The following is a 115,343-nucleotide window of genomic DNA, read 5'->3' on the forward strand; positions in this document are numbered from 1 at the left end:
CCTATTAAACGAAATCTTATGGATTACAGTGCACTGCTCACCGCCGTTTTATTAGCGCTGTCGCTGCCGCCACTGGCGCCCTGGTGGATAGCCACCATTGGCACATTATTCGCCATCGTATTTGCCAAACACCTGTATGGCGGGCTGGGTTACAATCCATTTAATCCGGCCATGGCCGGTTATGTTTTATTGCTTATCTCATTTCCCTTGGCCATGACTCGATGGCTGCCACCAGAAACCGTAATAACCAATGCTCCAAACCTTGTCGACAGCTTTTTGTTGTTCTTCACCGAAACCGACAGCCAGAATCGCACTCTGGATGTCTATTTATTAAACGCCGATGGCTTTACCATGGCAACGCCTCTCGATGAACTTAAAACCGGCCTGAGTATGGGCTACGTATTGCCAGAGTTGATGCATAAACCAATATTTAACGGCTGGATAAACGTCGGTTGGCAATGGGCCAACTTGGGATTTTTACTCGGCGGTCTTTTCCTGCTCTGGAAAAAAGCCATTAACTGGCATATTCCCGTTGCCTTTCTGGCGGCCATTTATCTCATCAGTGGCTTTTTTCATCTTTTCGATGATCAGCTATATATAGGGCCTATGACACATCTGTTCAGTGGCGCAACCATGCTTGGCGCATTTTTTATTGCCACTGATCCGGTATCGGCCTGCACCACCAATAAAGGCCGTTTATTTTTTGCAGCCTCCATTGGCGTTATTATTGTGCTGATCCGTAATTTTGGTGGCTATCCGGATGCCGTCGCATTTGCGGTATTATTAATGAATATGGCGGCACCATTAATTGATCACTACACACAACCTCGTGTTTACGGCAGTCAGGAAAACTAAACGATGTTAGCGCGATCAATTTACAAAAACAGTGCTATTTTAGCGGCCTTTGCATTGCTCTCCATTGGGCTAATTGCGGTTTTTCATTTTTTTACCAAAGATAAAATTGCCGCCGAAATGCAGGCCAAACTGGCGCGAACACTGAATGAACTGGTGCCCGCCAATCAATACAATAACGATGTTTACCACGATTGTCTTGAACTGGACTCCAATGGCTTGCTGGCACAAAAAGAGCTGACCCGTTTTTATCGAATGTACCAAGACGAGACACCGGTCGCTTCAATATTTACCGTAAATGCCCCTGATGGCTACAGCGGTAATATTGAGTTAATTGTTGGTATTTATGCGGATCAATCACTGGCCGGTGTTCGAGTGATCAATCACAATGAAACGCCAGGGCTGGGCGATAAAATTGAAAAACAAAAGTCCGACTGGATACTGCAGTTTGAAGGGTTATCATTAACCAAAGTAGAAGCTGAAAACTGGCGAGTGAAAAAAGATGGCGGCACATTTGATGCGTTCACAGGTGCTACCATTACACCCAGAGCTGTATTAAAAGCCATTGCCAACGCACTGCAATACTTTAAAAACAATCAGCAGATTATTTTTACGTCCAGCAAAAACTGTGGGGTTAACCATGAGTCAACCTGATTACGGCGATATTTCAAAAAATGGCCTGTGGCACAATAATCCGGCGCTGGTTCAATTACTGGGGCTTTGTCCTCTGCTTGCGGTTAGTAATACATTAATCAACGGACTTGGACTGGGCATCGCTACCACCATGGTTTTAGTCGGCTCAAACATTTCTGTCTCATTTGTTCGGCACTGGATCCCAAAAGAAATTCGAATTCCGGTGTTTGTTATGATGATTGCTTCCTTCGTCACCAACACACAGTTGTTAATGAATGCTTTTACCTATGAGCTTTATCTGGTGCTGGGCATTTTTATTCCACTTATAGTGACTAACTGCACCATCATTGGTCGTGCCGAAGCTTTCGCTTCTAAAAACGGTATCATACCTTCATTTATCGATGGTTTGATGCAGGGCATTGGGTTTTCAACAGTGCTGGTGCTATTAGGTGCGCTACGTGAGTTTATGGGTCAGGGCACATTATTTGCCGGTGCGGATCAGCTGTTTGGTGAATGGGCATCAGTATTGACCATTCACTTATATCAGGTGGATCAATCCTTCTTATTTGCACTACTGCCACCAGGTGCCTTCTTTGCATTAGGTCTATTAATTGCCGGTAAAAATATTATTGATAAGCGCCTGCAATCTCGCGCACATCAAACCACTCAAGTGACATCCGCAAAGCCAGAAGTCAGTTAATCGTTATTCTTTAAGGGCTGTATTCATCGGTCTTTGTATTCATCATGTTAAACGGATAAAAAGTCACGCGTTAACGTTCGCCCGCAGTGCACCATTAAAGATACTGGATATTCCCCTTATAAGCTGGCAGTATTGTAGACACAATAATTCAAATAAGATCCAATGTATGCCAGACGGTCGATTAACAGTCGTGGGTACCGGACTCATTACACCTCAGCACATTACTCAAGAAGCAAAACGTCATATTGAATTAGCTGATCGAGTCTATCACCTTGTTCCCGATCCATTAGGTATATCGTTTCTCAGGTCGTTAAATTCAAATTTGGTTTATCTTGGCGACTGTTATCAAAAAACCGATAATCGCGCAAAAACTTACTCAATGATGGCGCAACGTATTTTGCAAGGTGTACGTGAAGAATTAAATGTGGTCGCCGTTTTTTATGGTCATCCGGGTGTATTTGTATCACCGTCACACCAGGCCATAAAACAAGCACGGAAAGAAGGTTATGATGCCACTATGCTCCCCGGTGTATCTGCTGAAAGCTGCTTATATGCGGATCTGGATATTGATCCAGGAAAGCTAGGCGCTCAAAATTACGAAGCCACATACTTTTTATGTCATAAAATAAACATCAATCTGAGTGCGCCCCTGACTTTGTGGCAACTGGGTGTTGTAGGGGATTTAAGTTTTAGCACCAAAATAAAGCCCTCTGCAACAGGGCTCTACCTATTAAAACAAAAGTTAATGAAACACTATCCCGACACTTTTGAAGTAATTTTATACGAAACAGCCATTATTCCTGCATTTGCTCCACGTATTAAGCGAAAACCATTGGAAGATATTCAACTTGACGATATAAACGAAGTGACGACCTTATATCTACCTGAATATATTGCTGCTCAAAAAGATGATTACTTTTGCACAGAGTTAGAAACGAAAACTAATCAAGGAGAAAAATCATGTCAGATAAACTAAAAAGTTTGATTAATGACTTAGGCAAAAACCCAGGTTTACAGCAAGCATTTAAAACTGATCGAGATTCTATTTTTGATCAATACCAACTTTCAGAGGACGATCGGGAACTGTTAAGACAAGAAGATACCGAAGGTATTCGACGAAAACTTGGAGACGATGAGTCACCTATTTCAACTAATTCTATTGTTCATAAAGCAGAATAATACAATATGCAACTCTGTTCTTCTAAGTCTTTAGTTATTGCTTATGCACTGTTGCTACTTACCATAAACACAGTGCATAGCAATGAGAACAGTGCCATGCTTGATCAGGCTCACCAACTTTTGACTAAAGGAAAAATGGAGCAAGCTTATTCGATTGCTAACTCTATTCGACTCAAGTCAGTGTACGAAAATGATCATCGGTCACTGGCTCGAGCGCTTTACTTAATGGGATCAGCTTATCAGTCACTGTCCGATCATAAAAAATCCATCCATTACTTAAATCAATCTCTTTCTGTGTACCAACAAACCAATGACTTAGATGGCCAAGCCATGGTTTTAGATAATATTGCCAGTCTATTTTTAGATATGAATGATTTCCAGAGTATGCTTGAATATTCCAACCAAGCAATTGATCTGGCCGATAAAGTTTCGGAGAAAACACGCTCTAAAATTTACGCCAACCATGCCTATAAATTATTTAAAGTTAACGATGTTGAAACTTCTACAGAATTTTTTAATAAAGCTCATAAAATATTAGTTGCTACAAATAACGAATATTACCTAATTTACTTTCACCTTATGAAAGCTGATGTGCATCGTGAACTGCTTGAAATTGAAAAGTCAATTAATCACCTGGAGCAAGCTAAAACCATAGCCAATAATCTCAACAAGAATGAACTTGCATCTATTGCAGAGCTTGGAGTTGCAAAAACTCTAATGGCCAACGAAGAATATCAAGACGCGATTGAAATACTGCTTTCACTTGAAAACACCCTTAAACTTAGCCACACAAAGGGTAATCTAAATGAGTTATATCAATTTCTATATACTTGCTATAAACACCAGAAAAAATATGACAAAGCATTAACTTATTATGAAAAAGCTACCCAGCTTTCGAACTCAATTAAAGCCGAAAACAACAATCAATTTTCAAAATTGTTAATGACGGAATATCGATTTAATGAATCAAAAGAGTCGTTAAATCAATTGAAACATACAATGGAAAAAGAGCTAGCAGAAGTTCATCTAAAAAACAAACAACTATCGATATATTTATACATTGCTTTGGCAGCACTTACATTGACATTATTCGCACTGTGGAGAAGGAGGTAACACTAAACACAAACTTGCTCTACAGATCACCCTCTTGTTTTCCATCCTTTACAATCATTACCAAACACTAATGGCTTAAGCTCCTTAGCTTTAATATGAAATATTACTTCATCATCCATGGGATAACCAAACTTAAAATTTACAAAGCCTAATTTAGCTATTCCATTAGTATCAATAGATCTTACTCTAAAACCACAATCTAGAACCCCATTATCATATAAAAACAAATATTCGAAAAGACCATCATAGTTATCATCAACATATGATCTCATAAAATTTGTATCTTTATATATTATTGACGTCTCTAAAACACCATTTTTATCTTCATCAATTTTACTGCTTATTAAAATATGATTCTTGGTATATTTATGGCTTTCATCTATTCCACCATCAAAATTTCTATCAATAAATTCATAGTAAAAATCGCCTTCGAACTCATAACTTACATCCATAACTCCATCTTTATTTAAGTCAAGAGTCAGCTCATAACCCTCTTTAGTATAGCCATGACACATACAAAGCAAGCAGATTATAGTTATTAAATATAATTTAAATTTCATTTTAAATTCCCTATAATAACAATATATCATTCAGACTCCCATGGAGAACAGATATCAATTAAACAACCGTCAGGATCTTTAGTGAGAAACCGACGTTGTCCGTAGAATTCATTACGAGGCTTTTGAATAATAGGAATATTCAACTCTAAAGCTTTGTTATAAATAGCATCAACATCGTCAACAACAAAAGTTACATACATACCAGTTGGTGCTTTTTGATACTCATCAGGCACAAGTTCATGGTTACGTTGTATAATGCCATATTCAATTTCAGAGTCTTCCGGCGAACAAAGCTGCACATACCAATCGCTATCGTACTTTACATGGAACCCAAGTAGAGCCACATAAAAATTTTTGCTTTTTGGTAAATTATCCGAACATATATTAGTTAGTATTCTCATGAAATTATCCTTATATAGCTAACGAGAAAAACAGTGGGAATTACTCTACATCTTTAACTAACACTCACTTTAATTTAAAGTTTTATTAGCAGCAAAAACACTGACTTTTATTAAGCGATATATCGCTCCATATAGAAAAACCTATCATCTTCACTAGTCACTTTAAACCCATCTTTTTCATATAATCGGTGAGCGGGGCTGATTTTAAACACCTTCAATTGAACCTTTTTAGCCCCAGCCTCTAAAGCTAAACGCCGTATTTCTACTAATGCTTCACTACCAATGCCTTTGTTCTGAAACTTTTCACTAACCTGAAAATCTCGTAAAAAACAACCATCATCATTAAATGATAATCGAATAACGCCTACTACATTACCATCAACTAGAATATCCCTGTTTTTTAAATTTGTTATTTGCTCCAGTATTTTTCTCGGTTCCCAATCGACAGAGTAATGCTCGTAATATGAACGCATATTACGATATGTTAATTCGGCTGATTGAGATAAATCCGTTGTTGTTTTATAAGAAATCAATTCTCTACCCTGATTTAGATTTCATTACACCATAGCATGCTTTCATCAGTTAAATTATAAACTGGATCACTTGCTCTCTAATAAAAAAGCCGCTCACTTATGAAAGTGAGCGGCTTTTTTTGATAGGTCTTAATTATACGAAAATAACCGATAATTAATCGTTATACTTTTCAAATATTAAACTTGCATTAGTGCCACCAAAACCGAAGCTGTTACTCAGCACTCGATTAACCTCAACTCCTTGCTCACATTGCTGAACAATGGGCATGTCTGCAGCAGCTTCATCCAGATCATTGATGTTGGCAGAGCCGGCTATAAAGTTTTCTTTCATCATCAATAAGCTGTAGATGGCTTCGTGAACACCGGTGGCTCCCAAAGAATGCCCTGCTAAGGATTTAGTTGATGAAATTTTTGGCAACTTGTCACCAAACACTTCTTTAAGCGCTTTAAGCTCAGCAACATCACCCACAGGAGTACTGGTGCCATGAGTATTAACGTAATCAATATCACCCTTAACAGTCTGCATGGCTTGCTGCATGCATCGCACCGCGCCTTCGCCCGAAGGTGCAACCATGTCATAACCATCGGATGTAGCACCATAACCAACAAGCTCGGCGTATATTTTAGCGCCACGAGCTTTTGCATGCTCAAGCTCTTCGAGCACTAATATGCCACCACCCGATGAGATTACAAATCCATCACGAGTGCTGTCGTAGGGACGTGAAGCGGTTTCTGGCGTGTCGTTATACTTTGATGATAATGCACCCATGGCATCAAACAATAGGGTTAAACGCCAATCTTCTTCTTCGCCACCACCGGCAAACATAACGTCCTGTTTACCCATTGCAATTTGTTCGTAAGCATTACCAATACAGTGTGCACTGGTAGCACAGGCGGATGAAATAGTGTAGTTGATGCCTTTTATTTTAAAAGGCGTTGCCAAACAGGCTGATGTTGTACTGGCCATAGTTTTTGGTACGGCATAAGGGCCAACACGTTTTACACTTTTAGTTTGTGAAATTTCAACGGCTTCAACCTGAGTGCCTTGCGAGCCACCGCCTGAACCGGTAATTAATCCGGTGCGAACATTAGAGACCAACTCATCGGAAAGCCCGGCATCTTCTATCGCCTGTTGCATCGAGATATAAGCGTAGCCAGACGCATCAGCCATAAAGCGAACCACTTTTCGATCAATATGATCTTTGATATCCAGATCGGGCCAGCCAGCCACATGACTGCGTAAGCCTTTTTCTTTGTATATCTCTTTAAATCGAATACCGGACTTGCCGGATTTAAGTGATGCAGTGACTTCTTCGGTATTGTTACCAAGGCAAGAAACAATTCCCATGCCTGTAATCACGACTCGTTTCATATTGAATCCTAACTATTTTTGAAAAAGTTTTTTAACAACGTTTGACAACGCAGCGTAAGATTAAAAAGATTCTGTTGAATCAAATAAGCCAACTTTTAAGTCTTTCGCAGTGTAAATTTCTTTGCCATCGACCGAGACAGAACCATCGGCGATAACCATTTTCAATTTTCGCCGAATCAGTCGCTTAATGTCGATGCGATAGGTCACTTTTTTTGCAGTAGGAAGAATTTGACCAAAAAATTTAATTTCGCCCGAACCCAATGCGCGACCTTTGCCAGATTCGCCAAGCCAGGAGATAAAGAAGCCCGTAAGCTGCCACATGGCATCGACACCCAAACAGCCCGGCATTACCGGATCACTTTCAAAATGACAACCGAAAAACCAGAGATCAGGATTTATATCGAATTCTGCATCAATGTAACCTTTACCGAAAGCACCGCCTTCGTTACTGATGGTCGCAATACGATCCATCATAAGCATATTGGGCAATGGTAAGCGAGACACGGTATTTCCGGCTGGACCAACGAGCTCCCCTTTGCCACAGGCGATAAGTTCGTCGCGAGAATATTGACTGGTGATTTGCATGAATTACCTTATTTGACTCATTTTTAGTCAGTTATGTGCATTGATGTGCGGATCTAATTTGAGGCCGTATTATGCCTATGTGCGACCAGGAAACTGGTATGACCTTAAATGAGATACGCGGTTTATTCCACTGCCCACATTGTAACCATAAACACGCCCTAGTTTATAACGATCAAACCAATGTCTTAGAGCATTTTTAACTGGTCGGTCTTTCTTAGTGCACAGTTCTCTGCAAAACGGTTATTTTTGCACCAAGTTAACTCACCTAATTGTGATTACTTTTGTGCTGCATTTGCAGTAATTATCCAAGCTATTGATTTTCAACAAATAATATTTGTGGCATGAATTCTGAACTGCCTTACTGCATCATTCATCAGGAGGCAACACAATGCACCACACAATAAAATCAATACTGTTAATAGTAACACTAAGCGGTTTCAGTTTAACTACTACTGCATCAGAACCAGTACACCCACCTTCTCACAAGTTAGAGGTTTCGGGAAACCTCGGCTTTATGTCGGAGTATTATTATCGGGGAATTTTGCAAAAACCCTCTTCTGCTTCAGCTGGGCTCGATATCGCACATGGAAATATTGCTGCAGGTGTGTGGCTTGCCGATGTTGGAGATGGTCTGGAAACGGATATTTTTAGCAGTTACAGCCACGCATTTACTGACGACTTTTCTACCAGTATTGGTTTTACCGGTTACTACTACAGCGGTAACTTTGATGAAACCTATGAAGAAGTCAACCTGGGTGTCAGTTATCGATTTATAGCACTGGATTACGCTGAAGGAAGCTGGGCAGGCATAGAAACCGGCGATGATCGTTATAGCTTTTTATCCATAACCTTTGCCGGAGAAAATTTATACGCCACCTATGGCCAGTTTGGAAAGATTTTTGATGGCCATTACATCGAACTGGGTGCAAGCCATTCATTTAATGAGTTTGATGTGAACCTTGCGCTTATTGTTAGCTCAGATGAACTATCGGATCAACTGAACACTTCGGGAGAAGCAACCGACAGCGAAGCTTTGGTGTTCACCTTAAGCAAATCTTTTGACTTGTGATCGTCTTTGACAACGAAACGCTCATTTAAACAAGCGAGCACCAGTATTTATGTATTCAATAAATACTGGCGCTCAATCAAACGCATCCAACAATCTAACCTAATAAGTTGGTTAAAAAATTACTCTTTACGCCAAACGGTGCCTTCACGGGTGTCTTCAAGCACAATGCCATCGGCCAGTAATTGATCGCGAATTTCATCACTGCGGGCAAAGTTTTTATCTTTGCGCGCCTGTTTTCGCTCAGCAATTAGCGCTTCTACTTTTTCAGCATCCACGCTCGAACCGCTCGAAGACGACTGCAAAAATTCCGCCGGAGACTGCTGAAGCAGACCCAGCACTTTCGCCAATGACTTTAAAGTATAAGCCAGATCATTCACCCGATCTGGCTGCTCTTTTTTCGCCCGGTTTAGATCTCGCGCCAAATCAAACAATACCGACATAGCCACAGGTGTATTAAAGTCATCGTTCATCGCTTGCTCAAACGACTGCTGATAATCCAGTAACATTTCTCCCTTAACCTCATCCAAGTCTCTCAGAGAAAGATACAGTCGCTCTAAGCTGGCGTCAGCGGCGTTTAAATTGTCTTCAGAATAATTCATCTGACTGCGGTAATGACTGGACAACAGAAAGTAACGCACGGTTTCTGCTCGAAACTGTTCCAGAACCTCGCGAATGGTAAAGAAGTTGCCCAATGACTTGGACATTTTTTCTTTTTCAACCTGAACCATACCTGTGTGGATCCAGTAATTAACAAACTGGCAGCCATTGGCAGCTTCAGACTGGGCGATTTCATTCTCATGATGGGGAAACTGCAAGTCAGAACCGCCACCGTGAATATCAAAATGATCACCCAGGCATTGTTTACTCATGGCCGAACATTCAATGTGCCAGCCTGGGCGTCCTTTACCCCAGGGCGAATCCCAACTGGGTTCATTCGGTTTTGCCGACTTCCACAAAACAAAATCCAGCGGATCTCGTTTTTCAGCCACAACCTCTATCCGCTCGCCTGCACGCAAATCATCCAGGTTTTGCTTACTCAGTTTGCCATAACCATCAAATGTCGATACGGCGTAGTAAACATCGCCGTTGTCCGCCGCGTAAGCGTGATTCTTTTCGATGAGGGTTTCGATAACCTCGATTATTTCTTTAATCGAGTGAGTGGCGTGTGGCTCCATATCGGGTTTAATTAAACCTAAAGCGTCAAAATCTTCGTGCATAATGGTCGCAAAGCGATCAACCACAGCATTAAAATCTTCGTTATTATCGTTGGCTCGCTGAATAATTTTATCTTCAATATCGGTTACATTACGCACATAGGTCACGTCGTAGCCAAGATAATCCAGATACCGGGCCATAACATCAAACGCTGTATAGGTTCGGCCATGACCAATATGGCAATAATCGTAAATAGTGATTCCGCACACATACATGCCTACCTTGCCTTCCTGTATCGGTTTAAACACTTCTTTTTGGCGAGTAAGGTTGTTGTAAATGTGTAACATGAAAATGAATTCCAGACTGAGAGTTGATTGACGCGCAATTATACTGTCTCTGACGGCTATTTCGAAGGGTTAAGGCATAATTAAACCGTCTAATACGCATGCGACCACATTTTATGGCATAATCCGCGCAAATTGATCATCAGGAGCAGTATTATGGTAATTATCCACACCAATATGGGCGACATCACAATTGAGTTATTTACTGATAAGGCGCCAAAAACCGTTGCCAATTTTCTCGATTATGTAAATTCGGGTCACTATTCCAATACAATATTTCACCGTGTGATTGATGGCTTTATGATTCAAGGCGGTGGATTTGAGCCCGGCTTGATCCAGAAGCCAACTCAGGATCCCGTTGAAAATGAAGCCAATAATGGTCTCTCCAATAAGGAAGGCACCCTGGCAATGGCTCGAACCATGGATCCCCATTCGGCTTCCTGCCAGTTCTTTATCAACATTAACGACAATAACTTCCTGGACTTTAAAAGTGAAACAGCCCAAGGCTGGGGTTATTGTGTGTTTGCCAAAGTTACCGACGGTATGGATGTGGTCAATCGTATCAAAGGTGTTGCCACAGGAAATATGGGCGGACACGGCGACGTACCAAAAGAAGAGATATTGATTGAGTCGATGGAAGTGGTTGAGTAAAAGCTGGCGACTGTTTATCGTTGAACTCGATCAACTAAGCTTATACCTATGATAACTCACTTTATTTCCGATCTTCATTTAAGTGACGAGCAGCCGCAATTACTGCGGCTGTTTACTCATTATCTGGAGCAGTATGCGCCGCGTGCCGACCGGCTGTATATTTTAGGGGATTTATTTGAAGTCTGGATTGGCGATGATTATCAACCTCAATGGTTAATGCCTTTCACCCATCAACTGAACAATCTTGCCGAACAAGGTACATCACTTTATTTTTGTCATGGCAACAGAGACTTTTTGTTGGGTAACAACTATGCGAAACAGGCCAATCTAAAGCTGCTGCCCGAATACAGCACCATCGACCTATTCGGTCAATCTGTTTTGTTGTGTCATGGCGATACCTTATGCACTGACGATACGGCGTATCAAGATTTTCGACAACAAGTAAGAAGTGAACAATGGCAACAGGAGTTCTTATCCTTACCTGTGGAGCAACGATTGGCAATTGTTAATAACTATCGTCAACAAAGTAAACAGGCCACCGCTGAAAAATCCCAAGAAATAATGGACGTGAATGCAGATGAAGTATCGCATACGTTCCAACACAACGATGTTGAGGTTATGATCCACGGCCATACACATCGTCCTGCAATACACAGAACTGAAAAAGATAATACAAGTCTACAACGTATCGTATTAAGTGATTGGCGTGATTACGGTCAGTATCTTGAAGCCGATAGCGGCATAATATCTTCGTTTCATTTCGATACTAAAAGCCGTTGGGACGATCCCGATATTCCTTCTTTTTCAATCTCTGATTGATTATTGCTTTACCTAATATTTTCCTTAACTCAATATTTTTCCTTAACCCAATACTTTTCATTAACGAATATTCACCGCTAATTAATCACTAGAGCGTGTTTATCTTTCATTATTTGAGATGCAGGAGGTTATTTTATGTCACAACAAGGCAGAGGGAGTGATGAATAGTTATTCTATTTGAATGACCGATAACGCAGTTGTGACATAAAAGACCCCCTGCCTGAAGGGTTGAGGCCAAAATTAAGCCACTCTTTGTTGAGAATTCCTTATTTAGAATAACTAAACTTCAAAATTCACGCCGCGACTGGCTTAATTTTAGCACTCAACATCTCAAATAATGAAAGATAAGCACGCTCTAATAACAGAATTGTTTATCAGGGAATATTTATTTGAACGTTAAGCCGGTACACCACTGTGAAAACGAAACACCGTATCCGGAGATTGAATCAAGCTGGCTTCCAGTTCGCCAAAGAATTCAACACGCGGTTGTATGTCATGCTCCGAATACTCCTGTGCCAGCTCTAGATAATCCATAAAATGACGACTCTCTGACTTTAATAAAAATCGATAATATTTTGCCAATATAGAGTCCACTGGCTCAACTACAGGCGCTAAGGCCGCAAACCGTTCACAGGAACGCGCCTCAATGTAAGCGCCAATAATTAACACATCCGTTAGTGCAGAAGCCTCGCCTAACTTAACCGGCTCACGCATTTTTGCCGCATAACGCGACGCCGAAAGGTGTTTATACTCAATCTTTCTTTCTCGCATCAAATCAAACACCTGCTCAAAATGTCTGAGCTCTTCACGAGCGAGCCGTGACAGTTTATGCAATAAGTTTTCACGCTCCGGAAACTTGAACATCAGACTCAACGCAGTTGATGCCGCCTTCTTTTCGCAGCGAGCGTGATCAATCAACAAAATATCCATTTGTGTTAACGCATGCCCCAGCCAGGCATCAGGCGTCGGACATTTTAAAAATTGCTGCACAGGAGAAATATCGACAGATAAAGACATGAAAACTTCAACAACTAGAAAGTGATAACCGCATTATACCTAAACTCTGCTGTTTCATGCTACCGGGCAAACCCGTTTACCAAGCTATAACTGCAAATAACGAGCATTACGCTTGAGCCTTGCTAGGCACTGTTGGAATACCTCGTCCTTTTTGCTGAATGCAGATTTACGGTAACGCAGTGTTTGATAATCTCGTAGGATCGGTGATAGTTGATGTTGCCATTGAGGGTTTTGCTTAATCACCCGACTGAAGAACTGTTGAGCCCCTTCATCGACACGCTTCTTGACACCTTTTTTAGCCAGTCGCTTCAGCACACGCTGATAAGCTTTCGCCACATCATCCAGATGCGTGTGTTGTCGACTGATTCGACGCCAAAGAAAATAAATAACCGCAAACACTACCAGTAATACAATACCATTAACGTAATAAGCCGGTAACGATTGTAATTTTAACCATTTCAGCAAATCCCACTGATTATCCTGATTATAATCAAGCACCCATTCCTGCCAGAAGCTATTGGCATTATCGAACCACTGACTGGCGTAATCCAGCCAACCAGAACTTAATAGTTCAGCATCGGGAAGCTCATCAAATAAGAATCCTCGCTCCATCATTTCCGCCTGTAACGACACATCCACCCGTGAAGGTGCAACTGCCGATGTGGGATCCACCCTTACCCAGCCTTTATCCTGAACCCAATATTCTGCCCAGGCGTGAGCATCTTTTTGTTTAATCAGATAATAACCACCTACCTGATTATATTCGCCCCCCTGATAGCCAGTGACGACACGTGCTGGAATTCCTGCAGCCCGCAACATAAATACAAAACTGCTGGCATAATGTTCACAAAAACCGCTTTTATGATTGAACCAGAAATCATCCACCATTTCCCTTTCCATTATTGGAGGGGTTAAAGTATAAAAATAAGGCTGTTGATTAATGTGCTGTAATAGCTCGGCTACAAACGACTCGGCACTGCCAGCTTCGGTAAATTTTTCAATCGCCCATTGTTTTGACTGTTCATTAGAATCTTCCGGTAACTCAAGATTAATCTGACGTGCCACTGGTGTTAGCGTCTCGCTGATAATGGCCTCTGGCGCACTGCTAACCCTATAACGAATGCGTTTATTAATACGGTAAGGTGCGACCAGAGTTGCATCAGATTTTAATCGGCTTTGTTGTCGAAGTGATACCGGTACATCCAGACCAAATAGCCAACGCTGCCGAGTTGGCTCCAGAGTCACAAAATACTCAAATACTTCTCCCTGTGTTTGAATATTTTTTGTTATATCACTGCGTTGTTCGCTCTCACGCCAGGTGATGCCATCATAAGACTCAAGTACCAGACCGCGCCAATAAAGATCCGACGTTTTCGGTAACGCGTCTGTCGTAAACTTAACTCGAAATGCCGGCTCATCAATTAAGTTAAGCGTCGAGATATCACCAGGGCTCATAGTGTCACTGACGCCACTACCACTGGTTAGTTGACCCGGCATTTTCCAGAGTGGACCTGGCAAACGAGGAAAAAATAGAAACAGTAAAACCATTAGTGGTGCAGATAATAACAACAGTTTTAACGCTGGCTTCCAACTAAAACTGATTGAAGCATAGGCATTGCCGCGCATTAACACATAAATAATCACCGCGAAAGCCAGAAACATATACGGCAATACCCAGAAGGACTGGGTAAACAAAAACGTCATGGCAAAAATGAAAAAGCTCAGCGTTAAAATTAAGTTGAAGTCCCGATATTTCCACGACTCCAGTAACTTCAAGCTGTACATACAAACAATTAATGCAACACCGGCATCTTTACCACGAAACGTGCCGTAATACTGATAAACAAAAATTGCCACCAGGAGGCTGATGATCAAGAGCAACCAACGGTTTACTGCCATCGATTGATTAAGCCGCCCTCTAACAAGAACATAGATAGGCGCAAATAAAACAATCGCCGTTAAAATAATCGGCAACTGCAACATTAGAGGAAATAATATTAATAGCTGTACCAGCGCTAGGGATTGCTTTTTATTCGATGATAACTGCCGTTGATTTTCAGGAAGAACCAGCATGGTTATACTCCCTTAATAAATAAAAGTTAAATGCATAAGTAATAGCGATGCTTGTCAGCTGAAGACACTTTAACTTATTAATCAAATAAACCTTTAAATCCATCATTGAATCAGCCATCACTCTCAAATATCATCATCAACCTTCAAACTCTGCAAGAGCCAATAAACAGTTATGTAAATGAGACTCTCCTTTATCAGGTGCTAAATATTTATTCGGCAGCTTTATGCCAAATGCGTTTCCTTCTTCATGGGCGTTTAATAATAAATAACACAATTGCGACAGTCGGGTTTCAACATCGATGCCAACGAAAGCATCGTAATCAAACACATCCGGCTCTGTTAAGTAATCCACAAACTCTTTGGTTTGTAACCCTTTTCCCTGAGCAAAACTTTTCCAGTGAATACGTGACATTAAGTCGCCGCGCTTGTAACTGCGTAAACCATAAAACTCTTCTACTCCCGGCTTAAAACTGTCCGAGTATTGGCCATTTGAATCACCATTACCGAGCCACTCAGTATCAGGAGCGACAGGTTTAGGATAAACAACATATTGACTGTCAAAAAACAGCCACGACCATGCCTGCACAAACCCTAATGGAAATAATGTCTGGCAACGTACCGCTTTTAATGAATGCACACCGCGCTTTAACGCAGGAACCACCACATCCACCCGTTGCTCTGCCATTGGCGCCACATCAATGGTGTGCAATACCTCCTGCTCTGCGCCAATGCTTATGGATAAATGTTCTTTATCAGCCGTCACTGAAATAGGTACACGCACCGTTTGACCACAAAAAACCGGCTCGGCATTGTGCACAGAAAACTTCAATCCCACTAAGTTATTGAAGGTTAACAAAATGGCAACGATGCCAATGGCAATAACGGTAAAGGTAGCAATAAATACCAGATTATTTTGATAGTTGGTGGCGCCAATACCCATCAGAATGATGGTTAGTAGCAACATAAAGCCATAGCGGGTAGGAAACACATAGGTATTACGCTGCGAGAGTTGCAGTGACTTTGCCAGTGGCGCACGCGAGCGTTGCCACCGCTCAAGCTTTGCTCGAATACCGAGTCGTAGCGAACTTAACCACCTGGCAGGCATGTTTAGCGTAGCCTTCATCATTAAAAACGCTAAAGAGGAACAGCGGTATTTTGCAGTATGGCTTCTGCCACATCATCGCCATTTAACTGACTTTGGCCGCTGGCTTGCAGACGGTGCCCAACCACAGAAACAAACACATGCTGAACATCCTCTGGAATAACAAAGTCTCGCTGCTGTAACCAGGCGTAAGCTTTTGCCGCCTGAGTAATAGCAAGCCCTGCACGTGGTGATAAACCATGCACCAGATCCGGAGAGCGGCGAGTTTCAATCACCAGCTTGAGCAAGTAATCAACAATGCTTTCACTCACATTAATTTGCTCAACCTGGTATTGCATTTCAATAAGCTGCTCTGAAGTCAGTTGCGGTTTGGCCGAGTTAGCCATAGCCCGCTTTTCACCACTGAGTAACAATGACTTTTCAAACTCAGGATGTGGGTAACCCAACGATAGTCGGACTAAAAAACGATCCAGTTGAGATTCGGGAAGCGGGTAAGTGCCTATTTGATGGGCCGGATTTTGAGTGGCGATAACAAAAAAAGGACTGGGAAGTTTACGCGTTTCACCTTCTATGGTGACCTGATGTTCTTCCATGGCTTCGAGCAATGCACTTTGGGTTTTTGGTGTCGCGCGATTTATTTCATCCGCCAGAATAACCTGAGAAAAAATAGGGCCCGGATGAAAAGAAAACGCCTGTTGATTGCGATCAAAAATTGCTGTGCCCGTAATATCCGCTGGCAGTAAATCGGATGTAAATTGTATTCTCTGAAATTCAAGGCCAAATACCCGAGAAATGGCATGCGCTAAGGTAGTCTTCCCCATACCGGGTAAGTCTTCAATCAGTAGATGACCTTTCGCTAACAAGCATACAATAGCCATTTCTACCTGGGACTCTTTGCCCAAGACAATATTGTTTAATGTTTGTTTTATTGCATCTATTCTTTGCTGCATAAGCCCCGCTCAATCACGATTAATGACTGTCAGAAAATTAAAATCTGCGTAGATCATTTATGTTTGATAATAAGAGCTATTCAGTATAGACCTTAATGCAATGGATCTGTAGTGGGCTATCGAAAGACAATTGTGTTAATCAAAGGGTTAAATCTGCCGAGCAATGATTATAAACTGTTTGAAAAAGGTGCAGTATTAATCACAACCGATAACAAGCTGCCAAGTGCACCAAATAAAATCCAGTTAAACGAAGTGCCTGCTATTGTGATTAAATAATAGGACTTTCTGTGTTTGGCTAATTTTAAACCAAGCCACATTAAGCCAAAACTGCATCCAATATAAGCAGCTATACCGGTGCACCAGGCCAGTACACTTTGTGGCCACCCTATAGCGTAGGCCAGCACCAGAGAGATCTGCATGACAATAAGAGCCCAATAATTCCGTCTCATAATTATTTCTATTGCCTCTATTCCTGAAAATAAACTGCTTCCGTAAACCATTCAACGCATCAGCCTGCAACTGGATGACACTCAAAACCGATATTCGTCCATTAAATATTGGTTAAGTAAATGATTGCTTTCAAACTATACAACTTGGGATTGTAGCAAAAAGGGTTAGTATTAGTAACAACCTGTTAGAAAATCTCTAAACTAAATATAATAAGTAATATATCAGTAGCGAAGAATATTTAAAGCATTAAAAAAACGCCAGCTCATAACTGAACTGGCGCCTGCTTCATAACAACCGAAAAAACACTCTATGTTCAATATTTAAAGCCAATCCTTTTTACCTATATATCACTCATAAAAAGATTTTTCTTGCTCACTCATTCTGGTCAAGATTTCTGCGGGTTTAAACCGTTCACCTTCCTGCTTTTCGTAAAAAGACAAACGTTCAACAATGGTTTGAATGCCGCGTGCGTCCATATAACGAAATGGCCCTCCTTCAAAAGGTGGAAAACCGATACCGAATATGGCACCAATGTCACCATCCCGGGCACTACGAATAATGCCTTCATCCAGACAGCGTGCGGCTTCGTTCACCATCATCAATAAACACCGCTCAACAATTTCATCCGCCTTGACAGAATGATCCCGGGTAATCCCCAGCAGTTGATAAATTGACTCATCAACCTCTCGTTTGCCTTTACTGTCATCGTCGTAACGGTAAAAACCTTTACCGTTTTTACGGCCTTTGCGATCATCCTCTTTCAATTTATCGAACATCGCAGGTGGCTCCATGCGCTCTCCAAACGCATCCTGTAAAATAGGAGCTACTTTGGTCGCAACATCAATTCCTACTTCATCCAGCAGCGTCATGGCGCCTACAGGGAAACCAGCTTGAACCAGAGCCTTATCGATGGTATCGATGGGAACACCTTTGGCAACCATACGACCCGCTTCGTTCATATAAGGCGCTAAAATACGATTCACATAAAACCCTGCGCCATCGTTCACTACAATAACCGTTTTGCCCTGCTCCTTACCAAAAGCAACACATTGGGCGATTACTTCGTCTGAAGTTTTCTCCGTCTTAATAATTTCCAGCAATGGCATTTTTTCCACTGGTGAAAAATAGTGCAAACCGATCACTTGCTCCGGTCGTTTACTGGCTTTGGCTATATCAGCAATAGGAATGGACGATGTATTGGTGGCAAATACTGTGTCTGAATCGCAATGTTGCTCTACATCCTTAATCATCTGGTGTTTTAACGACAGATCTTCGAATACTGCTTCGATCACCAGATCAACCTGCTTAAATCCTTTGTAATCGGTTCCGCCTGTGAGTCGAGATTGCACTTTCATAGCTTCAATTTTTGAGTACTGCTTGCGCTTCATTTTTTTCTTGATAAGCGACCAGCTGTATTTCAGAGCATTATTCACACCATCGGTGGATACATCTTTCAGACGAACCTGTTTACCGGCTTTATCAATCGACACATAGGCAATTCCGGCGCCCATTAAGCCACCGCCTAAAACACCAACGCGTTTCACCGGTTTTGGCTCAACGTCTGACTCAACCCCTTTATCTTTTTTAAGCTCGGTAGTGGCAAAGAAGATGTTCATTAATTGACGGGCAACCGGTGTTACCACCAGTTCACCAAAATAACGCGCTTCTATCTCAAGGCCTTTTTCAAAACCATGCTCCATACCCATTTCAATACATTCAATGATTTTAAAAGGAGCCGGATAATTGCCTTTGGTTTTTCCTTTAACGGTTTTACGTGCCTTATCAAAAATAATTTTGCGTCCGAAGCTGTTGCTTTCCAGAGCCAGCTTTTGTGCTCCGGAGGCACTCATGGCTCCTTTCCAGCTTACGGAAGGCTCGTCACTCGATTTACGCCAATGGCCAGCTTTAGCCATATTCAATACGCGTTTTTCCGCCGCTAACTGTAAGTTCGCCACGGGAACCACTTCATCCACCAGTCCGGCTTTTTGAGCCCGTTTAGCATTCAACTGTTTACCGGTTAGCATTAAATCTAACGCGGTGGCAATTCCGGTTAACCGCGGCATACGCTGAGTACCGCCACTGCCGGGTAACACACCTAACTGAACTTCTGGTAATCCTAATTTAGTTTTAGAACTGTCGGTGCAAACCCGTTGATGACAAGCCATTGCCAGCTCAAGACCGCCACCGAGGCAACTTCCATTGATGGCCGCAACACTTGGGATATTCAACTTTTCTAGCCGGTTAAAAATGGCTTGCCCCTGCTTAGCCAAATCTTCTGCATCACTTGCTTCATTAATATCACTTAGCATGGAGATATCTGCGCCGGCAACGAAACTACTGGCTTTGCCACTGATTAACACCAGGCCTTTAACGTCAAGTTGTTCCAGGCTGTTTAGCAAATCATTGATTTCTGCAACAAACTCTTTTTTCAAAGTGTTTTGTGACTCACCCGGAACATCAATAGTAATAACACCGACACCATTGTCTTTCAGCTCAAATTGAAACGCACTTTTTGAGTGACTCATTACTCAACCTCCAAAATCATTGATGCGCCAAGTCCACCAGCAGCGCAGGCCGTTGTCAGGGCAGTACCTCCGCCCCGGCGTTTTAATTCATGTAACATTTGCGAAATTAACCGCGCTCCGGTTGCCGCAAATGGATGACCGTAAGCAAGACTGCCACCAAGCACATTAAACTTATCCATATCGATTTCGCCAATGGCTGAACTGCGGTTTAGTTTTTCTTTTGCAAATGATTTTGAAGCAAAAGCCTTCACATTACACAGGGTTTGCGCCGCAAACGCTTCGTGCATTTCCACCAGATCAAGATCCTTTAATGTCATTCCGGCCCGATCAAGTGCAATGGGTGTGGCATATGAGGGCCCCATCAACATATCGCGGGTAGCATCGGAAGCTGAAAACGCATAACTTTTTACAAAGCCAAGAATCTCATAGCCCAGCTCTTTTGCTCGCGATTCACTCATCATCAGTAGTGCAGCCGCCCCATCGGTTAATGGTGTGCTGTTTGCCGCGGTTAATGTGCCATGTTTGCGATCAAAACAAGGTCTTAGTTTGGCATAACTTTCCAGTTGTGAGTCAAAACGAACGTTATTATCCACTCTGAATGATTCTTTGTAAGGCGGAACAAACGCCGTCATAACCTCATTGTCTAACTTGCCCTCTTCCCAGGCTTTAGCGGCGAGTGAGTGTGAGCGATGTGCCAGCTCATCCTGTTCCTGTCGGCTAATACCATGATCACGCGCCATCTGTTCGGCGTTCTGCCCCATGGTCAGGCCTGTAGAGTATTCTTTAACGGCAGGCGGCACCGGAACCAGATCACCGGGACGAATTTTGGCGATCAACTTTAGTCGTTGGCTCAAACTTTTAGCTTTGCTCAAATCCATCAATATTTGTGACAGTTTTTGCGATACGCCAATTGGCACAACCGACGATGAATCGGCACCACCGGCAATGCCGACGGTTACGGTACCGGCAAGAATCGACTCCGCCACACTCGCCGCAGACTGAAAACTGGTTGCGCATGCGCGCGATACCGAATAGGCATCCGTAGAGACGTTCATTTCGGTGCCCAAGACAATTTCACGGGCGATATTTGGCGCATCTGGCATTGCCAGCACCTGGCCAAAAACCACCTGCTCCACAAGCTCGGAAGGAATTTCTGTTTGCGCCATCAACTCATTCACAACCAATTTGCCCAAATCAACCGCATTCATACCCCGGTAATTGGTCAACTGGCGCGCAAATGGCGTTCTTAAACCCGCAACAATAGCGACTCTGTCTTTACCCTGAGTCACTTTACGCGCTTTTTTGGTGGCTTTTGCTTTCGCGTTGGCTTTTGGACGAGCCTTGGTTTCAGACGTTTTGCCCTTGGAAGTACTGGCTTTTGGCTTATCTTTGTTAGCCTCAGGTTTATCACTGGCCGTGCTTTCTGGGGCTTGTTCGCCGGATTGGTCAGACTTTTCTTTAGAAGCCGATTCCTGAGCTGAGCTCACATTATTTTGTTCAGATGACATAACTAAAGTCCAAGTATTAATTTTTAGTAGATAGAGTTTAGACAATACTTTAAATCATCACCATTTTCAAACAAGTGTTTTAAATAGCTGTTTTGATTAGCCCGATTGCTGCACCAATGTTGTAAATTGTTGCAAATTAGACACTAACCTTTTGAAAAAAACTGGAATTTTATGGTTCAATCCGATACAAATGACAACCCTCCTAATACGGTACAAATAAACGGTCGAGCTATGGATGTTAAAGACGCGATTCAACAATTAAAGTCATTTTTGCAACAACGCATCATTGGACAAGAAGATCTCATTGAAAAAATTCTCGTTGCTCTATTGGCTGACGGTCACCTGTTAGTAGAAGGCGCACCGGGTCTAGCAAAAACACGGGCGATCAAAGAATTGGCCCGAGGCGTCGAAGGTGACTTTCACCGAATACAGTTTACGCCCGATCTTCTGCCCGCTGATTTAACTGGAACCGATATTTTTAGACCACAAAACGGTACCTTTGAGTTTCAAAAAGGGCCTATTTTTCATAATCTTATTCTGGCGGATGAAATTAACCGTGCACCGGCTAAAGTTCAGTCCGCTCTGCTAGAAGCCATGGCAGAAAGACAAATCACCGTTGGCGCGAAAAGTTATCCGTTACCAGCGCTGTTTATGGTTATGGCCACACAAAACCCGATTGAGCAAGAAGGCACCTACCCTTTGCCTGAAGCACAACTGGATCGATTCTTAATGCATGTGGTTGTGGGTTACCCCAAAGCAGACGCCGAGGCAAAAATACTGCGCCTTTCGCGTGCCGAATCACACCACAGTGCACACCTTGAAGAACCGTCGGCCGAATTGACCGAAGCGGCATTGTTTGAAGCTCGGGATCAGGTTCTTGATATCTACATGGCGGATGAAGTCGAGCAATATATTGTTCAACTGGTTATGGCGACACGCCGCCCGGCGGATTTTGATGAACAACTTGCCCGATGGATAGACTTTGGCGCCAGCCCAAGAGCCACCATTGCGCTGGATCGCTGTGCCAGAGCCATTACCTGGCTACAGAATAATGAATTTGTAACCCCGGACAGTGTTCAAAGCATTGCTCACGAAGTGCTTCGTCACCGGGTGCTGTTGAGTTATGAAGCCGAAGCCGAAGGCATAACGCCGGATAATGTGATCGATCGTTTATTAAAAGTTGTTCCTGTTGCTTAATCTATTGAGCCCACGCTTATGAGTAATTGGCGTCACAATAACCCTGGCCGAGCCCACTCAATACCGACCCACGAAGTTGGCATTGAGTTGTCGCTCAGTGAAATGCTGGAATGTAAAAAACAGGCTGATGCGATGGAGCTTCCCACGCAGCAGCACGTAAAAACGCATTTACTCGGCGGGTTTATTTCTCACTTCAAAGGCCGCGGTATGGACTTTGACGAAGCCCGGCCTTACCAGATGGGTGATGACATTCGCTCTATAGACTGGCGTGTTACGGCTCGCACTGGCGAAGCGCATACCAAAATTTATCGGGAAGAACGTGAACGCCCCATATTTGTCATTCTGGATCAATCCGCCGGCATGATGTTTGGTTCCCGACGACAATTTAAAAGTGTGCAAGCGGCAAAAATTGCAGCGACTATAATGTGGAAAACATTAAGTGACGGAAATCGCTTTGGTGCACTATTGTTTGATGAATTCAATCATTTTGAGCATAAACCAGCGACCACACGAAAAAACTGTTTACGAGTGCTGAACCAAATTGTTGATAACCACAACACCCAGATCAATCGTCTTTATCGCTCGAATACTTACACGATTCCTGAAAACTTTGCTCTGGAAAAAACCTTATCCCGCACACGCCATCTGGCACGCCCGGGCAGCCTGATATTTATCGTCAGTGATTTTCAGCAATACAATGATAACTGTGAAAACCACCTGATGCGTTTAAGTCAGCACAATGAAGTTAATTTAATTCAACTTTACGATCCTCTGGAACAAGAACTGCCTCCTTCGGGTCAATACACCATCACCAATGGTCTTGAGCGTGCCAGCATAAATACACAATCCAGGGCATTACGGCAAAGTTATCAACATCATTTTGATCAACGAAATCAACAATTAAAAGAGTTATGTTTAAAGCACCGCATGCGATGGAACTTGCTCAGCGCAGATGATGATTTGACTCAACGACTAACCGCAGCCACAGCAAACAAACGAGCGGCAATGGGAGGTGCAACATGAACGGTCAGGCTGCCCCCCAACAAGATCCATTATCACAACTTCGCGACATTCATACGCCCGATCCCATATCATGGTGGCCACTGGCACCGGGCTGGTGGATTTTAGCGGGATTGGTCATCATTGGGCTTGTGTTTTTGATCCGCTGGTTAATTAAACGAAAAAATCATCAAACCGCTGTTACACTGGCAAAATCAGAACTGCTGCCACTTAAAGAAAAACCGGCCAATAAACAAAATCTGGTGGATGCTCTGCATATTTATCGACGTGCCGCTTTAACACAGTTTGAGCAATCGCTGGTGGCTACTGTATCACTACGGGAACTGTCCGAGTCACTAGCCGCTCAACACAATAAAACTCTCGCGCCTTCAACGATTGATTTACTTCATCACGCCCAATACGCGCCAAATATCAGCATCAATGAAAAACATTGGCGCCTGTTGATAGATGATATTCATCAGCTAATTTCACTGTTACCCAACAGTCAGTTGTCGCAACGGGAGCTAACTAATGTTTGAGTTCGCATGGCCCTACTTGCTGCTACTACTGCCTCTACCAATTCTGTTTTACTGGCTACAACCCAAAGCGGATGATCGTCAATCCACCGCACTTAGAACCAGTCTGTTTAATCGTTGGCAATCAATTGCGAATAAAACCACCGCTTCGACCAGCAAACAGTTGTGGCATTTGCTGGTCAGCGCCTTGATTTGGACAGCTCTAATTATTTCCGTCGCTCGGCCACAGTGGGTTGGCGAACCTGTCGACTTGCCTGCATCAGGCCGAGACCTGATGGTCAGCATGGACATTTCTGGCAGTATGGAAGCCCGGGATCTTAAACTCGATGGTCAACAAGCCACTCGTCTGGTAGTAGTGAAAAATATATTATCGGATTTTATAGAACAACGAGAAGGCGATCGCCTCGGATTGATTTTGTTTGGCGAGAACGCCTATTTACAAACACCGCTCACCTTCGATCTAAAAACCATCAGTCATATGTTAATGGAAACCGAAATTGGACTGGCTGGCGCATCAAAAACAGCCATCGGGGATGGCATTGGCCTGGCGGTAAAACGATTAAAAGAAAGACCGGCGCAAAACCGGGTACTTATTTTATTAACCGATGGCCAAAATAATGCAGGAGCACTGGAGCCCATTGAAGCGGCCAAGCTGGCAAAGCATGCCGGAATTAAAATTTATACCATTGGTGTCGGTGCCGATGAAATGATTCTTAATGACGCTCTGTTCGGTCCGCGTAAAGTTAATCCATCAGAAGAGCTGGATGAAGAAACTCTCACCCACATTGCCAAACTAACAGGCGGTCGATATTTTAGAGCAAGAGATGAGCAAGAGTTAAAACAAATCTACACCGAACTCAATAAACTGGAACCAGTAGAAGAAGATGGCAATATTTATCGTCCAATTAAAGAGCTGTATTATATTCCTCTGGCAATGGCACTGTTGATTTACTTTCTGTTTTACATAACAGCTTTAATCATTCAGCGTCTGCCTTTGCGAGGTGGTGTGCAATGAGTGATTTAACCTTAAACGATTTACTCTCCAACTTTATGTTTATTCGGCCCGAAGCTTTATGGTTGCTGATACTTGTCATTCCCGTTGCTGTTTTAAGCTGGAAAACATTGAAAAACCAGGGACAGTGGCAAAAGTCGATTGATCCACATCTGCTTAAATTTTTATTATTGCAAGGAGAATCCAGTCGCAGTTGGTGGCCGTTAATTATATTATTGCTGACATTAATCACGGCAATATTAGCCTTTGCTGGCCCCAGCTTCGAAAAAAAATCCGTACCGGTTTATCGCACAGGTGATGCAAGAGTTATTATTCTCGACTTATCCTTATCCATGGATGCGGTAGACATTAAACCGAGCCGACTTACTCGTGCAAAACATAAGCTGACCGATATACTAACAGCAAGTAAAGAAGGTGAAACCGCATTAATTGTTTATGCAGGCGATGCGTTTATTATTAGCCCGCTCACCAGCGACGCCAACACCATAAAAACCATGGTTCCGGTTTTAAATACCGGGATCATGCCGGTATTGGGCAGCGAACCTTATAAGGCTTTTGAAAAAGCCAAGCAATTACTGATTAATTCTGGCAAACAAACCGGTCAAATAATCTGGCTCACCGACGGTATGAGTGATGTTGATGCGGAACTTATTTCCGACACGCTTAATGATACTCAGTACACTCTTTCTATATTAACAATAGCAACGGATCAGGGCGCACCTATCCCACTGGGTAACGATAAAGGATTTTTAAAAGATTCTGCAGGCGATATTGTTATGCCCACATTGCGCATGAAACCTTTTCAGGATCTAGCTCAATCTCAACCAACGGTCATTACTGGCATAACCGCAGATAATCGTGATGTTGAAAAGTTAATGACTGAAAGCCATCAACAACTGGATAAAAGTCAGGAGTCAAGCAGCGAGAAGGTCAGTGACCAACTTGATCAAGGATACTGGCTGTTATTTCCCCTGTTACCGCTATTGCTGCTAATGTTTAGAAAAAATGGTCGATTACCCGGAATCAGCTTAATGGTTTGCATTATAGTTATGCACCCAAACAGCCATGCTGGTATATGGGATGATCTCTGGTTAACCAAAAACCAACAGGCTGCAAAAGCTTACCAACAAAACAACAACGAGAAAGCGGCTGAACTGTTTGAAAATCAACAATGGAAAGCTGCTTCTCATTACAAATCTGGAAATTATGACAAGGCTGAAGAGTTGTATGCCAATAATCAATCGGCGACCGATCTCTATAATCGAGGTAATGCGCTGGCGCATCAAAAAAAATTCGATGAAGCTATCGGAGCTTATCAATCAGCTTTAGAACAACAACCCGACTTTGAAGATGCCAAGTTCAATAAAGAGCTGCTAGAAAAACTTAAACAGCAACAAGAACAGCAGCAAAACAATGACAATCAGAACGAGCAAGATAATCAGCAGCAACAAGAGCAGCAAAATAACGAACAACAACAGAAAAACGACCAGCAATCTGAGCAAGAACAGCAACAACAGCAATCACAAGAATCCGAACAAGAAGGCGAGCAACAAAAAAAGCAACAGGAAGTTGATCTGGAAGATAAACGTGATGAACAAGAAAAAGATCAGGCTCTGGAACAATGGCTTAGAAAAATTCCGGATGACCCTGGCGGCTTGTTAAGACGAAAAATGTATCGTGAATATAAAAAACGTGGACGAGAAAACCGATTTGTTAAAAAGGTCTGGTAATGAAATATTTTTCCAATAAGCATCTACTTTTAGTGTTAATTATGTCCGCTAGTAGTCAATTACTTGCGGGCATTAAAGCCTATACGGATCGTCAGCAAGTTCACAGTAATGAAACCTTTACACTTGTGGTTGAACTCGATGAGTACACCAGCGACTCGCCAGACTTATCAGTACTGCCAAAAGAACTGTCTATTTTAAGCAGCTCCAAATACCACCGCTCGTCAACGGTAAATGGTGTATCGGAAACACAGCTCGGCTGGAAAATACAATTAATGGCCACCGAACCTGGGGTTTATACCATTCCAGCCATAGAGGTCGAAAATCAAAAATCTCAACCTATCCAGGTTACCGTTAAACAGGCTAACGACAGTTTTGACTCGGAAGAAAAACTGGATGCCATTATGCTCAAAGCGGAATTGTCGAAAGATAGTGTTTATGTGCAGGAGCAAATGGTGCTGACGATAAAGTTATTTCGAGGCATACAAACGCAATACGCCAGCCTGACTGAACCCAGTATTGAAAATGCCATCATTGAAAAACTTGGTGAAGATACACAATATGAGTCGATGATTGATGGTCAACGCTATCTCATACTTGAACGAAAATACGCAATATTTCCACAACAAAGCGGTAGTTTGTCGATTCCCCCAGTAACCTTTAGTGCAGATGTTATTCAAAAAGGCAGCTCAGGCTTTGGCCGTATGTTAGGTCGTACCAAACCAGTGACTATTTCGACTCAACAACAAAGCATTGACGTTAAACCTTATCCGGAAAATCACAGTGGTCAATGGTTACCGTCAGAAAAACTCAGTATTAAAAGCCGTTGGTCGGATCCTCATGGCAAAGTAGAAGGCGAACCATCCACCTGGACCATCACTTTGACGGGAGTAGGACTGCATGAAAATCAGTTACCAGAAATCAAATTGCCAAAAACAGATGGCGTCAAGTGGTATCCTGATACTGCAGAAAAAACGCGAAGTATCTCTAATAAAGGGATCACTGGAAAACGTGTAGAACGCATCGCGGTTGTCCCTACCCGTTCTGGGAAAATAGAATTACCCGAGCTCTCTTTTAAATGGTTTAATACTCAAACAGGACAGTACGAAATAGCCACTCTTCCTGCTGAAACCATTGATGTACAACCCAATAGCGAACAATCAGGTACATCAACAACCATAACAACAACACCTGTTAAACAAACACAGTCTACTTCGTCTCAACAAAATAGTCCGCCAGCGCCAGCCGGTTTATGGCAATGGAGTACTTACGGCTTTGCGTTGCTCTGGCTTCTAACGTTAATTTATTTTTTACTCAGTCGCAAAATGACGCCTTCAGAATTAAAGTTGGAAACAGCACCTGTCACTACGGATGCCAAAGCGGCTTTGCTTGATGCCATCAATAGCAAAGATAATATGGCGATTTATAAATCGTTGTCATACTGGTTAAACGATATTAATACTCAACAGTCATTCAAGTCACACCTATCTGCATTAAACAATGACACGATAAGAAACAGCCTTATTGAACTTGAGCAAAGCTTATACAGTCCTGAGAAATCTGACTGGAAAGACGCAGGAAAATTAAAACAATGGCTTAAAATAATTGAAAATGATTTAGCACTGAATAAAGCAGCCAATAAAGAGACCAAACTGCCACCACTTTATCCAACAGAATAGTATGTACCCGAATTCATTGCATCAGAGCTTATTCTATCAATACTCTTTGCGTAAAAACTCTTTCCATAAAAATCATACCCGTCAGACTAAAATCTGACGGGCTCTGTTCTTAATCGCATAAAATACCGATCACTAAAAAGAACATGGTATAGCTTCGAACCGTCGTTATAAACATGTAAAATAGAGCACAAATTCACAATACCTCCCACAAAGGAGTCAACAATGAACTTTTCAACAGCCAAAGCAATCGTCAGTGGTGGCGCATCCGGACTTGGAGCAGGCATCGCCAAAGCGATTATCGATGCCGGAGGCCAGGTTGCCTTACTCGATATAAATGCTGAACAGGGCGAATCTTACGCTAAAGAGTTGGGTGATCGCGCATTATTCATCAAAACCGATATCAGTAATGAGTCGAATGTCGTTTCAGCGGTAGATACCGCAGCCAAGCAATTTGGTGGCATAAACCTGGCCGTTGGTTGTGCAGGTGTTCTGGGTAACGGAAAACTTATCAGTAAAAAAGGGCCTATGCCGGCTGAGTTTTTCCAAAAAGTTGTCGATATCAATTTGGTAGGTTCCTTTTTATTAACCCGTGAAGCAGCCAAACATATGCAAAACAATCAAGCCAACGATGGTGGTGAACGCGGTGTAATTATCCATACGGCATCTATTGCTGCTTATGAAGGTCAATTTGGACAAGTGGCTTATTCTGCAACTAAATCGGCTCTTGTGGGTATGATCTTACCAACGGCTCGGGAATTTGCCCGCGATGGTATTCGTGCAATGGCGATAGCGCCCGGTATCTTCGAAACACCTATGATGGATGGTGTCAGCGATGAAATCAGACAGTCACTCTATGACAGTGTGCCCTTCCCTTCTCGCTTTGGTAAACCAGAAGAGTTTGCTTCAACCGTACAACATATATTTGAAAACCCCATGCTCAATGGTAGTGTTATCCGCTTAGATGGCGCCTGCCGTTTGCAGTAATAGCATAACTCTACAATTAAAATATGCTTTCATGATTCAATTATGAAAGCATATTTTCTTTAATCATAAATATTTACCCTTTATCATTTCTACCTCCTGTAGTTTTTAGCAATGATCTTTAATTTTAGATAGTGACCTTTTTGCTTAGATTTAACTTATTATCCGAAACCATGGGATCATTGTTTGAATCTGCTATTAAATGAAACCAATGTTCAGTGTCAATCGCCACTGGAATAACTTGCTGGTCAATTAAATTTGTTTCCTGCGCGATAGCAGAGAAGTAATTATCAAATTGCTCCGGGTCTTCACTTAACTGCTCTGAAGTTACAATATATGATTGCATAATCGTCTCCTGTAATCTTGAAATATAAAACCAATTAATCATTGGCTTACTCTATTCAACACCACAAACAGGGCAATATAACCGTTACTTTTTGACCAATCATGGCAAAAGATGACAATATTATGGCATCGCAGCTTTTAACCATACATTCTAAAATAACTTGATATCGGTCGTTTTTAATCGATAATTACTTGCGGGATTATTGCTATGACTCAGAGCCATACTTACACACCAAAAAATATTGCACTGGTTGCCCACGATCATAAAAAACAAGATTTGATCAACTGGGTAAAAATACACAGGAAACTACTGGGTCGACACCAGATTATTTGCACTGGCACAACAGGTAGTTTAGTGGAGCAGGTATTGCACTCAAAACAACAAGAAAATTCTTCGAAAAATCTTGTAAAACTTAAATCAGGACCGCTGGGCGGCGATCAGCAACTGGGTGCTTATATCTGCGAAAATAAAGTCGATCTGTTGATCTTCTTCTGGGATCCCATGGAGCCGCACCCCCACGATGTAGATGTTAAAGCCCTGCTAAGAATTGCAGTACTTTACAATATTCCCTTCGCCTGTAATGAATCTTCCGCAGACTTCTTAATATCCTCGCCACTGGTTGAAAGTGACTACGCTATTAAGCAAATGGATTTTACAAATTACTTAAGTCGTCAATTAACCAGCGAGTGACTGAATATATTGCGTCGAATAGTCCTCGCCAGCCATAGCGTTGACTTCATTGTCTTGCAATAAATAACATGCATCGAAACCGTTTCGATTTGATGATTGATTGTTATTAGAGGGCTGATTTAAATTGGAAGGTGAGTTTTTATAGGACGATTGATTAATATTTGAAGTCAGCCAGCGATAAACCTGGCGCTTTGAAACCCCAAGCTGGTTTGCCACATCGGCGATCAAAAATCCATTTTTATTGATCAGGTTGATGGATTGACTCTTTTTAACAGAATTTGAGCTTAAATTTAACGACGGCATAAAACACCTCACACGATATTAATGTTAAGAATTTAAAGCACTTTAAATTTCACTAAAACTTCACTTAATTATTTATAAGAAAGTTTTATGCCAATAACTAACACAACCTACTGTTCTGCGTTTTCTTGACTGTTTGCACTTAATTAGAGAATTATTAACGCACTTTATTGGCTTGTTTGCACAATATATTTGCACTAAAAACGTACATGTTTTATCACTAAACTCGATTATACCTATCCTATATGACGCTAAAATGATGCTTTAACTGTAACAGTTAACATTTCATTACATTTACGCTCGATTCACTTCAAACTTTCTCAGTCTATTGATCGTCTGTATAATCATTAAAAATCAATAATAGGATGCCAAATGCAAAAACTTCTCCTTAGTCTGGTTATATCGATACTGACTTTATTTAACTTTACCTCACTGACTCACGCTAAAGATGTGACTTATGACATTCCTCGAGTTCAGCAGGGTATATTGGTTGATGGCGACATTACTGACCTCGAATGGGGTAAAGCCACCAAAGTCAGCTTAAATTATGAAATTAACCCGGGTGAAAATATTCAGGCGCCCGTCAAAACCACTGCCTATATGATGGAAGACGGCCAGTTTCTATACATCGCATTTAAAGCATCTGATCCCAATCCTGAAAATATTAAAGCCTATTACCGCGATCGCGACAGTATTTTTCAAGATGATTTCGTCGGTATTATTATCGATACTTTTAATGCTGAACGCCGTGGTTTTGAGTTTTTTGTCAATCCTCTGGGCGCTCAAGGCGATTTAACACGTGATGACACCCAAAATAACGAAGACTCTTCATGGAATACATTATGGAGCAGTGCCGGAAAATTAACCGATGAAGGCTATCAGGTTGAAATGGCTATTCCTTTTCGTAGCATTCGTTTTCCCTCTGGCATGGCCAAACAGGAGTGGAGCATTCAGTTTTTACGCATTTACCCAAGAGACGCTCGACGAGTGTTTGCTGATGCACCAGAAGATCGGAATATTAACTGCAGCATTTGCCAGTACAATAAAGTTCAAGGCTTTGAAAACCTTGAGGCCGGTAATCAATTTGAATTAACTCCTACACTTACTTTGTCGCAAGGGGAAACTCGAGATCCATTGAATGGCTCTGACTGGACAAAAAATAATAATGAAGATGTAGGGCTGGATTTACGTTGGGCCATCACCGAAGACTGGATAACTAATGCCACCATTAACCCTGATTTCTCTCAGGTTGAAGCCGATGCAGCACAACTGGATGTTAATACTACCGATGCGCTATTTTTGAATGAAGCACGGCCATTTTTTCTCGAAGGTCGTGATTACTTTTCATCCTATAACAATTTACTTTATACCCGAAACATTGCAAACCCCGACTACGGTTTAAAGCTCACAGGAAAAACTAACGGTACGACTCACGCATTTTTAGCAGCCAGAGATGAGCGTACCAGCTTTATCATTCCGGGAGCTTTAGGATCAAATAGAGCAACTTTTTCTGATTTGGAATCAGATGTTTTTGTTGCTCGCATGCAAAATGAATTTGGTGAACAAAACAATGTCGGTATTATGCTGACTCATCGAAAAGCCGAAGACTATAAAAACCAGGTTGCTGCTCTAGACGGACGTTACCACTTAACCAAAGCTGATTACTTTCGTGTGCAATATATGTCATCGGATACCAATAACAGCCAGTCAGTAGTGGATGACTTTAGCGTTGCAGCCAATCAGAGCGATGACGCTTACAGCATTAGCTATCGGCATAATAAGCGGGATTATCTGATACGCGCTGACTACAATAATTTTGGTCAGGACTTTCGTGCAGACATGGGTTTTATCAGTCGTGTTGATTACGAGAAAACCATCATAGGCGGTGAGTACCGCTGGTTTGGTGAAAAAGGAAATCGTTGGACACGCTGGAGTATTTTTGGCGACTGGGATAAAACCAACCGACTTAGCGATGGGCAGATGCTTGAAGAAGAAGTTGAAATACATATGGGTATTTCTGGTCCTCTGCAGTTCTTTACCAATTTTGGAGTCGGTTCTCGTGAGCGTTATCATGAAAGCGGTAGCACCAGTAATGGTGACTTTCGCAGCGGCATGTTTGATGAAAAATTCTTTATGATGTGGGCCGAATTTCGACCAACCCGAGATTTATGGTTTGGAAATTTTTTCCGCCAAGGTGATCAACTTGATTTCAGTAACTTTGAAGTAGGTACCATCACTTTATTTGAACCAAGCATTAACTGGCAAATTGGTCAGCACTTATCATTACGATACGATGGTGTTCTCTATGACTTGGATGTACCAGCCTCTCAATCAAGCGGATTTTCCGGGGAACATTACAAAGTAAATATCGCCAACTTTCGAACAGCTTACCAGTTCGACTTACGCTCTCGCTTACGACTGACCACACAATACAGTGATGTTACTTTGGAACAAGACGATTACACCCGCAAGGATCTAAGCTGGCAACTGCTTTATTCCTATAAGGTTAATCCTCAAAGTCTTATCTTTGTCGGATATTCCAGCCAGGGCTTTGAAGAAGATCCTCTGGATGAGATCACCGAAAGTGATAAAACTTTATTTGCTAAATTCAGTTATGTCTGGCAGAGCTAAATTTAAAAGAGGCTGTTTTTAACAGCCTCTTTTATTTGGGCTCAATATCCTGCAACAATCCTTACCGATAATCAGGGTTTGGGTGATCAAAGCGACATCCCGCTTCCCACTGATCGCGCTGATTACCCAATGCCGGAAAACCACCTTGCTGTTTTAATACTCGGGCAAGGTGCATCAAATTCCAGGTCATAAAAGTAGTGTTACGCTGAGTAAATTCATTTTCAGGCCCTCCGGAATCAGGATCATTATAGGATGGCCCAGGCCCGGCTTCGCCAATCCAGCCGGCATCCGCCTGAGGTGGAATAGCGTAACCTAAGTGTTGTAATGAATATAAGGTGCTCATGGCACAATGCTTAACACCATCTTCGTTTCCGGTCACAATACAACCACCAACACGGCCATAATAAATATACTGCCCTTTATCGTTTAATTTACCAGATTCACTGTAGAGCCGCTCAATCACTCGTCGACAAACTGAACTCACTTCACCAAGCCAGATTGGCGTTCCTATCACTAAAATATCGGCTGCCAGTACCTTCTTTGATAACTCGGGCCAGTCATCCTTATCAAATCCATGCTCGGTCATATCCGGATATACGCCCGGTGCCAATTCATAATCCACTGGACGAAGCTCTTCAACCGCCACACCCTGCTTCAGCATAATGGATTTAGAAACCTTAATCAGAGCTTCGGTATGCGATGCTGTGCCCTTGGGCTTTAATGTGCAATTTAAAAATATCGCAGTGAGATCAGAAAAGTCACTGGCGGGATTGCTATCGGATTTATCTTGTTGTTTGGATGATTTAGACATGATGTCTCCTCAGGGCAAGAATACAGAAAAAACTATTAAATAATTTTGCCAAGCATTTAATATCAAGTACTTCCTGCTAAACAACCTAAACTAAACGATTGTTTAATGCGCTAAGGATTACTGGCTGTCAGTTTAATCTGACAGCCAGTGGTGTTCTACTCTCTCACTTTTTAGAAGTCGATACTTTCTTTTTCTTCTTCGGCTTATTGATCGATTCTAATGAAGCAGAAGATGTAAGCGCCGACTCCTGTGCTACAGCTGCCGTTCGAATGCAACTTTGCACCAAAATCAACAGCTCTCTTAACGCCACAGAAAATTTAGCAAACTCATGACTGCTACTGCTTCTAAAGTCAGCCACCATATGCCGCCAACGATCAAGCAGCTCTTCATTCTCTTCGAGCCATGACTGAATTTTTTGCTCAGCTGTTTTACTTTCAGGTGTCATTTGAATTAATGCCACGGTCAAACTGCGTTGTTGCCAGTCGAGTTCTTCGCGGAACGAAGCTCGGGCAAATGCTTGCCAATGATTATCAACCGGCTGTAATACAATTTGATCAAGGAACCAATGCAACTCAAGCTCTGCACCCAGCTTATAGTAAACATCCGCAACCATTTTTATCGATAGCCCTGTCATTTTCGACATTTCTACTATATCCAGTGCTGAAAACATGGTACTTAAATAGGTTACGTTTGAGGCAAGGCTCGCTGGCACTCCTTGCTCAACCATATTATCAATTTTCTTTTCCAGTCCTTTAGACTCAGTTTTTTCCAGAGACTTTGTTACTTCTTTTTGCAATTCCTGAACACCGGATTTGAAGTATGAAATACCATCAGAAACCGCAAGATTTTTACGTCTGTGTCTAAGGAACCACCGGGTACAACGTCGCACCATTCGCTGTGTTTGATAAAGCATATCGACCTGAGTGGCTGCAGGTACTTTGTGATCCAGACTTTGAATATCTTTCCATAAGCTTCTCATGGAAAAAATCTCTTTTGCCAAAGTAAAGCAAATACCAACATCGGCAGGAGTAGCACCCGTTTCATCAATAATTCGGTAAACAAAGTTACTGCCAAGATAATCCACCATTTCATTCGCAAGAACCGTTGAAATAATTTCATCTCTTAATGGATGCTGCTTAATTTCTTCAACAAACTTTTTACGAAGTGGTTTAGGGAAGTAGCTGATCAACTCTTGTTCAAAATAAGGTTCATTGATAATTTCTGGACTTAAAAGCGTCTCTTTTAAACCCATTTTTCCATAGGCAAGTAGTACAGCCAGCTCACCTCGAGTTAACCCTTCACCTTGTGCCATTCGCTCCAACATTTCTTCATCCGATGGCATAAACTCAAGTGAGCGATTAAGCTTGTTGTCTTTTTCGAGCGCATGAATAAAGCGCATTTGCTCTTTAAGCATAAACGGCGCACGGGCTTCTGTTCCACTGATTGACTGCGCTTGCAAATAATTTTCTTGCAATACCATTTCTGCAACTTCATCGGTCATGTCCATAAACAACTTGTCACGTTGTTTACTGGTCATGTCACCAGCCTCTACCACTTTGTTCAGCAGTATTTTGATATTAACTTCATGATCAGAACAATTTACACCACCAGCATTATCAATAAAGTCTGTGTTGCATCGACCGCCTTGACGCATATATTCGATACGGCCTAGTTGAGTGAGTCCCAAATTACCGCCCTCGCCCACAACTTTACAGCGCAGTTGATTACCGTTAATTCTTAAGCCATCGTTTGCTCTGTCACCCACTTCATTATGATGCTCGCTTGATGCTTTTACATAGGTGCCAATTCCACCATTCCATAGCAAGTCATATTCAGCCTGTAATAGCGTATGAATGAGTTCATTAGGCGCCATGCTGGCACGCTTAACTCCCAACAACTTTTTCATTTCAGGAGAAAGTGGGATCGATTTGGCAGCTCGGGAAAATACACCACCACCTTTGGAAATTAGTTCTGCGTTGTAATCCTCCCAACTGGAGCCGGATTGTTCAAATAATCGCTTTCGTTCTTTCCAGCTGGATGCGGCATCGGGCGTGGGATCAATAAATATATGCAAATGATTAAACGCACCCACAAGTTGGATATGTTTTGATAACAGCATGCCATTACCAAACACATCCCCGGCCATGTCGCCAATACCAACAACGGTAAAGTCCTGAGTTTGTGTGTTGTGTCCTACTTCCATAAAGTGACGTTTAACACTCTCCCAGGCACCACGCGCAGTGATCCCCATTTTTTTATGGTCATAGCCAACGCTTCCGCCGGATGCAAACGCATCCCGTAACCAAAAGCCATAATCCAGAGAAATACTGTTGGCAATATCAGAAAAGGTTGCAGTTCCTTTATCAGCCGCAACAACTAAGTAAGGATCCGGTTCATCGTAACAAACTACATTTTCAGGGGTGATAACCTCTTCGTCATGATAATTGTCTGTTATATCCAATAGACCTTTTATAAATAGCTTATAGCAAGCAATGCCTTCTTTCATAAAGGCTTCGCGACCGCCTTCTGTCGGTAGCTTTTTACAGACAAAGCCACCTTTCGAACCGACAGGAACAATCACCGTATTTTTGACTTGCTGAGCTTTTACCAGCCCTAAAATTTCAGTTCTAAAATCTTCACGTCGATCAGACCATCGCAATCCGCCCCGGGCAACTTTACCGCCGCGTAAATGCACACCCTCAACCCGTGGTGAATAGACAAATATTTCGAACATTGGCACCGGTAATGGCACATCCGGTATTTTTACAGGGTTAAGTTTGAGTGAAATATAATCTTTTTGTTGTCCGTTTTCATCGAGCTGATAATAGTTAGTGCGCAATGTGGCATCGATTACTCGAACAAAGCGATCAAGAATTTTATCTTCATCCAGGTTACTCACCTGATCCAACATTTCGATAATATCTTTCTTGATAGCTTTAACTTGCTTTTCATCCTGTTTAACAGAAGGATCAAACTTACGAGCAAAATACTCAACCAGCTGCCGGGCAATTAATGGGTATTTAGACAAAGTTTCTTCAATATACGACTGACTAAAGGTAAAACCTATCTGCCAAAGATACTTCGCATAAGCTCTTAATATCGAAGTTTGTCGCCAGTCGAGACCAGCACTGAGCACAAGTCGATTGAATCCATCGTTTTCTGCACGCCCCTTCCAGGCTTGTAAAAATGCATCCTGAAACTTTGCCTTAACATCCTCAAGTACCAGCTTGGTACCAGAAGAATGGGTCATGCTAAAGTCCATTATCCAGCGGATGGCTCTGTCTTTTAACTCGATACGATGCGGTGTTTCACCCAGTACATCCAATCCCATATTTTCCAACATGGGTAAGACATCGGATAATGGTGTGGGTTGATCCCGGTGAAACAACTTAAATTTTAATACGCCTTCGGAATCTTCCTGCGGACGATACAACAACATACTTAGAGTTTTATTTTCAGATAAAGATTCTAAGTGCTTAACATCGAGTACTGCTGTTTGTGGCAGGGTTTCATCTTTATAACCAGAAGGAAAAGAGTCACCATACTGAGAAGCCAGGCGACCACCTTGTGCTTCACCGAATTCGATTTTAAGCGCGTCTTGTAGGTTATCCTCCCAGGAACGAGCAGCTTCTTCTAACTCATGCTCCATGGCCTGAATGTCGTAATCAATATGCTCAGCATTTTCCACCGGTACAGTAAATTGAATTCGCGCCAGAATAGACTCGGAGAAAGTAGTGGTGAATTTAATTTCACCGCTGGATTTGAATGTATCCGATAAGATATTGGTAATTTTCAAACGTAATTTTGTCGTATAAATTTCTCTTGGTACATAAACCATACAAGAGAAAAAACGACCGTATGGATCTCGACGCACAAATAATCGAATCAGTGCTCTCTCTTTTATGTGCATAACACCTACGGCAGTACTCAAGAGATCACTGATATTTATCTGAAATAATTCATCTCGAGGATAAGTCTCTAAGATATTACGTAATACTTTTGCGTCATGACTTCCACTCGGCAAGCCTGAATTATCCAGTACCGCCTGAATTTTTTCTCGCAATACCGGGATAGACATGGGATTGACGTTATAGGCTGCGGAAGTATACAAACCAAGGAATCGATCTTCACCGGTAACATTACCATCTTCATCAAAGCGTTTTACACCAATGTAATCGACATGTGCAGGACGATGTACGGTACTGATTGCACTTAACTTGGTAAGAACAAGCAATGTATTTGAGTCAAGTATGAGTCGTTGTGCACCTTTTGGAAGATCCGATAACGAATACTTCTTAGGTTCCCACAGTTTCATCGTCGCTAAACCAAGCGAAGATTTCTTATTCGGTGCCAGAAAAGTTTTACCCGATTGCTCTTTCAGGTCATAGGAGGTGTAAGCAAGTAAAGTAAAATGATTGCCTGAAATCCACTCTAAAAACGCTTGCGTTTCCTTGCGCTTTTCTTCTGATACATTCGATTGTGACTTTTCAACCCGTTTTAAAACTGAACGTAACTTTTCTTTCATAGGTGTCCAGTCATTAACGGCGGTTCGAACATCGGACAAGACACGTTCTAGATTCTCACGGATATCATCCAGCTCTTCTTGATCGAGCTGACGATCAATTTCAAGATACATTGGTGTGACATTGGAATGTTCTTTACTTTCTGAAGCCAGCTCTATCGATGAGATAACATTCTTGCTGTTGCGCTGTATCGAAATAGGAAGGTGTATGTGCAAATGAATGCCAAGCCCAAGCCGGTTTAACTCCATTCTGACTGAATCAACCAAAAATGGCATGTCCGGATGTACAAGCTCAATAACCGTATGACTTGAGCGCCAACCATGACTTTCAAACTCAGGGTTAAACACACGAACACAAACATCATCCTGATTGCCGGTATTTAAAAAATTCCACAAGCTTAGTACAGACGCATATAAATCGTTTGCGGCTCTATGATTTAAATCTTCAGGCGAAATGCTGCCATAAAAATATTGAGCAAAACGACTGACCACCTCGGCCTGATTTTTCTTAAACTTACTTTGGATCAGCTTGATAACGTTTTCTAGGAGCACGGGCTGATGCTCGGTAGTTATCTGCGTCATAAATTACTATCCTTCCTACTTTGTATTTGTGTATTTTGCGCAAAAGTGATTAATCGCTACAGGAGTATAATTCTAGGCTAATAAGCGGTGATTCGCATCAGCAAATTGACGAATTCAAAAGAAATTTTTGAATTCGGGCAGTGGACAAACCACTGCCCGAATATTAACGAGGACTTAGAAGAGATTGATTAATTATCTGCGATAGAAAAAGGAAGCCAACGCAGGTAATAAAATAACAGCGCCAAGCATGTTAAATAAAAACATAAAGGTCAGTAAGATCCCCATATCAGCCTGGAATTTAAGTGCCGATAACATCCAGGTGCTAACACCAATAGCTAGAGTGATACCGGTAAAGAACACCGCATTACCCGTCAAATTTAGTGTTTTATAGAATGCTTCACTGATAGGATCGCCCTCACGAATAAAATCAAGCATTCGCGAGAAGATGTATATGCCATAGTCAACACCAATACCAACCCCAAGCGCAATAACCGGTAAAGTGGCCACCGTTAGTCCAATTTCAAGCCAGGTCATTAATGCTTGAGCAAGAATGGAAACCAATGCTAATGGAATAATTATGCAAAGCGTTGAGCGAATCGATCGGAAACTGATTAAACACAATAAAATGACCGCTATATATACGCCAATTAACATTGGGTATTGAGCGGCTTCAACGGCTTCATTGGTTGCAGCCATGACACCCACAGGCCCCATTGCAAGTTTAAAATCAACCAGATCACTTGGATTATCTTGTTTGTATTGTTTTACAGCAGAAACCACTTGCTCGATAGTTGATGCTTTATGATCATTTGTGAACACCATTATCGGCATATATTGGCAATCTTTATCGAATAAACCTGCAGAGGTTTCAATGTAACGGATAGACTGAGCCAGCGTCGCTGTTTCTCGAGGTAACACTTTCCATTTTAAATTACCTTCAAAGAACCCTGCATTTAATACTTTTGAAATACTGGTTATGCTCAAAGTTGACTGAACGCCACTCAAGTTTTGCAAGTGCCATTGAAAATCATCAATGGTTTTCATTATTGTATAATCTGTGCAACCATCAACTTTGGTTTCAGCCATAACCGAGATAACATCGGTACCAATGGAAAATCTATCGGTAATAAAAGCTGTATCTTTATTGTAAACGGAGTCTGCTCTGAGTGCTGGAGCTCCTGCGTGTAAATCACCTATTTTCATTTCACTGGCAAAATAAACGCCTCCTATTGCCAAAACGGCCGCAACCAATACGGTTACTTTTGCTGCTTTTGGTTGCGCAAAACTTGCAAGTTTTCGCCATAAAAAGGTCTGCTTTTCTGCACCTTTAGTTACTCTTTTCGAGAATGACTTACCAAACTTGGCATAAGACAATAATACCGGCAGTAAAATTAAGTTAGTCAAAATAATTACGGCTACACCAATACTCGCGGTAACGGCCAGCTCTTTTATGATATCGATCTTAATTAATAGTAATGTCAGAAAGCCAACCGTGTCACTTAACAATGCAACCATACCCGGAATAAACAGTCGACAGCATGCAGCACAAGAAGCATCAAGAGGTGTTGAGCCTCCTGCAACATTTTTTCCAACTGCGTTTATCATTTGCACACCATGACTCACGCCGATAGCAAACACCAGAAATGGCACCAGAATTGACATGGGGTCAATACCAAAACCAAGTAAAGTCAGTAATCCAAGTTGCCATATAACCGCAACCACGGAAGTCAGCAACGGTAAAATTGATAATTGAATGCTATGTGAATAAAAGTAAACCAAAATGGCGGTAATGATGAATGCAATACCAAAAAACATCAGCACATCTTGAGCACCGTTACTGATATCGCCGATCATTTTAGAAAATCCAATAATATGAACTTTCAAATTAGGGTAATCGGACTCAAGCTCGGTTCGAATTTGCTCCAACTGACTGGAAACAGCAATAAAATCGGTTTGCTCCTTAGTATTTGGATCCACCGAGAAAAGCTGAGCAGAAACCATCGCTGCAGAAAAATCATTCGCGACTAACCGACCAACGAAACCACCTTTTAAAACATTTTTTCGCACAGTTTCTAACGATTCCTGACCACCATCAAAGGTTGCAGGAATGACAGGGCCGCCTTCCAGACCATCTTCAACAACTTCAATATAGCGCGTGTTAGGCGTGAATAAGGATTGAACCTGAGGCTGATTAACACTGGAAATTGCGGTTACTTTTTCTGTCGCTTTGTTTAACGCTTTAAAAAAGTCCTCATTAAAAATATCACCCGATGTATCTTCCAGTGCAATTAAAATCCGGTTTGCACCACCAAACTCTTCCTGATGCTTCAGATAAGTTTGCATATACGGATGTTCTAACGGAATATTTTTTTCAAAACTGGCGTCTACTTTTAGTTGCGACGCAAAATAAAGCATTCCCAAAGTGACAGCCGTAAACACGACCAACACCAGTACTCGGTATTTAAAAAAGGTATTTTTTATAAAATGATTAAGAGCCGACTGCTGCATATTCGCAACTCCCTAAATTATTGTTCTTTATTCTGGCCATCGAGACCAATTCTATTAACGCCTTTTTCACCTACCACAACCAGTGAATTGACTCCGGTTAATACGCCTGCCATCAAACCATTTCTATCTTGTCGCTGGATTTTACGGACAGTTTTTCCATCATCATTAGAAAATAACAAAACGCCATCCACACCAAGGTACATTAACTGAGAACCGCCCAGCTCGATCATGCTATTTATAGATGCCTGACTATTGGTTTTAATGGCATCCCAGGTTTCACCCTGATCTTCCGAACGAAATAAATGACCACGTAGCCCCATTAAATGCAAGCTACCTGAATTACTCACAGCCACATGAAAAAATGATCCTTCATAGGGAGATTCCAGTCTACTCCAGGTTTCACCAAAATCTTCAGAAACTGCAATAAAGCCAAGCTCACCAGCCATAAACAGACGGTTATTTTTGCCGTCATAACCCATACTATAAAAATGCGGTAATCCAAAATCTGGGTCTTCAAGTTCCGCTAAAGGCATTTGCTCCCAGCTCTGACCACCATCTTTGGTATGCAAATATAACCCATAGGCACCAACGGCAACGCCCCAGCCACCATCTCTAAACCAGACATCCATTAATGCTGGAAAAATAACATCTTCTTTATTTTGATATTGTAAAGCCCAGGTCTCTCCACCGTCGATAGTTTTTAAAATCACTTGTTGATGACCAACAGCAAACCCAGTGAGATCATCAATGAAAGTAACAGCAGTTAATGTTGATTCGGTTGGCGCAACGACCTGTTGCCAGCTCTCGCCATTATCATTCGATAACAATATGTGTCCTCGTTCCCCAACAGCCACAAGTTTATCACCAGATAACTGCGCAATATCGATAAGCAGAGACTGTTCTGCCTTAGCGGCGATCACGGACTGCTCAGCGGATACACCTGATGTACCTAACAAGCATAAAAACAAGGATAGTTTGATCAGTAATTTAGCCATTGTTACCTCTAATCTACTTTAGCCAGTGACGACTGGATAAACGACATAATTCGTAGAAAGTTAGTATTTTGATAATTTGTGGATTGAAGCCTAAAACATAAAATAAAGGCCGGAATAATCCGGCCTTATTAAACACATAGCTTGAATTAACGACGGCCTGCTCGACGTAACGCTGCCGGACGAAAATCTGATGCACTTCGTTCAATAGTGAAGTCATACATTTCGTCTTCATTATCCAGTCCTATGGCTATATAACGACCTGCTTTTAAATCATGGATTACATCTAATGTAGACCATAAAGCTGGAACATCATAGTAGTTAAGGGCGTAAGCAAACCCTACACGCCATAATTCATCGGAGTTATCGTATATGTCGGTAACCGCAATTTGATAGCTATCTTCATCCAAGTAGAACACACGCTTTTTATAAATATGACGGGTGTCTTCTTTTAACGTTGCTTCCACAACCCACACACGATGAAGCTCCCAACGGGTATAATCAGAATTGATATGGCCAGGTTGAATGATATTGTCATATTTCAGCTCATCAGAGTGTAATTGATAGCTGTTGTATGGAATATACATTTCCTTTTTACCCAAAAGTTTCCAGTTGTAACGATTGGGAGCGCCATTGAACAAATCAAAATCATCGGTTGTTCTTAAACCATCCGCTGCAGTACCGGGTGCATCATAGGCCACATTTGGTGCACGACGAACACGACGTTGTCCCGTATTATAAGTCCAGGCCTGACGTGGTTTTTTCACCTGATCCAACGTCTCATGAACCAATAATGCTGTACCGGCAAGTCGAGCAGGCGATAAAACCCACTGCTTGAAGTAAAACAGCATATTACCTTCTTCAAGCTGCTCTGGCGTCATACCTTCACGGGTATAAATTTGATCCAGTTCATCACGGAACTTAACCATAGTGTAATCGCCGTCACGGGTCGGTGTTGCCTGACCTGTGTCACGAGTAACGGTTACACCACGATAGCGAACAATATGATTCCAGATTGCTTCCAATCCATTTTGAGGAATCGGAAACGGAGCGCCTATCGCTGCATTTTTAAGCCCATTGCCACCTTCAACTAATTCCGCACGAGTAGCATTTTGCTTTGTTGCATCGTATACATACTGAGGGTAAGAAGCGGTTCTGCGAGAGGTATAAACCGGAATTTTGAAGGTTTCTGGATAAGCTTGAAACATCGCCATTATTCCTGGCGATAACTTGTCTTCAAACTGGGCAGCATTATCATCCGTTATAGTGAACAAGACTTTATCGTTAGGGAACGGGCTAGGATGATGATCACCAACCTTATACCCTGCTGGAGGTTGAGTTATCCCACCAGACCACGCTGGAATAGTTCCATCCGCATTACCTGCTTTTATGGAGCCCATTGGAGTTAGTTCTTTGCCTATTTTTGCAGCTTCTGCCGGACTGACCTTGGCAAAAGCACTGTGCGCCACTGCGAGTGCAATGGCACCTGAAAGAATACTTTTAATCGTTTTCTTCATTTGTCCAACCTTAATTAGAATGAGTAACTGGCAGTCAGTGAGACAAAGTCACGATCTGCTATGAGATTCTGGTTTCCGCCACCAAAGTATCGATTATAGGCAAAACCTATTTTATATCGTTTTAAGTAATCAAAATCAGCAGCAAGTGAAATGGCTTTACGACCTTCTACAAAGTTACTGATGGGCGCAGGTGTAATACCGGATACATCATGTTGGTAGACGATTCTAGGCGCCATATTCCAAGCTCCTATAAACCCTTTATAATCCGCCTTTGCAACTACACGATATCCCCAAGAGAAGTCATCTGCAAATGCGTTAGGCTCAACACCTTCAAAACCATTTGTCATTGTGCGATTAGGATTACCACTACGGTAAGTACCCGGCGCTTCAAAACGGAGTTCATCTGGCGTTGGCATACTTTCAATTTGATTAAACCCAACTTCAAGTAAACCAGTCCATTGCTCAGCACCCAAGCCGGGGCCAAATAAATTAGTCAGTGTCATTTGCCCTTGAATCGTATCAAACAAACGATAACCGGAAATATATTCACCTGGAGCCACAGAACCATTAAGTTGTGATGTGCCTCGAGGTACAGTGGGACTGACACCTTCCAGAGTAGCAAACAACAACTCAACATCATCAACCTGTAAAGGCTCATCAATTCGATAAGAAACTTCACCTGCGATGGATAGTCCACCATCAGTCGCGGTATTAAAACTAATGCCGTATAACTCAATGTCTTCTACGTATTCAAAGAAACCCGTTGTACCACCATTGGAAATAGCAAATTTATTAGCTGATATAACTGGACGTTTATTATGGTAATTAAGGTAATAAAAACCAAACTCAGTTGCACCAAGATCTTCTGCAAACCAACCAAGACGAAGACCATATTGACCATCATCACGCGCCTGACTGCGAGGGTCGTGTACACGACGAGCTGCGTTTAATGGACTAACAGGTTCCTGTGTCATTGGATTTAAAGTAAAACCTAACCAAATAAACTCTCCAGCATCACCAACAAAATCTTGAGTTGAAAAGTAACTGCCGGGCTCATCAATACGAATTTCTTCCCATTCAAATTGAACATAACCTTCTAAAGTAATGGTTGGGGTTAAATCAAGAGACGCCCAAAGCGTTTGCACAGGAATAAATGCTTCCTTAAGTTCTGAACCAGGAACACGCAGTTTTGTGACGTCTATAGGATTGGCTTCTGAAATGGAGTGTTGGATAAAAGTACTTTCACCCCAGTTGACAACCTGCTCACCAAGTCGAACTTGTAAAATTGCCTCATCAAAAAACCAGGTATTGTAAACGTAAGCATCGAGCAACCGAGTATCACTACCATGAATCTCCATGGCTTCATCAGAAAAACCAAAAGCACGTGGATCATTAGTTCTTATGCCACGCTGCGGATCTTGTTGCCAATAGGCATCGCTTGCATCTGCGGTTCCATAATAACGGAAATCACCATTTTTATATTTGTTATCGTAAAACCAGGCACCACGAACAAAGAACCCCACTCCGCTGGAATGCTGTAGTCCAAAGTCATGCACACCTTTTACAATTTCAGAGAAAGTATCGCCTTTATGAAAGTTCAGGTTGCCGTCGTCGCCGTTAAATGAAAAACGATTCCCAACACCGCCGTTATCAAAACTTTGTCCTCTAGCAATAAGATCGGCGCTTTGATTTTCAACTCGCCAACTGGCTCCTACTGAAAGCGTTGAATCAAAACTTCCTTCCCACTCGCCCCAAGAGATACCGACCGCCTGAGTAGCAGGAACTGCTAACGCCAGAGCAACGGCAGAGGCCATTTTGGCCCACTTTGGTGACGAGGATTGAGCACATTGGTCTAGCCCTTTTTTTATCATCTTTTTACCTTCCCCGTTTTTAACTTTTTGTTTGGATGCGGAATTTAAAGAATAGCTGAAATTCAGCTATCAAGAGTCAATAATCTTACTCTCAACCACCGAATTCTTACTATCACTATACTGCATACTTGGACTTTATTATTAAAAATCCTCCGACCAGTTTAAAGTGTTTTTTTAATATAATTATTTTCCTTTATTATCAACATGTTACAAGGCACCGACATATACTGCATCGCAGCATATGGTTAATTAATGAGCGATATAGAAACAAACTTGAACTCAGATGTCACAATTAATTGGAATCGGCCGGAAACTCCGTTTCGTGTCACAAAAGATTTAAAGTGTTTAGCAGGCAAAAGAATACGGGTGCCGTCGGTTGCCCGGCACCTTACATTTGAAGAGTATCCACGATAAATTTTTAACCACTCATCAGCCGTGATATGTATATCAAGTATGTATGAGTGCATTGATCACCACGAATAGGCAAACTAGAACATCATGCAAATAGAGTCATGACGCAAAAAAATGTTCATTCATGGCAGGCTCTGTTTTCTCATGACAGATAATGCCTTCCTGTTCCAGGCCTTCCAGTATTGGTTCATAAAAATGCCGATCTACCGGAATGTGTACCCCTTTATCCTCAATATCGCCATCTAAAATAAGTTGTGTAGCAATAGCTACCGGATATCCGACTGTCTTTGACATAGCTGAATAGCTTTGTGGATCGCCCTTAACAACCAATGTTGAACTCAAATATTCACGTTTATCATCAAACGCTAATTCAAACTTATGCTGTAAAGCGATCATGTCAAATTCATCCGCTTTATATTGCAGCTTTTGCTTTAATAAATTGCAAAAAGCATCCAGCATAGAGGGTTCTTTAGGTAATTGTTCATCCGAATCCACTCCTAACCAGTTAAATGAGTGCTTTACATGCTCGTTTAATGATAGTTTATTTTTCGTCAATGATTCCTCTAACCAGTCGCGCCAGGTCAATTCTGAGTTGACCTGCTCATTTGTGTTGAGCAATCCAAGTCGGTGCGCCATATCAAACACTTCGGAAAAACCTTTGTACCGCAAGGTGCCCCGAATAAGGTTATGAATTTCAGGTATTTTATAGGCGTCCTTATAGCCTGTAGAGTCACGATTTGGATAACCTTCAAGCTCAAAGTCGGTACCAATATCAACCGGCTTGGCACTGGCCAGTAAATCGGAAGACTCGATTGTTGCGACTTGATTATCTTTTAAATAACTGGCTTGGTTCAGTAATGCTAATAGCATCCCTCTTGGCGCCCATGCAAACTTATAACCTACTGGGTTATCATTACACTCTGGAGCCGGTAACCCTCCGCACCATGACGCAAAACTTAATACTTTACCGCCTTTATCGTGTGCTTCGTCGATAACTTTCATTGCAGAAAGATGATCAATCCCGGGATCAAGCCCAATTTCATTTAAAATCAGCACATCTGCATCACGAGCAGCTTGTTCTAAAGCGCGCATTTCATCACTGACATAAGACGCAGTGACCAAATTCTTTTTATGCTCAATACAAAGCTTGGCAACGGGCACATGAAAGATATAGGGCACCAGAGAAATAACGAGATCACTATTTTGTACCAACTCTGACATTTCATCTTTATTAGTGACATCGGCTGTCTGAGCAGAGTTATTTGAGTTATCGCCAGCCAAAGCTTCAGCTTCTGACAATATATTTGAAACTATCGTGAGTTTATTTTCTTCACGGCGATTCAAGTACTCAACAACTGGCGCAGCAACAAAACCTGCCCCTAAAATTAATATTTTACGATCCATAAACAACTCAATTTATTTGAAGTGAAGTAATACAGGCTGCAAAATTGCACCACCCAACAGCATGCAACGCTCAGATGACCAGCCCTTCTCAATATCAGGTAGGTTAGCGTTGTCTTTAAATGGCATCTCCAGAGTCATCGACAAACAACCAAAGGTTTGCCCAACCCAGGAACTGCCAATACTGAGATCAGCTTTACCAGGCTCATCTTTTGGATAACCGTAGGTATCCTGAAACTCTGGAGTTGCCACCTTAAAATTATCTTTAAAGGCTTTTTCCTGATTAGCAAGTGGCTCGTCGTACCGAGGAATACCTTCACAGCCGGCTAAGAAATTGTAAGGCAAGCCCTCATCACCATGAACATCGATGAATAAATCAACACCTTTGTCATGCATGGCCTGTTGGACAAAAAACACCTCAGGACTATTTTCCTGACTGGCTTTATCCCATTCCCGATTTAAATTAACGCCTTTAGCATTGGTTCGTAAATGGCCGCGTTCAGTGCCATCGGGGTTCATATTCGGTACAAGATGAAAACAACAGCTTTCCAGTAACGAGCGAGTAACCCCATCATTGGCATCCAGTAATCGATTGATTAATCCTTCCATAAACCACTCAGCCATGGTTTCACCCGGATGTTGTCGAGCAATAAACCAGACATTATTTTTTGCTTCTGCATTTCCGATACTGAGTAGATTAATTTCGCGTCCATCAATGGTAGAACCTAACACCTGATGTTCACACCAAGGATGCATACCGGCCTGTTGAACCAGTTGAAGGTGCCTTTCATAACTATAAGGCTCAAAATAGGCGAAATAGGCGCAAGAATGTTCAAACGACAATGAAAAAACCAGCTTATTATTTTCAAATCGTGTGGGTATTCGAAACCATTCAACACCGTCATAACTGCAGCATACTTGGTAGTCTGACCAGCCATCTGGGTACGCAGATTTGTCAGCATCCAGAATATGGAATTCCAATGTTCGATCAAGAGCATTATTGGCTTTAAAGTAAAACCACTGTTTAAAGTCAGACTTATAGTCGTTATTAATTTTCAATTCGACAATTTTGTCATCAACAGTGTTGTGGTGATGTATATTGCCGGCCGAAAACTGGCTGTTAATTTGAACCATAAATAGAGGCCACCCTTAAATTTATTTAAACTAAGGATAAGGATGGCAATCAGGAAAGTAAATGCGAAAGTAAAATAATCACACTATTCGGAGGAGTTAGAGGCTGAAGCTGGCTACTTGTTGGCCATTAACGTTTAATTTTCACACTGAGATTATCTCTGAGAGACAGTATAAGGCATGTAATTTATCTGTAATTAAAACGGATTATTTGCTCATTATCAAAACGACAATGATTAAATTAGCCTTTAACATCCACATAGGTTCTTAATAGATCGATGGCGTACTTATCTTCATTTGATCCTACAAGACCCTTTTTAAAAGCAGTACTGAATGGCTTTTCGCCTAACCAGGCCTTAAATAAAACCTTGTCAAATCCCCGTTTTTTGATAGTACCCAATACTTCGTCGTTATGACGCACGGTAACACCACGTTTTGGTACGTAATCAAAGGTCAGTGAATCGCCTTTAGAGTAAATCCCTTTAAACAAACCAATAAACTTACGTAACTCGTTACGATAAGCCTGAATTTCTTCTGACTCGTTATTGATTCTTAGGCCTCCAGCCATTTCTCGGCCAAAACTGCGCGCAGAAACCCGATTTAAAGCGAACCTAAGGGTGAGGCGCTTGGGACTTTCTAAGAATATAATATCAGTGTCCAAGGTGGTTTTTTCAGGTAAATAAAGAGCGGCAATATAGTAGGTAGCATTCAATTTTTTGACGGCCCCCATACCATTAAGAAACAGTTCAGAGTCACCCACAGTAGTTTTTTGAATAGCATAAAGCTCTTCATTTGATGCAGACAAGGCTGAGAAAGACAACAACAAACAACAAGTTAACAAGCTACGTTTTAGACTGAAATGCACTTTGTACCTACCCATGAACCAAAAACATCAAAAGAAAACTCCATCATACCGCCTTTTGATTCCAGTCCCTTGAAACAGGCTTTGTTTTATATTTTTATACCTAACTCCAGTGGTTATACCACGCTTTACACTATAAATTTATACTAATTACTTTTAAATGTCACATTTTTAGAACATTTATTTCGCTTAGAGATTCTCAAAAATATGCTCTCCTGCTGGCTCACGCATATTATAGCGTGATGACATGACTTGCCCGTAAGCCCCTGTATTGGCGATCAACAGAATATCGCCTTCAAACGAAGGGGGCAACAAGCGATCTATTCCCAGTTTATCGCCTGTTTCGCAGATAGGCCCTACAACCGTGTATTTCTCTGTTGCAGGCTGATCGACTCGAGTCAGATTAACTATCGGATGGTATGCTCCGTATAAAGCAGGCCTAATTAGCGAGTTCATTCCTGTTTCAATGCCCAAATAACCTGCACCAGACTTTCCTTTTAGCTGTGTTACACGGGCAACAAGCACGCCGCATTCAGCGGCAATAAAGCGGCCAGGTTCTAACCAGAGCTCCAAATCTCCTAGCAAAGATTTAAGCTTTAATAACAGCTCGTCTACTTGTCCCAGATCAAGATTATTTTGCTGTGGCTTTTCAACAATACCAAGCCCGCCTCCCAAGTCGAGAAATTTTAATGAAGGGAAGTGTTCAGCCAGCGACAACAAGGTCTGTCCATTCTCGTACCAGTTGTCGGCAGTTAATATGCCACTACCAACATGGCAATGCAGCCCAATAATGGAGATATCCAATGTTCTGAGTGTATCTTTTGCATTCAACAAAGCTTCAACTGGAATTCCAAATTTGGCTTCTTTACCTGCTGTTTTAACATGCGAATGATGCCCCTTACCTGTGCCGGTATCTATTCGCAATAACAATTCTTTTCCTTGAAATAAATCTCCCCAGTGCTCCAGAGGATAAAGATTGTCTAAAGTGAGTAAAACGCCAAGCTCCAAAGCTTGTTTATACTCTTCTCGAGGTGCAAAATTTGGTGTGAATAAAATTCTTTGCTTGTCTATCTCTGGAAATAGTTTTAATACAAACGTCACTTCCTGCAAGGATACGCACTCAAACCCCATACCTAAGGATTCAACATGCTTTAACAACTCTGCATTTGAATTGGCTTTAATGGCATAAAAAAGTCGATCAATCGATTTAAGAGCCTGCAACTTTTTAATTTGCTGCTCAACTTTAGACAATGAATACACATAAGAAGCACCCTGCTGATGAGCGACCTGCTCTAAAGCACGAGTGTGCTGAAACCACCAGCTTTGTTTAACCATGATATCAGGCTCACTTAACTGATCTCCAAACAGAGCCGACCAACTCTGACCGATTTGTTCATTTCCCTGGTGTTGAGAAATTAAATTCTCATGCAACTGCTTTACAAGCTGCGGGGCTTCGTTTTCATCGATCACAAAAGTAAAATTAAGATTATTGGCCGCCTGAGTCAGCATATGCACGGAACGGTTTTTAAAGACTTCGAAGGCCTGACTGAGTTGCGCAATCAATGTTCGAATGGAATTACCCACAATACTTACCGCAGCGCAATTTTCTTGTAACGACACCCGACATATCGAGCTGAGCTCTTTAATCAATAATGCTATTCGTTCACGTGAAATCCCTTGCGTTAAGTTATCTAAAGTGACGGTTACACTTGTTTCCGACGTTGAAACCTGATCAATCGATAAACCGTGTTTAAAGAATACATTAAATGCTTCTGCAAGAAATCCCGGTCTTTGCCACATATCGGATGTTTCCATAGCAATCAGCAAAACTCCATTTCGAACAGATATGGCTTTCACTTGCGGCTCAGACTGTTGAAAACTGCCAATCAGGGTACCCTGTTTATCTAGTGCAAAAGTTGATCCCACAAATACCGGTATTTGGGCATTTCGAACAGGCCTTAAACAACGAGGGTGTAATACTTTTGCACCAGTTGACGCAATCTCTTGCGCTTCTTTATAGTCCAGCTTAAGCAGTTGGCGCGCCTCGGGTAATTGCCTTGGATTAGCAGAAAACATACCGGGCACATCTGTCCAGATTGCAAGCTCTTCAGCATTTAATAGAACAGCGAAATACGCAGCCGAGGTATCCGATCCGCCGCGTCCTAATACAACGGTTTCACCGCATGAGTTAGCGGCAACAAACCCTTGAGTAATCACAATTTGACCTAAAGCCGATAGTTGCGAAGCTTTATTGGGATCAAATGCTACCTGACACTCTGCATTTAGATATTGATCAGCGATTGACCGATGCTCTCCGGCATCAGACTGCAACCATTCTGTTGCGTCCATTCGGGCTACAGGTAATGATAATTGCGCTTCCAAAAACGCTTTTAAAATGGTTGAGCTAAGCTGCTCGCCTATAGCCATAATTTCGGCCTGTAACGCAAAAAAAGCGGCTAACTCTTCTTCTTTTAAGCGTTTATGACAATCTCTTAATTGACTCAACTTGCTATCTACAAAATCTTTCAGCCGTGGTTCTTTTAATTCCAGCTTTTCAATGAAGGATTGATGTCGCTGTTTAAGTTGCAAAACAACCTGTTCAATATCAACTACATCCGGCTTATTAATCACTTCCTCAAGCAGATTAGAGACACCACTAAACGCAGAAACCACTAATAAAACGTTACGTTGTTTATTGCGGTACCCTTTAACAATGGTCACCATGTTATTAATTGAATCAAGTGACGAAACGCTGGTACCGCCAAACTTTGCGACTACCCAAGATTGTTCTGTGGTCATTACTACGGCCTACTTAATAAAAATGACTTAATGTCTGATATTTGATTTGACAGGTTGTATTTACGCTGTGAGCCATTGAGTAACTCAGCGATACCTGTTGGACAAGGTACATCGGTACCCGTTATCTGTTTAATTGATTCACTGAATTTTATGGGATGTGCGGTTGATAAACAAATGACATTTTCCTCTAACGAACGCTCTTTAGCACACATGCCTACGGCAGTATGAGGATCCACCTGGAAACCAGCTCGACTCATTGTCCTCATCATATCAGCTGTTTCTGTGTCAGAAATGGAATACACTTCAAACAATTGACGGAATGACGCCATAATCTCGTCCTCTATCTCGAACAAACCGTCAGACTGTAACTGTGCCATTTTTTCTTTAATGTATTCACTGTTACGCCCCGACAACTCAAACAGAAGTCGTTCAAAGTTTGAAGCCACTTGTATATCCATTGCAGGGCTTAACGTCGATTTTGAATCCAGGGGTTGATACACGCCACTTTCAAAGATACGAGCCAATAGGTCATTACTGTTACAAGCAACAATTAACTTGTTAACTGGCAAGCCGCAACGGTAAGCGTAATAGCCCGCCAACACATCACCAAAATTACCAGTAGGCACAGAAAAAGATAACGAGGTTATATTCCTATCATTATTATGAGCCAACTGGTACGCGTAAAAGTAATAAACCATTTGTGCCATGATTCGACACCAATTTATGGAGTTAACAGCGGTAAGGTTCAGCTGCTGTCTGACCTCTGCATCGGCGAATAACTGCTTAACTATATTCTGCGCATCATCGAAACTTCCATCAATTGCGATCGGAAAAATATTATCGGAGATATTCGCGGTCATTTGTGCTTCCTGCACCTTCGAAATGCGCCCAGTTGGATACAGCATAAATACCCGGCATTGATCATTGCCTGCCAACCCTGCAATGGCTGCACCACCGGTATCGCCAGAAGTAGCCCCCAGAACAGTTAACGATAAGCCTTCTCTGGCCAGCAATTCTGATAAAACTTGCCCCAAAAACTGTAGAGCAATGTCTTTAAAGGCCAAGGTTGGGCCATGAAACAACTCCAGTACATTAAATAAATCATACTGCTTGAGCTTTACCACATTCGTCTCAGAAAAGCTCGAATAGGCACTATCAAGCATCGCTTGAATTTTACCTGGCGTGAAATCTGGTGCCATAAATGATGTAAAAACACCACAGGCCATCTCAGTGTAACTAACTGGATTGGTCAGATATCCTGATAAGTCAGGCAGTGATTCTGGTACATACAACCCACCATCATGTGACAATCCATCAAGGACCGCATGGGAAAAGCGTTGCGTTATTTGGTTATTTCGAGTGCTAATATAATTCATATATACAATCTTAGGCTAAAAACATTCGCTATTTTGAGAAAAACTGTTGAGAAAACAAAAACTTTTTGGTTATATGGTGGTTGTGGGTAAGTATGTTATTTATAAACATCCTATTTTAACGCCGCACAATAAAAACATTAGCTGGCTGCAGGAACGCACTCTATAAAATCAGGAAAACCGGTTTGTTTTCAACGTTGTGCCTATGTATTTATTTTTATAAATAATGACCTATTTCGGGTTGTGGAGAGGAATATGGCATTGGGTCGATTTATCAGCGGGTATTTATTCGCATTAATTTGCATTACATCTGTCTCAGCCGCCGAGCAAGTGACATTGGCCGACGGCAGCAGTCTTGAGCTGAAAGGTATAGGGGTAGCTAGCGAATTTAGAACCGATATTTATATTGGCGCATTATATGCTCCTGTTGGTCTTGAATCTCTATCACTTATTAAAGACATCAACACACCAAAACGTATTGAAGTACGTTATTTAGCGGATAACTACTCATATAGAAAAGTCAGTCGACACTTTAAAGAACGCATTGCGATGAACAATGATCGCGAGATCTGGCAACCTATGACTCGAGAAATCGTCACCTTTTCAAGACTTTTTAAGCAAAACTTTGTCACTGGTGATGAAATTCGTATAGATTTTATCCCCGGCCGAGGCTCAGAAGTCTATTTAAACGATACATTGTTTGAGACAATCGAGAATCCGCAACTTTTTAACTTGCTGCTTGAATCATGGGTTGGCAGTGTTCCTCCATCAAAATCCTTTAAACAAGGCATACTGGGAGAACTGAGTGACTCTGAACAATCAAGTATCATTCAGCGCTATGAGAGTCTAACCCCTGTTACTGGTCGCTTTACACTGTCGACACCACAAGTTGCCGAGACAACAGAGTCAAAACCGACAGCGAATAAACAACCACAACAAACAAAGGTTCCAGAAAAAACGCCACCTAAGCAAGTGGCCAAAAAAACCGAGCCAAAAAAAGTAGAAACACAAAAACCAACACCTAAAAAAACGGTTACGAATACAAAGCCAACTCCTAAAAAGCAAGTGGCTGAAACCAAAACACCAGAAAAAAAACCAGCAGAGATTTCACAAACACCCAAAAAGAAACAAGTTACAGAAACGTCGAAACCCAAACAGCCTCCTGCGACAAAAGCAGAGCCTGAGCCCGTGGTGGAAGATGACTTCATCGATGAAGACTTAATTCGTGGCGCTTATGTAAGAGAATTAATTGCAGAAGTAAAGCAGTATCAGGAGTACCCTCGCCAAGCTCTAATTGATAGGGACGAAGGCGATGTATTAGTAAAAGTAACTATCGATCGTCAGGGTGAGGTCATAAATACCAACTTATTAGAGCGATCAGGTTCACGAACGCTCGATAAAGCCGTTCTAAAAATGGTTCGTCGAGCTTCACCATTCGCTGCTATGCCACCAGAACTCTCTGGAGAACAGTTTGAATTTGAAATTCCCTTTAGCTTTCAGCTTTAAAATGAATTCTTTCAAGCAATGAATCGTCGCAAATTCATTGCTTGAATTTAGAATTAAAATACATTTTAAATGCTAATTAATCCTGATAAACGTTCATCATAATTTATTAAAATCTTCATATTAAGTAACTGTTATCCATTCGGTACCCTTTTCTTGTGATGCAATCTGAAACTCAGCGTTTATATCAAGTCCCTGACATAAACGCTGAACGAGTTCAGGACAATTATTTTCCTCACTCAAATGCAAAGCAATCACCTGTTGCAACGATTCTTTTTTTAACCGCTTTAATAACTGTAAAGATTGATAATTGCTTAAATGCCCAAGATCACCAGCTATTCGTTGTTTAAGCATTGCCGGATATTTACTGTTAGCCAGCCGCTCCGCATCATGATTAAATTCGAGTAATAGTAGATGACACTCAGATAACATATCTAATGTATGATTGGTAATTCGTCCGGTATCAGTCAATAAACCGATTTTCTTTGCTGCTGAATAAAAAGCAAACTGAACCGGTTCTCGAGAATCATGAGGAACCGTAAAAGGAGTCACGTCTATATCACCAATTGTGATCTTTTCTCCACCGTTTAAAAAGTGCAAGTTACTAATTGACTCACAACTTTTATGCAAAGATGTGCCTCTTGTCATCCACACTGGTATATTAAATTTTTTAGAGAGCCTCGCAACACCAGAAGCGTGATCACCATGCTCATGAGTCACCAATATCGCTGAGAGCTGCTCAGCCGACACGCCTTTTGCACTCAATCGACTTTGTGTGTCTTTTAAACCAAACCCACAGTCAACCAACAAAAAAGTCGAATCAGTGGCGATCAGGGTAGCGTTTCCTTTACTCCCCGATCCCAAAGAGGTACAACGAAAGCTCACTGGTATTTATTTCGACGAGTATTACGTCCAAAAGCTTCTGATAGATGAGGATAAATTTGTGTCAACTTGGCGTCAGACAATGGTTCTCCTTCAATGTCAATAAACGTCATGGTGACGGAGCCACCTTCCTTACCACCAATAATTAACTGATAAGCGCCTTCAGGAAGATTTAATGCAACCCCTTCATCATCTCCAAACAATGATGCAAAAAAGCCAGGTTCGTTTGGCTCAAACTCAAAAAAGTAAGTACCCGATGACTGATCACGATCGGTCAATGTAAAACCAAAAGGCTCCAATACCTTTGGAGCTTTGAGCCAAAGTGTCCGCCAATCAGTATTAGCAAGTAAAGCTGCTCGGCTATCTGAGTCTGCGCCAAGAACTACATTAAAGCCCTGATTCAACTGCTTAAGTCTTTTGGCATTTTCAAGTCGCTCAAGGTAATCCATGTAACCAACAAATTCATTTAAGAACGCCGTTGCCATCTTTCGGTTTTCAGGAATACTTTTCCAACTATCTTCATCATAAGGCATAATTTGATGTGCCTGCTGTGACACAACGACACTGGATTCGCCATTACGTTCTCCTTGAGAGATCGAAAAAGCAAACTTACTTCGCTCAAATCTAGGTAAGCTGGTGCCGAAAACACTACGCCACCAAGCTTCATTATCAATCAGAACCCAGTCTGATTTTACTAAACCATTTTCTTCAATAAAACTTAACTCTTTATATTCAAAAAAAGCTTCCAACTGTTGTCGTAACTCATCAACTGGCTTCATCCAAAAGACACCTGGATTAACAGACTGACGATTTATCCGCATTCCTTGACTAACTGCTAAAACCTGCAGTGGAGGTGATTTATCCAAGCTATCTCCAGCCGGTAATTGCTGTGATTGAGGAGGAAGTTCGGGCACTCGTGCTATATTGCCAAGATGATCGGTTTTGTATTCATCCGGTACTTGTAATGGTTTAGTCTGTTCAGCTTTCAAATAATCCTTTGACGAATCGTGAATTAATCCATCCTCACTGTACAGCCAGCTGCATCCAGTCATTAAAAAGGAGGCCAAAAGTGTAATAACTGAAATAAACTTCATTAATGTTTCTCTCTTTATGCCACTAGAGACAATCGACGCATTGCGGTTAGTAAGGCGTCTCGTTCTGTTTCAAGTGTCGTCAATGGTAATCGAATATAAGGGTTAACTTTTTTCATTTGAGCCAAAGCCCATTTAACAGGAATAGGGTTGGCTTCACAAAATAATAATGTATGCAGCTCTTCTATTTGCCGCTCAATATGTAGAGCAGACTCGATATCGTTATTCAGTGTTAGCCGGCAGCGTTTCGCCATTTGCTCAGGTACCAAGTTTGCGGTGACAGAAATTACACCATCACCACCCAGAGCCATAAATTCGTGTGAGGTCGCATCATCGCCACTCAATACTGAGAATTGACCTTTGCAATGCTGAATTAGTTCCTTTGCAACGGATAATTCTCCGGTTGCATCTTTAATTCCCAATATATTGTCGTGTTTAGCTAATTCAAATACAGACTCATTATCCAGTGAAACAGCCGTTCTACCGGGAACATTGTACAAATAAACAGGATGAGTAGCGGCATCCGCTACAGCCTCGAAGTGTTTAATCAATCCGCTTTGCGACGGTTTTACGTAATAAGGTGTAACAGTTAAAAAGCCATCAATGGCTAAAACATTCAGCTTTTGGGTGATTTCTTTCGATTTAGCCGTGCAGGCCGCCCCATTTCCGACAATCACTTTCATGGTGTCACCAGAATGCTCGATAGCAACGTCGACCAACGAGATTACTTCTTCTAGCGAAAGTGCCGTTGACTCTCCAGTTGTACCAGCAACTACCACAGCCTCTGTGCCAGCTGCTTTATGCCATAAAATCAACGATTTAAATGCACCTAAATCCAGCTCTCCGGATTCTTTCATGGGGGTTACAATCGCGACAATACTTCCACTAAGCATTTTTCACCTTAAAAAACCTGCCAAGCCCCAACTATTGAGGCATAAAAATAATGCGCTATGTTACTCATCGCCCTGCCAGAGTACAAGTACAGCCAACGCAATAAAGCATATACTTGACTTAGAGCATATCAAACTACCGATTGTTTTTTGCGCACCACCTAACATAGACTAAAATCGATAGATGAATTTTTAGTCAATTCATACGAAACTACTGACAAGTCAAAATTTAACCTTTACACTTCGCAGCCATCTCAATATCAGAAGAAATATTTATATGAGTACAACATTAATTATTTCAGCAATTGCGCCCAATCGTCCGGGGATGGCAAATGACATAGCGCACCTGATTCAAGAATTCGGAACCACTATTCTGGAAAGCCACATGACCGTCATGAGCAATGAGTTTACTGTCATCATGGAAGTAACCGGTCCCTGGAACGCACTAGCAAAACTTGAGCACCAACTGCCAATGAAAGCCCATAAACTGGGCATGCTAACTATGCTTAAGCGCTCAGATAAATTGGCAGAAGAACCTCAATGGACAGCCTACCGGGTTATTATTTCCGATGTAAAAGATCGAGGAATTATTAATCAGGTCACCTCGTTTTTTGCTGAAAACCACGTAAATATTGAAGAAGTCAATTGTCGAACATTTCTTGCTCCACAAAGTGAAGCATTAAATGGTGAGTTGAAGATGACCGTGACTTTGGATAAAACACAACCATTTGATGAATTACGTTCAAAGTTTGAACAGTTTTGCAAAGTCTCAAATCTTAAAGCAGAAATCACGCCACTTAAAAATTGTTAACCAATGGTTGCAAGGTTAAATTTTATGTCGTAGATTCTTAATAAACCCATTTAACAAATCTGGAGAACAGGCATTGAGTCATTCGCCTGAAATAGGAAAGAAAGCCCCCAATTTTAACCTCCCCGCCACTGGCGACAAAAAGCTCTCTCTGAAGGATTTTAAAGGTAAACATCTGGTGATTTACTTTTATCCCAAAGATGCCACCCCAGGATGCACCACTGAAGGTCAAAATTTTCGAGATACTTTTAATAAATTTAAAAATGCCAATTGCAGCATTTTAGGTGTATCCAGAGATAGCATTAAGTCTCACGAAAAGTTTAAAGAAAAACAAGCGTTTCCATTTGACTTACTATCAGACGAAGACGAAGAAATGTGCAAAGCCTATGACGTCATAAAACTTAAGAAACTTTATGGCCGTGAATATATGGGTATTGAACGCAGTACATTTCTGATCGACGCCAACGGAAAGTTAAAAAAAGAATGGCGTAAAATAAAAGTCAAAGGTCATGTAGACGAAGTATTGGCAGAGGTAAAAGCCTTAAACGCTTAACGCACCAATACATCAGCTTTTATTCTTGTTCGATCGGTACTATCCAACAATGAGGTGGCTCTATGACCAGAAGAAAGTTCAAAGGCAAGCGTATATTCGTACTGGATACCAATGTACTGATGCATGATCCCTCTGCTTTATTTCGATTTGCAGAGCATGACATCTACATTCCCATGGTGGTACTTGAAGAGCTGGATGCCGGAAAGAAAGGGGTTTCCGAAGTTGCTCGAAATGTTCGGCAAGTCAGCCGATACCTTGATGAACTGATGAATGGTGCATCCAGTGAAGAAATTGAACAAGGACTTCCATTATCCAATACACCTCTGGTCAATGATGAAAAAACCCGCGAAGGTCGATTATTCTTTCAAATCCGAGAACATCAAGACTCACTGCCCACTTCGTTACCTGGCACCAAAGTCGATAACACGATATTAAACATCGCACTGCGGTTAAAAGAGCGGCACAGTGATCGTCAGGTCACTCTAGTTTCCAAAGATATAAACTTAAGAATTAAATCAAAAGTTGTTGGCGTTCACACCGAAGATTACTACAACGATAAAGTGCTCGATGAAATTGAGCAGCTTTTCACTGGCACTGAAGCTTTGCCCGATGATTTTTGGGAAACGCACAGTCGAGAAATGGATTCCTGGCTCGAAGAAGGCCGAACTTTCTATAAAGTTAATGGCCCCCTTGTCAGCCAGTGGAGCAGTAATATGTTTCTATATTCCACCAGTGGCGATAACTTTGAAGCGATTGTCCGAAAAATTGATGGCGATCAGGCAACCATTGAGCTAGCCAAAGACTTTCATGGTAGCCATCAAAATGTCTGGGGGATTACTGCACGCAACCGGGAGCAAAATTACGCGTTAAATCTTTTAATGGATCCTGAAATTGACTTTATTTCACTGCAAGGTCCAGCGGGCACCGGAAAAACCTTACTGGCGCTTGCCGCTGCTCTTGAGCAAACCATAGAGCAAAAACTATACAAAGAAGTTGTAGTCACGCGAGTCACTATTTCCGTCGGCGAAGATATCGGTTTTTTACCCGGCACTGAAGAAGAAAAAATGACCCCCTGGATGGGCGCCTTTATGGATAATCTGGAAGTACTGGCACCCGGCTCCAGCGAAGATGACTGGAGCCAACAAGCGACACAAGATATCCTTCGTAAATGGTTAAAAATTCGGTCGCTTAACTTTATGCGTGGACGAACGTTTCTAAATAAATTTTTAATCATTGATGAAGCACAAAACTTAACGCCAAAACAAATGAAAACATTAATCACTCGTGCTGGCCCAGGAACAAAAGTTGTATGCTTAGGCAATGTTGCTCAAATAGATACGCCTTACTTAACTGACACGGGCTCCGGTCTGACTTATGTGGTTGACCGTTTTAAAAAATGGCAGCATTCTGGCCATATAACCTTACAGACTGGCGAGCGTTCTCGTCTGGCAGATTTTGCCTCACAAGAACTGTAAATCTAAAGTTTATATGCCTTTAAAATACATAAGCGGGATTCAACATCCCGCTTTTAAACATTTGATGCCTAGTAGGGCTTTTCGTAACTAAGCTGCTTCAACAGCCTCGTCATCATCGGATGTTTTCACTTCTTCCCAAGCTGTTATAACGGCTTTAACCAATGTCGCTAATGGAATAGCAAAAAACACGCCCCAGAACCCCCAAATGCCACCAAAAAACAGTACCGCAATAATGATGGCAACCGGGTGAAGATTAACTGCCTCGGAAAATAGAATAGGCACCAGTACATTACCGTCCAGAGCCTGAATGATTCCGTACGCAATCATTAGCCAGATAAATTGCGTGTCGAAGCCCCATTGTATGTACCCCATTAATGCAATGGGGATAGTAACCACAGCAGCACCTATATAGGGAATTAACACTGAAAAGCCCACAAGCACACCGAGTAACAGCGCGTATCTGAGTTCCATAAAACTAAATACGATAAAGCTGAACATACCAACGATGAATATTTCCAGCACTTTACCCCGTATGTAATTTCCTATTTGTGCATTGACCTCAATCCATACTTTATTGGCAAGATAACGCTCTTTTGGTAACCAGCGTAAACACCAGTTTATAATTACATGCTTATCTTTCATAAAGAAGAACAGCATCAAGGGAACCAGAATCAAATAAACCAACAATGCAGCGGCATTCAATAAAGAACTGAATGATACCGACACCACTATCTCACCAAGTCCACCCATTTTGTCACCCAGTGATTGATACAGCTCATTCACCTGTTCTACCGTTATAAAATTAGGATATTGTGAAGGCAAGGCTTCTAATGTGGTTTTCACTTTACTTAACATCATGGGCGCTTCGGATACCAGATTTTCCAGTTGCTTCCAGATAAGCGGAATCACTCCGAGACTCAATAATAAAGCCACTCCAATAAAGCCGCTAAATACAATCATGACACACCAGCTTCGAGTTAACTTTGTACGCTCACAGGTTTGCACGACCCACTCAAGCAAATACGCCAATACTATGGCGACAAATACTGGCGCCAGAATCTCTGACAAGGTCAAAATCAATAAAAAGCCGGCAAGTAGAATCATCAATAAGATGACAGCCTGGGGATCAGAAAAATTTCGTTTAAACCAACGAATGAAAAGTTTAGTCATAACTGGCCTTTTGCTTGGTAATGGTTCAGTCCAGCTCGTGATTGCATGTCACTGTCACGATCAGTTCTGCATTGTCAGTTTTTTCAAGCTGCACACAAATATTTAATTTGACTTGCAGCTTACGTAAATCTTTATATAGCGAAATGTCAAAAGTATGAAAATGAAAACAATCACCCGGCTGAGCTTTTCGCAACAGCTGCTTGGCTCTAACAAGCGACATTGGACACTTTATTTCACGGTAATCATAGTAGTTTTTAAGTTGTGTGATGCTTGTTTTCAAATCCGTCACTAAGTGCTACTGTAAAGTAGCTATTGTAACGATAAACTCTAGAGCTTTATACTGCTAAATAAAGCGATGATCATCAAGTTTCTCTATTTAAAACAAAATCGTAACCTCTCGATGCTATTCGTTTTGTACGGGAACTTTATTGAATTATTACTATCTTATAACCAAGCTAAGCAATGAGACAGCCCAAAACCTTGAATGCTCTAATACCCCAGATAACGTCGTTACTCACAAGTGTTGTAATTTTTGGTAGCACAGCCTTTGCAGCCTCTAACCAGCTGCCAGACATGGGCAGCAGTACGTCTCGCACTTTATCCATTCAGCAAGAGCAAGCTATTGGTGACGAATACATCCTTGGTGTCAGACGGTACTTACCTTTAGCGAACGATCCTCTGGCTGTCGATTACATTAATCACATCGGCTTTCGGCTGGTTGAACAAAATCCGGAAGCTCAAGATAGAAAGTTTTATTTCTTCCTGGTGAAAGATGCAACTTTAAATGCTTTTGCTTTGCCCGGAGGCTATATCGGCACGCATACCGGATTGGTCACGGCTGCAGAAAATGAGAGTGAGCTAGCCGCCGTTCTTGGACACGAAATTGCCCATGTCACACAACGTCACTTGGCAAGGCGTCTGGAACTGCAAAACCAGCTATCTTTTCCTGCCTTGGCCTCATTTATAGGTGGTATCATCGTTGCCAGCCAAAATCCTGAAGCCGGTATTGGTATGATGGCAACGGCACAGGCTGGTGTAAAACAAGCACTCATCAATCATACTCGCGAAAATGAAAAAGAAGCGGATCGGGTGGGAATACACGCCATGAGCCGAGCTGGATTTGATCCAGAAGCTGTCGCCGCGTTTTTCGAAAAAATGCAACAAGCCACACGCTATTTGCGAAAACCACCTGAATTTTTGATGACCCACCCAGTTTCTCAAACACGAATTTCAGATGCGCGAGCTCGAGCCCGTTCTATGCCAGCCCCTTATGATCCTGACTCGCTCGATTTCCACCTAATAAAATCTCGACTTGGCGTGAGTACTGAAAAGATTAATTCCAGTAAGTATCAGGAGAACGCCAAACGGTATCAAAACGATAAAGTAACTCAGGAAGTAGAGCTGTATGAGTTTGCCCTACAATCCACTTTAAATGAGTCCTACAATACCGCAATATCCATTTTGACCCAGCTATACCTTAAGCGCCAACGAAACCTTATCTATCTGGTTAGCCTTGCTGATGCCTATATCGCAGCAGGACAACCAGCTAAGGCAATGCCATTTTTGGAAGCCGAGTTAAAAACCACTCCCACAAGCTACCCTCTTATTATGACTTATGCCAGAGCGTTAATTGATAACGAACAACCCAGAGCTGCACGCGCTATTTTACTTGAGCATGCTTACTCAGGCCGCACAGAGCCACAAATATTTCAATTACTGGGAGAAGCTCAAAGTCTTTCAGGCTTTGTTGATGAAGTCCATGAATCACAAGGTCAATATCTCTACGCCACCGGCGACTTGGAAGGTGCACTGGCACAGTTCGAACTCGCCATTGGCCGCAGTTCAGATGATCCCTATGCATCCACCAGAATACAGGCAAAAATTGATAAAATTCGTTTTATATTACGGCAACGTAAAACGCGACATTAGCATCTTTTGCAATCAATATTCAGCTTCTGGTTATTGAAACAGGCTAGACACCACATAGTGCTTTGCATAGACTAATGGATTAGTATCATCCATTAATAGAGTTTCCTTATGATTAAAAAAACAACAGCGTCAATATTACTGGCAGCTTCGCTATTTACTCACTCAATTTATTCTCATAATGAAAGTGCTGAAAAATGCATTGATATTATTGATAATTTGGAGCGGCTTACTTGTTACGACCAATATTTTAAGGCTGAAAACAGACAACACGAGCCAAACAACAACTTAAGTCAAACTCAATCAGTCCAGAATTCGGAAAACATACAAACCTACATTAAGAAAGACGAAAACAAAGTTAGTAAGGACTTATTTGGTCTTGAAAAAGAAGTAGTAAACCAAACACCAGATGAAATAACCAGTAAAGCTATCGGCGAGTTCAAAAGTTGGAACAAAAAAATGCAAGTACCCCTTAAGAATGGTCAAGTTTGGCAAGTTAAAAATTCTAGAAGCTTATATTACCCGGTTACTAACCCTAAAATAACCATTAGCAAAGGCGTCCTTGGTTCTTTTTATATGAGTATTGAAGGGATAAACCGAAGGCTTAAAGTTATGCGAGTAAAGTAAAAGAGACCAGACTCCTATGTGCGTGATTCATAGAGATAGTTTCAATATCATACGACTCTATGAACAAAGAAATTCGACAACGGTTAAAGTAGATTAAGCTTTACAGAGAAACAAAAAGTGCAGATCTGGTGTGTCGCAGATGCAGTATATCCAGGCCGACTCTTCGTAAGTGGTTAAGTCGATACAAAGAACAAGGGCTAGACGATCTACAGGACATACGTCCTCACAGCTCTCCCGATACCAAAGTTAATGAGCAAGTTAAGACATATTCTAAGCCTTAGAAAAGAGTGAAAACTTGGCGCAAGAAGGATTCAAACTAATTAACCTCAGATCGGTTTAAGCCATAACAAGCGATTGAAACTCTTCACAGTTGATATTGAGTGGTGGCTTACTATCTTTAAGACAATACGCCACAAGCCCTCCGACAAGATTTAACATAAACCCATGAACGCTACGATGACGTGAATGCTCTATCTGAGTGACGTTTTTAAGCTGGTCATTGATAGTTTCAATAATAAACCGCCTGGACAGCATAGCCTTATCCCATGCCGACAATAGCTTGGCTTTCATGTTTTTACGCACCTGGGTGATAAGTTCAACACCTTGCTCACGCAGATTGCTGGACAAGGCTTTACTGAGTATAGCCCTTGTCGCCATAGAGCTTGCCGCGCCACAACCATCTTGATGGGCTTTAATGATACTACCATCGATAAATAACCATTCAGGATCATTGTCACAAGAAAGCGCTCGAAACAGTTTTTCTAGGACGCCTTTTTTCGACCATAAATTAAAGCGTCTGAATACCGTGCTCCACTGACCAAATTCCTCAGGCAAATTTCTCCAGGGAACGCCTGTTCTCATGCGGTATAGAATGCCTTCTAGTGTCATCCTATGCTCGTATTTATTGTACACTCGACCACTATGAGTCATTAAAATTTTTAGTTGTTTCCAGGTGTTATTTGTTAGCATGAGTCTTGGCATGATAAGTCAGGTGTGGTTGGTTTTTGGCGAAACAAATTATACCTGAATATCATGCCTGCTTATTTTATAAGCAAAGATCAACACGCTCTAATCAGCATTAGCAATATGCTTCTTTTTTATTGGCTTAATATCCCTTAAAAGCTATGGGCGTAAGGACACCTTCAGATACCAGAATCTACCTTGTGGATCATACAACCCTGGCAAATAACTGTTTAAGTCACACTGTGTACACAACGGAGGGTCTTGATCAAACAGGTTTCTAGCACCCAGTGCAAAGTCAGCGTCCATACCAGCCAATTGAGTGTTATAGCCTAATTGGAAGTCAACATAGTAAGTTTCATCCATAATATTCGTAGAGAATGAATCATCAACGCTACTAGGGTTCGAACAAAGGCCTAGGTTAGTTAAGCTATTTGCCGTACCATCCAAAAAGTCAGAGCAACTTTCATAAATTTTGGACATATATCGAACCGTAGTGCTTGCAGACCAGCTGTTGAGAGACCAATCTACAGTCAGGTCATATTTCCACTCAGGAATAGCGCGATCTGGATTACTACCAAACTCTTCACCGTCAAAATCACGACCAAAGAACGAATCTCTGTAATATTCAACAAAGGTATTTCGCCAGGTTATTCCTAAGCGGCCCCAGTCAAGTTCCTCGGTGGAAATGTTCAGCTTGAAATCTGTACCGGCAGTTTCAATGCCAGTTTTGTCGAGGTTTTGTAAACCATTTCCAAAACTGGTAATTCCACCATTTCCTCCTCGAGCAATACCAAAACACTGCTCATCGTTGTTTAGCAAAACACAGTTATTTAACTGAGTTTGAGCATCAAGAGCTTGAATGGGGTTTTTAATTTCATGATCATAAAATGTTAACTCAAAACCAATGTTATTCCAGGTATTCGAGTTTCTGAACCAGTCTGGACTATACACAGCCCCCCAAGTGAAGCTTTCAGATTCTTCAGGATTTAATTGAGGGTTTCCACCGGTATTCACCGAAATTTGAGTTTGGCCTAGAGAGTCTAGTGCTTGAAAATCAATGTTTGGCCAAATATCCAAGCATCTTTCTTGAACAGACGATGAGGCATTGACACAAGGATCGCTCATGCTTTGATCGTTTCTTGCACCTTCATTAAACAGCTCTCCAATGGATGGTGCGCGAAATCCTTCTGAAACTGTTGCTCGAAGAGACAACTCTTCTATTGGACGCCATAACACGCCAAACTTTGTCGTTGTTGCATCAAAGCTTGTATTCGCTGAAGTATTGTACTCAGAACGACGAACCGCAGCAGATACTTCTAAATACTCAGCACCGCTAACACCTGAAAGTAAGGGGAACTTAGTTTCTAAGAAATACTCGTCTACATCGTAGGAACCATTGGTTGGGCTTGCAGGAATCCCCATGGTTTCGCCACTAGCCGCTATCGCGTCTGGTTCAAAAAAGCCACTTTGAACACGATGTTCATAACCCGCAGCAAAACCAGCGTAGCCCGCAGGCATTTCAAATAACTCACCATTGATATTAGCGTTGAATAGTTGAATTTTATTTTGGCTAGCATCTTTTTGAGTAAAGGAAATGTAATCCAGCATTTGCTGTGAAATTGAATTACGACCAAAAATATTCAAAGGCACACATAAAGGATCTGCCTGACATTCCGACAATGGCCCTAATGCTCTTTTTATACGAGCCGCGTTAAGTGCACCGGTTTTAATCTGGCTGGCACGGTTTGTCCCCCATGACATGGACACATCCCAATAATAAGCCGACTGCCCAGTATCGAAGGTTCCTTCCAAGCCAGTTGTAAAGTAATAGGTGTTTACATCCTGAGAATACTGACGCGGACCATTTTCAATGGGTCGACGGCCAGCAAATATGAAGTTATTTTCATCCAGTGTGACACCGAATGGATTGTAAGGATTAGTCACATCAATACTGACGGTATCAGCAATACCACCAGTGCCCGCATCAGGTCCTATGAAGATAGGCTCTGGTGCAGCCTGATTTTTTGAACGTCGGTTATTAAACATGGCCTGTGTAAATAAAGTGACATCATTGCTTAAGTCATAAGTCGCACGAGTAAAAACATTTGTACGCTTACTTGGCGTTACATATAAGTTAAAGGCAGCATAATTGAATCGATCATCGTCGGTGAAATCATGAAAATCCGAAGGGTAATTTAAATTCCCTGCATCGCCATTAGGGGTTGTACTAACCACATCACCGTTACCGTCAAAAAATACAAATCGCCCAAACGGTGTCGCGGAACTGCCACGGGTATTGCCGGTACCAAACAGAGGCTCAGTCGCAAGTGAGCGGTTTTGAGAGTAAACCACATTTTGATCCACATGGCTGAAACTGGTGACGATACTGTGGCGTGCGCCCGTTGCACCAAAAGTCATATCAAAACTGGTGGTTTCACCGTCTTCGATATCGGCGATAAAGTCACCGAAGCCACCATATGAGGCGTTCATCTCCCAACCATTAACATCTTTACGAGTAATGATATTCACCACACCAGCTATCGCGTCTGAACCATAAATGGATGACGCACCATCTTCGAGAACTTCAATGCGATCAACAATAGCCAAGGGCACTGTGTTTAAGTCAACGGAACTAGAAACACCACTGGCAGAAGAACCACTGACCCAACGGCGACCATCAACTAAAACTAAGACTCGATCGGAACCTAGGTGACGCATGTCCACTTCTGCACCACCGGCACCAACACCACCACCATCGGATGGCATACCAAAGTTACCACTGCTGTTAAATCTGGTATTTAATGCCGCTCCTGAAGTGGACATTTTTTGCAACACATCAGCCACGGAAGTTAAACCTGTTTTAGCCAGGTCATCTCTGTCGAGTGTTAAAACAGGTGCATTACCTGCCGCTTGGGATTGACGAATTCTAGAACCTGTGACAATTACTTTTTCATCTTTCGCAGCATCGTCTTCGGCTGCGTAAACTGGTCTATCCAGTAGAGAAGAAAAAGCGAGTGGGATCAAGGCAAGCTTGAAGTGCTTTTTGGTAATCATAAGGATTAACTCCCTTTTTGTTTGTTTTTTTTGAGTTAATACTTGTCTAATACATCGCTACTCAAGGTAGATTTAGCAAGTATTCTGCTACGTAACCTTACCCTAAAATAATTTTATTGAAAACTTGTTTAGGTTCTCAGTTGGAGATGAGCTTAGATGTTCTGAAATTCAAGTAAAGTAGAATAAAAAAGAATGTTTAATTGGCCATTAAATCACTGGAGTAAAATAACTTTCCATTATTGTTAATGATGATTGCTGAGACATCATCAAGACTATTGATAAGTGCAAGTCCCTTCTCTGCACCAAGCACAAAAACGGATGTTGATAATGCATCAGCTGTTATTGAATCGTTAGCAATTACCGTTACACTGATACTTTGTTTTGATGAGCGTCCCGTAGATGGATCAATAATGTGATGTATTCGCTCATCATTATGAATAAAAAAGCGCTCGTAATCACCTGATGTTGAAATAGCGACGTTCTCTGCTGGCAACTGTGTTAAAACTTTATTCTCTTGTCTAGGATGCTGAATTCCAATTGACCAGAGTCGTCCACGCTTATCGCCTAATAACCGACTGTCACCGCCAGCTTGAACAAACGCGTGAGAAACATCAGCCTTCTTTAATAGTTCAATGCATTTATCCACCGCATAACCTTTTGCAATTCCACCTAAATCGACTTTTACATCTGGCTTTTTAAACGCAATGGTGTTGTGGGTGTCATCTAAAACTAGACTTCGATAATTAATGAGTGTTTTAGTGCTTTCAATAATTGCATCGGATGGAAATTTATTATCGCGGTAATCATAATAAAATCCAACGCTTGCAAAAGTAATATCAAAAGCACCGTCACTGAGTGTTGAAAAATGAACCGATTGTTTAACGACATCAAACAATTCATAAGAGACTTTTACAGCTTGCTCGCCCGCTAATTTATTAAGCTGGGATAATTGACTCGATTCAATATAAGGACTCATTAACTGATCAATACGATTCATTTCATCAACGACGGATTGAATCAGTTTATTTGCCCGTTGCTCATCAGGTTCCCATAACTCAACTTTAGCCTGAGTGCCCATAACGTCAAAGCTGTGCTTGTGCCAGTTAGCATAGACATTACTCAACATGCCTGTCAGCAACAGAGCCAGTAGATACTTAATCATAATAAAACTCAAAAAGGTAAATTATTGGGGAGCAAACACAACAGGGTAATTTCCTTCCCAAACAGCCACATTCATAGCGCCAAAATCAAGGCGTTTAATGGCAAACACCAGTCGTTTTTCAAGCTTAGGATCGTTTAGTTGACTGCTGACAATTGAAACATTCGATACATTACCTGATGGTTCAATTCTCAACTTAAAGACTACAGTGCCTTGCAGAGAAGGATTTTTTCTTAACGCTCGATTATAGGCGGTAAAAATTCGACCTTGATTTCTATCAAATGTCAGCTGAATATTCTCACTGGTTCGAACGCTACCTTTTCCACTTGAAGATTTTGACTTTGCTTTCGCAGCAACACCTTTTATTTTACTGGTAACCGCTGTTGTTCCTTTGCCTTTTAATGCACCACCGCCACCTTGACTAGTACTGGCTTTAGAAACATTGATTCCGCCACTGTCAGCCATTGCCGAGTCACCAATAATTTCTCGAGTGGCCTCTGTTTCGGTAGTACCAGCCGTTGTTAAATTAGTATCTTCGGTCAGCTGAGTAACTGTTTCACTGTCTCTTAAGTCTGCGAACACATCAAACACAGCGGCTTTTTCTTTTGCAACTTCTTTCGCAGATTTGCTGTCGGGTTGTTTTGCAATTTCTTCCGGTTCGGGCGTTGGCTCAGGTTCTTCTGGCTTTTTCTCTTCCGGCTTTTTCTCTTCAGGTTCTTCTTTTGGCTCTTCTTTCGGAAGCTCTGGTTCAACCGGTGGAGGCTTTACTTTTTTCTGCTCTAGTACCAACTTCACTAAGCGATCAGGCACTTTATTGATTACCCGAACATCTTTTGGAACATCGATCCATGGAATAATCACACCAAAAATCAGGCAAACGATTAATATCGAAATGACTATTTTTCGAAATCGTTTTGATTCCTGCTCTGGTTGCTCCCAGGCCAACATCATTTCAACCTGAGGATAGCGACTGGAAATAACCTGATTTTTTAATCGTGGAGCATTCATCATTTACTCCGAGATTGATTCTTTATCTGACTTTTTGACAACCGCCAGAGAAATATCTTTGTAATTGGTTTCGCTCAAGGTATACAAAATACGTTTCAGCAGTTTATAAGGAATTTCTTTGTCACCCATTATAGTAACAGCGCCAGGCTCTTCCGGCTCAGTAGAAATAGACAGTCGCTGTGCAAGCTGACGCTCAAGCTCTTGCTTTAAACCTGAAATAATATTGCTATCACTTTCAATTATTTCGGATGCCGTTGCGACTTTACGACCTTGTACAATTAAATTGTCGTTGTTCACCATAATCAACAAGGTCTCTTCCGGTAATTGTTGCGATGATGATTTAGGTAATTGCACAGATTTTGTTGACGGTAATTGTTCCACGGTCGATGAATTAACCAGTAAAAAGAAAACCAGAATGGTAAAAATATCCATCAATGAAACCAGGTGAAGCGCGCCTTTTCCATATCGTTTATGGTGACGCTCCATACGCTTGGCTCGAGCAGAAAGTTTCATTGACTTGTCCCTCCGCCAGATTGCGAAGAAACATTAGCCGGTGCGCTACCAATAGAAATATCCGGAAAGAGTTCGCCAAATACAATCGTTTTATTGTTATCGGATTCCTGCTCTGTTTTAACTAATCGAACCGCGTCCATAGTTTGAATCAATACATCGTACTCAATATTTTCTTCCAGCAATAACGTTATTGCAGTTTCATCTTTAAAGTCAGGGTTAGCTTTAATAGTTTGTAACGACTCGTTTAGCTTATTGAAATCATAACCTTGCTCGGTATTCTCGATGGTAATAAAACCACCAGAACTGCGTTCAGCAATTTCCAGTCGATTCTCTCGAACAATCACTTCAAGTGCTTTTTCAGGCTCATCAGCTTTTGTCGGGGGTGCGCCAGTACCCGGTAAATTTAGATTTAAAATAGATACTTGAGAAAACACTGCCGTAATCAACAGAAACGGAACCAGTACCACCATTAAGTTCATAAAGGCAGTAATGTTAAGATCGGCATTAACTTCTCTTGATCGCTTAGCCCGGCGCTGCCACATATCAGTCTCCTAGATTACGCTTGTGGCTTTACTGCAGCTTTTGCAGCAGGACGTGTTTTTGAGCTTTCAATTGGCTTTGCGGCACGGATGACATTCACGAATTTCACCGATGCCATCTCAAGACTATCAATAATTTCCGTGGTTTTAGTTTGCAGAAAAGTAAACGACAACAATAATGGGATCGCAGCCATCAGACCAAATGCCGTTGTATTCATCGCCACAGATATACTGGCCGATAATAAGTTGGCTTTTTCTGAAGGATCAACATTTGCTACAGCGGTAAATGCAGCAATCAAACCCAGTATTGTTCCTAATAAGCCCAGCAAAGTCGCTATATTTGCAAAGGTCGCCAGATACTGTGTTCGCTTCTCAAGCCTCGGCATGATCTCCATTAGCCCTTCTTCCATTGCCATTTCGAGATCGTCGTGACGACGACCCTGGCCAAACTTACTAAGTCCGTAGGCTAAAATACGGCCCAGAGCAGCATTTGAGGTTGATGCAACATTTAAAGCCTGACGAAAATCCCCTTTATTCAAAAGGGGTAATAACTTCTTCCAGACCTGCTGGTTTTTTGACTTTACCAGCTGCAAGTAAATATAACGCTCTACTGCAATAGCAACACCCAACGCCATCACTATCAGTATCGGATACATAAAAGCACCACCTTCCTGGAAAAACTCCACGACGGTCATGATAAACCCTTTTTCTTCTACCGGCGCAGCGGTCGTTGCACTCTGTGCAAGCGCAAATATAGCCAACCCCTTCATATCTAATGCTCCGTTTGTTTTACCGTTAAACTAAACAATCAAGTATATAGCAGCTATGCCAATTGTTAAGGCGCAAGCTGTAAATTTGAGATAAACATCACTGTTCAATTGGTTTTTGAGATTCTGAACCTTGATGCAACTGCTGATAAAGTTTTATTTTTCGCTGAAAAACATGTTTCTCTACAGGACCGTAAACTTCATCAACAATCCGCCCCTGTATCGGTGACACAACATTCTCGGGCCCTTTTTTCCAGGGCACTATATACAACACGTTAGGCAGCTCTTGATTGCCTTTGATGGTTAAACCAAGCTGCGAATTTTCAACCACTGTTGTTGCCCCTTCCGAGCTGTCACTTTCCGCAGCATTTATGGATAGGTGAAAGAAACAGACAAAAATAATACCCATCAACCGATTGATTGTACGCATTACTGACTCTCCTGCGGCATTCGCCGTTTTAAATCAATGATCCAGTTTTCAACTTTTTCATCTGCGTTAACAATGTTTAAATACTGTTCAAATGAAGTCAAAGCTAGGGTCAAATTCTGTAAGTATAAGTCGGCTAAAATCCCCAGGTTTAAATAAGGTTTAGGGTAATCTGGGGCAACCTGAATAGCTTTTTCATAAGCCAGTTTTGCCGAGTCAAAATCACCGGTAATTCGATAAATAACCCCTTTCATATTAAGAGCTGGGGGGTATTCGTTTCTAACCTCTAATGCAGCTGAAACACTGTCTAATGCGAGGTCATGATTATTTTGCTTTAACGCAATAATGGCAATATTCATATCCACTTGCGGATAATTGGGAAACTGTTTCTTTGCGTCAGACAATACATTCAATGCAGAATCATATTGTTCCGATTGTACCAATTGCTGAGCCTCTATTAATAATTGACTTAGCGCATCTGGCAAAGGTTCATTGATATAATATTCGCCTTGTGCCAACTGATTTTTGACCGCTTGTTCTTGCGCAATGGCGGTAGCTTCTTTCGATGACTGAGTGGCACAAGAACACAACAAACCGATAAATGTAATCTTCGCGAGAAATCTTAACACCCGATGCTTTTTCATCATTAATTCTAAAAAGCATTTCATAACGACTGTCCTCCAAACCATGGTTCAATAGCTTCCTGTTTGTTGTAGCGGGCGGGTTGCAAGGCTGCCAATGCTTCAAAAGAACGCTTTACCCAGTCGGTGTAAATATTATTCAATACTCTGTCAGAATTGGAACTGAAAATCTCGATGGCTTTTTCTTCAATGGGATAAGCCTGATCCTCAATTAAAAATTGATACTCCTCAAGCTCATCTTCACTCATGCCACCCGGCCTTTCAGACTTTAAAATAGCCCTTGCCAGATTCAGATACAATTGCCCAACACGATGGGTACTGGCTGTTGTGTATTCTGCCACTTTAAACTGCCCAATAGCGCCATAGGCTTTTAACGCTTTATCCATTGCTTGTCGTTTTTGTTTCAACGATCGTTGCAATGGCAGCGTTAACGAAATCGACTGAAAGCTTTGATACAAGGGCTCAGCCAGTTCAAAAGCGGAGCGAGCCGCAAGGAAACGGGTTCTATCGGTGTTTTTATTGCCACCTGAGCGATAGTCAGAAATTATTTTATTACGCCAGAAATTACTTTTCGATTGATCACCAATTTGCTGATACAAATCAATCAATTTTGCCTGCGCTTCAATTGCTTGTAAAAATGGTGGCTGATGATTCCAGTAATAAGCTTTAAAAGCCTCTATGGCTGAGTCAATATTGTTTGCTTTTAAATACAAATCCGCCACATACCACTGAATTTCTCGTGCTTTTTGAGGATCTTGCTCACGACTGCCTATTCGTTGATAAGCATCGGCAGCATCCGACCAATTTTCCAGTTTTTCATATACCAGAGCCAACTTTTCATCCAGCCCTTCTGCTAGAGGGTGAGATGAAAAACGACCTCTAAAGCCTTCAAGTGCCAATTTAGCGTTTTGCCACTGCTGTAAATTCATCATCAGTGTCGCGACATCTATTTCAGCATTGGGCCGAATACTTGCATTAGGCTCAACAACTATCATTCTCTGATACTCGGCAATGGCAAGAGGCCAGTTTTCTTGCTGCTTATACGCTTCAGCCTGTTTATATATTGTTTGAGCGCGTCGCTCTTTAAAGCTCTCGCGTTGATTATTCGGCAATGCAACTTCATTCAATACTCGCGTTATGGCTTTTTCTGCATCAACATACTGTTGTAAGTCAAATAAACCATTAGCAATTATAATTTTTGCTCGATCAATTTCTTTATTTTCTTTTAGACCGGGTAAACTGAGCAATTTTTCCGCAGAGGAGATGGCTTCTGGAATCCTGTCATAAGCCAGTAACTGCTCGGTTGCACGAAGTAATAACGATGAGGCCTGAACAGAGTTAGGGAAATATTCCGCAAACAATAAAGAATAATTTATCGATGCTTCTCGATATTGTTTTAATTGAGGTGATTCCGACTGGCCTTTTGGAAGATTCGCTTTCTCTTGTTGCTCAAGCGCCTGATAAGCCAGCAATATATTATAGGCAGCCTGCTCTTTTTTACTGTACTCCTGATATTGGTAGGCAATCACATCGAATGCTTTTATTGCTTGTAGGTATTCTTTTGCGTCAAACAATGCCTCAGCCATTAAAAAGTGATAGGGCGCCTTTTGGTTATCGTCTTTCAGCAATACTAAAAAGTGACTGTACCACTCTGCAGCAACCATATAACTTTGTTTATTTTTTTCAGATTGAGCCGTCGCATGGTAGTGACTGGATACTTCTTCCAGGTTTTTAACGATATCTTGTTGCAATGACTGCTTTAATGTTTCAGGTGCTTCCTTGTAATAGTCGCTTTTAACACCAAATTGAGTTAAGAACTGTTCTTTAGCAGGTAAAACAAGTGAAGGGAACCCGCCATCAATGTAGGTATCCACCACCTTTAGTTGAAAATTTGCCGCTTTTTGATGCATAGGGTTTGTTTTTACAAATGTTAAGTAAGTGGCTGCTGCATCCTGAAAACGCTCTTGCGATAAATATAATTGAGCAAGGTTATCGTAAACATCTGGCTCGTATGGTTTATGCCCCTGTGAAGCGAAATAATTTTCAACGGACTCGGCGCCCGATAAGTGATAGAAAGATAACGAGATTGCACGATAAGTATCTTTAACTAATTCGTTGGCCACCACTTTCAAATCATCCGTCATGCCTGCATCGGATTCTAGCCGTTCAAGCAATGGGAAAAAATCATCAAGAGCACGTTCATAATCCACCAACTTAAATAACGACCAACCATGTTTGTACAATGCTTTATTGTAAAAATCGTTACTATCACCCGCCTCTAATACTTGCTGATAAGCTTCTGCGGCTCTGGAAAAATCTTTTCTTAAAAAATAGGCTTCGCCACGTCGAAACTGGACTTCTAACATTTCGGGTGAAGACTCATGAACTTCGGTCAATCGATCAAGTTGCTGTAAAGATTCCTCAGTACGCCCTTCAAGCGCAAGTGCTCTGGAGAGTTGGTATCGTATGCTGGCATCGTCAGCTTGTTTAGGAAAGTCATCAATTACTTGCTGGTAAAGATCCGCTGCTTTTTGATAGCTGGCATCACCAATAGCACTTGGCAAAGACTCAACAGTTCTCCCATCTGCAAGCAATGCATTTTTTTCTTCTGCAAGCCGCATGGTCAAATCGGCTAACCGTCGTGTCGCCTGACGCTTCACTTCTGCATGAGGTGATTGCATTAACCGTAAATAAGCATTAATCACCTGATCGGCATCCACACTGTCAATACTGGACTTGGGTACAACTACTTTCTGCTCACCAATAAAACTGACTCGAGGAGCCATATCTTCCAAGGGTATTTTTGCGCCACCAGCATCAGAAAGACCTAACATAGCGCAGGATGACAGCAATAAAATACAAGCAATAATCAACACCAGGTTGCGAACAATCATTGCGGCTGCTCCAACATTCGGCTGATGGCTTCATCCTGAATTTTTGCAATGGACAATTCAGTTTGTGCCAATAAAAAGTCCAGTTCCTGCGTGCGTTTCTCAAGTTTTTTAATTAATACCTGCTCCATCGACTGGCTAGATACATCAAGATTAATGTTTACTTCGGCAATTAAATCTTCTATTCGACGTTGCAACTGATTGATTCGCGCGTCGTAATTTAAAAAGCGGACGCTGGCTCTTGAGTCTGCTGATTGTAATGATGTTCTACGTACGGCCAACTGTTCCAACGCTTTTCCTGCAGCTTCTAGTTCTGATGTAAGTCGGTAATGCTTTGGACCATAGCGTTCAGCTATTGACCAGAGTAACGCGCCATACACTCTGCGCCATTGCTCTTTTTGCTCGCTCATATCGAACGATGGATTATCAGTTGATTGCGCATCCACTTTTTCAATGCTTGATTTAAGTGCCATCAAGTCATTGTAAAGTTCTAACTCCTCTGCATTGGCCAGTAACCAAATATCATCTTGTTTTTGCTGTTTTTTTATTTGCTTTTGTAAAGTGTTGTATTTTTCCTGCAGTTCAGAACTAAGCAGTTCACTGGATTTTTTATCAACTATTGGCTTTAAGTTTTGATATCGTTGTTGGTGATTACTTAACATTTGCTCAAATACAGGCAACTGTCTAGACCACTCCCCCAACACACGTTTTAAATGAGACATTTCCTGAAAACGTTGAAAGAACTGGTTGAACTGATTTTCTGAAACAACATCTTGCAAGTAATATTCAATGGCATGCCCGGTCACAGGCACATCACCTTGTCCCCAGCGCTGAAAAACTTGTTCGCCAAAAATACCTCGGCTGTCTAACCAGCGTTGAAACAATGCGCCTTTTAAATCCTGCTTGGCATTATCGATTAATGTCAGCTGTTCACCGTATAATGCAGCGGCTGTAACAAAAGCTTCCAGAGCTTCTTTTTTTGCGCCATTACGATAATAAGCAAAGGCAAGTGCCATCGCCGCTTCTTGTACAGCAGGATCACGCCCATCGCGCTCCAATAATGCTTGCCAATATGCAATCGCCTTTGTCAAATTATCAGATTCGTAAAATGCCCAGCCTAACGAAAGAATCGAACGATTACTGTAAGGGCCATCCAGTCTAACTTTTTGCAAGTACTGCTTTGCTTTTTCAGACTGCTTATTTTCGAGAAAGTAATACCCTAACGCCAGGTTCGCCCGATCAAATAAACTCTGTGACACTTCATCAGCATTTTCTGTGGGATACAAAGTTTCAAACAGTTCAATCGCACCTTCTGTATCATTATTCTGCAACATGAACACAGCCAAGTTGAACTGTGCGTATCTTCCCTGCTTAGAGCTTGAATCAATTTGCTTTAATAATTGTTTCGATTGCTCAATATTATTTTCCCGGAAAGCCAGTTGTGAACGGATTAATAACGCTTCATCGATCAGAGTCACAGGTAGATGCTGAAAGGCGATGGACATATGGTGCTTAGCTTCTTCCAGTCGATCGTTTAAATAATAGGTTTTTGCCAGATAAAATCGCACCTGCGCAAGTTTGGCGCTTTGTTGGTTTTCAGACAGCGATGACTGCTCCAGTAACTCAACAAAAATTTGCTCAGCAGACTCAAGCATGCCATAGCTTAAGTACATTACCCCACGGAGCAGTTTTAAATGTTGCTTGTGCTCTAAAACTTCAGCCCGCTGCTCTGCAACATCCAAACGAGTTAACGCTGAGAAATAATTTTCCTGGTAGTAATCAAACAGTATTTCTCCGAAGGCGAGTTCTTTGAGCTTGATTTTATGTTGAGCATCGAGAGCTATTAGAGCGGTTGATTCAGGTTCACTATCATCCGCAACTATCGGAAAGCTGACGCTAACCAATAACATCAACAAACTAGTGACCAATATGTGAGTCCGTTTATGCATCCAGAACAATCCCGTTAACAGCGCACTAATTCCATTGCTTTATAGACAACACGGGTTGCTGCTTGGCAGGGTTATCTTTAATTTGAACCTCAACAAGCTTGGCGTCGGTATCTTTTTCAAACACACCCGATACCGCCAGTTTATACTCTCTATTTTCTGGCCCATAGCCGATAACGACCGCGACAACTTCATGTTCACCGGTGGTGACATTATCAAGATGAAGCCGCTGCACGGCACCGCGCCTTAATGCGTCGAGCTCTCTGTCGGTATACAAGTATTGAGTGACCCATTCGCCATCGAGCTTCAGTTTTATGCTATCGAGTTTAAAGTAATGGCCAGTGTCTAAAGAAACAAAAAATGCTGCCTGGGTAGATGCCGGAAATAACAGATCTTCTTCAAGAATAAATAACTCGCGGTTTATGGAAAGTACCTGCTTTTTTAATGATTCAAGAGAGTCAGCTACAGGTTGTTGTTCAGCAGAAAACCCTACTACCGTGCACATCAGTAACGTTGCAGCCCACAGCCGCATACCTATTTTGCTCATCCTGAATTCCACCCGTTTACATCGACAAATATAATAATTATCGACGCATTATGCTTAAAATTTACGTTATAAAACCAGTACTTGCGCACAAAATCGCTAATTTATTCAGTTTGCTTAATTTGTTTGATAGCTTTTCGGATCGTATGAATGTCCTGCTTACCGTACAAGGGACCAAAAACCTCTCCTTGTGGTGATATAAACAGCATAGCAGGTAATTTAGCCGGACGCTTAAATGGAACAACAGGCGAAGGATCAGTTGCGACAATCGGATATTGGATATTAAATTTATCTTTTGCCGCAGCAAGCTGTTCATTGTCCACCGGATCGTAACTAAATGCTAACAAACTGGCACCTAGCTCCGCTTCTGCGTGATACACCTCATTAAGCTCGGGCACTTCTTCCAGACATGGTTTACACCACTCAGCCCAAAAATTAATCAGCAGCCAGCCATCAGAATAGTCCGATAGTCGCTTTTGCTCGCCGTTTAAGAGATAGAACTGTGAGTCGTCTACTGTACGATCGCAACCTTGTATAGACAAAAAAGCGAAGAAAATCAGGCACAAACGCAATCCTGTTCTATAGTTAATTGAAGTATTGTATAAAATAACGCGACTCCCGCAGTTCAATTGCTGTTAAACTCGATTACTCATTGAACTAAACAGCCAGAGCCATGACGCCTGACTGAAAAGTGAACAGAAAGAGTAACATTTTGTAAAAGAGTTTGAATGTAAGCACTTAGACTTGCGATTATATCAACCTGTCGTCAAAAATAAATTTTGTATCGACCAACTTCTTCAATTAGGCTAATGGACAAAACGATTTATAATAAAATATTGAGAAAGCAAGAATGGACTCACCCAGCTTAACATTTCCAGCACAACAGCAAGGCCAGCACTTACTGGTCGAGACGGAACCATCAGAGCTAAAAAGCTGGCTTAAATCATTGCCTTATGGTGATATGGGACGCGCCGTACCAGAGGTTTGCCGTGCTATTTCAAGCCTCAATCGCTCTCAAATTAACGCCAACCAAAGACGCGAACTGGTCGCATTATTTGATCAGGCTTACGCACAGATATTCGATTCCTATCGGCCCTATGCGGCGCACATTGTAAATGCCAATACCCGTCAAAAAGAACACGCCAATCTTCATTTACTGACTCGTGAAATGGCTTTTGCCCATAAAATAATCACTCATAACGAACTGAGCAAACGTAAATTTTTCGGCAAAAACAAAGATCTCGTGCGTTCCATTAATCTTTCTCTGCATTACTTAGGCTTGCAGTTGATGGAACAATACGAGTCTTACAGCCCTATTCCGGTCTACTTATGGCGAGAATGCAATGGCTTGTACGCTTATGCGCAGTCTAAACAACTCGAAGATATAGAGGTATTTAGTGGCAATTACCACCAGTGTCTGCCTTCTATAGAGCACACTTTTGCCAGAACCTGCTTAATGTCACTCTCGGATCCTTACCACCTGTCACACGGTGAACATTGGCAATTATACAAATACCTCGAAAAATGGTCGTATCTTGTTCAGTTCTCTGAAGATACCAATGACTTTGACAGTCAACAATGCTTTGTCATACAACAGAGCAGTCAACTCAAACCAGAGTACAGCTCTCAGTTTTCCGGTGATATTGATCACGATGATGTCTGCTTTATGTTGACCAATGATATTGTTCGTCAGCTTAAATTTCAGATTGAAGCTATTCAGTTTGAGCGTGAAATCCCAGCAGGTTTTTACGCCGATATACGCCCGGCTTCAGCCCAGTCACTAATTGAACATATGTCGGAACATTGGGATGCAAAAGTTGAACGTAAAGGCCGGCGCTATCCGGTACTCACCAAACTGGATATCATTTGGGGCATTCATCCAATCCACACGCTAATGCAAAAGCACCAAAAATCCTCCGAGTCCACCCACTGGGACTCAGCTACCATTGAAGCCTACATTCAGCATGAACATAAAGTCCCCCTTAACTGGGACGCAACCAATGTCAGTGATGGCGGAATTGGTATATCAACCCATCAAAATATTGCCCATCTGCTAAAAGTTGGCGAACTGGTCATTATTCGAGAATACATAGATAAAAAGCCTTCGTTTCGTTGGCGTCCGGCCCTTTGCCGTTGGCTTTATGGTGCTAAGGATCATGGCACCAATGCGGGGCTGGAGTTCCTGGACGGCACACTGGAACCCTGCCGGTTGAATACTAAACTGGGGCGTAATAATAAAACCGCAGGTCAAGTTTCATTAATTTATCGACCCGCAGATAATAAACCTACCGATCCTGTTTCAATTTTGGCCACCCGAGGCACTTATCGTGATGGTAGAGCCTTTATGTTGCGGTATAAAAATCAGATGGAAGACATAAAAACACGCAAGCGAACATTAGTGACACCCTGTGTAGAGCTGTTTCACTTCCAAAGTTATGAAGTAGTCGAACTGGATGAAACCGAAGAGCAAAATACAGAGTCCATTCCTTGGACCAATGTTCCGAAATATCAAGATTCAGAAGATGACGAAGACAATCAAACCAATATCAACCTTGATTCGATTCGGCTACCAGGGGATCACTAAGTTTTTTCAGCAACACCTCTCTACCTTCTGCGATGCGCTCGGACAATTCAGGATCAATCTTTTTCAGACTCTCAAGCGCTGCTTCACCGGGTAACTCCTGTATACCGGCTTTAAATATTTCCGCCAATTGATAACTTTGGGAGTCACCCGCTAGCGAATAACCTCCGGCATCAAGCTCCATAATCAACTTCGCTTTTTCCAGCTTTTCAACGACATCCATCAAGTTATCCATCTGTACATGAGAAATTTCATTTTGAATGGTTTTCATGGTAACTACTTGCCGATTTGCCTGTGCGTTAACCAATAGCTTTAATATTCGTGCAGCCAAAATAAAATGATGGCTTGCTTCTTTTCTATCTTCAGGCTGAAAAACACCCAGCGCATGGCAAATTTCAGCACCTATTAATAAGATCATCCAGGAAGTTTGCATCCATATTAGAAAAAGCGGTACAGACGCCAGAGCCCCGTAAATTAATTGATAAGTAGAAAATTGTTTAACAAATAAACCAAAACCCCATTTTAATATTTCAAATGCCGTTGCCGTTATTATTCCCGCAATAGCCGCATGACGAATTTTAACCGGTCGATTAGGCACCGCTAAAAACATAACGGTAAAAGCAATAAACGCCATTAGTAAAGGGACCAGAAAGCTTAAAAAACCTACTTGCTTTTTGACGACATCCGACACCAATGGCAACGACGCAAAATAAGAGCTTAATCCGAGGCTCAATGCCAATAGTAATGGCCCCATGGTCAACACAGCCCAATACACCAGAAAAACACGAACCGGAGAGTTTTTCTTTCTTACTTGCCAGATTCGATTGAAGGATTGATCGATGGTTCGCATTAACATCATGGATGTAACCAGTAGAAATACTGCACCTATGGTAGTCAACCCTTGCGTATTGGTTACCGCTTTATTGATAAAATTACGAACATTATCGCCCGACTCGGGCAGTAAGTTTTGAAAAATAAACTGCTGCACATCCGCCTCCATCGCCTGTATTTGCGGAAATAATGACAACAGAGCTAAAACAACCGTCAGAAAAGGAATCAGAGATAATAAACTGGTAACCGTTAGTTCAGCTGCAACCGAGCGGCAACGATCTTTCTCAAATCGCTCAAATACAAAAAATATAAATTGTTTAAACCAATGAAGCTTTTCTTCCATTTATAATTCAGCCTACAATAGCGGTTTTATGAAATTGAATAATTAACAGGTTTTTGACTATGTCAGAGTATAGCATTTATCACAACCCGCGCTGTTCTAAATCACGGCAAACACTTGAGTTACTTAAAGAAAATGGCGTGGAGCCAAAAGTCGTTGAATACTTAAAAACACCGCCAAGTGTTGCCGAGCTGACTCGAGTGTTAAAGCTTTTGGGAATGAAGCCTCAGGAGCTAATGCGTAAAAAAGAAGCGGAATATAAATCGTCAGGTCTCGATGACACATCCCTTTCTGTGGCTGAGCAAATCAAACGGATGGTTGCCAACCCAAAAGTGATTGAGCGACCAGTGGTTTTTTCTAAAACTGCCGCAGCTGTTGGTCGCCCCCCTGAAAATGTATTAAGCGTTATCAAATAATATGAGCACCACTATTTTAGTGCTTTATTATTCATCGGGCGGTGCCACCAAACAAATGGCACGTCTAATTGCCCGGGGGATTGAGTCAACAGGCTCCGAAGCCCTTTTAAGAACAGTCCCTCAGGTATCTGCCAATCATGAAAAGACTGAGCAAAGCATTCCTGACGATGGTGATCCATTTGTTACCCTAGACGAATTAAAAGCCTGTGATGGCCTTGCATTGGGCAGCCCGACTCGGTTTGGCAACATGGCAACGCCATTAAAGTATTTTCTTGATCAAACCAGCGAGCTTTGGTTAAGCGGTAAACTTGCCGGAAAACCAGCTTGTGTATTTACATCAACCAGCAGTTTGCATGGCGGCCAGGAAACAACGCTGTTATCGATGATGCTGCCACTTTTACATCACGGAATGCTGATTTGCGGTCTGCCCTATTCTGAAACTGACTTGCTGCACACAAAAACCGGCGGCACGCCCTACGGTGTCAGTCACTTTGCCGGTAATGACAACAATAATCCTATCAGTGAAGAAGAGAAACGATTGTGTAAAGCACAAGGAAAGCGATTGGCGCAAATCGCTCAACAACTGCAGAAAAACTAACGATGAATCTCTTATGACTCTAGTTCAAAAATTAAATATATGGCATTGGACAACCTTATTAAGTTATCTAATGCTTGTCGTTCTATTAATAATTTGGCCGACTCTATTTTACCCACCTGAATCTATGCCCCCATTATTATTGACAGTTATATGGGTTTTCCCTCTGTTGTTTCCTGCTATTGGCATTATTAAACGACGTTACTACACCTATGCCTGGTCACAATTTATCAATATGATTTATTTTTGCCACGCTACCGTTTATTTGATGACCAGTGAAAAAGAGTTTTTTATTGCACTCATTGAAATGACGTTAGTACTGATATTTTTTAGTGCAACTATCGTTACCATTCAAATAAAAAAGAAGCTGACACAGCAAAGTCTCTGACTCAATATCAGAGACTTTAATTTATACATTATCGCCAAAAACAATATATCCACTGTTTTACCCATTCAATTGTTAATATGTCACTTGTTGTCAGTTAACCACCTCATTAGACTGTTCCCTCTATATTGAGAGTAGTATACAACTCATTCACACACGCAGTTCTACAATACGGAAATACTTATGATTGTCAGACACTTGAAATTAGCGCTTGTAACCATTGTTTTAACGCTATCTCTTACCGTAAACCTTTATGCCCAATCACCCGATGCCGTTGTCACCATTGGTAATGATGCTTTGCTATCGATGACTGAACAACAACGTAATGCATTGGCAATTAAAACAATTACCTCTCAGTCAAAAAAACAAAGCGATGCAGCGATCATTCGATTGCCAGAACAACAACTTGAAGCGCTTTCGCAGTACATGCACAAAAATCATCATCGATGTGGTGGTTACATCTGGCATGAGTCGGAAAGTTCTGCACAAAAGTATTTACAAAAAGTAGGCCAGCAGAACAATGATTCTGCTGCAGGCAATCGTAAACTTGTTGATTACACTATTGATAATACGGATTCTGTGTATGCTTTATTATCAAGAGTCGTCAAATCCAATTTAACCGCAACAGTCGAAACATTGGGCGCCTACAACAACCGTTATTACACCCAGCAGTCAGGTGTCGATTCTGCTCAATGGATACAATCGTTTTGGAGTAATCTGGCCAGCACACGTAATGATATTTCAGTATCACTTTACCAACACAACTCCTGGGCTCAACCATCAGTAGTCGCAACCATTACCGGGCAATCATTACCCGATGAAGTTGTTGTTGTCGGCGGCCACCTTGACTCAATTAATGGCAGTAGTCCTTCAAATGGTCGTGCTCCCGGTTACGATGATAATGCTTCTGGCATTGCAGTAGTGAGTGAAACCTTACGGGCGATTGTCGAAAGTGGATTTAAACCCGAGCGCACGATTAAATTAATGGGTTATGCCGCAGAAGAAGTCGGCCTGCGTGGTTCAGGTGAAATCAGTGACCAGCATTTTGCCGACGGAGTAAATGTTGTGGGTGTGGCGCAATTTGATATGACAGGATTTAAGGGCACCAATAATAAAGACATTGTCTTTATGACAGACTACACCAATGCTGAACAAAACCAGTTTATGTCCAACCTGCTGGATCATTATTTTACCGATGTTGAGTATGGTTACTCTCAGTGCGGTTATGGTTGTTCCGATCATGCATCCTGGTTTGCAAATGGTTTTCCAGCCTCCATGCCTTTTGAATCCAACTTCAACGATTATAACGCCAGTATTCATACCGCCAATGACTATCAGTTCAACCCCGATCACGCGGTTAACTTTTTAAATTTATCCTTGGCATTTGTCGCTGAACTTGCCAAGGGTGATGCCGATCCTTATGAATCCATCAGCACCCTTGAATTTTCATCGTCAACCGCGTCACTCAATGAAGCCGCTACTGTAGCTGTCACCATTGAACGCTCTGGGCTTTTAAACGAAACCGCCACGGTAAACTATCAAACCATTGACGGAACGGGCCTGGCTGGTGAACATTATCAAGCGACTTCTGGCGCTGTGAGCTGGGGTGTGAACGAGTCTGGCGAAAAATCGATTACTGTATCGGCTTTAGCCCTAAGTGAAGATGCCTCATTCACGTTGCAATTGTCAGATCCGGGTGGCAACGGTGAACTGGGCGAACAATCTACCATGGTGATCAATCTGGTGAATGAATCCATCAGTCAGGTTTCATTAAATACTGACAGCCTTGACGTTGATGAATCCACTACAGCAGAAGTTAGGATTCAACGTGCTGGCGATATTGATCAAATAGCTACCGTTGCTTATCAAACAGTTAATGGCAGCGCTTCGGCAGGCACCGATTACACCTCAGTGTCAGGCACGCTTGAGTGGGCCGTTGGAGACTCGGACGACAAAGTCATTGAACTCTCGGTTAGCAATGTAAGTGAAGATAAAACCTTTACACTTGACCTGAGAAATGTTGGTGGTAACGCTGAACTTGGAACAATACCTGAAGTGACAGTTACCATTAAAAACACCAATACCGATAATGATTCTGATCAGGAAGAGCCCCCTGCATCAAATGATTCTGGTGGCGGCGCTCTGTTTTTAATCAGTCTTGGACTATTAGGACTGCGACGAGTAAGACAAAGCAGCTAGATTTCTTATACTTTATTCAAAAAAAATCCCCGCGATAACGGGGATTTTTTTGTATGGAATGATTCTGCCTTCTACTTTCTACACTCTATTTTCTATCTTCTACTTTCAATATTTAACCGTAAAACTTAATCTCTATGGATTTTAAACCATATTATACTTAAGCAGTTTTACTGCAAAAATGCTTGCTCATCACTAATGAAACAAGCGTCAACTTCAGATGGCCTATTACTCCTGTCAATAACCCAACACTCCTTGTAAATAGAACAGTAACAAAGTTCAATTCCTATGGAATCATCGTCTTTAACAAGTTTTTGCACATCTTCTCCTTTATAAGACACTGGGGTAATGGTTTTTTGAGGAGATAAAGTACGGGTACTGATATGTGATTGACGAATATTTCTAAAGGACTCAATTTCACTCCACGCTCTTATAGGCTTTGTTCCATGATTGATTTTTGCATATTGAATTAATGCAGGGCCAGTACCGCTATTTGTCACACCATAACTGAACGTATCACCACTAAAGCTTCTAAATATTTCCAACCGAGGCCATACCGATGCTCTAGCATATTCACGATCAACATAGGCTGAGTAAATAGATGTAAACGCTGTAACCAAGCCTATTAACAGTGCTGATAGAGCAACAATCATATCAGGATTTTTATACCATTTTATTTGTTCCACTTTGAATTGCTCCTCTTTGTATTAACCCTTCAGTTAACCACTCATTAAAATAAAGTATTCAATCACCGCCACCACAGCCACCGCAAGAACTACTGCAGCCGCCTGTTCCATTTGTAGAGTGTTTAACTAACCACTTTAAAACTTGATAAGCAACATAAGCGCCTAAAATCCAAATCGCTATTTCACCGGCACTGGTTTCCTCTGTTATCGTACAAGCCGTCAATAATGTACTCACAAAAATCAAGGATAACCAATACGACTTTGTAGGCATTGCTGCAATTTTTGATTTTTCTGCACTTATAGCATTTATTTCACCCCAAACCTTCTTATCAGGCGGACCAAAATGAAGTTGATAAAGCGCTAACGTTTTTTCATAGGACGTTATATCCTGCTGTTTGCAAACCTGAGATAAAGAGGATGGAATATGATGAATTTCTTTACCTAGTAGATCACGACATAACTCATGCCAATATGAATGTGTAAACGTTAAATGACAATGCCATACCCTATCAATAACTTTTGATGGCGATAATCGCTCACTAGACATATTTAATAAACAGAGAAACTTTTTATACTCTGATACTGCCAGAAAAGTAAATTTTTTGGACCAGTTATTGTCAGACATAAGCTTTGATATAAATATGGTTTTATCACCATTAACTTGAATGTCGAAGTTTAAAATTTCATTATTTACGTTTTTCATAGTGTTTTTATCACCTGCATTAAACCAACGTTTATTGGCTTCAAGTTTTTCATCAACATAAAATACATTAGTAAGAGTTTATTGTTAGTTATTATCGAAACTTTATTAAGTTCAAGAGTTATTCATTCTGTAAGCTTAAATTCAGATCGATAAAAGCAACAATATAACCATACTCTTTATCGGTAAGTCGGTTTGCTTTATAAAGCTCTGTTGCTCGCTCAAACGTCCAGGGCTCACCATCTGGATTTTCAGGTATGGATAAGTCTGTTTCTAATAAGGACTGGTCGACAACTTGCAATCCTTTTTTTGCTGCTTTTTGTGCACAATGGCTTAATACATACTCAACAGCGTAGTGATCCACTGCTGGAGCACCACTGTATTCTGTTTCACAAGCAACTTTGATACTGCCATCCGTTGATATATATTCAAGCTTTCCTTGTGTGGTACAAGCGGTTAAAACTAGTGCTCGAATTCATATAATAAGTGCAATTCCCAGAGTAATTTAAAAGTGGCTACAATTGGTTTGCGAATCAATAAACCACAACTCTAGGAATTGCCATGAAACATTATCAACATTTAAACAAAGAAGAAAGATTTTATATTTGGAATGCCTTAAGAACAGGCAGTACTCAGAAAGAAGTCGCAGTAACGCTTGGGCGGCATCCTTCAACGATTAGCAGAGAAATCAAACGTAATAAGTATGCGAGAGCTAAAATTTACACCTATCATTGGGCGCTGGAAATAGTAAGGTGGCGAAAAAGACGAGTTGCCAGGACAAAACATAGAAAGTTAAATCAGGCCAAAATAAATATGATTGAGCAACTTATCCGTCATAATCTAAGTCCTGAGCAGGTGAGTGGCTATCTGAAAATACATCACAATATATCGATCAGTCACGAGACTATCTACCGCTATATTTACTCGGATAAAGCTCGTCATCAGTCACTGAAGCCCTTTATGCGACAAGGCGCAAAAAGACGTCGAAAAGGTTAACCACATTCAACCCTGAAGTGCACACGAAGTATTGAATGTGGGTTATTATTTTAATTTCGGCATGCGTCGCGAGATTCTCATTAAAGCTATAGGTATCAGTAGGATAAATATTTATATATGCGCCAATACTTCGAAGGTTAATGGAAAGCATACAATGGCATTGGCGACAACTAATGAATGATGAAGTTTATAATTTATAAACCTTTTTGGTAGTAAAAATATGGTCGATACGCCAATCAATAGTCCACTACCCCAAACAAAACGATCGAAATATAAGGCAATAATAAAAGCTGTTGCTGGTAACAAACAGGTTGCAAAGGTGATTGACGATAAGCACGTTAACAAAGATCTTTTTCGAATTGTCAGTACATCAAGATATGACGCGGTCACTTCATAAGCGCGGTCAGTCGTTGTTATCATCACGGTTACCAGGTTAAATAAAACAATAAAAAGCAATGCCCCTAAAATAATGCTGTTGAAATAGGTTGCCATCAAATATATAAAGGCGACTGTAAAGGATTGACATAAAAACATCGGCTTTCTGAAAAGATAGGCAGTCAATAAGATTCTATTGGAGCGATATCTAAAAATATAACGAACCAGCCATGTTTTAAAAATGAATAGTAGACCAATAAAAGCCATCACTAACAGTGATGCTGTATCTAGATACCCATGAACAAAAATATAAGTCAAAAAAGAAACCAGCCAAAACGCCTTTATATGAGACTGATAAAAGCAGGATAAAATAATAATGCCATAAAAGGCTAATAAAAAAACATTAAAGGCAAGCACGTTCGTTGAAAGATCATTCTCGAACGCGACGTAAAAGTAAGCAAGTGCTAATAGCAGGTGAACTGGAGTAAGGACAATCAAGTCAACTAAAACAACCGAAGCTTTGATAATCGATTTACTTGCCGCAAGTTGAGTGAGCTGACATATACGGTTGCTGCCATAGCATAACTGGTGCAGCTTGTTGATTATGAGAGCAACACCTAATGTAAACGATGAAAAAATTACAGCGCGAATCAATAATGAAATATCTCCGCGACTGAGCATTTGCAACAAATAAGGTAACAATAAGATCATTGCTGGCATTAACGCCATTACAACGGCAACAACCTTAGCTTGTTCTTTGAACAACTGTTTTAGTGTTCTCGAGGTTTGCTTAAAAAGCAGGTTAACCGTATTCATTTAACTTATAAAATGGAAGTAAAGAAAAGCTACTGTCAAATGCCGAGTGCTGAACGTGAGTCGATATAATCACTAACTTATTCGTCAGCTCAGATAATTCCTTTATAAATACATCGCAGGACTGGTTATCTAAACCATTGAGTGGTTCATCAAAAATATACAGGTCGCAATCACTGCATAGCGCAATCAGTAACATCAACTTTTTCGCATTACCCAATGATAAGTCTCCAAGCGACTTCATCGAGTCAATGTCGAAACCCAACGAGTCAGCTAATGACTCAAGCTTCGATTGTGTGCGACGAGGACGCTGTGCTAGAGCAAAGGGAATAAACTCACTGACATATAGCTGATTAAAAAATGTTAAACTATCGGGAACGTAGCTAACACATTTTGTGTATTGGAAATATTGCTTCTTCTGATCCACTTCAGATAACTTGATGGTGCCCGACCATTGATCGTCTGCACCAGCGAGAATACGCAATAAGGTAGATTTTCCACAGCCATTAGGACCATGAATAATGTATCTACCGAGCTTCAGCTTAAAGCTCAAATCATGAATTGCCAGCTTATTATTATAGCTTTTACTCAAATGTTCAATTGTTATCAATATAATACCTAGTTATGCCAACTGCTTGGTTCGGTAATTTTCGAACAATGACGTAAGTTCACTATCTTGTAAGTGATCTACATATCTTTCCATTTCATTCAATGGAGAACCTTGAGAAACAACATGATCAAAATATACTTTTTCATCTTCTATTTTGAAAGCATATTGTGACTTCGTGCATTTTTGTTTAGGTAATAAGTTAATGGAAATAGAAAAGTCATCGGGGGCAAACTGTGTATGTATGTGTTTGCTTGCCTCATAAATCATAAGACTACCTTTATCCAGAGTGAATCGCCCTACATAGTTTGCGTTAACAGGGGCTCCTTTTGTTGCTAAAGCCTGCTCATACTCATAAGTGTAAATGTCGGTTGAATACCCTGGACCATAGTATCCAACTGTCAAGAAATGAAAGTTATGATCGTGGGGGAAGTTATAAGCAAAATAACTCTCAGAAAATTCCTTTTGTATCGAAAAATCTTCAGGCCTTGGCCAAAAATTAATTCGAATATCATAATGCTCTCGTTCCGCTACCAACAGCGATTGTATGTTGTATGAGCTATTTTTCTGGAAGTTTTCTAAATCCATTAATTCGCGATGTAAAAAATCCGTTAGCAGATCTTTGTTATTTGAAAGTGAGTGGAAAGCATCTAAAATCGGCTTATAATCACTTGGCTCAAGAATTGGTCCGATTGAATCACATAGCTCACAAAACGCCTCAAGCTCTATAGTTTTGTCGTTTTGCATTATAACTTTAAAATTCATTGCTGCTCCGAGAATAAATTCGCTAGTGAATAACTAACTGCATTTCGAATATGAGGGTGTGGGTCGTTTACGAGATTAGTTAATAATAGTTTGGTTTCGCTTGTTTCGGCAATTTTTGCATAAGCTTGTGTCGCTGACCATCGAACGAAGTGTACATCATGCTGCACCAACCTTTTCAATGTAGGAAGCGAATTTTTTCGAGGGAATCGAGCAAGCAGATTACAAGCAAAATCCAATTTTGAGTGAAGCATTTCTGAAGCTGAAACATTAGCAAGCTTTCCAGTATCTGCATTGTATTTAAAAGTTTCAGGCATACTTTCTTTGCTCAAAAGCGACATTATTAAGCCAGATATTTTATACTGGATTCGATAAAAAGACTTTCCCTTCTTAAGTTTAATGCTTTCGCCATCCGAATATATTCTAGTATCAGTCTTTTTAACAATTCTATCGTAATTGTTCTTTGAACTATCAATGGCTGAGTAGTAATCTACTTGGACCTGCGCACCTCCAAATAGACTTAACAGACAGTCTCTTTCGGCCAGCAATACTAATGAGCTTTTTAAATCTTCAGTGGAAATAACAGAGGTACGTAAAACAAATTTTTCATTTTCATCTAAAGTATCAATCGCTCGCTTCACATCTCCTAACGATAAGCTTGAGTTTTTAATCTTTTCTTTAAGGTACTTGGATAGCCAGGTATCATTAGCACAACTTGAAACTAGCTCTATCGACTCTGAGCTAAACACATTATTTATATTTGACAACAGTCCCATAAAACATCCTTTAAAAGGGAGGCCAAAGCCTCCCTTTTACATCAAGCTATGATCAATACTCTAAACTTAGTTAGCGGGAGAAGAGTAAAGAACAATAACAGCAGCAACAATTAATGGAATTCCAACTTGGCCTAAATCTGCTGGGTCAATACCTACTTCTAATCCTGGTAAAATCATTATTTTTCTCCAAATTTATTTAATATTAAAGTAACTGCAAGTCCGGATTTGCGAGGTAATATTAACCTCTACTCTGTGGTTAACTCAATAGCTAAAATTGTGACATATTACCTAAACATATAATTTTATTAGATTCCTCGAATCATAATCTAATTTACGTACAGAGCTGACTTTTTAAGCTTTTGCCTAGAAAACAACCTCTATTTCTTGCAAAAAATATTAAAATAAGAGATGTTTCAATTTAAAATGTTAGAGCTAGGGTTTAATATTGTACGACGTCTAATGATAGTGGTACAGATTTCGTTTTTAACATAAGGGTCTTGCCCTCTTATTCTTACAAAGAATGAGTAAAAGTTAGCTTGCACGACCATGTTAGTTTGAAGTAAATAAACAATTGCTTTAGGGAGGAATAGACGAGCTGCGAAAGTCGATATAGTCCAAAGAGATCGATTGTATATAGTTTAAAACTATTTCCAACTTTCACTAACTCCGAATTTAACTCACCCTGAGAAAACAACCGTTTGACATCTGACACAGCAGAAGAGGTACTGCTCTCAGCTCTTAATCTAAAATAATCAATGATTTATTTTAGGTTTATGTCATCGTATCGTTGGTAACCTAGATATCGCTTGATAATACTGTCTTTCGTTACTTTAAATGCTTTTGCAAAAGTCGATATTGCTTCATACGAGAAAATGACTGGGATCAATCCTATTTTATATAATTAGCCATCCTTATTTATTAGCCGTCATACGATTAAAATTAAACTTACTTAACTAATATTAATAGGTAAGCTTAAATACTTACTATTCCTTCAATAATTTTTATTCTCAGCACATCTACAAACATCATGATCCATAGTAAAAACTACAGAACTCTTCCTATTTTAAAAAGCGGCGCTGTTAAGCAGAATTAATGGTCTCGATACTTAAACCCAAAAACGCAAAAAGCCGACTAACGTCGGCTTTTTTAAAGATGGTACCAGAGGACGGACTCGAACCGTCACACCCGCAAAGGCGGGGGATTTTGAATCCCCTGTGTCTACCAATTCCACCACTCTGGCTTTGTGTTTTTGCTTGAAATACTGCTTCAATTATCTGCGAACCATTTGGTAGTGCCTTGCGGCCTGGTTCGAGCTTGAGTTTCCTCAAGAGCGGGCAATTATAATCAATCACCCGCTGATTGCAACCGTTAAATACGAGACAATTTGTAGCTCGACGAGGCGAAGGCTTCGCGATCCAGAAGTCCTTTAATATCCCATATATGCGCGCCAGGTTTTAGCATGCGTGTGTAGTCGTCCATCGACCATTCTTTGTACAACGAATGCGCAACCGCCACAAAAATCAAATCCATGTCTTTTAACTGCTCATCGGTGACCAGTTCAACCTGATACTCACGCTGCACTTCTTCGCCGTCAGCCATGGGATCATGAACCAATGGCGTCACGCCAAAACTTTTTACTTCGTCGATGATGTCGATAACTTTTGAGTTTCGAATATCCGGGCAGTTTTCTTTAAAGGTTAAACCTAATACGCCAACTTTTGCACTGCTGACGTTAACGCCATCTTTGATCAGGTTTTTGATCGCTGACTGGGCAATGGTACGGCCCATGTCGTCATTCACTCGGCGTCCTGCTTGTATAACCTCCGGGTGATAACCAATCAGTTCGGCTTTGTGGGTCAGATAATAGGGATCAACACCAATACAGTGGCCGCCCACCAGACCCGGGCGAAACGGTAAAAAGTTCCACTTGGTGCCCGCGGCTTCTAATACATCGAGGGTGTCTATGTTCATTCGCTGGAATATCAACGACAGCTCATTCATTAGTGCAATATTCAAGTCTCGCTGGGTGTTCTCTATGACTTTGGCCGCCTCGGCAACTTTTATACTAGACGCACGATAGATACCGGCGGTGACCACACTGGCGTAAACATCGGCCACAATGTCCAGCGTCGCTTGATCCTGACCGGATACTATTTTCATGATTTTAGTAAAGGTGCGTTCTTTATCGCCCGGATTAATCCGCTCCGGTGAATAGCCTACGGTAAAATCCTGACCGCAAATTAAGCCGGATTCCTGTTCCAAAATCGGCACGCAATCTTCTTCCGTAGCACCGGGATAAACCGTCGATTCGAACACCACTATGTCGCCTTTTTTCAGCGCCTGACCAACGGTTTTAGACGCCGAGAGTAATGGACGAAAGTCGGGGCGACGAGCATCATTGATAGGCGTTGGTACGGCAACGATGAAAAAGTCCGACTTGCGCAGCACGCTGACTTCATCGGTAAATTCGATGTCTGCGGCTGTTAAGTCTTGCGGCTCGACTTCTAAAGTATGATCGTAGCCGTCTTTAAGCTCCTGCACGCGATTTTTATTAATATCAAACCCGATTACTGGCTGGGTTTTACCAAAGGCCACCGCTACCGGTAAACCAACATAGCCCAAGCCAATGACAGAAACTTTTCGATTATGTGCCATAGAATCATCCTGTTTACAGAAAACACTGGAATTTTAATATTCCGTTATAAAGACCAACCCACTGTTAATGCGCGAGATTGTACCACGCTATATTCAGAATTGGCGCTTTTTGCTACACTCTAGCGCTATTTTTTTATGAATGAAAATTATGAACGCTTCCACTGAAAAATTATTGGTATCCCCTGCCTCGCCCTGGAAACGAGTGTTTGCCTGGATCTATGACACCTTACCCGTTGCCGGTGTTTTTGTACTGACGTTTGTGGTGGGTTTTGCACTGATGAATTTGGTGCTGTTTAACAAGGATGCCGCACAAGTCTCGGCGCTTATCCGTAACCACCCACTTTGGTGGGCTTATCTGGTGATTGGCAGCTCCATGTACTTTTTGTATTGCTGGCGTAAAGGCGGACAAACCGTAGGTATGCGCACCTGGCGCATACAGCTGGTCAAATCCGATGGTCGCTTTTTGAGTAAAACAGACTGTGTGATCCGGGCGTTTTTATCCTTTGGCGGCCTGGCGAATATTTGGGCGTTTATAGATGATGAAAATCGCGGCTGGCACGATATCGCTGTGGATGCCTTTGTGGTGCAATTGCCAAAAACCGAAAAAACCGCCGAGCAAAAAAAGCCTCTGATTTAATCAATTCGTTAGGTTTGACTGTGTCGCGTTTAGCGCGCGCGTTTTAATAAATAAGCCGATAGCACCGCAAATAAAACAACTGGCATCAATGCGCCTAAAAATGGCGGAAATTGATATACCAGACTTATTGGCCCAAAGAAATTATTCACAATATGAAACGAAAAGCCTACCACTATTCCGCTCATTAATCGCGCGCCCATGCTGACCGAACGCATGGGCCCAAAAATAAACGAGCTGGCCAACACCATCATTACCACCAAAGACAAAGGCTGGGTAAGCTTGCGCCAGAAAGCCAGTTGATAGTGGCGACTGTCGAGTTGATTACTGTCCAGATATTGTTGATATTCCCGCAATCCTTTTAGATCAAGCATTTCCGGTTCAACCGTTAGCACTTCAACATGTTGCGGTTTTAACTCACCGTCCCAGACGAATTCTTCCGGCTGCTGCTGCAACACTTTATCGTTCTGGTGCACTCGGATGGTTGGTTTGTGATACACCCAGGAAGACTGTCGATAAGTCACCTTTTGCGCCGTGACCATCTGTTTAATTTTCGCCTTGTCATCCATTTGAAACAGGGTGACGCCACTTAATGCGTGATCACTGATTACTTTTTTAATGTGAAGAATGTCCTGACCGCTGCGCGCCCACACCCCTTTTGCTGATGTTTTTATTTGATTGCCACTGATGGCGGCGGCACGCTCCTGTTGCGCCGTGACACTGGAAATCGGTGACACCCATTCACCAATCACAAACACCAGCACCATTAATATGGCCGTTGCCTTTATTGTACTTGCCACAATGCCAATGGTTTTAATGCCGGCCGCTCGCATTACGGTTAACTCATTTTGTGCCGCCATATTGCCGAGTGCCGAAAGTCCGCCAATCAACACCGCCATAGGAAAAAACTCATAAATACGCGACGGTATCAGCAACAATGAATAATAAATGGCATCGGCAAATTGATACACCCCCTCACCAACCTTGCCCGCTTCATCGAGCAGGGTAAATAAAGTACGCAAACCAATTAACACCAACAGGGTTAAGCTGATGCTGAGCAATACCTGCTTACCGATGTAACGGTCGAGAATGGATAACATCACACCGCTCCCCTGCTTTTGCGTTTAAAAGATGACTTTTTATTCGGGTGTCGATATTGCCACAAACAGTAGGCCGAAAAGACGGCGTAGATCCACCAGAAACCCAGCCAGCCAGGCAACTTGGCGTCTTCAATCATGCCGCGACTCAGGATCATCAAAATCATATAGCTCAGGTAAAGCATTAAAGCCGGTAACATCTTGGCAAATTTACCCTGCCTCGGTTGCACGCGCGATAAGGGCACCGCAATCAATAATAAAAGCGGTAGACTGATTGGCACCGACAATCGCCAATGTAACTCCGCCCAATGGGTATTGGTGAGATCACTGAGTAACTGGCTGGTGGACACGGCTTTTACTTTTTGATTTTGCAGCTTGGATAAAGCCGCCGGAATACGCATGGTGTAGCTATCAAAGGTTGTTACTCCCCAGGCACTGGATGCTTCTGGCAATGAATAACTGACGCCACCACTCAATACCAGAAAATTTTCTTGTTCTGACGGTGAGCGTGCAGCCCCCTGTTGCGCAGATATGACCTGCCATTGATGTTGATTCGCCGCATCGGGAAGTTCGGCAAAAAACAGTTGTGTTAAATCACCGTCATCATTCATCGAGGCGGCGTACATGACGCCTTTGCCATCTTTCGATATCTGAAACTTGCCAGGGGTTAAAAATGACAACTCGGACTTCGAACTTTGCTGATGCAACAACTGTTGCTGCTGACTGGCCGCCCATGGCGCTACCCACAAACTGAAAATAGCGGCAAATACCGCAAGCCAGAGTGCAATGGGCAGCAACATTTTAGCCAGTGCACCATTTCCCACACCAACACTGCGCGCTACGGTTAACTCATTATCAACATAGAGCTGACCAAAAGAGATTAAAACACCCAGAAATAAAGCCAATGGCAATAAAAAGCCAACCAATGGCGGAAGCTGCAGAAAAACCATACTTAACAAGAGTTCAGGTGCGATTTTTCCGTTCACAACATCGCCTAAAAAACGCACAAATTGCTGGCTGGTAAATATCAGCACCAATACCAGCAAAACAGCACCAGAAGCCAGTAAAACCTCTTTTTGTAAATGATTTTTTAAACGCACTAAAGCTCTCTAAACTTATACTTTTGATGATTTTTTATAAGGATTGGTCTAAAATGCCTATTTTAGACGGTTTTTTATATCAAATTCATGCTTATGATGGTTCAGTTGATGATAGCATGATTTAATAAAGCGCAATAAATTCGCTGGCATCCGAGTACGGCATTGTAACGGAAAATTATTAACGCCAGCTACAACACAAAGGGTCGGGAGATATCATGGAATTTCACGTTAAAAGCGGAAGTCCGGAAAAGCAACGCAGCGCATGCATCGTTATTGGTGTGTTTGAACCTCGAAAGCTTAGCCCCGTTGGAGAACAGCTGGATCAGGTGAGCGATGGCTACATCAGCAATATACTGCGCCGCGGTGATCTTGAAGGCAAAGCCGGCCAGGTATTGTTGTTGCACAATGTCCCTAACACTCTTTGCGATCGGGTTTTATTAATCGGTTGTGGTAAAGAACGTGATTTCAGCGAGTCGCAATACAAACGCATTATTTCTAAAGCGATTTCCACTTTAAACGATACAGGCTCCATGGAAGCAGTGTGCTTTTTAAGTGAGTTAAACGTTAAAGGCCGCGATACTCACTGGAAAGTCAAACACGCGGTTGAAGCGGCACAAAGCAGCCTTTACACCTTCGATCAACTCAAAAGCAAAACCGATACAGCACGCCGTCCACTGCGCAAGCTAGTGTTTAATGTCACCACCCGCCGCGATTTAACCATTGGTGAGCAAGCCATTGCAGAAGGTCAGGCGGTAGCCGAAGGCGTTAAGTTGGCCAAAGATCTGGCCAATATGCCGCCGAATATTTGTCACCCAACCTATTTAGCGGAGCAAGCGGAAAAAATTGCTGACGACTACGACAAGGTTAACGTTGAAATCCTCGAAGAAAGCGACATGCTCGAGTTGGGTATGGGCGCCTTTATGGCGGTCGCACAGGGTTCTGCACAACCGGCCAAATTAGTCATACTCAATTACAACGGTGCTGAAGACAAAGACGAAAGCCCAATTACTCTGGTGGGTAAAGGCCTGACCTTTGACAGTGGCGGTATCTCTATTAAGCCAAGTGAATCCATGGATGAAATGAAATACGATATGGGCGGAGCTGCTGGTGTTTTTGGCGCCTTTTTAGCCATCGTTCAACTGAAATTGCCGGTAAATGTGGTGATGGCCGTCGCTGCCGCAGAAAATATGCCCGGTGGTCACGCCTGTCGCCCTGGTGATGTGGTTACTTCCATGAGCGGACAAACCATTGAAATACTAAACACCGATGCCGAAGGCAGACTGGTTCTGTGCGATACCCTCACTTACATCGACAAATTCAATCCTGATGTGGTGATTGATGTTGCCACCTTAACGGGTGCTTGTGTGATCGCTCTGGGTGCTCACGCAACAGGACTATTAAGTAACCATAATCCACTCGCCCACGACCTGTTAAACGCCGGAGAAACCGCTGATGACAGAGCCTGGCGTTTACCCTTATGGGATGAATATCAGGAACAACTAAATACCAACTTCGCCGATATGGCAAACCTGGGTGGCCGCCCTGCCGGTACCATTACGGCCGCGTGCTTTCTGTCTCGATTCACCAAAAAATATCAATGGGCCCATCTGGATATTGCCGGTACAGCCTGGCGTGGTGGTAAAGATAAAGGCGCTACCGGCAGACCGGTATCCTTGTTAACTCAATACGTCATTGATCGGGCCAATGCTCGCGCCAGTAAAGACGCTTAACGGCATTAATCGGATAGGCTCCCTATGACTAATGTCGAGTTTTTCATTCTGGATGACGAAGCGCCCAAGGCGGCGTTTCGTTTGTCCATCAATATGATACAAAAAGCCTATCAGAGTAAACGTCGTGTGTTTATCCACACTGGCTCTAAACGCGATGCCGAGTATATGGATGAGCTGCTGTGGACTCAGGAACCGAGCAGCTTTTTACCGCATCTGTTATCCGGCGAAGCCGAAGGCATTTATCCGCCGATTCAAATTGGCTACGGGCAAGAGCCCAATATTCGACCGGATGTGCTGGTTAATCTTGCCGATGATGTGCCGTCTTTTCATGGGCAGTTTGAAAAAGTAATCGAGTTTGCTCATGGTGATGAACAAAGCAAAGAAAAAGCCAGAGAGCGGTTCAAGTTTTACCGCGAACGGGGCTACCCGTTAAAGCATTTTAATCCTTCTGCCGAATAGCAGCTTTTTTTCAATATTATAGTGAGCTTTTCAATACTCCAATAAACGTTCAATACCGTAAAAATCTATCCAGCACTTCATTTTTTATTTAATATTTCTAGACGTGTTTATCTTTCGTTCAAGGCTTTAATTTTGCAACCCCTGTGACTGATTACGCTGTTTAAGCCAGTTTTCAGCGTCATCCATTCGATCAAATATTTTCACTTCGTAAGGCGCTTCAACGACCAGTGCTTTATATTCTTCACAGAGCAAACGAGACTGATGATCTTTGACTACAAAAACCGTAGCCGGGTAACCTTCAATATCACGCTCTGACTGGGTAAATTTGGCCAGTTTAAAAACATCCATCACATCCACATCAAAAGTACAGTCATTAACACTCCATAATGCATTAGCATCCAACGGAAAGCGTCCGCTGTAAACGTCTTTGAATGCTGCAGCAATGTCTTGAGCACTAATGGCGCCTTCAAGGACAACCCTTATGGCGTGTAAACTGGAATCAAATTGGTAGGAATAAGCCATTATTCTAAATTAAACTCGGTTTTCTGCGACAAACGGTGGCTTCACAGGTTTTGAACCCTTAAAATACCGTCCCCTAGATTTTAAGTTTAATTCGAATTGACGAAAAAGAAAGCGATCATTATGGATAAGGCATACTCCCCCAAAGACATTGAGCAACAGTGGTATCAAACTTGGGAAAGCAAAAACTATTTTGCCCCATCGGGTGAAGGCAATCCCTATTGCATACTTATTCCACCTCCCAATGTTACTGGCAGCCTGCATATGGGCCATGCCTTTCAGCACACCATTATGGATACACTGACTCGTTATCATCGTATGAAAGGCGATAATACTTTGTGGCAGGTTGGTTCGGATCACGCAGGAATTGCCACGCAAATGGTGGTGGAGCGAAACTTAAATGCCGATGGTATAACTCGTCAATCCTTGGGTCGTGACAAATTTATCGATAAGGTCTGGGAATGGAAAGAACACTCAGGTGGTAACATTACCCAACAGATGCGTCGACTGGGCGATTCCTGTGACTGGACCCGTGAAGCCTTTACCATGGATGACACCTGTTCCAATGCCGTAAAAGAAGTGTTTGTTCAATTGTATCAGGACGGCACCATTTATCGTGGCAAACGACTGGTGAACTGGGATCCCAAATTTCATACCGCCATCTCTGATCTGGAAGTTGAAAATAAAGAAGAACAAGGCAGCCTCTGGCATTTTCGTTACCCATTAGCCAATGGCGCAACCACCGCTGACGGTAAAGATTATATTGTGGTTGCAACCACACGACCGGAAACCATTTTAGGCGACACCGCGGTGGCTGTTCATCCTGATGATGAACGTTATCACTCATTGATTGGTAAAACGGTTTTATTACCGCTGGTTAATCGAGAAATTCCAATTGTTGCCGACGACTACGTCGATAAAGAATTTGGTACCGGCTGTGTCAAAATTACACCGGCGCACGATTTTAACGATTACGAAGTGGGCAAACGTCATAACGCACCTTTGATCAATATTTTAAATGCCGACGCTGCAATTCGCGATCAAGCCGAAGCATTCGATTATAAAGGCCAGCCAATTACCGATATTGATTTAACCCTCCCGGAAGGTTACGCCGCACTGGATCGATTTGATGCCCGTAAAAAAATCATCGAAGACTTTGATGCATTAGATCTTCTCGACAGTATTAAAGACCATACCTTGCAAGTGCCCCGTGGTGATCGCAGTAACGCAGTTATCGAACCTTACTTAACGGATCAATGGTATGTGGCAGTAGAATCACTGGCCAAGCCAGCCATAGAGGCCGTTGAAAGTGGTGAGATAAAATTTGTGCCAGAAAACTGGTCAAAAACCTATTACCAATGGATGTACAATTTGCAGGACTGGTGCATCAGTCGTCAGCTTTGGTGGGGCCATAGAATTCCCGCCTGGTATGATGATCAGGGTAATGTTTACGTTGGCCGAGACGAGCAAGAAGTCCGTCGTGACAATAATCTGGATGACACAGTTGTTTTGTCACAAGACGACGACGTTTTAGATACCTGGTTTTCTGCGGCACTTTGGCCATTTGCCACAATGGGCTGGCCAGAAAAAACCAAAGAACTGGACACCTTTGTGCCCTCTTCTGTTCTGGTAACCGGATTCGACATCATCTTTTTCTGGGTTGCCCGAATGATTATGATGACGAAGAAGTTCACCGGAAAAGTTCCCTTTAAAGAAGTTTATATCACAGGACTTATTCGCGATGAAAACGGGCAGAAAATGTCCAAGTCAAAAGGTAATGTGCTGGATCCCATTGATCTGATTGACGGTATCGATATCGAAGGCCTAGTAAATAAACGCACCACCGGATTAATGAATCCAAAAGATGCCACCAAAATTGAGAAGCGCACTCGTAAAGAGTTTGGTGACGGTATTGAATCTTATGGCACCGACGCCCTACGATTTACTTTTTGCGCACTGGCGTCCACCAGCCGCGACATTAATTTTGATTTAGCACGCGTTGAAGGCTATCGAAACTTCTGTAATAAAATATGGAACGCAGCACGGTATGTTCTGATGAATACAGAACAGCACGATTGCGGACAAAATGGTGGAGAACTTTCGTTAAGCCTTGCCGATCGTTGGATCTGGTCAAGACTGCAAGCCACCATAAAAGATTTTGATAATTATATCGAACAATATCGTTTCGATCAGGTTGCGCAATCCTTGTTTGGTTTTATTAAAAATGAATATTGTGACTGGTATCTTGAGTTATCAAAGCCGGTATTAAGCAGCGAGCAAAGCAGCGAAGCGCAAAAGCGAGGCACCCGCCATACTCTGGTAAACATTCTGGAACAGGTGCTTCGACTGGCGCATCCAATAATGCCCTATATCACAGAAGAAGTTTGGCAAAAACTGGCGCCACTGGCAGCGATTGAAGGCGACTCTATAATGCTTCAAGCGTTTCCTGAGTTTAATGCTGAACGTTTTGATCAGGCCGCAATGGATGATCTTGAGTGGGTTAAACAGGTAATTGTTGGTGTACGTAATATACGTGGTGAAATGAATATATCCCCCGCCAAAGCGGTGCCTTTAATCATGTATAATGGCTCAGAAACGGATAAACGACGATATGAAGACAATCAAAACTTTTTAATGTCGCTGGCCAAACTTGAATCCATCGACTGGAAAAATGCTGGTGACACACTCCCGGTTGCCGCAACCGCACTCGTCGGCAATATGGATTTATTAATTCCCATGGCAGGACTGATCGATGTTAATGCTGAAAAAGCACGACTGAACAAAGAAGTCGAAAAGCTGTCCAAAGAGCAACAGAGAATTTCTGGCAAACTGGACAATGCTAACTTCGTTGATAAAGCACCTGAAGCGGTGGTTGCCAAAGAGAAAGACAAGTTAGCCGATGTTGAGTCAGCTTTAAACAAACTTAAAGCTCAGGTGGCTCAGCTGGATAATATTTAACAGCTAAAACTAAACACTATTATTCAATGGTAGAGCATTGAAAGGATAATTAATGTTGATTAACAGAATAGTAAGCAGGAAGGCTTCGTGATTAAAAGTTTTGCTTTTTTAATGGCGCTGTACGGTTACAGCGCCTATTCAGGCTCGAATGAGAACCCACAAAAAAGTCGTATAATAGAACCCGGAAAAGTGGTTGAAGAATGCTTTAAATTAAAAAAGCATCAGTCAGTAACTTTTTCATTTAAGACCAGCGATCCTGTGCTGTTTAATTTGCATTATCATTACAAACAGCAAACCATTTATCCAATTGCCGACCAACTAACACCCGAGTTTAAGCCAACAAAATTTTCTGCCCAATCCACTCAAACCTATTGTCTGATGTGGTCGAATAAACAGTCATCCGGAGTTTCCTTACTCTATCGATTTAAGACAGATGCAAGGTAATCGGTAACTATTATGTCGCTATCGCAGATAAAACATTGGTTACCGAAAGCGGGCCATCCGTTCTGGAAAGTACTGGCCTTTAGTTCGGTTATTTTTTTACTGCTATTAACGCTCGGGCCATCGTTAGTCAAAGGCGGTTCAATAAAGCACCTGGACAAAGTATTTCATTTTATTGCATTTGCGGGTGTAACCTATGTATTACTGGCGGCCTACTCCAAGATCAAAACCCTTTACGTTATTTTGACTTTGTCTTTATTAGGCGCAGCGATTGAAATTGCGCAATATTACATACCCGGGCGAAGTTTTAGTTTGCTCGACTTGGTGGCTGATGTATTAGGCGTAATCGCTGCTGTTTATCTGTTTCAAAAAATACACCCTGATACCGAATGAGCTTATGTTTGCATGCCTATGGTTTTAGGTTTTAACTGACTTGCACGTTTCTAATCATCAGAGGGATTGCATTGTATCGTTGAGAAGCCTAATCTTTCAGGCTTCTCTAAAATTTCTTTAACAACGAATACAAAGACTGCTCTTTAAATGCTTATTATCATTAACCGATGGTAGCTTTATTGACAATAATTTCCGTTAATGCGTGGCGTTTCCAGCAATATGATCAGCGCGGCAAACATTATTGGCACAACTGAATTTAGGCTTAGGCGCAACCACACAAATACCCACTCGCCCTTCTGTTTCATTTATATTTTTCATTAGCTGATTATACTGTTTGGTTAAAGATTTCAGCTCTTTGCTGTTGGTTTGTGATTTTGAGTAAACACGATAGGTTTCAGGACCGCCGCATGGACGTGAACCGACCGCAAGCAATGCGCAGTCATCATTTGATGCACAGGCTTTATTTTCAATCAGTTGATTGATCGCTAAGTACAGTGACTCTGCTTTTTGCTCAGAATCCTCATTATCCGACATTGATGAACCATTGCTCGTATTTGATGACTGACGAGTATCGGTCGCAGTTGTATTTTGCGAGTAACAAGCCGACAGAATTAATAGGCAAACGGATACCAAAAATACCAGTCCAAAATGATTACTGTTTAAATATTGCATTGTTTTCTCCAGGTTTACATTTCCATTTCGGGCGAAGCCACGCGAAGCACTTCTTCAATTGTGGTAGCTCCTTGTGCCACTTTCATTGCACCGCTTATTCTCAGCAGCGACATACCATCTTTTAACGCCTGATCACGAATCGGCCCCACATCACATTTACTGTGAATTAATTTTTTCACCTTGCTATTAACCGACAGCATTTCATATATTCCCTGCCGCCCCAGATAACCGGTTTTGCGGCAATGTCGACATCCAACTGGTTGATAAATCTGCTTTGGTGCTTTCAACGGAAAAGGGGCCACCATATGTTGCCAGGCAGCTTCATCAACATCCACTTTAGACTTACAGCTTGGGCACAAAGTTCTAACCAGCCGCTGAGCCATCACTCCCAATAAAGACGCATTCACCAAGAAAGGTTCTACGCCCAAATCAATTAATCTGGTAATAGCAGACGATGCATCGTTGGTGTGCAGTGTGGATATCACCAGATGACCGGTAAGGGATGCCTGTACCGCCATATCTGCGGTTTCTTTATCCCGTATTTCACCAATCATAACAATATCCGGATCTTGTCGAAGCAACGCCCGGATCCCTCTTGCGAAATCTACACCAATATCATGATGCACCTGCATTTGATTTAGGTTGGGATCGACCATTTCGATAGGATCTTCAATGGTACAAATATTGACTTCGGGTTTTGCCAATAATTTTAACGTGGTGTAAAGGGTGGTTGTTTTACCGCTACCGGTTGGTCCCGTTACCAGAATGATGCCATTCGGCTGATGCACCATAGAGAGCCATTTTTTTTCTATGTTTTTATCCAGACCTAGTGCAGAAAAGTCACGATTTAACACACCGGGATCAAAAATACGCGCCACCAGCTTTTCACCAAAAGCGGTGGGTAACGTGGATAAACGTAACTCAACTTCCTGACCATCGGGCGCTTTGGTTTTAATGCGCCCATCCAGAGGCTTACGTCGCTCTGCTATGTCCATTCGTCCCATAATTTTAAAACGCGCCAATACTGCGTTTGTTATTGCGCCCGGAAACTCATAGACTTTATGCAACACGCCGTCGATACGAAAGCGTACATTACCTCTTTCTCGTCGCGGCTCAACATGAATATCACTGGCCCGTTGTGAATAAGCGTATTGCAATAACCAGTCAACAATTTGCACAATGTGTTGATCATTAGCATCCACTTCTCCGGCTTTGCCAAGCTCAATTAACGCTTCCAGATTTCCCGAACCAATTTCCTGATAATGTTCGCTTTTTGCGCCTTTGATCGAATGCGACAGAACATAAAAATCTTTTTGGTATCTATCAATAGCAATGGGACTTGCAAACACTCGTTTTACTTCTTTGCGTAAAATATGCTCCAGACCACTGACCCAGCCTGTAACATATGGCTCAGAAGTGGCAACGGTCACACTGTTTGCATTAACCGAATACGCCAAAATTTTATGTCGCTGTGCAAACGCCTTCGACATAACGTCCGTGATGGCATCCACATCCAGCTTTAAAGGGTCCAGCTCAACACATTCCATACCACAACGTGTGGCGTACCATTCCGATAAATACTGGTCATCCAGTTCTACTTTTTCTTGTTGTGCATGCTTTAAATTAAGTGGCGCAATGCCCTGAATGGGGTGCTGGCTGGCGGGTAGACTGCGCAGTTTTACCCGAAGCGTGGCGAAGGTGTCCTTGTTGATCAGACCATCCTTCAGCATGGCTTCAATAAACTTGATGGGAATGGTTGGCGTGTCCTGGGTCATATATTGGCCTTTATTATCGTTATCAATATGATAGCCGTTATAGCGGAGGGTGCGTCAAGTTTCTATTAACCCTTTCACCAGATAAGTAAATAAAATGGGTTAGAGTCGAAAAACTTGTTTTGCATTCAAAGTGGTTTGACGCGCCAAAGTAGCCGAAGACTCCTGCCTTATGCTGCAAAGGGCTCTAAAGTTATCGAATACATGGGCCGGAGTGTTTCGACCAGATTTACAGGTTGCAGGCGGCATGTCGGGGGCATCTGTTTCCATTACGATTTGTTCCAATGGTAATTCAGCAACCATGGCTCTAATTTTTACTGCACGCTGAAAGGTAATTGCTCCGCCAACCCCTAACTTAAAGCCATGTTCCGCGTAACGTCTGGCCTGATTTAAATCACCATTGAATGCATGAATAACCCCACCATTTTTGAAGTTAAGCATGCGCAATTGCTTCAATACATCTTCGTGAGCTTTTCTAACGTGCAAAATAACCGGCAAATTGGCATCTTTCGCCATGTGTAGCTGATTATGAAAAAACTTTTCCTGAAGGCTTTGATCGGCACGGCCGTGCTGAAAATCCAGCCCAATTTCGCCAACAGCGACTAAAGGCCCCACCGACAACGCCAATTCCAAATCATGCAGATCGGATTCTTTGTGTGTATCCATAAACATGGGATGCAAACCAAGCGCGCTGTGAACCCCTTCCATTAATGCAGACAACTGCCGAATCAAACGCCAGCCGTCTCGCTTAACGCCCGGAATGATTAAATCGGTGAGTCCATGTTCCCTTGCCACCTGATAAATTCGTTTCCGGTCACTATCAAACTCAGGAAAATCCAGATGGCAATGGGTATCTATCAGCTCTAATTTATTCTTTTGTTGTTTAGTGCTCACGGGTTTCAAAAAACTCCACTTCAGGAAACCTTTCTTTGGTTAAATTTAAATTAACCATGGTTGGTGCCAAATAAGTCAAATTATTGCCACCATCCAGTGCAAGATTATCTCCAGCCTTTACTTTAAGCTTCTCTAGCATTTTGTCATCTTTACAGCTCACCCAACGGGCGGTTGCAACGGCGACATTTTCATAGATACACTCAACCTTGTACTCCGCCTTCAAGCGATGAGCAACTACATCAAACTGTAGCACACCAACAGCGCCTAAGATTAAATCATTACTGTTAAACGGACGAAATACCTGTGTTGCTCCCTCTTCGGAAAGCTGAATCAACCCCTTTTGCAAGGCTTTGTTTTTCAAAGGATCTTTTAATCGAACCCGACGAAACAGTTCCGGCGCAAAATTGGGTATACCGGTAAACTTTAGCACTTCTCCCTGACTAAAGGTATCGCCAATTTGTAAGTTACCGTGATTATGCAACCCGATAATATCACCGGCATAGGCTTCTTCCAGTTGCCCTCTGTCTCCGGCCAAAAAGTTAACGGCATTGGAAATTTGTTGATCACGTTTTAGCCGAACGTGATGCATCTTCATGCCTTTCTCGTACTTACCAGAACATATGCGCATAAAAGCAATGCGATCACGATGCTGCGGGTCCATATTGGCCTGTATTTTAAACACAAAACCGGTAAATTTTTCTTCGGTGGCTTCCACTTCCCGGGTTTTGGTGGCCCTAGGCAAAGGAGCCGGTGCCCACTCAACAAATTTATCTAGCATCTGTGACACACCAAAATTACCCAGCGCTGTGCCGAAAAACACCGGTGTTAATTGCCCCGATAAAAACGCATCCAGTTCAAATTCGTGGCTGGCTCCTAATACCAGCTCCAGCTCATCGCGCAGATCATCCAGTAGACCACCCAGTACTTTTTCTGCTTCTGGATTATCAAGACCATCAATGACTCGTTCTTCCTGAATGGTATGTCCCTGGCCTGTTTGATACAGATATATTTTATCGTCTAATAAATGGTAAACGCCTTTAAACTCTTTCCCCATGCCAATTGGCCAGGTAACTGGTGCACAATTTATTTTTAACACCTCTTCTACTTCATCCAGCAATTCAATAGGATCCCGAATATCGCGATCAAGCTTATTCATAAAGGTGACGATTGGCGTGTCTCTCAGTCGACAAACTTCCATTAACTTAATGGTACGATCCTCAACCCCTTTACTGGAGTCAATCACCATCAAAGCGGAGTCAACCGCGGTCAGAGTGCGATAGGTATCCTCGGAGAAATCTTCATGTCCTGGTGTATCCAACAGGTTAACGATGCGATCATTGTAAGGAAACTGCATCACTGAGGTGGTCACCGATATTCCACGCTGTTTTTCCAGCTCCATCCAGTCTGACGTTGCGTGTTTGGAGGCTTTACGACCTTTAACCGTACCCGCTTCCTGAATTAACTTTCCATGCAATAGTAGTTTTTCGGTAATGGTGGTTTTACCGGCATCAGGGTGAGAGATAATTGCAAAGGTACGACGCTTGGCAATGGCGTTAGCCTGTGTAGACATAAATTTCCTAAAAATCGACTGATGATGAATGTAAACCGGACATTATACAACGCAGTGGCTTCCTTCACAGCCTAATTAACCATCTGCCCGATAAAATTTAATGTGGTGTAAGCTGCCTGAGCATCAAGATGCCATCTTCCCGCTGATTATTCGGCAAGCGATAATAATCCTTACGCCTCGATACGATTTTAAACCCATTGTTCTGGTACAGTTTCAAGGCTCGGCTATTTGACACCCTCACCTCGAGAAATAACTGAGTGAGCTCATGGTTTTCACAGTACTCAAGCCAGTGTTGCAACATGGATTGCCCTAGCCCCTGTCCCTGATGGTGCGGGTTCAGGCAGATATTGAGTAAATGGCATTCATCGGCCACTGATTGAAAAATGATATGCCCAACAATCCGGCGATGGTGCAAAACCACCCAGAAGACATAGTTAGACTGCAAGCTGTCAATGATCGACTGTTGACTCCAGGGAACCACATAAGCGGCGGTTTCATTCGCCAATACCTGAGCAATATCGGAACGGGTTGCCGGGCGATAAGACAATGGTGTCATAGGGTAAGTCGTATCAGAATATGCAGATTAATCGTCTGACAAAAACGGCGTTAAGCTTAATAAGTCCGACATCACCTGACGCTTTAATATTGGCGAAGAATGTATTTCGTATGGATGATAGGTGACAACGAAAGGAATGCCGTCATCTGTTTGCCAGGTTTTAACCTGCCACTGCCCCATGGATTGTTCATAACCCATTAAATGATTTGCAGTGGCCGCGCCCATCACCAATAAAGCCTTTGGTTTATGGTCTGCAAACACTTCACTGGCTGCTTTTGCCTGCTCACTGAGAGAGGTGGAGGCTAACTGGGCAAGATTACATTGTTGCAATATTTGTGTAGCCACCTCATGGTGCATAAAAAAGTTGAGAGCTTTCAGCATGTTTTGCACAATCTTTGAGGGATTGCCTCGGAGTAAGTAGGACTCTGAAGGTTGTCCGGGTTCATGCCGACATAAAACCGTTAGCGCGTCATTTTTCCATTGCTTACCTCGCCCGAGTACCATAAATCGTTGACCTTGTTGCCCGGAAAGATTTGCTGATTTTGATGATGAGTCTGGCTCTGCTACTGAAAATTTTGCAGCAGTCTCTGCAACCTGACTTTCTTGCTGATGATTGGTTTCAATAGGAGGAGCCTTTGTATCCGGAGTTGCCATGCGGGAGTCAGATTGATTTACGGCAATGGATTGAGCGACAACCGCAGGTTGAGTTTTATTTAAGTCCTGCTGCTCTGTAATCACTTGAGCCTGACTGCCCTGTAACTGATGGTCCTCTAACTGCCGGCTTTGATTCAGGATGTTCTGATTCTGAGTGTTCTCACTTTGGCTGTTCTGACTCTCATTATCTAAGCTCTGGCTGTCGTTCTCAGATTGTTGACGAAGCTCCCACTGAGTGATCCCCATGGCTTCCAGGTAGGCAAATGAGTGCGTCATAAAAGGTTCAATTACCCCGTCAGGCATTAGATAGCATTGTTTCAGTCAATGACCGCATAATACCCTGAAATGATAGCGAACAAAATGCCTGCTTTACCTCCTTTCATTAGCTTTAGCAGGCAAAAAAATAATTAACCGGTATTCCCCACTTAACAGCTAGGCGGAAATATCGGCGGCTATGGGTTCATTTAAGGTCTTATTTAATTGCTCTTCGGTTCGACCAAACCACTGGATAATTTGCTGATCCGTAAGCGGCTGACCGGCATCCGCACTTTGCTTAAAACGCTCAAAAGCGGCTTCAAGTTGTTGCTGCTCGGCATCAATACCCAATGACTTAATATGGCTGATAAAAGCATTTCGCCCCGAATGTTTACCCAACACAATCTGCTGACCTTTCCATCCAACATCCTCTGCCCGCATAATTTCATAGGTAGCCCTGTTTTTTAATATACCGTCCTGATGAATACCGGCTTCATGGGCAAAGGCATTTTTGCCAACGATGGATTTATTGGGTTGAACAGCAAAGCCGGTTATTTCCGACACCCGCTGCGACAAATTCACCAGCCCTGTAGGATTAATACCAGTGGTAAAGGGGAACAGGTCCTGTCGCGTGTTGACTGCCATAACCACTTCTTCCAGAGCAGCATTACCGGCTCGTTCACCCAAGCCATTAATAGTACATTCAATCTGACGAGCACCATTTTCGATTGCCGATAACGAGTTTGCCGTCGCCAACCCCAGATCATTATGGCAATGCACTGAAAAAATGGCTTTATCAGCATTGGGTACCTTGTTCATTAGCTGACGAATAAACTGACCAAAACTGTGAGGGACACAATAGCCAACGGTATCTGGAATATTGATGGTTGAAGCACCTGCCTCAATTACTTGCTCAATCAATTGAGCTAAAAAATCAATATCGCTGCGCCCGCCATCTTCTGCAGAAAACTCCACATCATCAACTCGATTTCGGGCATAACGAACCGCCGACACGGCACTGTCGAGTACCTGCTCCTGCGTCATATTTAACTTATGCTTCATATGCAATTCTGAGGTTGCGATAAAGGTATGGATCCGCTGCAATGGTGCTTTCTGTACAGCAGCTATTGCTAAATCAATATCCTGTTGTCTAGCTCTTGCCAAACTGCAAATACGGGTATGCTGAATAACTTCAGAAACTTTTTCGATGGCCTTATAATCGCCAGCACTGGCTACCGCAAAACCGGCTTCAATCACATCAACCCCCAGATTTTCGAGCAACAGTGCGAGCTCAACCTTTTCCGATACAGACATGGACGCGCCTGGACTTTGCTCACCATCACGCAAAGTGGTATCAAAAATGATTAACGACTGTTGATTCGACATGTTTGAGTAAACCTCCTGATTGAATTTTATACCGTCAGAATAAATCCTACTCTTTTGACACTAAGGGACAAATTATCTTTAGCTATATAAGAGAGATAAGGACAATATCTCACAAAGATATTAGACAAATTACTCTGGCGAACCCCGGTGGTTCGTCTATAGTAAGTGAAGTTGATTCGGAGAGAAGCTAAAGGGTCAACGGGCTGAATTCCAATCAACCGGACGGGGAGAAATCATGAGTAAGTGTCAGAGTGAACACGTTGAAAATACTTTAAAGGACGCCATTCGTACGTCTGACGAACAACATCAGCTTTACCAACAAAGTATATCCACCAGCAACCTGCTCAATCATTCTGATGATTTAAAAGCACTGGCCGAACAACTGAATCAAAAACTGGAAGAACTGAACCAGAAATTTCGCGAACAACACCTGGCAGGCTAATAACCAAAAACGAAGTTACAATCTCAGTTGCAGTAAATCAATCTTCTTCAGCTTCTAGCGATCCACCACAGTGCTTACAAAACAGCGCATCCTTATCGTGCCCAGTTTCACCACACGTCATACAGGGCTCGCCAATTGCTTTATCGCCTCCTGTATAGGCTCTGACTAATTCCGCACTATAAATACCTGTTGGCACAGCAATAATGCCATAGCCTAGCACCATTATTGTCGCAGCAATAAACTGCCCTAACGGCGAAACAGGCGCAATATCACCATAACCCACGGTGGTCAGTGTCACTATCGCCCAATACACCGACTTTGGGATACTGGTAAAACCGCTGCCCTCGCCTTCAACCACATAAAGAAGAGAACCAAACACAACAACCAGCGTGGTTACTGTGTATAGAAAAACCATGATTTTATGCCGACTGTTGGACAGCGCACGCATAAGTACATTGGCTTCTCCCAAATACTCCGCCAGTTTAAGCACCCGAAACAGCCGTAACACTCGCAGAATACGGATCACCAACATGTACTTGGCGCCGGGTAAAATAAGCGTTAAGTAGGTGGGAATTATCGATAGAAGATCCACAAGACCAAAAAAGCTTTTGGCGTATAACCAGGGTTTGCGGACACAAATAAGCCGCAAAAAATATTCAAGCGTAAATAAAATCGTAAAAAACCATTCAACGCCAAATAACCAGTCACCGTATTCCAGCCGAATGGCCTCAACACTGTCCAGCATAATAGCAAGAACACTGATGATAATACTGACAATTAAAATCACATCAAAGGCCCGGCCCATGGGTGTGTGAAAGCCAAAAATGACATCATTGATATGTTCGCGCCAAGGAGAGAGCGCCTCCCCTTGATTGTATCGAGGAAGAGTCGCTTTTTTACGATTTATCATTGGATAATTTTGTTCTGTTTAAACTTAGTTTTGGGCTTTAGGCTCTATTAACAACTCAACTCGACGATTATCGGCACGACCTTGCTCAGTTGAATTAGTTGCGATTGGTGATGACTCACCAAAACCGCGAACTTTTAAACGTTCACTGCTGATTTCACGCTGTTTAAGATAGTTAGCCACACTGGTTGCCCGTTTGATGGACAGGTCGAAATTGTAAGATTCACTGCCACTGGAATCCGTATGACCCGACACCACTAATACAGACTCATTAAACTCACCTAACACTTTAGCCACCGAGTTTAATGTCGAATAAAAGCTCGACTGAACTTCGGCACGATTCACACCAAAGGTTATATTACTCGGCATTATTAACCGAATATTCTCGCCTTCTCTGGCCACCCGAACGCCGGTACCTTCCAGTTCATTGCGAAGCTTTTTCTCTTGCGCATCCATATAGGCGCCCACACCCATGCCGATTAATCCACAACCCACGGCGGCATTTCTTGCTCGTTTACTGCTTTTTCTTGAACCAATGGCACCACAAACAACAGCACTGATAGCACCAATGGTGGTGGCTTTGCTGACTTGCTTTTCACCTGTGTAAGGATCGTAAGTTTGACAGCCGCTCATCACTAACACGGCAAATAATATACTGAAAATGGCTGGTAATAATTTCATCGTAAACTCCTGAGCTTAAAATTTATTTCATTATTGCTATCAATCAATATCTATGTATACGATCGATTTACGATAATTGATCAACTAATTTGCTTTTCTTTCAATTTAACTCACTCAATTCAACTCACCCCAAAAAGACTGAATGAATTAGTGCTTAATAAAGCTTAACACTAAAAAGGTTATTGTAGCGGCTTATTATAATGGAGAGTGACTTTAAATCAGTGGTTGTTTTGGTAGCCTTTGATGAAAGTCACACAATCATTGTGATAAAGGCTAGCATGATAAAATGAACCTAAGGTTAATCGGATGTGTTTTGGTGACATCCTGTCAGAAGTAAACCTAATCTAAAGGCAATAAAAAAGCCGCTTATGCGGCTTTTTTATTGCTTGGTTATGTCTTAAACATGGCTCACTAATGACGAGCCAACATTCAGGCTTAAGCTGCAGCCTGTGATGATTTTTTAGCGTTTTTAGCGCCGTTAACAATGTACTCTTTGCTGTAATCATCAACTTGAATGGCATCCAGTCGTGCCGCTTCGGCATCCAGGTATTGATCCGCTTCTTCCTGCGTCAGAATACCGGCAGCTACTGCGGTTTTAACTGTCTCTTCTCGAGTACGCGATTGAGTCAAACTGCCATCTTTCATAGCTTTACGTAAAGTCTT

Annotated in this window: 103 protein-coding genes, 1 tRNA gene and 3 pseudogenes (2 of these 107 running past the window's edge); 38 read left to right on the top strand and 69 right to left on the bottom strand. The window is 42.0% G+C overall.

Annotation, left to right across the window (positions count from 1 at the left end; genetic code table 11):
* The 6 genes from rsxD to C8D97_RS05050 form a co-directional block, all read left to right on the top strand.
* Positions 1 to 855, top strand: the 3' portion of a protein-coding gene (rsxD, locus tag C8D97_RS05025) for an electron transport complex subunit RsxD (RefSeq protein WP_109762564.1). 192 nt of this gene lie to the left of the window's left edge; the window shows 855 of its 1,047 coding nt (coding positions 193–1,047); the start codon falls outside the window, past its left edge; its stop codon occupies positions 853 to 855.
* Between the two features lie 3 nt (positions 856 to 858).
* Positions 859 to 1,506, top strand: a complete 648-nt coding sequence (gene rsxG, locus C8D97_RS05030) for an electron transport complex subunit RsxG (RefSeq protein WP_109762566.1) — start codon at positions 859 to 861, stop codon at positions 1,504 to 1,506.
* On the top strand, positions 1,493 to 2,185 hold the full coding sequence (locus tag C8D97_RS05035; RefSeq protein ID WP_109762568.1) for an electron transport complex subunit E: 693 nt from the start codon (positions 1,493 to 1,495) through the stop codon (positions 2,183 to 2,185). Before rsxG ends, C8D97_RS05035 begins: the two co-directional genes overlap by 14 nt.
* A 166-nt stretch (positions 2,186 to 2,351) precedes the next feature.
* Positions 2,352 to 3,161: an SAM-dependent methyltransferase gene (locus C8D97_RS05040; protein ID WP_109762570.1), complete on the top strand. Its 810-nt coding sequence runs from the start codon at positions 2,352 to 2,354 to the stop codon at positions 3,159 to 3,161.
* Entirely contained in the window at positions 3,146 to 3,364 is a 219-nt protein-coding gene (locus C8D97_RS05045; RefSeq protein WP_109762572.1) for a hypothetical protein, read from the top strand. Before C8D97_RS05040 ends, C8D97_RS05045 begins: the two co-directional genes overlap by 16 nt.
* Before the next feature lie 6 nt (positions 3,365 to 3,370).
* Positions 3,371 to 4,477 carry a tetratricopeptide repeat protein gene (locus tag C8D97_RS05050; protein ID WP_109762573.1) on the top strand — a complete coding sequence of 369 codons (1,107 nt, stop codon included), beginning with the start codon at positions 3,371 to 3,373 and terminating at the stop codon, positions 4,475 to 4,477.
* 26 nt (positions 4,478 to 4,503) lie between these two features.
* On the opposite strand, the gene C8D97_RS05055 is transcribed toward C8D97_RS05050, so the two are convergent.
* The 5 genes from C8D97_RS05055 to fabA form a co-directional block, all read right to left on the bottom strand.
* Positions 4,504 to 5,037 (bottom strand): hypothetical protein, encoded by a 534-nt coding sequence (locus tag C8D97_RS05055; RefSeq protein ID WP_146196078.1) that lies wholly within the window; start codon positions 5,035 to 5,037, stop codon positions 4,504 to 4,506.
* Between the two features lie 26 nt (positions 5,038 to 5,063).
* Positions 5,064 to 5,438: a VOC family protein gene (locus C8D97_RS05060; RefSeq protein ID WP_109762578.1), complete on the bottom strand. Its 375-nt coding sequence runs from the start codon at positions 5,436 to 5,438 to the stop codon at positions 5,064 to 5,066.
* A 110-nt stretch (positions 5,439 to 5,548) separates the two neighbouring features.
* A complete protein-coding gene (locus C8D97_RS05065) occupies positions 5,549 to 5,971 on the bottom strand; it encodes a GNAT family N-acetyltransferase (RefSeq protein ID WP_210204859.1) in 423 nt (140 codons plus the stop codon).
* A gap of 154 nt (positions 5,972 to 6,125) precedes the next feature.
* Positions 6,126 to 7,343, bottom strand: coding sequence for a beta-ketoacyl-ACP synthase I (gene fabB / locus C8D97_RS05070; protein WP_109762580.1), 1,218 nt, complete (start codon positions 7,341 to 7,343; stop codon positions 6,126 to 6,128).
* Between the two features lie 60 nt (positions 7,344 to 7,403).
* Entirely contained in the window at positions 7,404 to 7,928 is a 525-nt protein-coding gene (gene fabA, locus C8D97_RS05075; RefSeq protein ID WP_109762582.1) for a bifunctional 3-hydroxydecanoyl-ACP dehydratase/trans-2-decenoyl-ACP isomerase, read from the bottom strand.
* Positions 7,929 to 8,316: 388 nt separating this feature from the next.
* Between fabA and C8D97_RS05080 the strand changes: the two genes are divergently transcribed.
* Positions 8,317 to 8,997 (top strand): TorF family putative porin, encoded by a 681-nt coding sequence (locus C8D97_RS05080; protein ID WP_109762584.1) that lies wholly within the window; start codon positions 8,317 to 8,319, stop codon positions 8,995 to 8,997.
* A gap of 119 nt (positions 8,998 to 9,116) precedes the next feature.
* On the opposite strand, the gene cysS is transcribed toward C8D97_RS05080, so the two are convergent.
* The gene (gene cysS / locus C8D97_RS05085) at positions 9,117 to 10,499 is read right to left on the bottom strand and encodes a cysteine--tRNA ligase (protein WP_109762586.1); all 1,383 of its coding nucleotides are present in this window, start codon (positions 10,497 to 10,499) and stop codon (positions 9,117 to 9,119) included.
* 153 nt (positions 10,500 to 10,652) lie between these two features.
* Here cysS and C8D97_RS05090 point away from each other — a divergent pair, with 153 nt between their 5' ends.
* Both C8D97_RS05090 and C8D97_RS05095 read left to right on the top strand, forming a co-directional pair.
* Complete coding sequence (locus tag C8D97_RS05090; protein ID WP_109762588.1) at positions 10,653 to 11,147, top strand: peptidylprolyl isomerase; 495 nt, start codon at positions 10,653 to 10,655, stop codon at positions 11,145 to 11,147.
* Between the two features lie 48 nt (positions 11,148 to 11,195).
* Positions 11,196 to 11,966, top strand: a complete 771-nt coding sequence (locus tag C8D97_RS05095; RefSeq protein ID WP_109762590.1) for a UDP-2,3-diacylglucosamine diphosphatase — start codon at positions 11,196 to 11,198, stop codon at positions 11,964 to 11,966.
* Positions 11,967 to 12,362: 396 nt separating this feature from the next.
* Here the strand turns inward: C8D97_RS05095 and C8D97_RS05100 are convergent, their stop codons facing one another.
* From C8D97_RS05100 to fadI, 7 genes are all read right to left on the bottom strand, one after another.
* Entirely contained in the window at positions 12,363 to 12,983 is a 621-nt protein-coding gene (locus C8D97_RS05100) for a MiaE family protein (protein ID WP_109762592.1), read from the bottom strand.
* A gap of 84 nt (positions 12,984 to 13,067) precedes the next feature.
* The gene (locus C8D97_RS05105) at positions 13,068 to 15,056 is read right to left on the bottom strand and encodes a transglutaminase TgpA family protein (RefSeq protein WP_109762594.1); all 1,989 of its coding nucleotides are present in this window, start codon (positions 15,054 to 15,056) and stop codon (positions 13,068 to 13,070) included.
* 136 nt (positions 15,057 to 15,192) lie between these two features.
* Positions 15,193 to 16,161, bottom strand: a complete 969-nt coding sequence (locus tag C8D97_RS05110) for a DUF58 domain-containing protein (RefSeq protein ID WP_170115143.1) — start codon at positions 16,159 to 16,161, stop codon at positions 15,193 to 15,195.
* Between the two features lie 29 nt (positions 16,162 to 16,190).
* The gene (locus C8D97_RS05115; RefSeq protein ID WP_109762599.1) at positions 16,191 to 17,108 is read right to left on the bottom strand and encodes an AAA family ATPase; all 918 of its coding nucleotides are present in this window, start codon (positions 17,106 to 17,108) and stop codon (positions 16,191 to 16,193) included.
* 167 nt (positions 17,109 to 17,275) lie between these two features.
* Complete coding sequence (locus tag C8D97_RS18000) at positions 17,276 to 17,557, bottom strand: hypothetical protein (protein ID WP_146196079.1); 282 nt, start codon at positions 17,555 to 17,557, stop codon at positions 17,276 to 17,278.
* 348 nt (positions 17,558 to 17,905) lie between these two features.
* Complete coding sequence (fadJ, locus tag C8D97_RS05120; RefSeq protein ID WP_109762601.1) at positions 17,906 to 20,083, bottom strand: fatty acid oxidation complex subunit alpha FadJ; 2,178 nt, start codon at positions 20,081 to 20,083, stop codon at positions 17,906 to 17,908.
* Positions 20,083 to 21,591 (bottom strand): acetyl-CoA C-acyltransferase FadI, encoded by a 1,509-nt coding sequence (fadI, locus tag C8D97_RS05125; protein WP_109762603.1) that lies wholly within the window; start codon positions 21,589 to 21,591, stop codon positions 20,083 to 20,085. Before fadI ends, fadJ begins: the two co-directional genes overlap by 1 nt.
* Before the next feature lie 231 nt (positions 21,592 to 21,822).
* On the opposite strand from fadI, the gene C8D97_RS05130 reads away from it, so the two are divergent.
* The 7 genes from C8D97_RS05130 (at position 21,823) to C8D97_RS05160 (ending at position 29,725) form a co-directional block, all read left to right on the top strand.
* A complete protein-coding gene (locus tag C8D97_RS05130) occupies positions 21,823 to 22,788 on the top strand; it encodes an AAA family ATPase (protein WP_109762773.1) in 966 nt (321 codons plus the stop codon).
* Positions 22,789 to 22,806: 18 nt separating this feature from the next.
* Complete coding sequence (locus C8D97_RS05135) at positions 22,807 to 23,811, top strand: DUF58 domain-containing protein (protein ID WP_109762605.1); 1,005 nt, start codon at positions 22,807 to 22,809, stop codon at positions 23,809 to 23,811.
* A complete protein-coding gene (locus C8D97_RS05140) occupies positions 23,808 to 24,326 on the top strand; it encodes a DUF4381 domain-containing protein (RefSeq protein WP_109762607.1) in 519 nt (172 codons plus the stop codon). The genes C8D97_RS05135 and C8D97_RS05140 overlap by 4 nt, the downstream gene beginning before the upstream one ends.
* A complete protein-coding gene (locus C8D97_RS05145) occupies positions 24,319 to 25,338 on the top strand; it encodes a vWA domain-containing protein (protein WP_109762609.1) in 1,020 nt (339 codons plus the stop codon). The genes C8D97_RS05140 and C8D97_RS05145 overlap by 8 nt, the downstream gene beginning before the upstream one ends.
* Positions 25,335 to 27,065: a vWA domain-containing protein gene (locus C8D97_RS05150; RefSeq protein WP_109762610.1), complete on the top strand. Its 1,731-nt coding sequence runs from the start codon at positions 25,335 to 25,337 to the stop codon at positions 27,063 to 27,065. The genes C8D97_RS05145 and C8D97_RS05150 overlap by 4 nt, the downstream gene beginning before the upstream one ends.
* Positions 27,066 to 27,106: 41 nt before the next feature.
* Positions 27,107 to 28,741, top strand: a complete 1,635-nt coding sequence (locus C8D97_RS05155; RefSeq protein WP_170115144.1) for a BatD family protein — start codon at positions 27,107 to 27,109, stop codon at positions 28,739 to 28,741.
* 222 nt (positions 28,742 to 28,963) lie between these two features.
* Positions 28,964 to 29,725, top strand: a complete 762-nt coding sequence (locus C8D97_RS05160; RefSeq protein ID WP_109762614.1) for an SDR family NAD(P)-dependent oxidoreductase — start codon at positions 28,964 to 28,966, stop codon at positions 29,723 to 29,725.
* 124 nt (positions 29,726 to 29,849) lie between these two features.
* On the opposite strand, the gene C8D97_RS05165 is transcribed toward C8D97_RS05160, so the two are convergent.
* On the bottom strand, positions 29,850 to 30,068 hold the full coding sequence (locus C8D97_RS05165) for a hypothetical protein (protein ID WP_109762616.1): 219 nt from the start codon (positions 30,066 to 30,068) through the stop codon (positions 29,850 to 29,852).
* A gap of 207 nt (positions 30,069 to 30,275) precedes the next feature.
* On the opposite strand from C8D97_RS05165, the gene C8D97_RS05170 reads away from it, so the two are divergent.
* The gene (locus C8D97_RS05170; protein ID WP_109762618.1) at positions 30,276 to 30,758 is read left to right on the top strand and encodes a methylglyoxal synthase; all 483 of its coding nucleotides are present in this window, start codon (positions 30,276 to 30,278) and stop codon (positions 30,756 to 30,758) included.
* Here the strand turns inward: C8D97_RS05170 and C8D97_RS05175 are convergent.
* Positions 30,744 to 31,061 carry a helix-turn-helix domain-containing protein gene (locus tag C8D97_RS05175; RefSeq protein WP_109762620.1) on the bottom strand — a complete coding sequence of 106 codons (318 nt, stop codon included), beginning with the start codon at positions 31,059 to 31,061 and terminating at the stop codon, positions 30,744 to 30,746. The two genes, C8D97_RS05170 and C8D97_RS05175, sit on opposite strands and share 15 nt — an antisense overlap.
* 369 nt (positions 31,062 to 31,430) lie before the next feature.
* On the opposite strand from C8D97_RS05175, the gene C8D97_RS05180 reads away from it, so the two are divergent.
* A complete protein-coding gene (locus C8D97_RS05180) occupies positions 31,431 to 33,689 on the top strand; it encodes a carbohydrate binding family 9 domain-containing protein (protein ID WP_109762622.1) in 2,259 nt (752 codons plus the stop codon).
* A gap of 61 nt (positions 33,690 to 33,750) precedes the next feature.
* Here C8D97_RS05180 and C8D97_RS05185 read toward each other — a convergent pair whose 3' ends face one another.
* The 12 genes from C8D97_RS05185 to thrC form a co-directional block, all read right to left on the bottom strand.
* The gene (locus tag C8D97_RS05185) at positions 33,751 to 34,500 is read right to left on the bottom strand and encodes a flavodoxin family protein (protein WP_109762624.1); all 750 of its coding nucleotides are present in this window, start codon (positions 34,498 to 34,500) and stop codon (positions 33,751 to 33,753) included.
* Between the two features lie 163 nt (positions 34,501 to 34,663).
* Entirely contained in the window at positions 34,664 to 39,604 is a 4,941-nt protein-coding gene (locus C8D97_RS05190) for an NAD-glutamate dehydrogenase (RefSeq protein ID WP_109762626.1), read from the bottom strand.
* 192 nt (positions 39,605 to 39,796) lie between these two features.
* Positions 39,797 to 42,112 carry an efflux RND transporter permease subunit gene (locus tag C8D97_RS05195; protein ID WP_109762628.1) on the bottom strand — a complete coding sequence of 772 codons (2,316 nt, stop codon included), beginning with the start codon at positions 42,110 to 42,112 and terminating at the stop codon, positions 39,797 to 39,799.
* A gap of 17 nt (positions 42,113 to 42,129) precedes the next feature.
* Positions 42,130 to 43,107 (bottom strand): WD40/YVTN/BNR-like repeat-containing protein, encoded by a 978-nt coding sequence (locus tag C8D97_RS05200; RefSeq protein ID WP_109762631.1) that lies wholly within the window; start codon positions 43,105 to 43,107, stop codon positions 42,130 to 42,132.
* 146 nt (positions 43,108 to 43,253) lie between these two features.
* Positions 43,254 to 44,621: a DUF1329 domain-containing protein gene (locus tag C8D97_RS05205; protein ID WP_109762633.1), complete on the bottom strand. Its 1,368-nt coding sequence runs from the start codon at positions 44,619 to 44,621 to the stop codon at positions 43,254 to 43,256.
* A 14-nt stretch (positions 44,622 to 44,635) separates the two neighbouring features.
* Complete coding sequence (locus C8D97_RS05210; RefSeq protein WP_245411396.1) at positions 44,636 to 46,435, bottom strand: DUF1302 domain-containing protein; 1,800 nt, start codon at positions 46,433 to 46,435, stop codon at positions 44,636 to 44,638.
* 302 nt (positions 46,436 to 46,737) lie between these two features.
* On the bottom strand, positions 46,738 to 46,959 hold the full coding sequence (locus tag C8D97_RS18570) for a DUF2835 family protein (protein ID WP_109762637.1): 222 nt from the start codon (positions 46,957 to 46,959) through the stop codon (positions 46,738 to 46,740).
* Positions 46,960 to 47,002: 43 nt separating this feature from the next.
* Entirely contained in the window at positions 47,003 to 48,307 is a 1,305-nt protein-coding gene (locus tag C8D97_RS05220) for a saccharopine dehydrogenase C-terminal domain-containing protein (RefSeq protein WP_109762639.1), read from the bottom strand.
* A gap of 12 nt (positions 48,308 to 48,319) precedes the next feature.
* The gene (locus C8D97_RS05225) at positions 48,320 to 49,438 is read right to left on the bottom strand and encodes a M14 family metallopeptidase (protein ID WP_109762641.1); all 1,119 of its coding nucleotides are present in this window, start codon (positions 49,436 to 49,438) and stop codon (positions 48,320 to 48,322) included.
* 238 nt (positions 49,439 to 49,676) lie between these two features.
* Positions 49,677 to 50,315: a chalcone isomerase family protein gene (locus tag C8D97_RS05230; RefSeq protein WP_109762643.1), complete on the bottom strand. Its 639-nt coding sequence runs from the start codon at positions 50,313 to 50,315 to the stop codon at positions 49,677 to 49,679.
* Positions 50,316 to 50,486: 171 nt separating this feature from the next.
* A complete protein-coding gene (locus C8D97_RS05235) occupies positions 50,487 to 53,096 on the bottom strand; it encodes a bifunctional aspartate kinase/diaminopimelate decarboxylase (protein WP_109762645.1) in 2,610 nt (869 codons plus the stop codon).
* Between the two features lie 2 nt (positions 53,097 to 53,098).
* Entirely contained in the window at positions 53,099 to 54,472 is a 1,374-nt protein-coding gene (thrC, locus tag C8D97_RS05240; RefSeq protein WP_109762647.1) for a threonine synthase, read from the bottom strand.
* Between the two features lie 252 nt (positions 54,473 to 54,724).
* On the opposite strand from thrC, the gene C8D97_RS05245 reads away from it, so the two are divergent.
* Positions 54,725 to 55,975, top strand: a complete 1,251-nt coding sequence (locus C8D97_RS05245; protein WP_109762649.1) for a TonB family protein — start codon at positions 54,725 to 54,727, stop codon at positions 55,973 to 55,975.
* A gap of 120 nt (positions 55,976 to 56,095) precedes the next feature.
* Here the strand turns inward: C8D97_RS05245 and C8D97_RS05250 are convergent, their stop codons facing one another.
* Genes C8D97_RS05250 through dapA form a run of 3 tightly spaced genes read right to left on the bottom strand, consistent with a single transcriptional unit; the run spans position 56,096 to position 58,838 of the window.
* On the bottom strand, positions 56,096 to 56,857 hold the full coding sequence (locus C8D97_RS05250; RefSeq protein ID WP_170115145.1) for an MBL fold metallo-hydrolase: 762 nt from the start codon (positions 56,855 to 56,857) through the stop codon (positions 56,096 to 56,098).
* The gene (bamC, locus tag C8D97_RS05255; RefSeq protein WP_109762653.1) at positions 56,854 to 57,948 is read right to left on the bottom strand and encodes an outer membrane protein assembly factor BamC; all 1,095 of its coding nucleotides are present in this window, start codon (positions 57,946 to 57,948) and stop codon (positions 56,854 to 56,856) included. Before bamC ends, C8D97_RS05250 begins: the two co-directional genes overlap by 4 nt.
* Positions 57,949 to 57,962: 14 nt before the next feature.
* Positions 57,963 to 58,838, bottom strand: coding sequence for a 4-hydroxy-tetrahydrodipicolinate synthase (gene dapA / locus C8D97_RS05260; protein ID WP_109762655.1), 876 nt, complete (start codon positions 58,836 to 58,838; stop codon positions 57,963 to 57,965).
* 274 nt (positions 58,839 to 59,112) lie between these two features.
* Here dapA and C8D97_RS05265 point away from each other — a divergent pair, with 274 nt between their 5' ends.
* The 3 genes from C8D97_RS05265 (at position 59,113) to C8D97_RS05275 (ending at position 61,671) form a co-directional block, all read left to right on the top strand.
* Positions 59,113 to 59,646, top strand: a complete 534-nt coding sequence (locus C8D97_RS05265; protein ID WP_109762657.1) for a glycine cleavage system transcriptional repressor — start codon at positions 59,113 to 59,115, stop codon at positions 59,644 to 59,646.
* A gap of 73 nt (positions 59,647 to 59,719) precedes the next feature.
* Positions 59,720 to 60,196 carry a thioredoxin-dependent thiol peroxidase gene (bcp, locus tag C8D97_RS05270; protein WP_109762659.1) on the top strand — a complete coding sequence of 159 codons (477 nt, stop codon included), beginning with the start codon at positions 59,720 to 59,722 and terminating at the stop codon, positions 60,194 to 60,196.
* 62 nt (positions 60,197 to 60,258) lie between these two features.
* Positions 60,259 to 61,671: a PhoH family protein gene (locus C8D97_RS05275; RefSeq protein ID WP_109762661.1), complete on the top strand. Its 1,413-nt coding sequence runs from the start codon at positions 60,259 to 60,261 to the stop codon at positions 61,669 to 61,671.
* Between the two features lie 87 nt (positions 61,672 to 61,758).
* Here the strand turns inward: C8D97_RS05275 and C8D97_RS05280 are convergent, their stop codons facing one another.
* Both C8D97_RS05280 and C8D97_RS05285 read right to left on the bottom strand, forming a co-directional pair.
* A complete protein-coding gene (locus tag C8D97_RS05280) occupies positions 61,759 to 62,841 on the bottom strand; it encodes an AI-2E family transporter (protein WP_109762662.1) in 1,083 nt (360 codons plus the stop codon).
* 25 nt (positions 62,842 to 62,866) lie between these two features.
* A complete protein-coding gene (locus tag C8D97_RS05285) occupies positions 62,867 to 63,130 on the bottom strand; it encodes a hypothetical protein (protein WP_146196080.1) in 264 nt (87 codons plus the stop codon).
* A gap of 173 nt (positions 63,131 to 63,303) precedes the next feature.
* Here C8D97_RS05285 and C8D97_RS05290 point away from each other — a divergent pair, with 173 nt between their 5' ends.
* From C8D97_RS05290 to C8D97_RS18575, 3 genes are all read left to right on the top strand, one after another.
* The gene (locus C8D97_RS05290) at positions 63,304 to 64,770 is read left to right on the top strand and encodes a beta-barrel assembly-enhancing protease (protein ID WP_109762666.1); all 1,467 of its coding nucleotides are present in this window, start codon (positions 63,304 to 63,306) and stop codon (positions 64,768 to 64,770) included.
* A gap of 108 nt (positions 64,771 to 64,878) precedes the next feature.
* Complete coding sequence (locus tag C8D97_RS05295; RefSeq protein WP_109762668.1) at positions 64,879 to 65,394, top strand: hypothetical protein; 516 nt, start codon at positions 64,879 to 64,881, stop codon at positions 65,392 to 65,394.
* A gap of 92 nt (positions 65,395 to 65,486) precedes the next feature.
* Positions 65,487 to 65,675, top strand: a complete 189-nt coding sequence (locus C8D97_RS18575) for a helix-turn-helix domain-containing protein (RefSeq protein WP_109762670.1) — start codon at positions 65,487 to 65,489, stop codon at positions 65,673 to 65,675.
* A gap of 55 nt (positions 65,676 to 65,730) precedes the next feature.
* Here C8D97_RS18575 and C8D97_RS18420 read toward each other — a convergent pair.
* The 14 genes and pseudogenes from C8D97_RS18420 to C8D97_RS05370 form a co-directional block, all read right to left on the bottom strand.
* A pseudogene (locus tag C8D97_RS18420) lies at positions 65,731 to 66,058 on the bottom strand (transposase); the annotation flags it as partial.
* A pseudogene (locus C8D97_RS18425) lies at positions 66,055 to 66,375 on the bottom strand (transposase); the annotation flags it as partial. The pseudogenes C8D97_RS18420 and C8D97_RS18425, both read right to left, overlap by 4 nt.
* Positions 66,376 to 66,516: 141 nt before the next feature.
* Positions 66,517 to 69,411 carry a TonB-dependent receptor plug domain-containing protein gene (locus C8D97_RS05315; protein ID WP_109762671.1) on the bottom strand — a complete coding sequence of 965 codons (2,895 nt, stop codon included), beginning with the start codon at positions 69,409 to 69,411 and terminating at the stop codon, positions 66,517 to 66,519.
* A 196-nt stretch (positions 69,412 to 69,607) separates the two neighbouring features.
* On the bottom strand, positions 69,608 to 70,573 hold the full coding sequence (locus C8D97_RS05320; RefSeq protein ID WP_210204861.1) for an FAD:protein FMN transferase: 966 nt from the start codon (positions 70,571 to 70,573) through the stop codon (positions 69,608 to 69,610).
* Positions 70,574 to 70,594: 21 nt separating this feature from the next.
* The gene (locus tag C8D97_RS05325) at positions 70,595 to 71,578 is read right to left on the bottom strand and encodes a TonB family protein (protein WP_170115147.1); all 984 of its coding nucleotides are present in this window, start codon (positions 71,576 to 71,578) and stop codon (positions 70,595 to 70,597) included.
* A gap of 3 nt (positions 71,579 to 71,581) precedes the next feature.
* Positions 71,582 to 72,091, bottom strand: a complete 510-nt coding sequence (locus C8D97_RS05330; RefSeq protein WP_109762675.1) for an ExbD/TolR family protein — start codon at positions 72,089 to 72,091, stop codon at positions 71,582 to 71,584.
* Positions 72,088 to 72,633 (bottom strand): ExbD/TolR family protein, encoded by a 546-nt coding sequence (locus C8D97_RS05335; RefSeq protein ID WP_109762677.1) that lies wholly within the window; start codon positions 72,631 to 72,633, stop codon positions 72,088 to 72,090. Before C8D97_RS05335 ends, C8D97_RS05330 begins: the two co-directional genes overlap by 4 nt.
* 14 nt (positions 72,634 to 72,647) lie before the next feature.
* A complete protein-coding gene (locus C8D97_RS05340; protein ID WP_109762679.1) occupies positions 72,648 to 73,400 on the bottom strand; it encodes a MotA/TolQ/ExbB proton channel family protein in 753 nt (250 codons plus the stop codon).
* 97 nt (positions 73,401 to 73,497) lie between these two features.
* Entirely contained in the window at positions 73,498 to 73,827 is a 330-nt protein-coding gene (locus C8D97_RS05345; RefSeq protein WP_109762681.1) for a hypothetical protein, read from the bottom strand.
* A complete protein-coding gene (locus C8D97_RS05350; protein WP_170115148.1) occupies positions 73,827 to 74,492 on the bottom strand; it encodes a tetratricopeptide repeat protein in 666 nt (221 codons plus the stop codon). Before C8D97_RS05350 ends, C8D97_RS05345 begins: the two co-directional genes overlap by 1 nt.
* On the bottom strand, positions 74,489 to 77,359 hold the full coding sequence (locus C8D97_RS05355) for a tetratricopeptide repeat protein (protein WP_109762685.1): 2,871 nt from the start codon (positions 77,357 to 77,359) through the stop codon (positions 74,489 to 74,491). Before C8D97_RS05355 ends, C8D97_RS05350 begins: the two co-directional genes overlap by 4 nt.
* On the bottom strand, positions 77,356 to 79,305 hold the full coding sequence (locus tag C8D97_RS05360; protein ID WP_109762687.1) for a tetratricopeptide repeat protein: 1,950 nt from the start codon (positions 79,303 to 79,305) through the stop codon (positions 77,356 to 77,358). Before C8D97_RS05360 ends, C8D97_RS05355 begins: the two co-directional genes overlap by 4 nt.
* A gap of 25 nt (positions 79,306 to 79,330) precedes the next feature.
* The gene (locus C8D97_RS05365; protein WP_109762689.1) at positions 79,331 to 79,849 is read right to left on the bottom strand and encodes a hypothetical protein; all 519 of its coding nucleotides are present in this window, start codon (positions 79,847 to 79,849) and stop codon (positions 79,331 to 79,333) included.
* A 101-nt stretch (positions 79,850 to 79,950) separates the two neighbouring features.
* A complete protein-coding gene (locus C8D97_RS05370; protein WP_170115149.1) occupies positions 79,951 to 80,412 on the bottom strand; it encodes a TlpA family protein disulfide reductase in 462 nt (153 codons plus the stop codon).
* Positions 80,413 to 80,696: 284 nt separating this feature from the next.
* Between C8D97_RS05370 and C8D97_RS05375 the strand changes: the two genes are divergently transcribed.
* On the top strand, positions 80,697 to 82,430 hold the full coding sequence (locus C8D97_RS05375) for a hypothetical protein (RefSeq protein WP_109762693.1): 1,734 nt from the start codon (positions 80,697 to 80,699) through the stop codon (positions 82,428 to 82,430).
* Here C8D97_RS05375 and C8D97_RS05380 read toward each other — a convergent pair.
* Complete coding sequence (locus tag C8D97_RS05380; RefSeq protein ID WP_109762695.1) at positions 82,393 to 83,601, bottom strand: YihY family inner membrane protein; 1,209 nt, start codon at positions 83,599 to 83,601, stop codon at positions 82,393 to 82,395. The genes C8D97_RS05375 and C8D97_RS05380 overlap by 38 nt on opposite strands.
* A 59-nt stretch (positions 83,602 to 83,660) precedes the next feature.
* Between C8D97_RS05380 and arsC the strand changes: the two genes are divergently transcribed.
* The 4 genes from arsC (at position 83,661) to C8D97_RS05400 (ending at position 87,193) form a co-directional block, all read left to right on the top strand.
* Complete coding sequence (arsC, locus tag C8D97_RS05385) at positions 83,661 to 84,014, top strand: arsenate reductase (glutaredoxin) (RefSeq protein ID WP_109762697.1); 354 nt, start codon at positions 83,661 to 83,663, stop codon at positions 84,012 to 84,014.
* Between the two features lies 1 nt (position 84,015).
* A complete protein-coding gene (gene wrbA, locus C8D97_RS05390) occupies positions 84,016 to 84,612 on the top strand; it encodes an NAD(P)H:quinone oxidoreductase (protein ID WP_109762699.1) in 597 nt (198 codons plus the stop codon).
* Positions 84,613 to 84,625: 13 nt separating this feature from the next.
* The gene (locus C8D97_RS05395) at positions 84,626 to 84,997 is read left to right on the top strand and encodes a DUF2069 domain-containing protein (protein WP_170115150.1); all 372 of its coding nucleotides are present in this window, start codon (positions 84,626 to 84,628) and stop codon (positions 84,995 to 84,997) included.
* Positions 84,998 to 85,177: 180 nt separating this feature from the next.
* Positions 85,178 to 87,193, top strand: a complete 2,016-nt coding sequence (locus tag C8D97_RS05400) for a M20/M25/M40 family metallo-hydrolase (protein ID WP_109762704.1) — start codon at positions 85,178 to 85,180, stop codon at positions 87,191 to 87,193.
* A 167-nt stretch (positions 87,194 to 87,360) separates the two neighbouring features.
* On the opposite strand, the gene C8D97_RS05405 is transcribed toward C8D97_RS05400, so the two are convergent.
* The 3 genes and pseudogenes from C8D97_RS05405 to C8D97_RS05415 all read right to left on the bottom strand — a co-directional run bounded on the left by C8D97_RS05405 (position 87,361) and on the right by C8D97_RS05415 (position 88,940).
* On the bottom strand, positions 87,361 to 87,876 hold the full coding sequence (locus C8D97_RS05405) for a hypothetical protein (protein WP_109762706.1): 516 nt from the start codon (positions 87,874 to 87,876) through the stop codon (positions 87,361 to 87,363).
* Between the two features lie 58 nt (positions 87,877 to 87,934).
* Positions 87,935 to 88,627, bottom strand: a pseudogene (locus tag C8D97_RS05410) (glycine-rich domain-containing protein); the annotation flags it as partial.
* Positions 88,628 to 88,697: 70 nt separating this feature from the next.
* A complete protein-coding gene (locus tag C8D97_RS05415) occupies positions 88,698 to 88,940 on the bottom strand; it encodes a hypothetical protein (RefSeq protein ID WP_109762709.1) in 243 nt (80 codons plus the stop codon).
* A gap of 197 nt (positions 88,941 to 89,137) precedes the next feature.
* On the opposite strand from C8D97_RS05415, the gene C8D97_RS05420 reads away from it, so the two are divergent.
* Positions 89,138 to 89,572 (top strand): helix-turn-helix domain-containing protein, encoded by a 435-nt coding sequence (locus tag C8D97_RS05420; protein WP_109762711.1) that lies wholly within the window; start codon positions 89,138 to 89,140, stop codon positions 89,570 to 89,572.
* Positions 89,573 to 89,683: 111 nt separating this feature from the next.
* On the opposite strand, the gene C8D97_RS05425 is transcribed toward C8D97_RS05420, so the two are convergent.
* The 6 genes from C8D97_RS05425 to C8D97_RS05450 form a co-directional block, all read right to left on the bottom strand.
* Positions 89,684 to 90,763 (bottom strand): hypothetical protein, encoded by a 1,080-nt coding sequence (locus C8D97_RS05425; RefSeq protein ID WP_109762712.1) that lies wholly within the window; start codon positions 90,761 to 90,763, stop codon positions 89,684 to 89,686.
* Positions 90,750 to 91,313, bottom strand: coding sequence for an ATP-binding cassette domain-containing protein (locus C8D97_RS05430; protein ID WP_170115151.1), 564 nt, complete (start codon positions 91,311 to 91,313; stop codon positions 90,750 to 90,752). Before C8D97_RS05430 ends, C8D97_RS05425 begins: the two co-directional genes overlap by 14 nt.
* Before the next feature lie 69 nt (positions 91,314 to 91,382).
* On the bottom strand, positions 91,383 to 92,132 hold the full coding sequence (locus C8D97_RS05435) for a hypothetical protein (protein ID WP_109762716.1): 750 nt from the start codon (positions 92,130 to 92,132) through the stop codon (positions 91,383 to 91,385).
* On the bottom strand, positions 92,129 to 92,905 hold the full coding sequence (locus C8D97_RS05440) for a HEAT repeat domain-containing protein (RefSeq protein ID WP_109762718.1): 777 nt from the start codon (positions 92,903 to 92,905) through the stop codon (positions 92,129 to 92,131). Before C8D97_RS05440 ends, C8D97_RS05435 begins: the two co-directional genes overlap by 4 nt.
* 1,153 nt (positions 92,906 to 94,058) lie before the next feature.
* Positions 94,059 to 94,145 (bottom strand) — tRNA-Leu (locus C8D97_RS05445).
* Between the two features lie 128 nt (positions 94,146 to 94,273).
* Entirely contained in the window at positions 94,274 to 95,560 is a 1,287-nt protein-coding gene (locus C8D97_RS05450; RefSeq protein ID WP_109762721.1) for a nucleotide sugar dehydrogenase, read from the bottom strand.
* Between the two features lie 148 nt (positions 95,561 to 95,708).
* Here C8D97_RS05450 and C8D97_RS05455 point away from each other — a divergent pair, with 148 nt between their 5' ends.
* The gene (locus tag C8D97_RS05455) at positions 95,709 to 96,197 is read left to right on the top strand and encodes an RDD family protein (RefSeq protein ID WP_170115152.1); all 489 of its coding nucleotides are present in this window, start codon (positions 95,709 to 95,711) and stop codon (positions 96,195 to 96,197) included.
* 29 nt (positions 96,198 to 96,226) lie between these two features.
* Here C8D97_RS05455 and lptG read toward each other — a convergent pair whose 3' ends face one another.
* Together lptG and lptF are read right to left on the bottom strand one after the other, a co-directional pair.
* Complete coding sequence (lptG, locus tag C8D97_RS05460; RefSeq protein WP_109762725.1) at positions 96,227 to 97,294, bottom strand: LPS export ABC transporter permease LptG; 1,068 nt, start codon at positions 97,292 to 97,294, stop codon at positions 96,227 to 96,229.
* Positions 97,294 to 98,391: an LPS export ABC transporter permease LptF gene (lptF, locus tag C8D97_RS05465; protein ID WP_109762727.1), complete on the bottom strand. Its 1,098-nt coding sequence runs from the start codon at positions 98,389 to 98,391 to the stop codon at positions 97,294 to 97,296. Before lptF ends, lptG begins: the two co-directional genes overlap by 1 nt.
* Before the next feature lie 215 nt (positions 98,392 to 98,606).
* On the opposite strand from lptF, the gene pepA reads away from it, so the two are divergent.
* Both pepA and C8D97_RS05475 read left to right on the top strand, forming a co-directional pair.
* Positions 98,607 to 100,121, top strand: coding sequence for a leucyl aminopeptidase (pepA, locus tag C8D97_RS05470; RefSeq protein WP_109762729.1), 1,515 nt, complete (start codon positions 98,607 to 98,609; stop codon positions 100,119 to 100,121).
* 24 nt (positions 100,122 to 100,145) lie between these two features.
* A complete protein-coding gene (locus C8D97_RS05475; RefSeq protein WP_109762731.1) occupies positions 100,146 to 100,580 on the top strand; it encodes a DNA polymerase III subunit chi in 435 nt (144 codons plus the stop codon).
* 126 nt (positions 100,581 to 100,706) lie between these two features.
* On the opposite strand, the gene C8D97_RS05480 is transcribed toward C8D97_RS05475, so the two are convergent.
* On the bottom strand, positions 100,707 to 101,102 hold the full coding sequence (locus tag C8D97_RS05480; protein WP_109762733.1) for an STAS/SEC14 domain-containing protein: 396 nt from the start codon (positions 101,100 to 101,102) through the stop codon (positions 100,707 to 100,709).
* Positions 101,103 to 101,222: 120 nt separating this feature from the next.
* Here C8D97_RS05480 and C8D97_RS05485 point away from each other — a divergent pair, with 120 nt between their 5' ends.
* The 3 genes from C8D97_RS05485 to C8D97_RS05495 all read left to right on the top strand — a co-directional run bounded on the left by C8D97_RS05485 (position 101,223) and on the right by C8D97_RS05495 (position 104,891).
* Entirely contained in the window at positions 101,223 to 104,057 is a 2,835-nt protein-coding gene (locus tag C8D97_RS05485) for a valine--tRNA ligase (protein WP_109762735.1), read from the top strand.
* Positions 104,058 to 104,144: 87 nt separating this feature from the next.
* Positions 104,145 to 104,501, top strand: coding sequence for a hypothetical protein (locus C8D97_RS05490; RefSeq protein ID WP_109762737.1), 357 nt, complete (start codon positions 104,145 to 104,147; stop codon positions 104,499 to 104,501).
* A gap of 12 nt (positions 104,502 to 104,513) precedes the next feature.
* Entirely contained in the window at positions 104,514 to 104,891 is a 378-nt protein-coding gene (locus C8D97_RS05495) for a VanZ family protein (protein ID WP_109762739.1), read from the top strand.
* A gap of 195 nt (positions 104,892 to 105,086) precedes the next feature.
* Here the strand turns inward: C8D97_RS05495 and C8D97_RS05500 are convergent, their stop codons facing one another.
* From C8D97_RS05500 to C8D97_RS05530, 7 genes are all read right to left on the bottom strand, one after another.
* Entirely contained in the window at positions 105,087 to 105,563 is a 477-nt protein-coding gene (locus C8D97_RS05500; RefSeq protein ID WP_109762741.1) for a hypothetical protein, read from the bottom strand.
* 14 nt (positions 105,564 to 105,577) lie between these two features.
* Positions 105,578 to 107,338, bottom strand: coding sequence for a type IV pilus assembly ATPase TfpB (gene tfpB / locus C8D97_RS05505; protein ID WP_109762744.1), 1,761 nt, complete (start codon positions 107,336 to 107,338; stop codon positions 105,578 to 105,580).
* A 99-nt stretch (positions 107,339 to 107,437) separates the two neighbouring features.
* On the bottom strand, positions 107,438 to 108,229 hold the full coding sequence (locus tag C8D97_RS05510) for a TatD family hydrolase (protein ID WP_109762746.1): 792 nt from the start codon (positions 108,227 to 108,229) through the stop codon (positions 107,438 to 107,440).
* Positions 108,219 to 109,799 carry a peptide chain release factor 3 gene (gene prfC / locus C8D97_RS05515; protein WP_109762747.1) on the bottom strand — a complete coding sequence of 527 codons (1,581 nt, stop codon included), beginning with the start codon at positions 109,797 to 109,799 and terminating at the stop codon, positions 108,219 to 108,221. Before prfC ends, C8D97_RS05510 begins: the two co-directional genes overlap by 11 nt.
* Positions 109,800 to 109,896: 97 nt before the next feature.
* Entirely contained in the window at positions 109,897 to 110,355 is a 459-nt protein-coding gene (gene rimI / locus C8D97_RS05520; protein ID WP_109762748.1) for a ribosomal protein S18-alanine N-acetyltransferase, read from the bottom strand.
* Between the two features lie 27 nt (positions 110,356 to 110,382).
* Positions 110,383 to 111,285 (bottom strand): uracil-DNA glycosylase family protein, encoded by a 903-nt coding sequence (locus C8D97_RS05525; protein ID WP_146196082.1) that lies wholly within the window; start codon positions 111,283 to 111,285, stop codon positions 110,383 to 110,385.
* 156 nt (positions 111,286 to 111,441) lie between these two features.
* Positions 111,442 to 112,650 carry a 2-isopropylmalate synthase gene (locus C8D97_RS05530; protein ID WP_109762750.1) on the bottom strand — a complete coding sequence of 403 codons (1,209 nt, stop codon included), beginning with the start codon at positions 112,648 to 112,650 and terminating at the stop codon, positions 111,442 to 111,444.
* Positions 112,651 to 112,885: 235 nt separating this feature from the next.
* On the opposite strand from C8D97_RS05530, the gene C8D97_RS05535 reads away from it, so the two are divergent.
* Positions 112,886 to 113,092 carry a hypothetical protein gene (locus C8D97_RS05535; RefSeq protein WP_109762751.1) on the top strand — a complete coding sequence of 69 codons (207 nt, stop codon included), beginning with the start codon at positions 112,886 to 112,888 and terminating at the stop codon, positions 113,090 to 113,092.
* Positions 113,093 to 113,129: 37 nt separating this feature from the next.
* Here the strand turns inward: C8D97_RS05535 and C8D97_RS05540 are convergent, their stop codons facing one another.
* The 3 genes from C8D97_RS05540 to C8D97_RS05550 all read right to left on the bottom strand — a co-directional run.
* Positions 113,130 to 114,002: an ion transporter gene (locus tag C8D97_RS05540; RefSeq protein ID WP_109762752.1), complete on the bottom strand. Its 873-nt coding sequence runs from the start codon at positions 114,000 to 114,002 to the stop codon at positions 113,130 to 113,132.
* 24 nt (positions 114,003 to 114,026) lie between these two features.
* On the bottom strand, positions 114,027 to 114,680 hold the full coding sequence (locus C8D97_RS05545; RefSeq protein ID WP_210204862.1) for a YiaD family glycine zipper/OmpA-like lipoprotein: 654 nt from the start codon (positions 114,678 to 114,680) through the stop codon (positions 114,027 to 114,029).
* Positions 114,681 to 115,115: 435 nt separating this feature from the next.
* Positions 115,116 to 115,343: the 3' end of an acyl-CoA dehydrogenase gene (locus C8D97_RS05550; protein WP_245411397.1), read on the bottom strand. It continues 2,235 nt past the right edge of the window; 228 of the gene's 2,463 nt are visible here — the last part of the coding sequence; its start codon lies off the right edge, out of view — the gene reads right to left on this strand; the stop codon is at positions 115,116 to 115,118.

The sequence above is a fragment of the Pleionea mediterranea genome (assembly GCF_003148745.1).
GTDB classification, from domain to species: domain Bacteria; phylum Pseudomonadota; class Gammaproteobacteria; order Enterobacterales; family Kangiellaceae; genus Pleionea; species Pleionea mediterranea.

Coding starts and splice junctions, on each gene's coding strand:
- fabA (WP_109762582.1), bottom strand. CDS start 7,928: ATGCAAATCACCAGTCAATATTCTCGCGACGAACTTATCGCCTGTGGC.
- fadJ (WP_109762601.1), bottom strand. CDS start 20,083: ATGAGTCACTCAAAAAGTGCGTTTCAATTTGAGCTGAAAGACAATGGT.
- C8D97_RS05170 (WP_109762618.1), top strand. CDS start 30,276: ATGACTCAGAGCCATACTTACACACCAAAAAATATTGCACTGGTTGCC.
- C8D97_RS05195 (WP_109762628.1), bottom strand. CDS start 42,112: ATGCAGCAGTCGGCTCTTAATCATTTTATAAAAAATACCTTTTTTAAA.
- C8D97_RS05230 (WP_109762643.1), bottom strand. CDS start 50,315: ATGGGTAGGTACAAAGTGCATTTCAGTCTAAAACGTAGCTTGTTAACT.
- C8D97_RS05450 (WP_109762721.1), bottom strand. CDS start 95,560: ATGGCACATAATCGAAAAGTTTCTGTCATTGGCTTGGGCTATGTTGGT.
- C8D97_RS05500 (WP_109762741.1), bottom strand. CDS start 105,563: ATGCAATATTTAAACAGTAATCATTTTGGACTGGTATTTTTGGTATCC.
- C8D97_RS05135 (WP_109762605.1), top strand. CDS start 22,807: ATGAGTAATTGGCGTCACAATAACCCTGGCCGAGCCCACTCAATACCG.
- C8D97_RS05290 (WP_109762666.1), top strand. CDS start 63,304: ATGAGACAGCCCAAAACCTTGAATGCTCTAATACCCCAGATAACGTCG.
- C8D97_RS05400 (WP_109762704.1), top strand. CDS start 85,178: ATGATTGTCAGACACTTGAAATTAGCGCTTGTAACCATTGTTTTAACG.
- C8D97_RS05105 (WP_109762594.1), bottom strand. CDS start 15,056: ATGCTGGTTCTTCCTGAAAATCAACGGCAGTTATCATCGAATAAAAAG.
- C8D97_RS05440 (WP_109762718.1), bottom strand. CDS start 92,905: ATGGGACTGTTGTCAAATATAAATAATGTGTTTAGCTCAGAGTCGATA.
- wrbA (WP_109762699.1), top strand. CDS start 84,016: ATGAGCACCACTATTTTAGTGCTTTATTATTCATCGGGCGGTGCCACC.
- C8D97_RS05330 (WP_109762675.1), bottom strand. CDS start 72,091: ATGAAACTTTCTGCTCGAGCCAAGCGTATGGAGCGTCACCATAAACGA.
- C8D97_RS05080 (WP_109762584.1), top strand. CDS start 8,317: ATGCACCACACAATAAAATCAATACTGTTAATAGTAACACTAAGCGGT.
- thrC (WP_109762647.1), bottom strand. CDS start 54,472: ATGAATTATATTAGCACTCGAAATAACCAAATAACGCAACGCTTTTCC.
- C8D97_RS05295 (WP_109762668.1), top strand. CDS start 64,879: ATGATTAAAAAAACAACAGCGTCAATATTACTGGCAGCTTCGCTATTT.
- C8D97_RS18000 (WP_146196079.1), bottom strand. CDS start 17,557: ATGAGACGGAATTATTGGGCTCTTATTGTCATGCAGATCTCTCTGGTG.
- C8D97_RS05060 (WP_109762578.1), bottom strand. CDS start 5,438: ATGAGAATACTAACTAATATATGTTCGGATAATTTACCAAAAAGCAAA.
- C8D97_RS05340 (WP_109762679.1), bottom strand. CDS start 73,400: ATGAAGGGGTTGGCTATATTTGCGCTTGCACAGAGTGCAACGACCGCT.
- C8D97_RS05325 (WP_170115147.1), bottom strand. CDS start 71,578: ATGAATGCTCCACGATTAAAAAATCAGGTTATTTCCAGTCGCTATCCT.
- C8D97_RS05050 (WP_109762573.1), top strand. CDS start 3,371: ATGCAACTCTGTTCTTCTAAGTCTTTAGTTATTGCTTATGCACTGTTG.
- prfC (WP_109762747.1), bottom strand. CDS start 109,799: ATGTCTACACAGGCTAACGCCATTGCCAAGCGTCGTACCTTTGCAATT.
- C8D97_RS05040 (WP_109762570.1), top strand. CDS start 2,352: ATGCCAGACGGTCGATTAACAGTCGTGGGTACCGGACTCATTACACCT.
- C8D97_RS05395 (WP_170115150.1), top strand. CDS start 84,626: ATGACTCTAGTTCAAAAATTAAATATATGGCATTGGACAACCTTATTA.
- C8D97_RS05480 (WP_109762733.1), bottom strand. CDS start 101,102: ATGGCTTATTCCTACCAATTTGATTCCAGTTTACACGCCATAAGGGTT.
- C8D97_RS05535 (WP_109762751.1), top strand. CDS start 112,886: ATGAGTAAGTGTCAGAGTGAACACGTTGAAAATACTTTAAAGGACGCC.
- C8D97_RS05160 (WP_109762614.1), top strand. CDS start 28,964: ATGAACTTTTCAACAGCCAAAGCAATCGTCAGTGGTGGCGCATCCGGA.
- C8D97_RS05185 (WP_109762624.1), bottom strand. CDS start 34,500: ATGTCTAAATCATCCAAACAACAAGATAAATCCGATAGCAATCCCGCC.
- lptG (WP_109762725.1), bottom strand. CDS start 97,294: ATGTTATCCATTCTCGACCGTTACATCGGTAAGCAGGTATTGCTCAGC.
- C8D97_RS05350 (WP_170115148.1), bottom strand. CDS start 74,492: ATGAAATGCTTTTTAGAATTAATGATGAAAAAGCATCGGGTGTTAAGA.
- cysS (WP_109762586.1), bottom strand. CDS start 10,499: ATGTTACACATTTACAACAACCTTACTCGCCAAAAAGAAGTGTTTAAA.
- C8D97_RS05345 (WP_109762681.1), bottom strand. CDS start 73,827: ATGCGTACAATCAATCGGTTGATGGGTATTATTTTTGTCTGTTTCTTT.
- C8D97_RS05545 (WP_210204862.1), bottom strand. CDS start 114,680: ATGAAATTATTACCAGCCATTTTCAGTATATTATTTGCCGTGTTAGTG.
- C8D97_RS05435 (WP_109762716.1), bottom strand. CDS start 92,132: ATGAATTTTAAAGTTATAATGCAAAACGACAAAACTATAGAGCTTGAG.
- C8D97_RS05245 (WP_109762649.1), top strand. CDS start 54,725: ATGGCATTGGGTCGATTTATCAGCGGGTATTTATTCGCATTAATTTGC.
- C8D97_RS05205 (WP_109762633.1), bottom strand. CDS start 44,621: ATGAAGAAAACGATTAAAAGTATTCTTTCAGGTGCCATTGCACTCGCA.
- C8D97_RS05055 (WP_146196078.1), bottom strand. CDS start 5,037: ATGAAATTTAAATTATATTTAATAACTATAATCTGCTTGCTTTGTATG.
- C8D97_RS05335 (WP_109762677.1), bottom strand. CDS start 72,633: ATGTGGCAGCGCCGGGCTAAGCGATCAAGAGAAGTTAATGCCGATCTT.
- rsxG (WP_109762566.1), top strand. CDS start 859: ATGTTAGCGCGATCAATTTACAAAAACAGTGCTATTTTAGCGGCCTTT.
- C8D97_RS05045 (WP_109762572.1), top strand. CDS start 3,146: ATGTCAGATAAACTAAAAAGTTTGATTAATGACTTAGGCAAAAACCCA.
- C8D97_RS05110 (WP_170115143.1), bottom strand. CDS start 16,161: ATGCCTGCCAGGTGGTTAAGTTCGCTACGACTCGGTATTCGAGCAAAG.
- C8D97_RS05155 (WP_170115144.1), top strand. CDS start 27,107: ATGTCCGCTAGTAGTCAATTACTTGCGGGCATTAAAGCCTATACGGAT.
- C8D97_RS05280 (WP_109762662.1), bottom strand. CDS start 62,841: ATGACTAAACTTTTCATTCGTTGGTTTAAACGAAATTTTTCTGATCCC.
- C8D97_RS05525 (WP_146196082.1), bottom strand. CDS start 111,285: ATGACGCACTCATTTGCCTACCTGGAAGCCATGGGGATCACTCAGTGG.
- C8D97_RS05265 (WP_109762657.1), top strand. CDS start 59,113: ATGAGTACAACATTAATTATTTCAGCAATTGCGCCCAATCGTCCGGGG.
- C8D97_RS05485 (WP_109762735.1), top strand. CDS start 101,223: ATGGATAAGGCATACTCCCCCAAAGACATTGAGCAACAGTGGTATCAA.
- C8D97_RS05130 (WP_109762773.1), top strand. CDS start 21,823: ATGGATGTTAAAGACGCGATTCAACAATTAAAGTCATTTTTGCAACAA.
- C8D97_RS05275 (WP_109762661.1), top strand. CDS start 60,259: ATGACCAGAAGAAAGTTCAAAGGCAAGCGTATATTCGTACTGGATACC.
- C8D97_RS05455 (WP_170115152.1), top strand. CDS start 95,709: ATGAACGCTTCCACTGAAAAATTATTGGTATCCCCTGCCTCGCCCTGG.
- C8D97_RS18570 (WP_109762637.1), bottom strand. CDS start 46,959: ATGCACTCATACATACTTGATATACATATCACGGCTGATGAGTGGTTA.
- pepA (WP_109762729.1), top strand. CDS start 98,607: ATGGAATTTCACGTTAAAAGCGGAAGTCCGGAAAAGCAACGCAGCGCA.
- C8D97_RS05225 (WP_109762641.1), bottom strand. CDS start 49,438: ATGGTTCAAATTAACAGCCAGTTTTCGGCCGGCAATATACATCACCAC.
- dapA (WP_109762655.1), bottom strand. CDS start 58,838: ATGCTTAGTGGAAGTATTGTCGCGATTGTAACCCCCATGAAAGAATCC.
- C8D97_RS05190 (WP_109762626.1), bottom strand. CDS start 39,604: ATGACGCAGATAACTACCGAGCATCAGCCCGTGCTCCTAGAAAACGTT.
- C8D97_RS05220 (WP_109762639.1), bottom strand. CDS start 48,307: ATGGATCGTAAAATATTAATTTTAGGGGCAGGTTTTGTTGCTGCGCCA.
- C8D97_RS05100 (WP_109762592.1), bottom strand. CDS start 12,983: ATGTCTTTATCTGTCGATATTTCTCCTGTGCAGCAATTTTTAAAATGT.
- tfpB (WP_109762744.1), bottom strand. CDS start 107,338: ATGACCCAGGACACGCCAACCATTCCCATCAAGTTTATTGAAGCCATG.
- C8D97_RS05530 (WP_109762750.1), bottom strand. CDS start 112,650: ATGTCGAATCAACAGTCGTTAATCATTTTTGATACCACTTTGCGTGAT.
- C8D97_RS05375 (WP_109762693.1), top strand. CDS start 80,697: ATGGACTCACCCAGCTTAACATTTCCAGCACAACAGCAAGGCCAGCAC.
- bamC (WP_109762653.1), bottom strand. CDS start 57,948: ATGAAGTTTATTTCAGTTATTACACTTTTGGCCTCCTTTTTAATGACT.
- arsC (WP_109762697.1), top strand. CDS start 83,661: ATGTCAGAGTATAGCATTTATCACAACCCGCGCTGTTCTAAATCACGG.
- C8D97_RS05210 (WP_245411396.1), bottom strand. CDS start 46,435: ATGGCCTCTGCCGTTGCTCTGGCGTTAGCAGTTCCTGCTACTCAGGCG.
- C8D97_RS05380 (WP_109762695.1), bottom strand. CDS start 83,601: ATGGAAGAAAAGCTTCATTGGTTTAAACAATTTATATTTTTTGTATTT.
- C8D97_RS05175 (WP_109762620.1), bottom strand. CDS start 31,061: ATGCCGTCGTTAAATTTAAGCTCAAATTCTGTTAAAAAGAGTCAATCC.
- C8D97_RS05180 (WP_109762622.1), top strand. CDS start 31,431: ATGCAAAAACTTCTCCTTAGTCTGGTTATATCGATACTGACTTTATTT.
- rimI (WP_109762748.1), bottom strand. CDS start 110,355: ATGACACCATTGTCTTATCGCCCGGCAACCCGTTCCGATATTGCTCAG.
- C8D97_RS05035 (WP_109762568.1), top strand. CDS start 1,493: ATGAGTCAACCTGATTACGGCGATATTTCAAAAAATGGCCTGTGGCAC.
- C8D97_RS05320 (WP_210204861.1), bottom strand. CDS start 70,573: ATGATTAAGTATCTACTGGCTCTGTTGCTGACAGGCATGTTGAGTAAT.
- fabB (WP_109762580.1), bottom strand. CDS start 7,343: ATGAAACGAGTCGTGATTACAGGCATGGGAATTGTTTCTTGCCTTGGT.
- C8D97_RS05355 (WP_109762685.1), bottom strand. CDS start 77,359: ATGATTGTTCGCAACCTGGTGTTGATTATTGCTTGTATTTTATTGCTG.
- C8D97_RS05200 (WP_109762631.1), bottom strand. CDS start 43,107: ATGGCTAAATTACTGATCAAACTATCCTTGTTTTTATGCTTGTTAGGT.
- C8D97_RS05140 (WP_109762607.1), top strand. CDS start 23,808: ATGAACGGTCAGGCTGCCCCCCAACAAGATCCATTATCACAACTTCGC.
- C8D97_RS05090 (WP_109762588.1), top strand. CDS start 10,653: ATGGTAATTATCCACACCAATATGGGCGACATCACAATTGAGTTATTT.
- C8D97_RS05315 (WP_109762671.1), bottom strand. CDS start 69,411: ATGATTACCAAAAAGCACTTCAAGCTTGCCTTGATCCCACTCGCTTTT.
- C8D97_RS05475 (WP_109762731.1), top strand. CDS start 100,146: ATGACTAATGTCGAGTTTTTCATTCTGGATGACGAAGCGCCCAAGGCG.
- C8D97_RS05145 (WP_109762609.1), top strand. CDS start 24,319: ATGTTTGAGTTCGCATGGCCCTACTTGCTGCTACTACTGCCTCTACCA.
- fadI (WP_109762603.1), bottom strand. CDS start 21,591: ATGTCATCTGAACAAAATAATGTGAGCTCAGCTCAGGAATCGGCTTCT.
- C8D97_RS05420 (WP_109762711.1), top strand. CDS start 89,138: ATGAAACATTATCAACATTTAAACAAAGAAGAAAGATTTTATATTTGG.
- C8D97_RS05150 (WP_109762610.1), top strand. CDS start 25,335: ATGAGTGATTTAACCTTAAACGATTTACTCTCCAACTTTATGTTTATT.
- C8D97_RS05165 (WP_109762616.1), bottom strand. CDS start 30,068: ATGCAATCATATATTGTAACTTCAGAGCAGTTAAGTGAAGACCCGGAG.
- C8D97_RS05360 (WP_109762687.1), bottom strand. CDS start 79,305: ATGCATAAACGGACTCACATATTGGTCACTAGTTTGTTGATGTTATTG.
- C8D97_RS05495 (WP_109762739.1), top strand. CDS start 104,514: ATGTCGCTATCGCAGATAAAACATTGGTTACCGAAAGCGGGCCATCCG.
- C8D97_RS05540 (WP_109762752.1), bottom strand. CDS start 114,002: ATGATAAATCGTAAAAAAGCGACTCTTCCTCGATACAATCAAGGGGAG.
- C8D97_RS05235 (WP_109762645.1), bottom strand. CDS start 53,096: ATGACCACAGAACAATCTTGGGTAGTCGCAAAGTTTGGCGGTACCAGC.
- C8D97_RS05115 (WP_109762599.1), bottom strand. CDS start 17,108: ATGCAGCAAAGAATAGATGCAATAAAACAAACATTAAACAATATTGTC.
- C8D97_RS05095 (WP_109762590.1), top strand. CDS start 11,196: ATGATAACTCACTTTATTTCCGATCTTCATTTAAGTGACGAGCAGCCG.
- C8D97_RS05365 (WP_109762689.1), bottom strand. CDS start 79,849: ATGAGCAAAATAGGTATGCGGCTGTGGGCTGCAACGTTACTGATGTGC.
- C8D97_RS05425 (WP_109762712.1), bottom strand. CDS start 90,763: ATGAATACGGTTAACCTGCTTTTTAAGCAAACCTCGAGAACACTAAAA.